This window comes from Aeromonas sp. FDAARGOS 1402 (assembly GCF_019046925.1).
GTDB classification, from domain to species: domain Bacteria; phylum Pseudomonadota; class Gammaproteobacteria; order Enterobacterales; family Aeromonadaceae; genus Aeromonas; species Aeromonas caviae.
Genome location: NZ_CP077201.1, coordinates 1,935,779 through 2,046,672, shown reverse-complemented (window position 1 = coordinate 2,046,672; position 110,894 = coordinate 1,935,779). Strand labels below are relative to the sequence as shown.

Annotated in this window: 113 protein-coding genes, 5 tRNA genes and 1 riboswitch (1 of these 119 cut by a window edge); of the genes, 67 read left to right on the top strand and 51 right to left on the bottom strand. The window is 62.7% G+C overall.

The genetic code is table 11. From position 1 onward, the window contains the following. The 7 genes from glgA to I6L32_RS09805 all read left to right on the top strand — a co-directional run. On the top strand, positions 1-18 hold the final stretch of the coding sequence (glgA, locus tag I6L32_RS09835) for a glycogen synthase GlgA (protein ID WP_119197279.1). Its footprint begins 1,443 nt before the window's first position; the window shows 18 of its 1,461 coding nt (coding positions 1,444-1,461); the start codon falls outside the window, past its left edge; it ends in the stop codon at positions 16-18. A gap of 116 nt (positions 19-134) precedes the next feature. Further along, positions 135-220 (top strand) — tRNA-Leu (locus I6L32_RS09830). A 55-nt stretch (positions 221-275) separates the two neighbouring features. After that, positions 276-361 (top strand) — tRNA-Leu (locus I6L32_RS09825). A gap of 45 nt (positions 362-406) precedes the next feature. Further along, positions 407-492 (top strand) — tRNA-Leu (locus I6L32_RS09820). A gap of 45 nt (positions 493-537) precedes the next feature. Next, a tRNA-Leu gene (locus tag I6L32_RS09815) sits at positions 538-623 on the top strand. A gap of 71 nt (positions 624-694) precedes the next feature. Further along, positions 695-780: transfer RNA gene (locus I6L32_RS09810), tRNA-Leu, on the top strand. Between the two features lie 100 nt (positions 781-880). Further along, complete coding sequence (locus I6L32_RS09805; RefSeq protein ID WP_029314828.1) at positions 881-1,153, top strand: late competence development ComFB family protein; 273 nt, start codon at positions 881-883, stop codon at positions 1,151-1,153. Here the strand turns inward: I6L32_RS09805 and I6L32_RS09800 are convergent. Further along, positions 1,150-1,359, bottom strand: a complete 210-nt coding sequence (locus I6L32_RS09800) for a hypothetical protein (protein ID WP_043152850.1) — start codon at positions 1,357-1,359, stop codon at positions 1,150-1,152. The genes I6L32_RS09805 and I6L32_RS09800 overlap by 4 nt on opposite strands. Before the next feature lie 300 nt (positions 1,360-1,659). Here I6L32_RS09800 and nhaC point away from each other — a divergent pair, with 300 nt between their 5' ends. From nhaC to I6L32_RS09765, 7 genes are all read left to right on the top strand, one after another. Beyond that, complete coding sequence (gene nhaC, locus I6L32_RS09795) at positions 1,660-3,069, top strand: Na+/H+ antiporter NhaC (RefSeq protein ID WP_216945017.1); 1,410 nt, start codon at positions 1,660-1,662, stop codon at positions 3,067-3,069. Between the two features lie 105 nt (positions 3,070-3,174). Continuing rightward, positions 3,175-4,098 carry a LysR family transcriptional regulator gene (locus tag I6L32_RS09790; RefSeq protein ID WP_043152857.1) on the top strand — a complete coding sequence of 308 codons (924 nt, stop codon included), beginning with the start codon at positions 3,175-3,177 and terminating at the stop codon, positions 4,096-4,098. Between the two features lie 195 nt (positions 4,099-4,293). Beyond that, on the top strand, positions 4,294-5,439 hold the full coding sequence (locus tag I6L32_RS09785; protein WP_043152863.1) for an ABC transporter substrate-binding protein: 1,146 nt from the start codon (positions 4,294-4,296) through the stop codon (positions 5,437-5,439). Positions 5,440-5,600: 161 nt separating this feature from the next. Next, positions 5,601-6,614, top strand: coding sequence for an ABC transporter ATP-binding protein (locus I6L32_RS09780; protein ID WP_119197278.1), 1,014 nt, complete (start codon positions 5,601-5,603; stop codon positions 6,612-6,614). Next, on the top strand, positions 6,611-7,579 hold the full coding sequence (locus tag I6L32_RS09775; RefSeq protein ID WP_216945016.1) for an ABC transporter permease: 969 nt from the start codon (positions 6,611-6,613) through the stop codon (positions 7,577-7,579). The genes I6L32_RS09780 and I6L32_RS09775 overlap by 4 nt, the downstream gene beginning before the upstream one ends. A 7-nt stretch (positions 7,580-7,586) precedes the next feature. After that, positions 7,587-8,402 carry an ABC transporter permease gene (locus tag I6L32_RS09770; protein WP_019840685.1) on the top strand — a complete coding sequence of 272 codons (816 nt, stop codon included), beginning with the start codon at positions 7,587-7,589 and terminating at the stop codon, positions 8,400-8,402. A gap of 29 nt (positions 8,403-8,431) precedes the next feature. Continuing rightward, positions 8,432-9,862, top strand: coding sequence for a gamma-aminobutyraldehyde dehydrogenase (locus tag I6L32_RS09765; protein ID WP_216945015.1), 1,431 nt, complete (start codon positions 8,432-8,434; stop codon positions 9,860-9,862). Between the two features lie 126 nt (positions 9,863-9,988). Here the strand turns inward: I6L32_RS09765 and cyoE are convergent, their stop codons facing one another. Genes cyoE through I6L32_RS09745 form a run of 4 tightly spaced genes read right to left on the bottom strand, consistent with a single transcriptional unit; the run spans position 9,989 to position 13,165 of the window. Beyond that, positions 9,989-10,894: a heme o synthase gene (gene cyoE, locus I6L32_RS09760; RefSeq protein ID WP_216945014.1), complete on the bottom strand. Its 906-nt coding sequence runs from the start codon at positions 10,892-10,894 to the stop codon at positions 9,989-9,991. After that, positions 10,891-11,901, bottom strand: coding sequence for a heme A synthase (locus I6L32_RS09755; protein ID WP_043152869.1), 1,011 nt, complete (start codon positions 11,899-11,901; stop codon positions 10,891-10,893). The genes cyoE and I6L32_RS09755 overlap by 4 nt, the downstream gene beginning before the upstream one ends. A gap of 59 nt (positions 11,902-11,960) precedes the next feature. After that, positions 11,961-12,443 (bottom strand): hypothetical protein, encoded by a 483-nt coding sequence (locus tag I6L32_RS09750; RefSeq protein WP_216945013.1) that lies wholly within the window; start codon positions 12,441-12,443, stop codon positions 11,961-11,963. Continuing rightward, positions 12,440-13,165, bottom strand: a complete 726-nt coding sequence (locus I6L32_RS09745; protein WP_254203895.1) for an SURF1 family protein — start codon at positions 13,163-13,165, stop codon at positions 12,440-12,442. Before I6L32_RS09745 ends, I6L32_RS09750 begins: the two co-directional genes overlap by 4 nt. A gap of 18 nt (positions 13,166-13,183) precedes the next feature. Between I6L32_RS09745 and I6L32_RS09740 the strand changes: the two genes are divergently transcribed. Beyond that, positions 13,184-13,390, top strand: a complete 207-nt coding sequence (locus tag I6L32_RS09740) for a DUF2909 family protein (RefSeq protein WP_043152873.1) — start codon at positions 13,184-13,186, stop codon at positions 13,388-13,390. An 8-nt stretch (positions 13,391-13,398) separates the two neighbouring features. Here the strand turns inward: I6L32_RS09740 and I6L32_RS09735 are convergent, their stop codons facing one another. From I6L32_RS09735 to I6L32_RS09710, 6 genes are all read right to left on the bottom strand, one after another. Then, positions 13,399-14,280 carry a cytochrome c oxidase subunit 3 gene (locus I6L32_RS09735; RefSeq protein ID WP_216945012.1) on the bottom strand — a complete coding sequence of 294 codons (882 nt, stop codon included), beginning with the start codon at positions 14,278-14,280 and terminating at the stop codon, positions 13,399-13,401. Between the two features lie 2 nt (positions 14,281-14,282). Continuing rightward, on the bottom strand, positions 14,283-14,837 hold the full coding sequence (locus I6L32_RS09730) for a cytochrome c oxidase assembly protein (RefSeq protein WP_043152875.1): 555 nt from the start codon (positions 14,835-14,837) through the stop codon (positions 14,283-14,285). A gap of 9 nt (positions 14,838-14,846) precedes the next feature. Then, positions 14,847-16,445 (bottom strand): cytochrome c oxidase subunit I, encoded by a 1,599-nt coding sequence (gene ctaD / locus I6L32_RS09725; RefSeq protein WP_069784288.1) that lies wholly within the window; start codon positions 16,443-16,445, stop codon positions 14,847-14,849. Between the two features lie 9 nt (positions 16,446-16,454). After that, complete coding sequence (gene coxB, locus I6L32_RS09720; RefSeq protein WP_223917946.1) at positions 16,455-17,585, bottom strand: cytochrome c oxidase subunit II; 1,131 nt, start codon at positions 17,583-17,585, stop codon at positions 16,455-16,457. A 368-nt stretch (positions 17,586-17,953) separates the two neighbouring features. Then, complete coding sequence (locus I6L32_RS09715) at positions 17,954-20,026, bottom strand: tRNA(Met) cytidine acetyltransferase TmcA (RefSeq protein WP_043152877.1); 2,073 nt, start codon at positions 20,024-20,026, stop codon at positions 17,954-17,956. Beyond that, positions 20,023-20,337, bottom strand: a complete 315-nt coding sequence (locus I6L32_RS09710; protein WP_041211748.1) for an HlyU family transcriptional regulator — start codon at positions 20,335-20,337, stop codon at positions 20,023-20,025. Before I6L32_RS09710 ends, I6L32_RS09715 begins: the two co-directional genes overlap by 4 nt. 138 nt (positions 20,338-20,475) lie before the next feature. Between I6L32_RS09710 and I6L32_RS09705 the strand changes: the two genes are divergently transcribed. From I6L32_RS09705 to I6L32_RS09695, 3 genes are all read left to right on the top strand, one after another. Beyond that, positions 20,476-20,682, top strand: a complete 207-nt coding sequence (locus I6L32_RS09705; protein ID WP_010675777.1) for a bacterioferritin-associated ferredoxin — start codon at positions 20,476-20,478, stop codon at positions 20,680-20,682. 131 nt (positions 20,683-20,813) lie between these two features. Continuing rightward, positions 20,814-21,293: a bacterioferritin gene (gene bfr / locus I6L32_RS09700; protein WP_042015144.1), complete on the top strand. Its 480-nt coding sequence runs from the start codon at positions 20,814-20,816 to the stop codon at positions 21,291-21,293. Positions 21,294-21,543: 250 nt separating this feature from the next. Beyond that, a complete protein-coding gene (locus tag I6L32_RS09695; RefSeq protein ID WP_041211864.1) occupies positions 21,544-22,002 on the top strand; it encodes a methylglyoxal synthase in 459 nt (152 codons plus the stop codon). A gap of 64 nt (positions 22,003-22,066) precedes the next feature. On the opposite strand, the gene I6L32_RS09690 is transcribed toward I6L32_RS09695, so the two are convergent. After that, entirely contained in the window at positions 22,067-22,654 is a 588-nt protein-coding gene (locus I6L32_RS09690; protein ID WP_041213974.1) for a superinfection exclusion B family protein, read from the bottom strand. A 190-nt stretch (positions 22,655-22,844) separates the two neighbouring features. Beyond that, positions 22,845-22,951: riboswitch (yybP-ykoY riboswitch) on the top strand. An 89-nt stretch (positions 22,952-23,040) separates the two neighbouring features. Between I6L32_RS09690 and I6L32_RS09685 the strand changes: the two genes are divergently transcribed. Continuing rightward, the gene (locus I6L32_RS09685) at positions 23,041-24,027 is read left to right on the top strand and encodes a sodium:calcium antiporter (protein WP_254203894.1); all 987 of its coding nucleotides are present in this window, start codon (positions 23,041-23,043) and stop codon (positions 24,025-24,027) included. Between the two features lie 94 nt (positions 24,028-24,121). Here I6L32_RS09685 and ansB read toward each other — a convergent pair whose 3' ends face one another. The 3 genes from ansB to I6L32_RS09670 all read right to left on the bottom strand — a co-directional run bounded on the left by ansB (position 24,122) and on the right by I6L32_RS09670 (position 26,566). Next, complete coding sequence (ansB, locus tag I6L32_RS09680) at positions 24,122-25,180, bottom strand: L-asparaginase 2 (RefSeq protein WP_048208529.1); 1,059 nt, start codon at positions 25,178-25,180, stop codon at positions 24,122-24,124. 129 nt (positions 25,181-25,309) lie between these two features. Next, positions 25,310-25,504: a heavy-metal-associated domain-containing protein gene (locus I6L32_RS09675; protein WP_113069029.1), complete on the bottom strand. Its 195-nt coding sequence runs from the start codon at positions 25,502-25,504 to the stop codon at positions 25,310-25,312. 111 nt (positions 25,505-25,615) lie between these two features. After that, entirely contained in the window at positions 25,616-26,566 is a 951-nt protein-coding gene (locus I6L32_RS09670; protein ID WP_216945010.1) for an AEC family transporter, read from the bottom strand. Between the two features lie 134 nt (positions 26,567-26,700). Between I6L32_RS09670 and treR the strand changes: the two genes are divergently transcribed. The 4 genes from treR (at position 26,701) to I6L32_RS09650 (ending at position 31,638) form a co-directional block, all read left to right on the top strand. After that, positions 26,701-27,648 (top strand): trehalose operon repressor TreR, encoded by a 948-nt coding sequence (treR, locus tag I6L32_RS09665; RefSeq protein ID WP_041211765.1) that lies wholly within the window; start codon positions 26,701-26,703, stop codon positions 27,646-27,648. Between the two features lie 186 nt (positions 27,649-27,834). After that, complete coding sequence (gene treB, locus I6L32_RS09660; protein ID WP_216945009.1) at positions 27,835-29,265, top strand: PTS trehalose transporter subunit IIBC; 1,431 nt, start codon at positions 27,835-27,837, stop codon at positions 29,263-29,265. A gap of 88 nt (positions 29,266-29,353) precedes the next feature. Further along, positions 29,354-31,018 (top strand): alpha,alpha-phosphotrehalase, encoded by a 1,665-nt coding sequence (treC, locus tag I6L32_RS09655; protein ID WP_216945008.1) that lies wholly within the window; start codon positions 29,354-29,356, stop codon positions 31,016-31,018. Then, positions 31,018-31,638: a sugar O-acetyltransferase gene (locus tag I6L32_RS09650; protein ID WP_029314833.1), complete on the top strand. Its 621-nt coding sequence runs from the start codon at positions 31,018-31,020 to the stop codon at positions 31,636-31,638. The genes treC and I6L32_RS09650 overlap by 1 nt, the downstream gene beginning before the upstream one ends. Before the next feature lie 87 nt (positions 31,639-31,725). Here I6L32_RS09650 and I6L32_RS09645 read toward each other — a convergent pair whose 3' ends face one another. Next, a complete protein-coding gene (locus I6L32_RS09645) occupies positions 31,726-32,184 on the bottom strand; it encodes an Lrp/AsnC family transcriptional regulator (RefSeq protein ID WP_039039724.1) in 459 nt (152 codons plus the stop codon). A gap of 105 nt (positions 32,185-32,289) precedes the next feature. Between I6L32_RS09645 and I6L32_RS09640 the strand changes: the two genes are divergently transcribed. Further along, positions 32,290-33,156 carry a DMT family transporter gene (locus I6L32_RS09640; protein ID WP_216945007.1) on the top strand — a complete coding sequence of 289 codons (867 nt, stop codon included), beginning with the start codon at positions 32,290-32,292 and terminating at the stop codon, positions 33,154-33,156. 53 nt (positions 33,157-33,209) lie between these two features. Here I6L32_RS09640 and I6L32_RS09635 read toward each other — a convergent pair whose 3' ends face one another. Then, the gene (locus I6L32_RS09635; RefSeq protein WP_109111748.1) at positions 33,210-34,703 is read right to left on the bottom strand and encodes a histidine-type phosphatase; all 1,494 of its coding nucleotides are present in this window, start codon (positions 34,701-34,703) and stop codon (positions 33,210-33,212) included. Between the two features lie 382 nt (positions 34,704-35,085). On the opposite strand from I6L32_RS09635, the gene I6L32_RS09630 reads away from it, so the two are divergent. Further along, on the top strand, positions 35,086-35,418 hold the full coding sequence (locus tag I6L32_RS09630) for a hypothetical protein (protein WP_039039727.1): 333 nt from the start codon (positions 35,086-35,088) through the stop codon (positions 35,416-35,418). Between the two features lie 114 nt (positions 35,419-35,532). On the opposite strand, the gene I6L32_RS09625 is transcribed toward I6L32_RS09630, so the two are convergent. The 3 genes from I6L32_RS09625 to I6L32_RS09615 all read right to left on the bottom strand — a co-directional run bounded on the left by I6L32_RS09625 (position 35,533) and on the right by I6L32_RS09615 (position 38,519). Further along, complete coding sequence (locus I6L32_RS09625; protein WP_029314835.1) at positions 35,533-36,132, bottom strand: Yip1 family protein; 600 nt, start codon at positions 36,130-36,132, stop codon at positions 35,533-35,535. A gap of 237 nt (positions 36,133-36,369) precedes the next feature. Next, positions 36,370-37,713, bottom strand: a complete 1,344-nt coding sequence (locus I6L32_RS09620; RefSeq protein WP_010675794.1) for a potassium channel family protein — start codon at positions 37,711-37,713, stop codon at positions 36,370-36,372. Positions 37,714-37,937: 224 nt separating this feature from the next. Beyond that, positions 37,938-38,519 carry a YjaG family protein gene (locus I6L32_RS09615; protein WP_010672811.1) on the bottom strand — a complete coding sequence of 194 codons (582 nt, stop codon included), beginning with the start codon at positions 38,517-38,519 and terminating at the stop codon, positions 37,938-37,940. Positions 38,520-38,680: 161 nt separating this feature from the next. On the opposite strand from I6L32_RS09615, the gene I6L32_RS09610 reads away from it, so the two are divergent. Continuing rightward, positions 38,681-39,625 carry a D-2-hydroxyacid dehydrogenase gene (locus I6L32_RS09610; protein WP_043152907.1) on the top strand — a complete coding sequence of 315 codons (945 nt, stop codon included), beginning with the start codon at positions 38,681-38,683 and terminating at the stop codon, positions 39,623-39,625. A 63-nt stretch (positions 39,626-39,688) separates the two neighbouring features. On the opposite strand, the gene mepM is transcribed toward I6L32_RS09610, so the two are convergent. Next, a complete protein-coding gene (mepM, locus tag I6L32_RS09605; RefSeq protein WP_041212320.1) occupies positions 39,689-41,026 on the bottom strand; it encodes a murein DD-endopeptidase MepM in 1,338 nt (445 codons plus the stop codon). 270 nt (positions 41,027-41,296) lie between these two features. On the opposite strand from mepM, the gene I6L32_RS09600 reads away from it, so the two are divergent. Both I6L32_RS09600 and I6L32_RS09595 read left to right on the top strand, forming a co-directional pair. After that, complete coding sequence (locus tag I6L32_RS09600) at positions 41,297-42,595, top strand: LapD/MoxY N-terminal periplasmic domain-containing protein (protein ID WP_216945006.1); 1,299 nt, start codon at positions 41,297-41,299, stop codon at positions 42,593-42,595. Beyond that, on the top strand, positions 42,592-43,533 hold the full coding sequence (locus tag I6L32_RS09595; protein WP_042014953.1) for a TAXI family TRAP transporter solute-binding subunit: 942 nt from the start codon (positions 42,592-42,594) through the stop codon (positions 43,531-43,533). Before I6L32_RS09600 ends, I6L32_RS09595 begins: the two co-directional genes overlap by 4 nt. On the opposite strand, the gene I6L32_RS09590 is transcribed toward I6L32_RS09595, so the two are convergent. After that, a complete protein-coding gene (locus tag I6L32_RS09590) occupies positions 43,528-44,202 on the bottom strand; it encodes a transglutaminase-like cysteine peptidase (RefSeq protein ID WP_041212317.1) in 675 nt (224 codons plus the stop codon). The two genes, I6L32_RS09595 and I6L32_RS09590, sit on opposite strands and share 6 nt — an antisense overlap. Positions 44,203-44,278: 76 nt before the next feature. Further along, positions 44,279-45,217 carry a zinc ABC transporter substrate-binding protein ZnuA gene (gene znuA / locus I6L32_RS09585; RefSeq protein ID WP_043152916.1) on the bottom strand — a complete coding sequence of 313 codons (939 nt, stop codon included), beginning with the start codon at positions 45,215-45,217 and terminating at the stop codon, positions 44,279-44,281. A gap of 94 nt (positions 45,218-45,311) precedes the next feature. On the opposite strand from znuA, the gene znuC reads away from it, so the two are divergent. Both znuC and znuB read left to right on the top strand, forming a co-directional pair. Beyond that, positions 45,312-46,076 carry a zinc ABC transporter ATP-binding protein ZnuC gene (znuC, locus tag I6L32_RS09580; protein WP_043152919.1) on the top strand — a complete coding sequence of 255 codons (765 nt, stop codon included), beginning with the start codon at positions 45,312-45,314 and terminating at the stop codon, positions 46,074-46,076. Between the two features lie 9 nt (positions 46,077-46,085). Further along, positions 46,086-46,865, top strand: coding sequence for a zinc ABC transporter permease subunit ZnuB (gene znuB / locus I6L32_RS09575; RefSeq protein WP_010672803.1), 780 nt, complete (start codon positions 46,086-46,088; stop codon positions 46,863-46,865). A 104-nt stretch (positions 46,866-46,969) separates the two neighbouring features. Here the strand turns inward: znuB and I6L32_RS09570 are convergent, their stop codons facing one another. Then, positions 46,970-47,887, bottom strand: a complete 918-nt coding sequence (locus I6L32_RS09570) for a LysR substrate-binding domain-containing protein (RefSeq protein ID WP_042014956.1) — start codon at positions 47,885-47,887, stop codon at positions 46,970-46,972. A gap of 91 nt (positions 47,888-47,978) precedes the next feature. Between I6L32_RS09570 and I6L32_RS09565 the strand changes: the two genes are divergently transcribed. Further along, on the top strand, positions 47,979-48,836 hold the full coding sequence (locus I6L32_RS09565; RefSeq protein ID WP_216945005.1) for a DMT family transporter: 858 nt from the start codon (positions 47,979-47,981) through the stop codon (positions 48,834-48,836). On the opposite strand, the gene I6L32_RS09560 is transcribed toward I6L32_RS09565, so the two are convergent. Then, a complete protein-coding gene (locus I6L32_RS09560; protein WP_041214394.1) occupies positions 48,833-49,423 on the bottom strand; it encodes a uracil-DNA glycosylase family protein in 591 nt (196 codons plus the stop codon). The two genes, I6L32_RS09565 and I6L32_RS09560, sit on opposite strands and share 4 nt — an antisense overlap. Before the next feature lie 102 nt (positions 49,424-49,525). On the opposite strand from I6L32_RS09560, the gene rarD reads away from it, so the two are divergent. Together rarD and I6L32_RS09550 are read left to right on the top strand one after the other, a co-directional pair. Continuing rightward, on the top strand, positions 49,526-50,419 hold the full coding sequence (gene rarD, locus I6L32_RS09555; RefSeq protein ID WP_216945004.1) for an EamA family transporter RarD: 894 nt from the start codon (positions 49,526-49,528) through the stop codon (positions 50,417-50,419). After that, positions 50,416-50,751 carry a GIY-YIG nuclease family protein gene (locus tag I6L32_RS09550; RefSeq protein ID WP_010672798.1) on the top strand — a complete coding sequence of 112 codons (336 nt, stop codon included), beginning with the start codon at positions 50,416-50,418 and terminating at the stop codon, positions 50,749-50,751. Before rarD ends, I6L32_RS09550 begins: the two co-directional genes overlap by 4 nt. Positions 50,752-50,801: 50 nt before the next feature. Here the strand turns inward: I6L32_RS09550 and pspG are convergent, their stop codons facing one another. The 4 genes from pspG to I6L32_RS09530 form a co-directional block, all read right to left on the bottom strand. Further along, entirely contained in the window at positions 50,802-51,020 is a 219-nt protein-coding gene (gene pspG / locus I6L32_RS09545) for an envelope stress response protein PspG (RefSeq protein WP_010672797.1), read from the bottom strand. A 47-nt stretch (positions 51,021-51,067) separates the two neighbouring features. Then, the gene (locus I6L32_RS09540; RefSeq protein WP_010672796.1) at positions 51,068-51,274 is read right to left on the bottom strand and encodes a PspC domain-containing protein; all 207 of its coding nucleotides are present in this window, start codon (positions 51,272-51,274) and stop codon (positions 51,068-51,070) included. Positions 51,275-51,276: 2 nt separating this feature from the next. Beyond that, positions 51,277-51,939, bottom strand: coding sequence for a phage shock protein PspA (gene pspA, locus I6L32_RS09535; protein ID WP_216945003.1), 663 nt, complete (start codon positions 51,937-51,939; stop codon positions 51,277-51,279). A gap of 206 nt (positions 51,940-52,145) precedes the next feature. Further along, complete coding sequence (locus I6L32_RS09530) at positions 52,146-52,874, bottom strand: 1-acylglycerol-3-phosphate O-acyltransferase (RefSeq protein WP_039039739.1); 729 nt, start codon at positions 52,872-52,874, stop codon at positions 52,146-52,148. A 163-nt stretch (positions 52,875-53,037) separates the two neighbouring features. On the opposite strand from I6L32_RS09530, the gene I6L32_RS09525 reads away from it, so the two are divergent. Genes I6L32_RS09525 through I6L32_RS09510 form a run of 4 tightly spaced genes read left to right on the top strand, consistent with a single transcriptional unit; the run spans position 53,038 to position 56,794 of the window. Next, positions 53,038-53,418: a hypothetical protein gene (locus tag I6L32_RS09525; RefSeq protein ID WP_216945002.1), complete on the top strand. Its 381-nt coding sequence runs from the start codon at positions 53,038-53,040 to the stop codon at positions 53,416-53,418. Between the two features lie 54 nt (positions 53,419-53,472). Then, positions 53,473-55,515, top strand: coding sequence for a protein-disulfide reductase DsbD (locus I6L32_RS09520; protein WP_216945001.1), 2,043 nt, complete (start codon positions 53,473-53,475; stop codon positions 55,513-55,515). Positions 55,516-55,525: 10 nt separating this feature from the next. Continuing rightward, positions 55,526-56,266 carry a DsbA family protein gene (locus I6L32_RS09515; RefSeq protein ID WP_042877715.1) on the top strand — a complete coding sequence of 247 codons (741 nt, stop codon included), beginning with the start codon at positions 55,526-55,528 and terminating at the stop codon, positions 56,264-56,266. Positions 56,267-56,269: 3 nt separating this feature from the next. Next, positions 56,270-56,794, top strand: coding sequence for a protein disulfide oxidoreductase (locus I6L32_RS09510; RefSeq protein ID WP_216945000.1), 525 nt, complete (start codon positions 56,270-56,272; stop codon positions 56,792-56,794). 76 nt (positions 56,795-56,870) lie between these two features. Here the strand turns inward: I6L32_RS09510 and I6L32_RS09505 are convergent, their stop codons facing one another. Beyond that, positions 56,871-57,281, bottom strand: a complete 411-nt coding sequence (locus I6L32_RS09505; RefSeq protein WP_216944999.1) for an EF-hand domain-containing protein — start codon at positions 57,279-57,281, stop codon at positions 56,871-56,873. A 267-nt stretch (positions 57,282-57,548) separates the two neighbouring features. Between I6L32_RS09505 and I6L32_RS09500 the strand changes: the two genes are divergently transcribed. Genes I6L32_RS09500 through I6L32_RS09485 form a run of 4 tightly spaced genes read left to right on the top strand, consistent with a single transcriptional unit; the run spans position 57,549 to position 60,093 of the window. After that, complete coding sequence (locus tag I6L32_RS09500) at positions 57,549-57,833, top strand: DnaJ domain-containing protein (protein WP_024943298.1); 285 nt, start codon at positions 57,549-57,551, stop codon at positions 57,831-57,833. Between the two features lie 23 nt (positions 57,834-57,856). Beyond that, positions 57,857-58,399 carry a hypothetical protein gene (locus I6L32_RS09495; RefSeq protein WP_216944998.1) on the top strand — a complete coding sequence of 181 codons (543 nt, stop codon included), beginning with the start codon at positions 57,857-57,859 and terminating at the stop codon, positions 58,397-58,399. A 12-nt stretch (positions 58,400-58,411) separates the two neighbouring features. Beyond that, positions 58,412-59,179: a hypothetical protein gene (locus I6L32_RS09490; RefSeq protein ID WP_103244693.1), complete on the top strand. Its 768-nt coding sequence runs from the start codon at positions 58,412-58,414 to the stop codon at positions 59,177-59,179. Positions 59,180-59,190: 11 nt separating this feature from the next. Next, the gene (locus tag I6L32_RS09485; protein ID WP_216944997.1) at positions 59,191-60,093 is read left to right on the top strand and encodes a hypothetical protein; all 903 of its coding nucleotides are present in this window, start codon (positions 59,191-59,193) and stop codon (positions 60,091-60,093) included. An 85-nt stretch (positions 60,094-60,178) separates the two neighbouring features. On the opposite strand, the gene I6L32_RS09480 is transcribed toward I6L32_RS09485, so the two are convergent. Further along, entirely contained in the window at positions 60,179-60,502 is a 324-nt protein-coding gene (locus tag I6L32_RS09480; protein WP_045523112.1) for a hypothetical protein, read from the bottom strand. 247 nt (positions 60,503-60,749) lie between these two features. Between I6L32_RS09480 and I6L32_RS09475 the strand changes: the two genes are divergently transcribed. From I6L32_RS09475 to I6L32_RS23660, 4 genes are all read left to right on the top strand, one after another. After that, positions 60,750-61,001 carry a hypothetical protein gene (locus I6L32_RS09475; protein WP_039039818.1) on the top strand — a complete coding sequence of 84 codons (252 nt, stop codon included), beginning with the start codon at positions 60,750-60,752 and terminating at the stop codon, positions 60,999-61,001. Between the two features lie 148 nt (positions 61,002-61,149). After that, the gene (locus I6L32_RS09470) at positions 61,150-61,524 is read left to right on the top strand and encodes a hypothetical protein (RefSeq protein ID WP_042864497.1); all 375 of its coding nucleotides are present in this window, start codon (positions 61,150-61,152) and stop codon (positions 61,522-61,524) included. Positions 61,525-61,658: 134 nt separating this feature from the next. Beyond that, positions 61,659-62,429 (top strand): CPBP family intramembrane glutamic endopeptidase, encoded by a 771-nt coding sequence (locus tag I6L32_RS09465; protein ID WP_216944996.1) that lies wholly within the window; start codon positions 61,659-61,661, stop codon positions 62,427-62,429. 338 nt (positions 62,430-62,767) lie between these two features. After that, positions 62,768-63,304, top strand: a complete 537-nt coding sequence (locus I6L32_RS23660) for an SH3 domain-containing protein (protein ID WP_367950693.1) — start codon at positions 62,768-62,770, stop codon at positions 63,302-63,304. 52 nt (positions 63,305-63,356) lie between these two features. On the opposite strand, the gene parC is transcribed toward I6L32_RS23660, so the two are convergent. From parC to nudF, 11 genes are all read right to left on the bottom strand, one after another. After that, positions 63,357-65,651 carry a DNA topoisomerase IV subunit A gene (parC, locus tag I6L32_RS09455; RefSeq protein WP_216944994.1) on the bottom strand — a complete coding sequence of 765 codons (2,295 nt, stop codon included), beginning with the start codon at positions 65,649-65,651 and terminating at the stop codon, positions 63,357-63,359. A 173-nt stretch (positions 65,652-65,824) separates the two neighbouring features. Then, entirely contained in the window at positions 65,825-67,735 is a 1,911-nt protein-coding gene (parE, locus tag I6L32_RS09450; RefSeq protein WP_216944993.1) for a DNA topoisomerase IV subunit B, read from the bottom strand. 113 nt (positions 67,736-67,848) lie between these two features. After that, the gene (locus I6L32_RS09445; protein WP_216944992.1) at positions 67,849-69,852 is read right to left on the bottom strand and encodes an FUSC family protein; all 2,004 of its coding nucleotides are present in this window, start codon (positions 69,850-69,852) and stop codon (positions 67,849-67,851) included. Between the two features lies 1 nt (position 69,853). Continuing rightward, positions 69,854-70,720: an HlyD family secretion protein gene (locus I6L32_RS09440; protein ID WP_039039753.1), complete on the bottom strand. Its 867-nt coding sequence runs from the start codon at positions 70,718-70,720 to the stop codon at positions 69,854-69,856. Beyond that, positions 70,713-70,955 (bottom strand): DUF1656 domain-containing protein, encoded by a 243-nt coding sequence (locus I6L32_RS09435; protein ID WP_039039819.1) that lies wholly within the window; start codon positions 70,953-70,955, stop codon positions 70,713-70,715. The genes I6L32_RS09440 and I6L32_RS09435 overlap by 8 nt, the downstream gene beginning before the upstream one ends. Positions 70,956-71,126: 171 nt before the next feature. Then, on the bottom strand, positions 71,127-71,531 hold the full coding sequence (locus I6L32_RS09430; RefSeq protein ID WP_039039754.1) for a GFA family protein: 405 nt from the start codon (positions 71,529-71,531) through the stop codon (positions 71,127-71,129). A 36-nt stretch (positions 71,532-71,567) separates the two neighbouring features. After that, positions 71,568-72,191, bottom strand: a complete 624-nt coding sequence (locus I6L32_RS09425) for an NUDIX hydrolase (protein WP_216944991.1) — start codon at positions 72,189-72,191, stop codon at positions 71,568-71,570. 2 nt (positions 72,192-72,193) lie between these two features. Continuing rightward, a complete protein-coding gene (locus tag I6L32_RS09420; RefSeq protein ID WP_128273971.1) occupies positions 72,194-72,781 on the bottom strand; it encodes a YqiA/YcfP family alpha/beta fold hydrolase in 588 nt (195 codons plus the stop codon). 9 nt (positions 72,782-72,790) lie between these two features. Next, on the bottom strand, positions 72,791-73,609 hold the full coding sequence (gene cpdA, locus I6L32_RS09415) for a 3',5'-cyclic-AMP phosphodiesterase (RefSeq protein WP_041214382.1): 819 nt from the start codon (positions 73,607-73,609) through the stop codon (positions 72,791-72,793). A gap of 27 nt (positions 73,610-73,636) precedes the next feature. Beyond that, a complete protein-coding gene (locus I6L32_RS09410) occupies positions 73,637-74,083 on the bottom strand; it encodes a DUF1249 domain-containing protein (RefSeq protein WP_039039758.1) in 447 nt (148 codons plus the stop codon). A gap of 99 nt (positions 74,084-74,182) precedes the next feature. After that, on the bottom strand, positions 74,183-74,824 hold the full coding sequence (gene nudF, locus I6L32_RS09405) for an ADP-ribose diphosphatase (protein WP_010672772.1): 642 nt from the start codon (positions 74,822-74,824) through the stop codon (positions 74,183-74,185). Between the two features lie 306 nt (positions 74,825-75,130). Here nudF and tolC point away from each other — a divergent pair, with 306 nt between their 5' ends. Next, a complete protein-coding gene (gene tolC / locus I6L32_RS09400; RefSeq protein WP_029313618.1) occupies positions 75,131-76,456 on the top strand; it encodes an outer membrane channel protein TolC in 1,326 nt (441 codons plus the stop codon). Between the two features lie 154 nt (positions 76,457-76,610). Here tolC and hldE read toward each other — a convergent pair whose 3' ends face one another. Continuing rightward, positions 76,611-78,038 (bottom strand): bifunctional D-glycero-beta-D-manno-heptose-7-phosphate kinase/D-glycero-beta-D-manno-heptose 1-phosphate adenylyltransferase HldE, encoded by a 1,428-nt coding sequence (gene hldE / locus I6L32_RS09395; protein WP_039039759.1) that lies wholly within the window; start codon positions 78,036-78,038, stop codon positions 76,611-76,613. A 248-nt stretch (positions 78,039-78,286) separates the two neighbouring features. On the opposite strand from hldE, the gene lpxL reads away from it, so the two are divergent. Next, positions 78,287-79,210: an LpxL/LpxP family Kdo(2)-lipid IV(A) lauroyl/palmitoleoyl acyltransferase gene (lpxL, locus tag I6L32_RS09390; RefSeq protein ID WP_201972129.1), complete on the top strand. Its 924-nt coding sequence runs from the start codon at positions 78,287-78,289 to the stop codon at positions 79,208-79,210. A gap of 116 nt (positions 79,211-79,326) precedes the next feature. Here the strand turns inward: lpxL and I6L32_RS09385 are convergent, their stop codons facing one another. The 3 genes from I6L32_RS09385 to I6L32_RS09375 form a co-directional block, all read right to left on the bottom strand. Beyond that, a complete protein-coding gene (locus I6L32_RS09385; RefSeq protein WP_041214379.1) occupies positions 79,327-81,306 on the bottom strand; it encodes a bifunctional 2',3'-cyclic-nucleotide 2'-phosphodiesterase/3'-nucleotidase in 1,980 nt (659 codons plus the stop codon). Positions 81,307-81,433: 127 nt separating this feature from the next. Beyond that, positions 81,434-82,054, bottom strand: coding sequence for an L-lysine exporter (gene lysE, locus I6L32_RS09380; protein WP_180911265.1), 621 nt, complete (start codon positions 82,052-82,054; stop codon positions 81,434-81,436). Positions 82,055-82,316: 262 nt separating this feature from the next. Continuing rightward, positions 82,317-83,099 carry a LuxR family transcriptional regulator gene (locus tag I6L32_RS09375; RefSeq protein ID WP_010672766.1) on the bottom strand — a complete coding sequence of 261 codons (783 nt, stop codon included), beginning with the start codon at positions 83,097-83,099 and terminating at the stop codon, positions 82,317-82,319. Positions 83,100-83,163: 64 nt separating this feature from the next. Here I6L32_RS09375 and I6L32_RS09370 point away from each other — a divergent pair, with 64 nt between their 5' ends. From I6L32_RS09370 to I6L32_RS09335, 8 genes are all read left to right on the top strand, one after another. After that, the gene (locus I6L32_RS09370; protein WP_029313613.1) at positions 83,164-83,793 is read left to right on the top strand and encodes an acyl-homoserine-lactone synthase; all 630 of its coding nucleotides are present in this window, start codon (positions 83,164-83,166) and stop codon (positions 83,791-83,793) included. Positions 83,794-84,026: 233 nt separating this feature from the next. Further along, entirely contained in the window at positions 84,027-84,926 is a 900-nt protein-coding gene (locus I6L32_RS09365) for a LysR family transcriptional regulator ArgP (protein ID WP_010672764.1), read from the top strand. Positions 84,927-85,012: 86 nt separating this feature from the next. Further along, entirely contained in the window at positions 85,013-87,034 is a 2,022-nt protein-coding gene (locus tag I6L32_RS09360; RefSeq protein ID WP_216944990.1) for an exoribonuclease II, read from the top strand. A gap of 644 nt (positions 87,035-87,678) precedes the next feature. Beyond that, positions 87,679-89,607, top strand: a complete 1,929-nt coding sequence (locus I6L32_RS09355; RefSeq protein WP_041212287.1) for a PTS mannitol transporter subunit IICBA — start codon at positions 87,679-87,681, stop codon at positions 89,605-89,607. Positions 89,608-89,644: 37 nt separating this feature from the next. Further along, positions 89,645-90,790, top strand: coding sequence for a mannitol-1-phosphate 5-dehydrogenase (locus I6L32_RS09350; protein ID WP_042015428.1), 1,146 nt, complete (start codon positions 89,645-89,647; stop codon positions 90,788-90,790). Positions 90,791-90,887: 97 nt separating this feature from the next. Then, complete coding sequence (locus tag I6L32_RS09345; protein ID WP_010672759.1) at positions 90,888-91,409, top strand: MltR family transcriptional regulator; 522 nt, start codon at positions 90,888-90,890, stop codon at positions 91,407-91,409. 94 nt (positions 91,410-91,503) lie between these two features. Further along, a complete protein-coding gene (locus tag I6L32_RS09340; RefSeq protein ID WP_216944989.1) occupies positions 91,504-93,294 on the top strand; it encodes a sodium:proton antiporter in 1,791 nt (596 codons plus the stop codon). Positions 93,295-93,363: 69 nt separating this feature from the next. Then, positions 93,364-93,612: a hypothetical protein gene (locus I6L32_RS09335; RefSeq protein ID WP_010672757.1), complete on the top strand. Its 249-nt coding sequence runs from the start codon at positions 93,364-93,366 to the stop codon at positions 93,610-93,612. 36 nt (positions 93,613-93,648) lie between these two features. Here I6L32_RS09335 and I6L32_RS09330 read toward each other — a convergent pair whose 3' ends face one another. Together I6L32_RS09330 and zntB are read right to left on the bottom strand one after the other, a co-directional pair. Further along, positions 93,649-94,167: a mechanosensitive ion channel domain-containing protein gene (locus tag I6L32_RS09330; protein ID WP_052815684.1), complete on the bottom strand. Its 519-nt coding sequence runs from the start codon at positions 94,165-94,167 to the stop codon at positions 93,649-93,651. A gap of 9 nt (positions 94,168-94,176) precedes the next feature. Beyond that, positions 94,177-95,142, bottom strand: coding sequence for a zinc transporter ZntB (zntB, locus tag I6L32_RS09325; protein WP_171865294.1), 966 nt, complete (start codon positions 95,140-95,142; stop codon positions 94,177-94,179). 131 nt (positions 95,143-95,273) lie between these two features. Between zntB and I6L32_RS09320 the strand changes: the two genes are divergently transcribed. The 3 genes from I6L32_RS09320 (at position 95,274) to I6L32_RS09310 (ending at position 96,722) form a co-directional block, all read left to right on the top strand. Further along, positions 95,274-95,726 carry a YaiI/YqxD family protein gene (locus tag I6L32_RS09320; protein ID WP_039039769.1) on the top strand — a complete coding sequence of 151 codons (453 nt, stop codon included), beginning with the start codon at positions 95,274-95,276 and terminating at the stop codon, positions 95,724-95,726. A gap of 121 nt (positions 95,727-95,847) precedes the next feature. Then, positions 95,848-96,117 (top strand): PepSY domain-containing protein, encoded by a 270-nt coding sequence (locus I6L32_RS09315; RefSeq protein WP_010672753.1) that lies wholly within the window; start codon positions 95,848-95,850, stop codon positions 96,115-96,117. A 47-nt stretch (positions 96,118-96,164) separates the two neighbouring features. Next, positions 96,165-96,722, top strand: coding sequence for a cytochrome b/b6 domain-containing protein (locus I6L32_RS09310; protein ID WP_103259422.1), 558 nt, complete (start codon positions 96,165-96,167; stop codon positions 96,720-96,722). A 106-nt stretch (positions 96,723-96,828) separates the two neighbouring features. Here I6L32_RS09310 and I6L32_RS09305 read toward each other — a convergent pair whose 3' ends face one another. Then, the gene (locus I6L32_RS09305; protein ID WP_041214374.1) at positions 96,829-98,034 is read right to left on the bottom strand and encodes a NupC/NupG family nucleoside CNT transporter; all 1,206 of its coding nucleotides are present in this window, start codon (positions 98,032-98,034) and stop codon (positions 96,829-96,831) included. Positions 98,035-98,561: 527 nt separating this feature from the next. Here I6L32_RS09305 and dbpA point away from each other — a divergent pair. Next, positions 98,562-99,941, top strand: coding sequence for an ATP-dependent RNA helicase DbpA (gene dbpA, locus I6L32_RS09300; protein ID WP_103259421.1), 1,380 nt, complete (start codon positions 98,562-98,564; stop codon positions 99,939-99,941). An 85-nt stretch (positions 99,942-100,026) separates the two neighbouring features. Further along, positions 100,027-100,317 (top strand): YkgJ family cysteine cluster protein, encoded by a 291-nt coding sequence (locus I6L32_RS09295; RefSeq protein ID WP_039039772.1) that lies wholly within the window; start codon positions 100,027-100,029, stop codon positions 100,315-100,317. A 9-nt stretch (positions 100,318-100,326) separates the two neighbouring features. On the opposite strand, the gene I6L32_RS09290 is transcribed toward I6L32_RS09295, so the two are convergent. Beyond that, positions 100,327-100,749, bottom strand: coding sequence for a hypothetical protein (locus I6L32_RS09290; protein WP_128272935.1), 423 nt, complete (start codon positions 100,747-100,749; stop codon positions 100,327-100,329). A gap of 255 nt (positions 100,750-101,004) precedes the next feature. Here I6L32_RS09290 and I6L32_RS09285 point away from each other — a divergent pair, with 255 nt between their 5' ends. Continuing rightward, the gene (locus I6L32_RS09285; protein WP_216944988.1) at positions 101,005-102,399 is read left to right on the top strand and encodes a PepSY domain-containing protein; all 1,395 of its coding nucleotides are present in this window, start codon (positions 101,005-101,007) and stop codon (positions 102,397-102,399) included. Between the two features lie 203 nt (positions 102,400-102,602). Here the strand turns inward: I6L32_RS09285 and I6L32_RS09280 are convergent, their stop codons facing one another. Then, complete coding sequence (locus tag I6L32_RS09280) at positions 102,603-103,508, bottom strand: 1,4-dihydroxy-2-naphthoate polyprenyltransferase (protein ID WP_029313608.1); 906 nt, start codon at positions 103,506-103,508, stop codon at positions 102,603-102,605. A 210-nt stretch (positions 103,509-103,718) separates the two neighbouring features. On the opposite strand from I6L32_RS09280, the gene I6L32_RS09275 reads away from it, so the two are divergent. Genes I6L32_RS09275 through menE form a run of 6 tightly spaced genes read left to right on the top strand, consistent with a single transcriptional unit; the run spans position 103,719 to position 110,769 of the window. After that, positions 103,719-105,050, top strand: coding sequence for an isochorismate synthase MenF (locus I6L32_RS09275; RefSeq protein ID WP_202044554.1), 1,332 nt, complete (start codon positions 103,719-103,721; stop codon positions 105,048-105,050). Positions 105,051-105,083: 33 nt separating this feature from the next. Next, entirely contained in the window at positions 105,084-106,829 is a 1,746-nt protein-coding gene (gene menD / locus I6L32_RS09270; RefSeq protein WP_216944987.1) for a 2-succinyl-5-enolpyruvyl-6-hydroxy-3-cyclohexene-1-carboxylic-acid synthase, read from the top strand. Then, the gene (gene menH / locus I6L32_RS09265) at positions 106,819-107,583 is read left to right on the top strand and encodes a 2-succinyl-6-hydroxy-2,4-cyclohexadiene-1-carboxylate synthase (protein ID WP_201890469.1); all 765 of its coding nucleotides are present in this window, start codon (positions 106,819-106,821) and stop codon (positions 107,581-107,583) included. Before menD ends, menH begins: the two co-directional genes overlap by 11 nt. A 4-nt stretch (positions 107,584-107,587) precedes the next feature. Next, a complete protein-coding gene (gene menB, locus I6L32_RS09260; RefSeq protein WP_010672740.1) occupies positions 107,588-108,436 on the top strand; it encodes a 1,4-dihydroxy-2-naphthoyl-CoA synthase in 849 nt (282 codons plus the stop codon). Continuing rightward, the gene (gene menC / locus I6L32_RS09255) at positions 108,436-109,365 is read left to right on the top strand and encodes an o-succinylbenzoate synthase (protein ID WP_041212276.1); all 930 of its coding nucleotides are present in this window, start codon (positions 108,436-108,438) and stop codon (positions 109,363-109,365) included. Before menB ends, menC begins: the two co-directional genes overlap by 1 nt. Before the next feature lie 3 nt (positions 109,366-109,368). Then, positions 109,369-110,769 carry an o-succinylbenzoate--CoA ligase gene (menE, locus tag I6L32_RS09250; RefSeq protein WP_216944986.1) on the top strand — a complete coding sequence of 467 codons (1,401 nt, stop codon included), beginning with the start codon at positions 109,369-109,371 and terminating at the stop codon, positions 110,767-110,769. Positions 110,770-110,894 lie beyond the last annotated feature (125 nt).

Genomic DNA, 110,894 nt, shown 5'->3' with positions numbered 1-110,894 from the left:
GCGCTGGCCACCGTCTGACGCCGATTGCTGAAGTTTTGTGCCCTTGGCACGCCTTTATCCGTCAACAGCGAAAAAAGTCCCCTTTGGCTGTTGACGCCCCCCCAAAACTCTATAGAATCCCCCACCGCAGTGATGCGAAGGTGGCGGAATTGGTAGACGCGCTAGCTTCAGGTGTTAGTGTCCCACGGATGTGAGGGTTCGAGTCCCTCTCTTCGCACCATACTGCAACATGCTCTTATCAGACGGCATGTAAATTCAGACTGATAACCCGATGTGCGAAGGTGGCGGAATTGGTAGACGCGCTAGCTTCAGGTGTTAGTGCCCCCCGGGTGTGAGGGTTCGAGTCCCTCTCTTCGCACCATGCTTTTATCAGACAGCATGTAAATCCAGACTGATAACCCGATGTGCGAAGGTGGCGGAATTGGTAGACGCGCTAGCTTCAGGTGTTAGTGCCCCCCGGGTGTGAGGGTTCGAGTCCCTCTCTTCGCACCATGCTTTTATCAGACAGCATGTAAATCCAGACTGATAACCCGATGTGCGAAGGTGGCGGAATTGGTAGACGCGCTAGCTTCAGGTGTTAGTGCCCCCCGGGTGTGAGGGTTCGAGTCCCTCTCTTCGCACCATGCTTCTGGCATGTAAAACACAGAAAATGCGCTCCAACCGCATTTAAAAACCAGCTGGAGAAAATCAGTGTGCGAAGGTGGCGGAATTGGTAGACGCGCTAGCTTCAGGTGTTAGTGTCCCACGGATGTGAGGGTTCGAGTCCCTCTCTTCGCACCATCATTCTGCAAAGGCCCGTTACGAGAGTAACGGGCCTTTTGTGTTTTCATGCCCCATGGCTATGCTGTTGAAGATGCTACGCCACCACGGGGGTTTTCCCATGATCCTGGATACCGATATTCACAACTTCTATGAGCATCTGGTGCTCAAGGAGATAGAAAAACAGGGGTTGGCTCGAACATTGACCCCCTATCAGCTGGCAGACCTCTGCTGCCTGACACTCAACCAGCTTCCTTCCCACTATATCCGCCACGATGTCGACATGATCTACTTCACGACAGACGCCGAACGCAGCGAGATGGAGAAGAAGGTCATCGCCTCCCTGCGCCAGGCCTACGACAAGATCCAGGCCGTCCCCACTCGCCAGGCTTAATGCCAACCCTGCTGCCAGAGCAGAGTGACGACCCCTGTCATTCCCGCAACCGGCAGCAGGATCAACACCGGTCTCAGCCTGGGTTCCAGCATGACCCAGGCAGCCAGCAAGAACCCCAGGCTCCAGAACCCGTATTCCTTCTCCTGACCCCAGACCAGCACCGCCAGAAGGGCGGCCAAGATCAGAGCGCGTGCTATCCAGTTCATTGGCATTGGTCCGAAAAAACATTAATGATAACTATTATCATCTTTGGTGTTGCCATCTGCAATCGAACTTGCCTATGGATCTCCGGCTATCAAACGGTGTCGATTGAACAGTGAAAAATGCCGATTAGATCAACTATTTTGTGGGATTTTAAAATTTTAAAGCTGTTTTGCCGAATGAGCAGGGATTTTACACCTCCGCTTTATGGTAGATTGCGCCCTCTTTTGGTAAGCCTCTCGGGATCGACGCATCCGCAGGACGAGAGGGGCTGACCTTGGCGAGCAAGAGTTTAGGGAGCGTCTATGCAAAACCAACAACACCACATCCGATTGCCGGGCATGTCGCAAGTATTTGCCTGCCTAGCCATTTTCCTGGCCCTGGCCTTCTCCTTCACCAGCGTGCTGGATCTGCCAATCCAGCTGGCACTGTTCATCGCCTGGTTCGTCATCATGGGACTCGGCATCAAGCTCGGCCATGATTACAAATCCCTGGAACAGGCGGCAGTCGACGGCGTCGCCAAGGGGATGGGGGCCATCCTGATACTGATCTCCGTCGGTGCCCTGGTGGGCACCTGGATTGCCGGCGGCATCGTCCCCAGCATCATCTACTTCGGCCTCAAGGTGATACACCCCTCCATCTTCCTGCTGGCGACCCTGATCATCTGCTCTCTCACCTCGCTGGCCACCGGCACCTCCTGGGGCTCGGCGGCCACCGCCGGCATCGCCATGATGGGTATAGGCCACAGCCTGGGGGTACCCGCGCCGCTGGTAGCCGGTGCCGTGCTCTCCGGCGTCTACTTCGGTGACAAGCTCTCCCCGCTCTCCGACTCCGTGGTGCTGGCCTCGACCATGTCCAACGTCGACGTGATGGAACACATCAAGGGGATGCTGCCCATCAGCCTGTTCTCCTACGTCATCACCGCCGCCCTGTTCACCGTGGTCGGCATGCAGTACTCCGGCAACGTCAGCCTGGAGCAGGTCAATCTGGTGATGGACGCCCTCGACAAGCAGTTCAACATCACCCCCATGGCCATAGTGCCCGTGGTGCTGGTGCTGGGCCTGTTGGCCAACCGCAAGTCCGCCTTCCCGGTGATCAGCTTCGGCGCCTTGCTGGGTCTTGTCTGGGCCATCGTCTTCCAGGACATGGATCCGGTGAAGGCGATGCACTCCGCCTACAGCCCGTTTGCCATCACCTCAGGCGTCGATTTCATCGACAACATCCTGGGCCGTGGCGGCATGGAGTCCATGCTGGGTTCCGTGGCCGTCATCATCTTCGGCTTGGGCTTCGGCGGTCTGCTGGAAAAGGTCGGCATCCTCTCCGTCATCGCCAGTGCCTTCGAGAAGCGCATCAACAGCGCCGGCAGCCTGACCAGCCACACCATCGGCACCGCCTTCCTGGCCAACGTGTTCGGTTCCGCTATGTATGTATCGCTGATCCTGACCCCCAAGATCATGGCCAAGAACTACGACAGACTGGGGCTTGCGCGCAAGAACCTCTCCCGCAACGCCGAGTTTGGCGGCACCCTCACCTGCGGCATGGTGCCCTGGAGCGACAACGGCATCTTCATGGCCGGGGTACTGGGGGTAGCGACCCTCGACTACCTGCCCTACATGTGGCTCAGCTTCACCTGCATCATAGTGACCATCACCCTCGCCTATCTGGGCAAGGGAGTGAACCGTGTACCGGTCACAGAGGCGGTGACAACCCGCTAATTTCCGTAAAAACAACGACAAAGGCGCCATCACGGCGCCTTTTGTCTGGGTGCGATTCGAGGTTAAGCTGGCACTCACCTTGATCGCACGTGGCAGGACGCCCAGATGAACTTCACCTTTCGCCAGATCCGCTATTTCGTGGCGGTGGCCGACAGCTTCTCGGTGAGCCGGGCAGCCGCCGAGCTGCACATCTCCCAGTCGGCGGTCACCAGCGCCATCCGCGAGCTGGAGACCGAGCTCGGCGCCGCCCTGTTCGAGCGCAATCCGCGCGGGGTCAGCCTCACTACCCAGGGCCACCAGTTTCTGCTGCACGCCCGTCGCATCCTCGGCGCCATGACCGAAGCCAGCCACTCTCTCAAGGCGGTAGCCCAGCAGGATCAGGGGCGGCTTACCATAGGCGTAACCACGCTGGTGGCAGGCTACTATCTGTCGGAGGCCCTCGGCCGCTTTCGCCGCGCCTTCCCGGCGGTGCAGATCGAGGTGAAGGAGGATGAGCAGCCCTATCTCGAGCACCAGATCGTCAACGGTGAGGTGGACGTGGGGATCCTGATGACCAACCGCACCATCCGCCAGGAGGCGTTCGATACCGAGCTGCTGACCCGCTCGCCGCTGCGGGTCTGGCTCGCCGCCAACCACCCCCTCTGCGCCGAGTCGACCCTCTCCCTCAAGGCGCTCGGCGAGGAGCCCATGATCTCGCTGACCGCCGACCAGCTGGACCAGATCATCGGCGGCGGCCTGCGCCGCTACGGTATCGCGCCGCGCATCGTGCTGCGTACCGCCTCGGTGGAAGCGGTGCGCAGCCTGGTGGCGAGCCAGCTCGGGCTCGCCCTGCTGCCGGACTTTGCCTACCGCCCCTGGTCCCTGGAGCAGGAGCGGGTCGAGGCCCGCGCCATCAAGGAGCCCATCCCCGCCATCGACATCGGTCTGGTGTGGCGGCGCGGCTCGCGCCTTGACTGGGCCGCACGCGAGTTCATCGACATCGCCAGAGATCAGAGCCGGCTGCGGGCCCGCCAGCACCTCCCCCGCTAGGACTGAGCCTGAACAGCCGTGACTCCGGCAAAAAAACAGATTCATCTGCACTCGATATCGATTTTGCAGATACCAAAGCCGTTAAAAATTGAAATTCTCATTGCTCCCGGCTTCTCCTACGCTCATGGCTGGTTAACAGGATGTTAATGCCTACTGTGGCGCCGCCACGGTTGCCAATCATGCAAGGAGAGCAAGATGAAATTGACCCCTCTGACCCTGGCCCTGATCCCGGTGCTGCTGGCAGGCCAGGTCCAGGCTGCCCCCACCACCCTCGGCAAGGGTGAAGGCCAGCTCAACATCGTGGCCTGGGCCGGCTACGTGGAGCGCGGCGAGACCGACAAGAACTACGACTGGGTCACCGGCTTCGAGAAAGAGACCGGCTGCAAGGTCAACGTCAAGACGGCCGCCACCTCGGACGAGATGGTGGCGCTGATGAACGAGGGAGGCTTCGATCTGGTGACCGCCTCCGGCGACGCCAGCCTGCGCCTCATCGCCGGCGGCAAGGTGCAGGTGCTCAACCTGGCGCTCATCCCGAGCTACGGCAAGATAGACCCCCGCCTGCAGAATGCCCCCTGGCACACGGTAGACGGCAAGCACTACGGCGTGCCCTACCAGTGGGGCGGCAACATCTTGATGTACAACACCAAGGTGTTCCCCAAGGCGCCCGACTCCTGGAGCGTGGTGTTCGAGGAGCAGACCCTGCCGGACGGCAAGTCCAACAAGGGGCGGGTGCAGGCATTTGACGGCCCCATTCACATCGCCGATGCGGCCCTCTATCTGATGAGCCACCAGCCGGCGCTCGGCATCAAGGATCCCTACGAGCTGAACGAGGATCAGTACAAGGCCGCCCTCGACCTCCTGCGCCAGCAGCGCAAGCTGGTCGGGCGCTACTGGCACGATGCCTTCGTCCAGATCGACGACTTCAAGAACGAGGGGGTGGTGGCCTCCGGCTCCTGGCCGTTCCAGGCCAATACCCTGATCGCCGACAAGCAGCCCATCGCCACGACGGTGCCCAAGGAGGGCGTCACCGGCTGGGCCGATACCAGCATGGTGCACAGCGAGGCGAAGAACCTCACCTGTGCCTATCAGTGGCTGGAGCACTCCCTCAACAACAAGCTGCAGGGGGATCTCGCCTCCTGGTTCGGCTCCGTGCCCGTGGTACCGGCCGCCTGCGAGGGCAATGCCCTGCTCGGGAAAGAGGGGTGCAAGACCAACGGCATCGACAACTTCGATCGGGTTCACTTCTGGCGTACCCCTGTCTCCCAGTGCAAGAGCCAGGGAACCTGCGTGCCCTACTACCGCTGGGTCTCGGACTATATCGCTATTCTGGGTGGCCGCTGATGCTGGTAGAACAAGGCCATATCCCAGCGGCAGGGAACCTGCGTGCCCTACTATCGCTGGGTTTCGGACTATATCGCCATCCTGGGTGGCCGCTAAGACCGGATAACCAGATGGGGCCGGACAGGAGTCCGGCCCGCTTCCCACACAGACAAGGACGTCCCATGAATGCCGTACAATTTGACCGGGTCAGCCGCCACTATGGCGAGGTGAAGGCGGTCGACGACATCTCCTTCCAGATCCCGGCCGGCGAGTTTTTCACCCTGCTGGGGCCGAGCGGTTCCGGCAAGACTACCTGCCTGCGGATGATCGCGGGCTTCGAATACCCGAGCGAGGGGGAGATCCAGCTGTTTGGCGAGCCCTGCTCCACCGTGCCCCCCTACGATCGCAACCTCAATACCGTGTTTCAGGACTATGCCCTGTTTCCCAACATGGATGTGCGCGACAACATCGGCTACGGCCTGATGCTCAAGGGCGTCGCCAAGGCGGAGCGTTACCGCAAGGTGGACGAGATGCTGGAACTGGTGCGCCTGCCCGGCGTCGGCAACCGCAAGCCGGGCCAGCTCTCCGGCGGCCAGCGCCAGCGCATCGCCATCGCCCGGGCACTGATCAACCAGCCGCGCATCCTGCTGCTGGACGAGCCGCTCGGGGCCCTCGACCTCAAGCTGCGCGAGCAGATGCAGCTCGAACTGAAAGCCTTGCAGCGCCAACTCGGCATCACCTTCATCTTCGTCACCCACGATCAGCAGGAGGCGCTCTCCATGAGCGACCGCATCTGCATCTTCAATCAGGGCAAGATCGAGCAGATTGCCGCGCCGGATACCATCTACGACGCCCCCGCCACCCCCTTCGTCGCCCGCTTCGTCGGCACCGTCAACCTGTTCGAGGGGGAGCAGGCCCGCCGTCTGTGCGGCGATGCTCAGCAGATGATGGTGCGCCCGGAGCGGATCCGCCTCGCCGAGGCCGGCACACCGGGCTGGTCAGGGGAGGTGCGCGAAGTGGAGTACCTCGGCCCCTTCGTGCGCTACCGGGTCGATCTTGGCGAGCAGCTCGAGCTTATCGTCAACCACCCCAACGAGGGCCAGGCCCGTCTGCCCCGTGGCGCCCGGGTCAGCCTCAGCTGGCCGGAGCAGGCGATCCATCGCCTGCACACCGCCCCTCTGGGAGCTCAACCATGAGCGCCCCCCACTGTGCGAGCCTTGCCATGAGCCAACCCACTGCCCCCCTCTCCTATCGGCCGCTGCGGCGCCTCTCCACCCTGCTCTACGGGCGGCCAGGTCTGTTGCTGGCCATCCTGCTCGGGCCCCCCCTGATCTGGCTCGGCATCATCTATGTCGGCTCCCTGCTGATGCTGCTCTCCAACGCCTTCTTCGGGCTGGACGAATTCAGCGGCCAGATCCGCCACGAGCTGGGGCTGCAGAACTTCGTCGCCCTGCTGCGGGCGGAGAACCTGGACGTGATCCTGCGCACCGTCGGCATGTCGCTGCTGGTGACCCTGGCCTGTGCCCTGCTCGGTTTTCCGATCGCCTACTACATGGCGCGCTACACCAGCGGCAAGACCCGGGCCCTGTTCTACGTCGGCATCATGCTGCCGCTCTGGTCCAGCTATCTGGTGCGGGTCTACGCCTGGAAGCTGATCCTGGCCAAGGAGGGGGTCATCAGCTGGCTGGCAGACACCCTGGGGCTGGACTGGCTGCTGGACGCCATCCTCTCGCTGCCGGTGATCGGGGGGCCGTCGTTGTCGTTCTCGCGCATCGGCACCTTCATCGTGTTCGTCTACGTCTGGCTGCCCTTCATGATCCTGCCCATCCAGGCTGCGGTGGAGCGGATCCCGCGCTCCTTGCTGGAGGCGAGCGGCGATCTCGGCGCCACCCCGGCCCAGACCTTTCGCACCCTGATCCTGCCGCTGGCCCTGCCCGGCGTGGTGGCGGGCTCCATCTTCACTTTCTCCCTGACGCTGGGGGACTACATCATCCCCGGCATCATAGGCAACTCCACCATGTACATAGGTCAGGTGGTCTACATGCAGCAGGGCACGGCGGGCAACCTGCCCTTCGCCGCCGCCTTCTCGCTGGTGCCGATCCTCATCATCGCCATCTACCTGACCATCGCGAAACGCTTGGGGGCCTTCGATGCGCTCTAATACTTCCATGAAGCGGGACCATGGCAGCCAGCCCTCCGGCCTGCTCAAGTACGCGGCCATCGGCGGTCTCCTGTTCCTGCACTTTCCGATCCTGTTCATCTTCCTCTACGCCTTCACCAGCGAGAGCAAGAGCTACCAGTTCCCACCGCCCGGGCTCACCCTCAAGTGGTTCGAGGTGACCCTCAACCGCCCCGACGTGTGGCGTGCCATCCAGCTGTCGCTGGAGGTAGCGGGGCTGGCGACGCTGGCCGCCATGGTGCTCGGCACCCTGGCGGCGGGGGCCATCGCCCGCAGCCGCTTCTTCGGCCAGGAGGTGGTGTCGCTGTTGCTGGTGCTGCCCATCGCCCTGCCCGGCATCGTCACCGGCATCGCGCTGCGCTCAGCCTACGGGGTGATGGAGATCCCTTTCAGCTTCTGGACCATCGTCATCGGTCACGCCACCTTCTGCGTAGTGGTGGTCTACAACAATGCCCTGGCCCGCTTTCGCCGCACCAACCAGAGCCTCATCGAGGCGTCGATGGATCTCGGTGCCGACGGCTTCCAGACCCTGCGCTACGTGATCCTGCCCAACCTCGCCACCGCCCTGCTGGCGGGGGGCATGCTGGCGTTTGCCCTGAGCTTTGACGAGGTGATCGTCACCACCTTCACCGCTGGCCAGCAGACCACGCTGCCGATATGGATGTATCAGGAGCTGATCCGGCCACGGGACAGACCGGTCACCAACGTGGTGGCGCTCATCATAGTGGCCTTCACCACCATTCCCATTCTGCTTGCCTACTATCTCACCCGCGACGGCCAGGACGTTGCCGGCAGTGGCAAATAACGACTCAACGCGTGCGCAAGGATGCAACCATGAAACTCTCTACCCAACTTTTGATCGACGGTCAGTTCGTCACCGGTGACGGCCAGGCCGAGCCCATCCTCAACCCGGCCACCGGCGAGCTGCTCGCCTCGGTGCCCGAAGCCTCGTTCGAGCAGGTGAACCGGGCGGTGAACGGCGCCCAACGCGCCTTCGCCCAGTGGAGCCGCACCACCCCGGCCCAACGCAGCACGCTGCTGCTGCGCCTGGCTGATGCCATCGAGCGCCACGCCGAGGAGTTTGCGGCGCTCGAATCCCTCAACTGCGGCAAGCCCTATCTGGCGGTGCTCAATGACGAGCTGCCGGCGGTAGTGGACTGCTTCCGCTTCTTCGCCGGCGCGGCTCGCTGCCTGCAGGGGCCGCTGGCGGGGGAGTACATCGAGGGGCACACCAGCATGATCCGCCGCGATCCCATCGGGGTGGTGGGCAGTATCGCCCCCTGGAACTATCCGTTGATGATGGCGGCCTGGAAGATGGCCCCCGTGCTCGCCGCCGGCAATACGGTGGTGCTCAAGCCCTCCGAGCAGACCCCGCTCACCGCCCTGCGCCTGGCGGAGCTGGCCAGCGAGCTGTTCCCCCGCGGCGTCATCAACATCGTCTGCGGCCGGGGCGAGAGCGTGGGGGCGCCGCTGGTGGAGCACCCGCTGGTGCGCATGGTGTCCCTCACCGGTGACATCGCCACTGGCCAGAAGATCCTGCAGAGCGCCGCCCGCACCATGAAGCGCACCCATCTGGAGCTTGGCGGCAAGGCGCCGGTCATCATCTTTGACGATGCAGACTTGGAGGCCGTGGTGGCCGGCATTCGCACCTTCGGCTTCTACAACGCCGGCCAGGATTGCACAGCCGCTTGCCGCATCTATGCCCAGGGCAAGATCTACGACAAGTTCGTCGCCGCCATGACCGAGGCGGTTGCCTCCATCAAGGTGGGCGGTCCGCGCGAGGAGGGGGTGGAGATGGGGCCGCTCATCTCGGACCGGCAGCGCAACCGGGTGGCCAGCTTCGTGGAGCGGGCCCAGAGCAGCGGTCACGTGGAGGTGACGGCGGGGGGCAAGATCCGCCCCGGCAACGGTTTCTTCTTCGAACCGACCCTGATCGTCCACGCCCGTCAGGAAGATGAAATCGTGCGCCGGGAGGTGTTCGGCCCGGTGGTGTCGGTGACCCGCTTTGGCGACGCCGAGCAGGTGGTGCAGTGGGCCAACGACTCGGACTACGGCCTCGCCAGCTCGGTCTGGACCCGGGATCTCGGCCTTGCCAGCAAGGTAGCCAGCCACCTGCAGTACGGCTGCACTTGGATCAACACCCACTTCATGCTCACCTCCGAGATGCCCCACGGCGGCATGAAGATGTCCGGCTACGGCAAGGATCTCTCCCTCTACGCGCTGGAGGACTACACGGTGCCGCGCCATATCATGGTCAAGCTCTAGGCTCCACTCCGTCCCCCTGAAAACAAGATGGTCCCTTGGGGCCATCTTGTTTTGCATCAGGTCTGTGCATCCCTGCAGTGCACCGACGCAGCGTCACCATTCACCCGACCGCGACCCGCGTCAACGTCATGACAACCGCCACAACCAGTGGTGATCCAGAATCAGCAGACCAAACAGCAGCATCAGGTGATAGATGGAGAAACGGAAGGTGCGCATCGCCTGGCCGGGGCGATCCCCATACTTCAACAGCCAACCATGCCAGCAGAATCCGAGGTTCAACCCAAGGCTGCCGACCAGGTAGACAAGCCCCGACATACCGATCAGATAGGGCAGCAGACAGACGAGCGTCAGGATCAGCAGATAGAGCAGGATGGCGGTCTTGGTGAAATCGGTGCCGTGGGTGACGGGCAGCATGGGAATGTCGGCACCGGCATAGTCATCGCGCCGGTGGATGGCCAAAGACCAGAAATGGGGCGGCGTCCAGGTAAAGATGATCATCACCAGCAGCCAGGGCTCGGCCGAAAGCTGCCCCGTGATGCTGGTCCAGCCCAAGAGCGGTGGCATGGCTCCCGCCAATCCGCCGATGACGATATTCTGCGGCGTGGCCCGCTTCAGCAGCAGGGTATAGACGACCGCATAGCCGAACAGGCTGGACAGGGTTAGCCAGGCAGTCAGGGGATTTACGCCCCAATGGAGCAGAACAAACCCCGACAGTGCCAGACAGATCGCGAAACTCATCGCCTGCCCCGGCGTGATCCGTCCCGTGGCGACCGGGCGCCAGCGCGTTCTGCGCATCCGGGCATCGATGCCGCTATCCAGAGAATGGTTCATGGCCGCCGCCCCGGCAGCGAGCAGTCCAATCCCCGACAGGCCCAGTATCATCTCGTCCAGAGAGGCGCGTGTCGGCTCGGCCAGCAGCATGCCCACCCAGGCGGTCAGGAGCAGCAGGGCGACCACCTTTGGTTTGGTCAACTGACAATAATCGTGCACCCGGCGGAGGGCGAAGCGCTGTACCCGCCCTCTCCCATTCATGTCCGGCTCCTGACCATCCCAGGGGATGCCAAGGGGTCGTGATGATGCAAAGAGAGGCTCCCGCGCGCCAGCACACAACAGGCCAGCAGGTGGGCGGCCACCAGATTGTGTGCAAGGGCGTTGGCCAGCGGCAGGGCCAGATGGACGTTCGCCAATCCCAAGGCAATCTGCACGGTCAGCAGACCCAGCAACAACCAGCCAAACCCTCTCAAGGGGGGCCGCTGGCAGAGCAGCGCGAGGGCGAAAGCTCCCACCAGCAAGGCCGTGGTCAGCGCTCCCAGGCGATGGGCGATGTGAATGGTCTGGCGCGCCTCCTTGCCCAGCACGCCGAACTCATAGCTGGCGTGCCCCAGAGGGAGATGAAAGGCTTGCGCCCAATTCAGCTCTGCCTGCCAGTTGCCCTGGCACAAGGGAAACTCCACACACGCCATGGCCGCATAGTTCGCCGACGTCCAGCCCCCCAGCGCGATCTGCAGCAGCAACACGCCACAGGCCATGCTGCCAAGCCAGGACACCCCCTGGTGTACGGGCGGGGGTGAAGGGAAACCAGCCAATTCGGCCCGATAGAGCCAAAGCAAGGTCAGGATGGCGAAGCCGCCCAGCAGATGAGTGGTCACCACCAGGGGATGCAGGGCCAGGGTCACCGTCCACATACCCAGTGCCGCCTGACCCGCAACCAGCACCAGCAAGATGAGCGAGAGGTGGCGCAGTCGGCCGCCTGCACGCCAGCCCAAGCCGGACAGGAGCACAATCACGCCTCCCAGCACCCCGGCGAAGTAGCGATGCACCATCTCGCTGCGCGCCTTGTGAGGAACAAGCGGGCTGGCCGGATAGCGCTGTGCCGCCAGTTCCGCATGCTCGGCGCGGGGAATGGCCAGGGAACCATAGCAACCAGGCCAATCGGGGCAAGCCAACCCGGCATCCGTCAACCGGGTATAAGCACCGAGCGCGATGACAAGAACTGCCAGCGCAATGGCCACGGATGCCAGCCTCTTGTGCATCTTCATATGCCGCCTCGTTGACCGTGCAGTCACCAGAAGATGCGAGTTCCATGCCGGCGGCATCGTCACTGCACCCCACGCTGATATTTGAGCAGTTGCTGCAGATCCGACAGTACCGCCTTGCCAAGCAATGGCCAGGTCGTCGTGCTGCCGGGTACCTCGTAACGCAAGATGGCCAGCCCGCGGGCGTCCACCAGCAGTATATCCCCCTCCCTCATTTCACTGTTTGCCTCGTAAGATGGCGTCAACTGGACCAGCTCCAGCTTGTCCAGATTACGGCCAAGTGCGGCCTGGATACGTGCCATCAGCGCGGGGACCTGCCGGCATTGCCCCTCGCAGCGAGAGGCCACCAGATAGACCAGTCGCCATTGGTGCTGATGGGCAGGAAGCGGTTGCAACAGGTAGATCTCCTGGTGCAGCCAGTGCCCCTTGCTACGCGTGCCGGGCTCATACCAGCCCTGGTGAAGAGTCAGAGCCGCCAGCACCACAGGCAGCAGGATCACCGCAGCAAAGAGCACTGGTACCCGCCAGCGTCGCCATCCGCTCATGGGGAGCACCTCCTTGTCAGCATGACCCCCCCTGACAGAACCACCAGCGCCAAGCCGAGCCATTGCACCGCATAGGCCCGGTGTTTTTCGGGCGGCATGACATTGTGCTGGTAGTGATAGAGGAATGGGGTTCGTCTTTGATACAACACGGCGTCTGCAAGCGGGGCTCCGATTGCCTGTCGCAGGGTCTCGACCCTGATGGATTGCAGCCGGTTCGGGTAGGGGCCTGGTTCTATGTTCTGTCCCAACAGGAAGCCGCCGGGAGCCATGCGCAGCACACCTTCAAGGGTCATTGCGGCGGGGATGGCGGGATTGGGCAATTGCGACCTGTCGGATGGCGCGGGCACCCATCCCAGGTTGACCAGCAACAGTGAGGATCCCCCCTCTGCGCGTACCGGGATGAGCACGTCATAGCCAACCTCCCCGTTGACGATCTGGTTGTCCAGCAACCAGACATAAGGGCTGACCCACTCGACTTTCCCTTGCAGAGGCTGGCCATCCAGTGACTCCGGGTGTTGCCAGTCGATCTGGGCCAATGTCCTTGGCCCGGCCTGCTGCATCTTTGCCATCTGCGCCAGCCAGGCCGTTTTTTCCATTCCGCGCTGCCACTGCCAGAACGCCAGCTTGCACAAACCGGCCGTCACCACCAGAGTGAACAACAAGACGAACCAGCGTCTGTGATGCCATGGTCGTCGCTTGTCTCGTGCAGCCGAATCGCGCATATCGAGGAGGATCCCAAGATGTTGATCAAGGTCGTTCTGATACTCATGCTGCTGCTCATCATCGGCCAGCTGTTTCACGCCCTCTGGCTGATGCTCAGTGCAGGCAATACGCAAAAGATGTCGGTACCTCTGGGCCGGCGCGTCTTCTTCTCCCTGCTGGTGGTCATCATACTGCTGCTCTCTCTCGCGATGGGCTGGCTGGAGCCCAACCCGCGTCCCTACTGAGCACGGCATCAAAGCAGGTAGACAAAGACGAACAGACAGAGCCAGACCACATCGACGAAGTGCCAGTACCAGGCCGCAGCCTGGAAAGCGAAATGACGCTGTGGGGTGAAATGATCCCTCAACATGATGCGCAGCCAGATGATGGTCAGGAAAAGGGTGCCCAGCAGCACGTGCAGTCCATGGAACCCGGTCAGAATGAAGAAGGTATTGCCATAGATGCCGGAATCCAGCCGCAGCCCGAGATCCCGATAGGCATGCAGATACTCATAGCCTTGAAACCACAGGAATATCAGCCCGAGCACCACAGTGGCCAGCAACATCCCCTTGAGCCGCATGCGTCTGCCGTTTTCCAGACTCATGTGTGCAAACAGCAGGGTCACGGAGGAGCCGAGCAGGATCAGGGTATTGATGAGGGGGATCCCCTGCCAGGGCATGGCCTGGGTCGTGGCCCCGCCGGGCGTCTTGAGCAGGGGCCAGTGAGCGGTGAAATCCGGCCACAGCAGCTGGCCCGTCATCACCCTGTGGCCCGCACCATCCAGCCAGGGCACCGCAAGCTGGCGGGCATAGAACAGCACTCCGAAAAAAGCCAGAAAGAACGTCACTTCGGAGAAGATGAACCAGACCATGCCCTGCCTGAAGGATCTGTCCATCTGGGCGCTGTAGAGCCCGGTCATGGACTCCCGGATGATGTGACGGAACCAGCCAAACAACATGAATGCCAGCAGGGCGACACCGGCCATCATCAGATACCGGCCGAAACCGGTCTGCCCACTCGCCACTTCATTGACCAGATGTCCCGCCCCCAACGCCAGGAAAAACAGTGCAATGGCACCAATGATGGGCCAGCGACTCTGGTCCGGGACATAATAGGTCTGGTTCACCTTGGCCATGGTCATTTCCTCTGTGCGAGTGCCGGTACCGGTACGGACGCCGTGATGTCATAGAGCGAGTAGGAGAGCGTGATGGTATTGATGCTGTCCGGTAGTGCCGGATCGATATAGAACTTGAGCGGCATCAGCTTGCTCTGCCCTGCCCTCAGCTCCTGGCGATTGAAACAGAAACACTCCACTTTCTTCAGATAGGCCGCGGCGGGACCGGGAGAGACCGACGGGACCGCCTGACCCACCATGGTCCGCTCCGTGGGATTGAACACCCGAAAGTTGACCATCTTCACCTCCCCCGGCCGCACCGACAGCCGAGCCGTCTCACCGCTGAACTCCCACGGCATCCGGGTATCCGCATGAGCAAGAAACTCGATCTGGATGCTCCGCTTGCTGTCGATCACCGCCCGCTCCGTACTGGCCGCTTGATCAGACGTCTTGCCATTGAGGCCGGTGATCCGGCAGAAGACGTCATAAAGCGGCACCAGCGCAAAGGCAAAACCAAACATGACGAGCACGACCAGAGCCAGTTTTCTGAGCAAGGGGGCATGACTGACCTTGGTCATATGACCTCCCTAACGCTCTTCCGACCGGATATCCGGTGGAGTCTGGAAACTGTGATAGGGAGGGGGAGAAGAGAGCGTCCATTCCAGCCCCTCGGCCCCCTCCCATACCCGATCGCTCGCCTTGGCTCCGCCTCTGATGCATTTGATCACACCCCAGACAAACAGCAGCTGGGACAGGCCGAAGGCAAAGCCCCCCAGGCTGATCAGCATGTTGAAGTCGGCAAATTGCAGGGCGTAATCGGGAATGCGGCGAGGCATGCCCGCCAGCCCGACAAAATGCATGGGGAAAAACAGCACATTGACCGAGACGAGCGAACACCAGAAGTGCCATTGGCCGAGCCGCTCGTCATACATGTGCCCCGTCCATTTCGGCAACCAGTAGTAGGCCGCAGCCAGGATCGAGAAGACGGCACCGGTCACCAGCACATAGTGGAAATGGGCCACTACGAAATAGGTGTCGTGATACTGAAAATCAGCTGGCGTCATGGCCAGCATCAGCCCGGAGAAACCGCCAATGGTGAACAGGGTGATGAAGGCGATGGCAAACAGCATGGGGGTCTCGAATGTCAGAGAACCACGCCACATGGTAGCAAGCCAGTTGAATACCTTTACCCCTGTCGGCACCGCGATCAACATGGTGGTGTACATGAAGAACAGCTCCGCCACCACGGGCAATCCGGTGGTGAACATGTGGTGAGCCCAGACCATGAAGGAGAGCAAGGCGATGCTGCTGGTGGCATAGACCATGGAGCGATAACCGAACAGCTTCTTGCGGGAGAAGGTCGGAATGATGCTGGAGACGATGCCGAAAGCCGGCAATATCATGATGTAGACTTCCGGGTGCCCGAAGAACCAGAAAATGTGCTGAAACAGGACAGGATCCCCCCCACCGGCCGCATCGAAGAAACTGGTCCCGAAATACTTGTCCGTCAGCACCATGGTCACCGCAGCCGCCAGCACCGGCATGACAGCGATGAGCAGAAACGCCGTGATGAGCCAGGTCCAGACAAACAGCGGCATCTGCATCCAGCCCATGCCCGGCGCCCGCAGGTTGAAGATGGTCACGATGACGTTGATGGCCCCCATGATGGAGGAGATCCCCATGATGTGAATGGCAAAGACGAACAGGGCCGTGCTGTTGCCGCTGTACTGGGTGGACAGGGGGGCATAGAAGGTCCAGCCAGAACTGGGGCCGCCTCCCTCCATAAACAGGCTCGACAGGAGGATGAGGAAAGCAAACGGCAGGATCCAGAAGCTCCAGTTGTTCATGCGGGGCAGCGCCATGTCAGGAGCCCCAATCATGATGGGGATCAGCCAGTTGGCGAGGCCGGTGAAGGCGGGCATGACGGCACCAAAGACCATGATGAGGCCGTGTACCGTGGTCATCTGGTTGAAAAACAGGGGTTCCACCAGTTGCAGTCCGGGCTGGAACAGTTCTGCCCGGATCACCATGGCCATGGCGCCACCGGTAAAGAACATGGTGAGGGCAAAGCAAAGATAGAGGGTACCGATGTCCTTGTGATTGGTGGTGTAGAGCCAGCGCCTCAGACCGGCCGCTGGCTGGTGGACATGTTCGCTGTGCGGGGTATCCGTGATTCCATCACTCATGCCGACGCCTCACTTGTCCTTGTCCGGATTGGCCGGGTTGAGAAGGGACTGCACCTCGGCTGGCTGCACAAGGTCGCCGGTCTTGTTATCCCAGGCATTGCGTTCATAGGTGATGACGGCGGCCAGTTCCTGCGCCGTCAACTGTTTGCCAAAAGGCTGCATCGCCGTGCCGCTCTTGCCATGCAGGACGATGTCCAGATGCTGGGCCCGATGTTCCGCCTGTGTGGTCACCTTGCTGCCATTGAGCGCCGGGAAGATGCCGGGCAATCCGGTACCCGCGGGCTGATGACAGGCAGCGCAGTGCCCCAGATAGACTTTCTCCCCCTGTGCCATGGCTTGTGGCAACGTCATGGTCTCCGCTGCCTGCGCCTGTTGCTGTGCCTTGGCAGTTGCCTGCTCGTCTCCCTTTCTGGCAATCCACTTCTCGAACTCCTCTGCGGATTTGGCCACCACAACCACAGGCATGAAACCGTGATCCTTGCCGCACAGCTCGGCGCACTGCCCACGATAGGTGCCCGGCTTGTCGATCCGGGTCCAGGACTCGTTGATGTAGCCAGGATTGGCGTCTTTTTTCACGGCGAAGGCGGGAACCCACCAGGAGTGAATGACATCGTCCGAGGTCATCAGGAAACGGATCTTCTTGCCGACCGGCAATACCAGAGGGTTATCCACCTCCAGCAGATAATTGCCGCCCTTGGGGGCATCACCGGAGATCTGCTGTTTGCTGGTCGCCAGCAGGGAATAAAACGCCACTGGATACTCGAGGTATTTGTAATGCCATTTCCATTGCGAGCCCGTGACGAGGACGGTGAGATCGGCCTTGGAGGTATCCTCCATCTTCAACAGGGTCGAGGTTGCCGGTGCCGCCATCGCGATCAGTATCAACACGGGGATGGCCGTCCACAGCAACTCGATGCGGGTGCTTTCGTGAAACTGGGCGGCTTTGGCACCGCGCGATTTTCGATGGTGCACGATGGACCAGAACATGATGCCGAAGACGAGCAGACCGATGACGCAACAGATATAGAAAATCGTCATGTGCAGGTCATAGACCTGCTGGCTGATGGCGGTCGCCCCGCGCGTCATGTTGAACCGGATCTCATTGGCAAAAGCGCTGCTGCTGATGAACCACATCATCATTCCGGCACCTGCCTGAGCTGCATCGTTTCTCACATTGCACTCCCTGTGCACGTTGGAGAAGATGGCCTGCATTCAATACACCCGACGCTAACCATCTGAAAATAATGCATTTATTAAAATTCATTTCACATTCAAGTATTAGTCCATATTCAGAAAAAACCAAAATGCAGACAGCCCTGACCAGGCTCATCAGAGCAGTGGCAATGGGCAAAACGCGAGCAGGGAAGAGGGAGAAACGGGTCCCGGGGTGGCCACGTCTTGAACGGGGAGAGCTTTAGCCATGGTGAGTCGAATCGATGTGCAGAACCCGGGAGGGGCCATGGGGTCCTCCCGGGCTCCGTGGTTTTCTGCCGTGCCAGAGGCGGGGGTCAGCCCGCTGGTGCTTGCTGAGCCAGCAGTCTGGCCAGCAGGGAGCGCAGTGCTTTTATCAGGGCGGGTTTGCCCGCGACACCCTGTCGGGCAGCCAGCTCGGACCAGGACGCATATTGCCAGATGGTGGCGATCAGCAACCGTCGTTCATCCTGACTTAACGCATCCAGCATCATCACTCGCCGGAGTAGCCAGCGTTGCAGTGTCGCCTGGCACAATTCGAATGGCTTGTGATGGTGGGCAAAGCAATCGAGTTCCCGATGCTCGAATTCATCCAGATCCGGCACATGAGTGACAGGTCCGCCTCTGAGGGATAGCCAGACCAGTTCGGTATCCAGCCTCTTGAGTTCACCCGCCAGCAGGGCCGGCAACTGGCTCATGAAACGCTGTCGCCATTGCGCCAGCTCGGCGTGATATTCCGATTGCAACGGCATCAGCAGCAAAGCTGCATGACTGCCGCTGGCCGCATCGCGCTGCAGACCAAGACGCAGCACCTTCAATCCCGCCTTGAGCCAGAATGGCAGCAGATCTGGACTGGCGGAGAAGGCAGATCCCAGATAATCGACCCGTAATGCCCGATAATGTGATACCAGCTTGTCCAGCAACCGGGACCCCAGCCCGAGACGATGAAGGGCAGGATGGATGGCGATGCGCATCACCCTGGCATAAGAGCGCTCCCCCGCCGTCACGAAACCGGCGTGGGCCAGCAGCGACTGGGGCAGCAGATGTCCACGAGGGCGCCTTCGTCCGGCCCAGATCGCGTGCGCCAGATCAGGGGGTATATTGCCCTCCCGCGCGACCAGCGCCACCCCGAGCAACTCCTGTCCCTGCTCCATCAGATGAATGTCGAGATCCGGCCCCTCCAGCAAATACCGCAGATCACTGGGGCTGGTCTGGTAGTGAGCCAGCACGAGCAGGCCGAACACCCGATTGAGCAGCGCGTCATCACGGGCCAGCTCATCTTGTCCGACCAGGCGCCAGGTCGGTGATGTCGGGGGATGAGGTGCCGATATGTCAGCATTCAGACCAAGGAGCCGGAAGATCAGAGGCTCCAGCGGATCGCTCAGGCTCCAGCGAATGGGCTCCACCAGGCGCAGCTCCTGCCAATCCGGGGTTTGCTCATCGAGTATCCGCTTGAAGCGCAGATGAAAGCCGCGCCCCGTCCCCTCATAGCCGTGCTCCGTTGTAGCGAAGACAATACGACTGTGGCGGGCCAGCATGGCCTCCAGCAGTGGGGTCGGGATGGCGGCGGCTTCATCTACCAGCAGCAGATCCGCCAGCACGTCTCCTTGAGCCACCCGATCAGGGGACACATAGCTCAGACCGGCCAGCCGCTCAGGCATCTCTGCCAGCGCGCGCTCTGCATGGGCAAAAAGTGTCGCCACTGTAGCGTGGGAAGGGGCCGTCACCGCTATCGTCAAGGCCGGATCCCGACTCAGCAAGTCGGCGCTCGCCAGCCCCAGCACGGCGCTCTTGCCACGACCGCGATCGGCGCTCAGCACCAGGGGGCGGCGGCGATGGCCGTGCAACACGTTGTGGATGGCGGGCAGCGCACGGGCCTGATCCGCGCTCAGCGGTCGGCTCCCGTCGAGAGGCTGCCAGGTAATATCACAAGAGGCTGGCGTCAGATCTCGCGCCGGATCTTCTGCCAGCAACCGTACCAGCCGGGAGATGAAACCCTGCCCGGCACGATCGGCCTCCTCTGGCTGGGCGACCAGCCTCTGACGATCAGGGTCTGGGTAGGTCGGCCATACCTCCCGCGGCGGGGTCAGCAGAAGCAAGAGCCCCCCAGCCCTCAATGTCCCCGCCAAGGCACCGAATGCATCGGGGTGAAAACCGCTGAAGGCATTGAATACCAGGGTGTCGCACTCCTGACCGAGCCGTTGAAGCGCCTTGGCGGCAGGCTGCGGAGCATGACGCTCAGGACCCTGCCCCAGCCAGAACACCGCCCCCCACAGCAAGGATTCGGCACGAACGATGCAGTCATCCTGCTCCCCTTCCAGCCAGATCAGACGCCGCTCGCCGGCATGAGCGATAGCGTGGCGCAAGGCGAGCAGCTCGGCTGACATCATGGAGCTGGGCTGGCGTCTGGCTTCACACGGGGTTCAAACATGCGCTCCCCCATCTGGTCGATGAAGGTATGGGCCTTTTGCACCATGAAGCGCTCGGCATCCGCCGGGTTGGCAAAGAGATCGGAGCGGATGAAGCGATGGGTCTGTAATTGCCCGTCTATCTCCCTGGTGATGCGACCTGCCAGCCTGTATTGCCCCCCTTCCGCCATGGGCTCGGGATAGATGAGATAGCCCATGTATTCGATGGGCTCAACCTCGGGGCTCTGGGCGATCTCTCCCTTGAACAGGGCATTGAATAGTTTTTTGAACATGTTCGCATCCTCTCTGATAAAGGCATTCTCCCCAAGGGTGGAATCACTGGCAAGCACGGGATCTTATTACCATTCGTTCTTTGCACTACGAACCATTCTCATTTAGATTTCATCTCATTCCAGCATGAGGTCCAGATTATGTACGTGTGTTTGTGCCGCGGCATCACAGATAACCAGATCCGCAAGGCGGTACAGGCAGGCAAGACTGAATTCCGACAGTTGAAACAGTCGCTGGAAGTCGGTGCCCAATGTGGTAAATGTGTGCGCATGGCGATGGAGATCATCGCTACCGAAATCGACAAGATGGAGTCAGAGCAGGCACCGCTCTATTACGAAGTGGCGTAAAACCGCCGACTTCTCATCTTCATCTCTCCTTCTGCCCTCCAGAGGACGACTTTCCCCATCACGTTATGGTCATGTTTCTGGACTAAGCTCTAGTGATCGTTGCCTAGGCTCGAAAACGAGGAGTAATGTCGATGAAAGGAGATCCCAAAATCATTGCCCACCTCAACAAGGTGCTGGCCAATGAGCTGGTTGCCATCAACCAATACTTCCTGCATGCCCGCATCTATGATGACTGGGGCCTCAAGGGGCTGGGGCACAAGGAGTATCACGAATCCATCGATGAGATGAAACATGCCGACGAGCTGGTCAAGCGGGTGCTGTTTCTGGAAGGGCTGCCCAACTTGCAGGATCTGGGCAAGCTGCGCATCGGTGAGACGGTGGAAGAGATGCTGCGCTGTGACTTGTCTCTGGAGATGGACGCCATCCCCGACCTGAAAGTCGCCATCACCTATGCCGAGTCTGTGCAGGACTACGTCAGCCGCGACCTGTTCCAGGAGATCCTGGAAGATGAAGAGGACCATGTGGACTGGCTGGAAACCCAACTCGATCTCATCGCCCGTATCGGTCTGGAAAACTACCAGCAATCCCAGCTCCATGCCGAGTCATCCTGAATCGCGATGACATCAAGAGACAATCCCAACCCGCCCAGGCGGGTTTTTTCATGGCACCAGCGGCAGAGATCTTGCCCAACGATACGGTAGCCAACCTGGTTGCTGACAAGGCAGGCCAGAGGCTGTCAGGATGGCAGGCGCCGGATTGAACCGCCTCCGGGATCACAGTTACGATGCATGGGGCAGCGGCAGGCGCCGCTTTCGATTAGGATACGACCCCATTCCCATCATTTTGCTACGGATGACCTCCATGGAACTGATTGCACGCGAGATGGCGCCCCACAAACGGGTTGCCCTGGTGGCTCACGACAACATGAAAGCCCCTCTGCTGAACTGGGTGCTGCGGCGCAAGGAGGAGCTCAAGCTCCACCATCTCTATGCGACCGGCACCACGGGCACCCTGCTCGGCAAGAAGGCGCAGCTGCCCATTACCTGCCTCTTCTCCGGCCCCATGGGAGGGGATCAGCAGCTCGGCGCCCTCATCGCCGAAGGGAAGATAGACGTGATGATCTTCTTCTGGGATCCCCTCAATCCCGCCGCCCACGATCCTGACGTCAAGGCCCTGCTGCGCCTCGCGGCCGTCTGGAACATCCCGGTCGCCACCAACGAGGCGACGGCGGACTTCATCATGGACAGCCCGCACATGCAGCAGGCATTCAGCGTCCAGGTGCCCGACTACGCCGGCTACCTCAAAGCCAGAACCGAATAAGCAACGCCAGACAGCAAAGAGCCGGAACAGATGTCCGGCTCTTTTCTTTCATGGGGGGAGAAGGTCAGCGCTGGAGGCTTTTCTGCGCGAATTTGGGCCTGGCATTCATGATCTGCTCCACCTGCTCGTCGCTCATCTTGCCCCGCGACAGTCCCAGAACCTTGTAGGTCAGCAGAGGGCGCGCCGGCAGGGCGATCATCAGGGCGCGGATCTGGTTCTCGTCTTCCTTCTCTCGCGCCGGCTTGCCGTAGGCGTAGGTGAGCACGCCGGCATCCATCAGGTTTTTGACGGCGGGTTCGGTGATCGGCAGGTTTATGACGCTTTTCCGTTGCAGTACGAACTCCCGCAGCACCGCCTTCTCGTTGAAGTCGAGGAAGCCAATCATCTGGGCCAGTTGATCCTGCTGGCGGCGGGACTGCCACTCGTCACAGGCCCACTCCCAGGCGATCAGGAAGCCCTGACTGCAGAAATAGGAGATGGCGATCAACATGCCGACCCCAAGCCAGGCCGCATGAGCCGTGGCCCACTGGCTCACGGCGCCTTTCATCAATCCGGCCGGAAACAGCAGGATGATGCTGCAGCAAAGCAGCAGCCAGACCATCAGCCAGTTGAGGCGATTAAGCTGGTAAAAATGTTGGATCCACCGTTTCATCGTTCACCCTTCCCAAGTCAATGTGGACAGTAGCCAACTCGTAGCAATCGCTGTGCCAGCACAAGGATCCCCGTAAAAAGATCAGGATCCCGGACGGGAGAGTCGAGGGGTTGTCACATCCTTTTACAACTTGTCGCGCGGATCATCCCCTGTTGGCCTTGCGCCTCACCGAACCACTTGGTAAAAAGCCCGCACTGTCACTGGGGAGTAGCAACCCGCCCGAAATCCGGGCAGGGCCCATGTCAACACTCTTGGATCCACAGATCCATGGCATGGGCGGCGATAGCACCTATCGTCCTGCAAGACCTTTGGCCTCGATATGCACGCCAGCCGGGCGAGCCGTATCGGGTCCATCGGTTGTTCTGCTCGCCTGGCGGTTACTCATCATGCTGATCACCCTGCTGTTATTTCTGATCTCTGCCGTCACCATCTATCTGGCCTGCGAATACTTCGTCAACGGCATCGAATGGACCGGCCATCATTTCAAACTGTCCCAAAGCGCCACCGGTTCTCTGCTGGCTGCCCTCGGCACGGCCCTGCCCGAATGCATCGTCACCCTGACCGCCCTGCTGATGGGGGATGCCCCCGCCCAGCAGCAGATAGGCATAGGTGCGGCCCTCGGCGGCCCGCTGGTGCTGGCTACCATAGGCTATGCTGCCGTCGGCGTGACCCTGCTGCTGTGCATGAGCCGGGAGCACAGATCCATCAATGGCGAGGTGCAGCGGGAGATAGGCCGCGATCAGGCCTGGTTTGCCGGCATCTTCCTGCTGGCCGTGCTGCTTGGCATGGTGGCCTTCACCGGTAAAACCTGGCTGGCCCCCCTGTTCGTGCTGATGTACCTCCTCTATGTGCGACGTGAGCTGAAACAGACCGACAGCCACGATGCGGAATTGCCCTCCCCCCTCAAGCTGGATCCGCACGCCAGGATCCCGGCGCTCGGCAAGGTGCTGCTGCAAACCCTGGTGGCGCTCGGTGTGGTGGCGCTGGCGGCCCAGCTGTTCGTTCACCAGCTGGAGAACATGGGCGAGCTGTTCGGCCTCTCGCCGGTAGTGGCCGCCCTGTTGCTGAGCCCGGTGGCCACCGAAATGCCCGAGCTGATGAACGTGCTCATCTGGGTGCGGCAGGGCAAACACCGGCTGGCACTGGCCAATATCTCGGGGGCCATGATGATCCAGGGCACCATTCCCAAGGCGTTCTGCCTGCTGTTCACCCCCTGGCTGCTGGATAGCACCATGATGGCCTCCTCCCTGGTGACGCTGCTGGCAGTCGCGCTGCTGTGGAGGGGGTTCAGTCGGGAGCGGATGACGGCGGGCAGGCTCGCCCTGGTGGGGCTGGTTTACCTGAGTTTCTGCGGCTGGCTGATGATGAGCTGAGGGCCGGCCTCTGCCTCTGGCGCAACAAGAAAGGGCAGGATCCCATCCTGCCCTTCATCTCACGGGGTAGTGTCAATCAGACCGAGCCGAGGTCTCAGAACTGCTGGAACCAGCGCTGGATCTGGGCCGGATCCTTGCTCTGGGTCAGGGCGAGCATCAGCAGCACCCGCGCTTTCTGCGGGTTGAGGGTCTCGGCGGCGACGAAGCCGTACTTGGCATCATCGATCTCCGCATCCAGGGTGGTAGAGCCGGTCGGCACGCGGGCGGAACGCACCACGCGAATGCCGTCCTTGCTCGCCTTGGCCAGGGTGTCGAACAGGGTGTGGTAGAGGTTGCCGTTGCCCACCCCGGCACTGACGATGCCGTCAAACTTGGCATCCACCAGGGCCTTGGCCGGCAGGTCCGAGGCGTTGGCGTAGCTGTAGACGATGCCGACCTGGGGCAACTTGTCGAGCTTGCTCACGTCGAACGGGGTCTTGCTGGTGTGCTGGCGGGCCGGGCTGCGCTGGTAGTCGATCTTGCCGTTGTGGATGTAGCCGAGCGGGCCGAAGTTGGGGGAGGCGAAGGTCTGCACTCCTGTGGTGTTGGTCTTGGTGACGTCGCGGGCATCCAGCACGGTGTCGTTCATCGCCACCATGACGCCACGCCCCTTGGAGGCCGGGTCAGAGGCAGTCACCACGGCGTTGTAGAGGTTCATGGGGCCGTCGGCGCTCATGGCGGTGGAGGGGCGCATGGCGCCCACCAGCACCACCGGCTTGTCGCTCTTGACGGTCAGATTGAGGAAGTAGGCGGTCTCCTCCATGGTGTCGGTGCCATGGGTGATGACGATGCCGTCCACGTCATCCCTGGCCAGCAGCGCGTTGACCCGCTTGGCGAGCGTGAGCCACACCTCGTCGTTCATGTCCTGGGAGCCGATCTTGACCACCTGCTCACCCTGCACGTCGGCCACGTTTTTCATCTCGGGCACGGCGGCGATCAGCGTCTCGATGGCCACCTTGCCGGCCTCGTAGTTGGACTGGGTGGCGGACTGGCCCGCCCCGGCGATGGTGCCGCCGGTGGCCAGAATGTGCACGCTGGGCAGCGCCATGGCCATGGGGGAGAGGGTCAGGCCGAGCACGGCGGCGATCAGGGTCTTGCGAATGGGAAGGGTCATGCTGCAATCCTTTTGGATGAGGGAATTGCAGCATTTTTATTCTTTTTAAACGGGATTTAAGTGATCACTCTCACCAATAAAAAGAAGTAAGCAGAATATTAGTCTGATTTATACCAATTAAGTGATAATTCACTCTACCTGAAAGCCTCTCGCCTCGATCAGGGCGATCAACTCGGCTTTGCTCAGCTCGCTCTCGATGGCTGCCTTGCGGCTGGCAAAGTCGACCGTGGCGGTGCGGACTGCTGGCTGGGCCAGCAGGGCCTTTTGCAGGCTGGCAGCGCAACCGCCGCAGGACATGCCGGTAACGGTGAGTTCGATGGTCATGGGCTCTCTCCTCTGTGGATGTGACATCAGCCTAAAGCTGCCGCCTCCGGCAAGGTCAAGGGTGAATGCCGATCCCGTCAACCCCGGGTCGTGCATCATGGCGGCGCCCCATCACCCCATCAGTCTCAGGTAGTTCATCAGGGCGGCCCCCAGGCTGGTGGTGACGAGCGAGCCCAGGGTGGTGGTGGCGATGATGTTGGCCGCGAGGGCACTGTCACCGCCCATGGCGCGGGTCATCACATAGCTGGCGGCGGCGGTGGGGGTTGAGCTGATGAGAAACAGGATGCCGAGGGCCTGCGGGCTGAAGCCGAGCGCCCAGGCCCCCAGCACCAGCAGCACGGGGATGCAGCACAACCGGTTGACCGTGGCCCAGCCGGTCAGCATGGCGCCGCCGCGCAGGGCCTTGAGGTTGAGGCTGGCGCCGGTGCACAGCAGGGCCAGCGGCAGGGTCATGTTGGCGAAATAGTTGCCCGTGGTGATGACCAGCTGGGGCAGTTCGATGCCGAGCAGACCGAAGGGCAGGGCCGCCAGAATGGCGATGATGAGGGGGTTTTTGACGATCCCCTTGAGTATGGGGGCGAGCCCCTTTCCGCCCCCCAGGCTGCGGGTCAGGGTGATCACAGCGAGCACGTTGTAGAGCACTGTGATGGAGCCCACCAGCAGGGCGGCGGCCCCTATCCCCTCCGGGCCGTAGGCGTTTTGCACATAGGCCAGCCCCATGATCCCCATGTTGCCGCGAAAGCTGCCCTGCACGAAGATGCCCCGCAATTTCTGCTCGCTGATGAAACGGGCCGCCAGCACCTCCAGCACCAGGAAACCGGCGAGGGTACCGAGCAGGCCATAGAGGATGAGCCAGGGGCTCGGCATGGTGGAAAAATCGGTACGCACCATGCTCAGGAACAAGAGAGCTGGCAGGGTGACCTGGAACACCAGACGGGAGGCGGACTCGACGAAGCTGTCGGGCAAGAGACCCAGCCGCTTGAGCCAGATGCCGAGTACCAGCACCAGACAGATGGGGCCCGTGATGGAGAGAGAGAAGTGCAGACTTGCCAACAGATACATGATGCGCGTCCTGTGCAACGGCGAAGAAAGTCGCCTGGGAAAGGGCATTCTAACGCCATGGGCTTGTATTCACAGGAGTTAATCACAACAATGTCTGCATCCCGATTGTCGCCCTCCCCTGTCACGGATCCCCCATGGAAAAGAAACTGACCATCCTCGATATCGCTCGCCTCAGCGGGGTCGGCAAGTCGACCGTCTCCCGGGTGCTCAATCAGGATCCCAAGGTCAATGCCCAGACCAGGGCCAGGGTCGAATCGGTGATCGCCCAGCACGGTTTCGTCCCGAGCAAATCGGCGCGGGCCATGCGCAGCCAGAGCCAGCAGGTGGTCGGCATCGTGGTGTCGCGCCTCGACTCCAGCTCCGAGAACCAGGCGGTGCGCGGCATGCTGGAGACCCTCTACCAGCGTGGCTACGACGCTGTGCTGATGGAGAGCAAGTTCTCCCCCGCCAAGGTGAGCGAGCACCTGGCGGTGCTGGAGCGGCGCGGGGTGGACGGCATCATCCTGTTTGCCTTCAACGATCTGGACTATGCCGCCATGGCGCCGCTCAGGGAGAAACTGGTGCTGATGGCCCGCGAGCGCCCCGGCTTCTCGTCGGTCTGCTTCGACGATGACGGGGCGGTGCGCGCCGTGCTCGCCCACCTCGGGGAGCGTGGCCTGACCGAGGTCGCCTATCTCGGGGTGGAGCGCAGCGATCTCACCACTGGGCTGCGTCGGCATCAGGCTTACCTCGACTACTGTCGGGAACAGGGGCGCACGCCCCGCAGCGCCCTCGGGGATCTCGGTCTGCAAAGCGGCTATCGGCTCGCGGCCGAGCTGCTCACCCCCACCACCCAGGCCATGGTCTGCGCCAGCGACACCCTGGCCATCGGCGCCGCCAAATACCTGCAGGAGCAGGGTCGCACCGACATCCTGGTGAGCGGCCTTGGCAGCAATCCCATGCTGACTTTCCTCTTTGCCAACACCCTCAGCCTGGATTTCGGCTACAAGGACGCCGGCATCCTGGCCGCCAGACAGCTGCTCGACCAGATTGAAGAGGGGCAGCCCCCCAGAGCAACCATCGCCCCCTGTCAGCCCCTGTAGTCTATCTTTTCCTCCATTCCCGGCGTTTTGCGCTTTTTGTGACCAGCGCCACGAATTGGGAACGTTCCCATTGCCGATGCCAACCACTGGCTTCATGCTGATTGGGAACGATACCAATAAACGGGCGGTCCTTGGCCAGCCGGTAAAGACACGACCATTATTCATGGAGTCACAGAGGGAAGGCTCATGTCAAAAGTCAACACACAGCATCTGGCGCAGCTGATCGAGCGGATCGGCGGCAAAGAGAACATCACCACTGTCAGCCACTGCCTGACCCGGCTCAGGTTCGTGCTGGCCGATCCGGCCAAGGCCGACCCCAAGGCCATCGAGACCATCCCTTCGGTGAAGGGAAGCTTCACCCAGGGCGGCCAGTTCCAGGTGGTGATCGGCAACGAGGTGGATCAGTGGTACAAGGCGCTCACCCAGGAGATCGGCGTGAGCGGTGGCAGCAAGGAGGCCGCCAAGCAGGCCGCCCGCCACAACATGAACCCGTTGGAGCGCGGCATCTCCCACCTGGCCGAGATCTTCGTCCCCCTGCTGCCCGCCATCATCACCGGTGGTTTGATCCTGGGCTTTCGCAACGTCATCGGCGACATCAAGATGTTCGACGACGGCACCCACACCCTCATCGAGATCAGCCAGTTCTGGGCCCAGGTGCACGCCTTCCTCTGGCTGCTGGGTGAAGCCATCTTCCACTTCCTGCCGGTGGGTGTCTGCTGGTCTGCGGTGAAGAAGATGGGCGGCTCCGAGATCCTCGGCATCGTGCTGGGTATCACGCTGGTGTCGCCGCAACTGATGAACGCCTATGGCATCGGCCAGCAGACCCCGGAAGTGTGGGACTTCGGCCTCTTCGTCATCCAGAAGGTGGGGTATCAGGCCCAGGTCATTCCGGCCCTGCTGGCGGGTGTCTTCCTCGCCTGGGTGGAGACCAGCCTCAAGCGCATCATCCCGGCCTATCTCTACCTGGTGATTGTGCCCTTCATCTCCCTGCTGCTGGCAGTGATCGTGGCACACGCCCTGATCGGTCCGTTCGGCCGCTGGATTGGTGACGGCGTCGGCTTTGCCGCCAAGGCGGCCATGACGGGTTCGTTTGCCCCCATCGGCGCCGCCCTGTTCGGCTTCCTCTATGCGCCCCTGGTCATCACCGGCATCCACCACACCACCAACGCGGTGGACCTGCAACTGATGCAGAGCATGGGCGGCACCCCCATCTGGCCGCTGATCGCCCTCTCCAACATCGCCCAGGCGTCTGCGGTCGTCGGCATCATCCTGATCAGCCGCAAGGAGAACGAGCGGGAGATCTCGGTCCCGGCCGCCATCTCCGCCTATCTCGGGGTGACCGAGCCGGCCATGTACGGCATCAACCTCAAGTACAAGTTCCCCATGCTGTGCGCCATGGTGGGCTCAAGCTGTGCGGCTCTCATCTGCGGCTTCGCCGGGGTGATGGCCAACGGCATCGGGGTGGGCGGCCTGCCGGGCATCCTCTCCATCCAGCCGCAATACTGGGGCATCTACGCCATCGCCATGCTGGTGGCCATCGTGGTCCCCGCCCTGCTGACCCTGCTGGTCTACAAGCGCCAGCAGGCTGCCGGCAAGCTGGATCTGGCCACGGCCTGATCCACACAACCTCGGCGGAGCCCTGGCTCCGCCCTTTATCGTTGCCCTGTTCCAACTAATCCGGTTTCAACCAATGAGCGAACCAACCATGACACAGACACCCTGGTGGCAAAGCGCCGTGATTTACCAGATCTACCCCAAGAGCTTTCAGGATTCCGGCGCCCGTGGCACCGGTGATCTCAAGGGGATCATGGCCCGCCTCGACTACCTCAAGACCCTCGGCGTCGATGCCCTCTGGCTGACCCCGGTCTACGTCTCCCCCCAGGTGGACAACGGCTACGACATCGCCGATTACCTCAACATAGATCCCGCCTACGGCACCATGACCGACTTCGAGGCCCTGCTGGGCGCCGCCCATGCGCGCGGCATCCGCATCGTGATGGACATAGTGGTGAATCACACCTCCACCGAGCACGCCTGGTTCAAGTCGGCGCTGGGGGATAAAAACAGCCCCTATCGCGACTACTACATCTGGCGCGATCCGGTGGATGGCGGCGTGCCCAACAACTGGCAATCCAAGTTTGGTGGCAGCGCCTGGGAGCTGGATGAGCTCACCGGCCAGTACTACCTGCATCTGTTTGCCCGCGAGCAGGCGGATCTCAACTGGGAAAATCCGGCGGTGCGTGCCGAGGTGAAAAACATCATCCACTTCTGGGCCAAGAAGGGGGTGGACGGTTTCCGCCTCGACGTTATCAACCTCATCTCCAAGAATCAGGCGTTCCCTGACGACGAGGTGGGGGATGGCCGCCGCTTCTACACCGACGGGCCGCGCATCCACGAATTTTTGCAGGATGTGAGCCGCGACGTCTTCGCCCCCGTGGGGGCCATGACGGTGGGCGAGATGTCTTCCACCAGCCTGGAACACTGCCAGCGCTATGGCGCGCTGGATGGTTCCGAGCTCTCCATGGTGTTCAACTTCCATCACCTCAAGGTGGATTACCCGGGCGGCGACAAGTGGACCAAGGCCCCGTTCGATTTCCTCGAACTCAAGCGCATCTTCAACCACTGGCAGAGCGGTATGCATGGCAAGGGGTGGTCGGCGCTCTTCTGGTGCAACCACGATCAGCCGCGCATCGTCTCCCGTTTCGGCGATGAGGGCGAGCATAGGGTGGTCGCCGCCAAAATGCTGGCCAGCACGCTGCACGGCCTGCAAGGCACCCCCTACATCTATCAGGGGGAGGAGATCGGCATGACCAACCCCGGCTATCAGCACATCGACGACTATCAGGATGTGGAGAGCCGCAACATCTTCGCCATCAAGCAGGCTGAAGGGATGAGCGAGGCCGAGATCCTCGCCATTCTCGGCGCCAAGTCCCGGGACAACTCGCGCACCCCGATGCAGTGGAGTGCCGCCCCCAACGCCGGTTTCACCAGCGGGACGCCCTGGCTCAAGCCAGCCGCCAACTACCCCGAGATCAACGCCGAGGCGGCGCTCGCCGACCAGCACTCGGTGTTCTGGTACTATCGGGATCTCATCGCCCTTCGCAAGGCGCACCCCATCTTCACTCAGGGGGATTATCAGGAGCTGCTGACCGGGCACCCGCAGATCTGGGCCTATGCCCGCCGCGCCCACGGTCAGACCCTGCTGGTGGTGAGCAACTTCTACGGCGAGCCGGTGGAGTTTGCCTTGCCTGCCGAGCTGCAAAGCGGGGAGGGGCGACTGCTGCTTGGCAACTACCCGGATAGCCCGGCCCGCCCGCAATCCTGCAAGCTGCGCCCTTACGAATCCCTGATCTGGCTGATGGAGCAGTGATGACTGACGCAACAACAGTGCAGCGGCCCGCCGTGCGTGGCCCCGAGTGGCAAAAGATGGTGGCGGGAGCGCCCTATGATGCAGGGGACCCCGAACTGCGGGCTGCGCGGGAGCAGTGCCGCGCCCTGCTGGGAGAACTGAACCGGGAGCGAACCGATGCCCCTGGCTGGGATGAGCGCCTCACCCGCCTGCTGGGTGGCCGCGCAGAACGCTGTTTCATCACGCCCCCCTTCTTCTGCGACTATGGCGCCAACATCTTTGTCGGCGAGAATTTCTACGCCAATTTCAACTGCACCATCCTGGATGTGTGCGAGGTACACATAGGCGACAACGTGCTGCTGGCCCCCGGAGTGCAGATCTACACCGCTACCCACCCGGTGGCGGTAGCGCCGCGCATCAAGGGGGTGGAGTTCGGCAAGCCGGTGCGTATCGGCAACAACGTCTGGATTGGGGGCAGCGTCGTCATCTGCCCGGGCGTCACCATAGGGGACAACAGCGTCATCGGGGCGGGGTCCGTTGTCACCAGAGACATTCCGGCAGGCGTGGTGGCGGTCGGCAATCCCTGCCGGGTCTTGCGCCCCATGACGGCAGAGGAGCTGGCGCCCGGAGAACCTGGCTGACACAGAAGGGGCAGGCCGTACCTGCCCCTGTTCGTTTCCCTGACGGCGCTCCCGCAATGCCGGCAAGGCTTCGGCGCAACCCCCTCTTTACCCGGGCAGCAGGGCGCCGCAACGCTTGTGCTGTCCCATGACCACCAGAGTCTTGAAACTGCGTACCTGATCCCTGGCATGGAGCACCCGACGGGTGAACTGCTCGTAACTTTGCATGTCCCTGGCGGCCACTTGCAGCACGAAGTCCTGCTCCCCCGTCACATACCAGAGATCCATCACCTCGGGTTCCCGCTGCAGGCTGGCGATCATCTCATCGACGATGCGGCCATGATCCCGCTCCAGGGTCACCAGCACCAGCATGGTGATGGGCCAGCCCATGGTGGACGGTGCCACCAGCGCCACTTCCCGCTCGATGAGACCGGACTCCCGCAAGGCGCGGACGCGGCGGTAGCAGGCTGGGGCGGAAAGACCGACCCTGTGGGCCAGCTCCGGCGTGGGCAGACGGGCATCCTGTTGCAGCTCGGCGAGGATGAGCAGATCAAATTTGTCGGTCATGGGGTTCATTAGATAAAAATTATCGCACAAGGCCAGTATTAGACCGGTTTTACCCAAGTCTCCAGATATATTTTACTGCCCATCGTCCTGCTCGGTATCAATACCATGCAACCCAATCCCAATGCCCTCTCCTCTCTTCTGGCCGTCCTGCTCGCCATGCTGTCGATCACCCTCGGCGCCTCCCTGGCCAAATCCCTGTTTCCCCTGCTCGGAGCCGCAGGCACGACCCTGCTCCGGCTGGGGTGCGCCGCCCTCCTTCTCTCCCTGGTGTTTCGCATCTGGCGTGTCCCCCTCGACCGACGCACCCTGCTGGGCGCCATCCCCTACGGCCTGTCGCTTGGGGCCATGAACCTGCTCTTCTATCTGGCCATCGCACGCATTCCCCTCGGCGTAGCCCTGGCCATCGAGTTCATCGGCCCCCTGACGGTGGCCCTGCTCTCCTCACGCCACCGGGCAGACTTCATCTGGCTGATACTGGCCATCGCCGGGCTGCTGCTGCTCTTGCCCCTGCGGGCAACACAGCAGGCCATCGATCCCCTGGGTGCAGCACTGGCTCTCGGGGCTGGCCTCTTCTGGGGGCTCTATATGCTCACCGGAAAGCGGGCAGGAGCCTTGCTGGGCGCACAGGCTCCGGCGCTGGGCATGTGGGTGGGCACCCTGCTGGTATTGCCCTTCGGGCTGGAGGGTGCGATCGAGGCGTCATTCACCGTCCCCGTGATCCTCACCATCATCGGGGTGGGGCTGCTCTCGAGCGCCATCCCCTACTCTCTCGAGATGTTTGCCCTACGCCGCCTTCCCCTCAAGAGCTACGGCATTCTCACCAGCGGTGAACCGGCCATGGGAGCCTTGATGGGACTGGTATGGCTGGGCGAACAATTGCCCCCGTCCCAATGGCTCGGGATAACCGCCATCATCGCCGCCTCCATGGGCACCACCTGGCAGGCGGGTCGTCGACAAGCCGGCTCCGCCTGAACCAAAAAAAATCGGGGCCGGCGATGACCGGCCCCGGGGATGGCACGAGAGCGTCAGGACGAGTAGTCGTAACAGCGTTTGAGCTCGCCGAAGTCATAGAAGAAGCTGCCCACCGCAATGGGGGCGCAACCTGCCTTGAAGGCGAGCTCCTTCTCGTTGTAAAGCATCTTCACCAGCACCCGGCCGGCCTCGTTGCGGTAGACATCCCACTGGATGTTGGCCGCATAGGGAGAGACCCAGCCGCCACGCCATTCGTTGTTTTCCTGGCTCATCAGCACGCCGGGCTGGGCGCTCTGGCGGCTCCCTTCCAGCTTCATCAGGGCCGCCAGCGGGATCAGGGTCTCCGCATGTGCAAAGCGCAGCTTGGCGACATGCTCACCCGCCTCTTCCACCACCTGGGTCTGAACCTCGTTGAAGAGGCCGTCAAGCAGGGGCTGGGCCACGGCGTAGGTGGCGCTCTGGCTGGCAACACTCGGCCCCTTCTCGTAGAAGTCCTCGGCATCGGAAAGGTAGGAGAACCAGGCAGACTCCTCTGGAGTGATGAACTGCTCGAGATCCCAGGACCCGCCTTGTGCCTGCGCCTCCCGGATCATCCCCGGGCCGATGATGAAGAGGTTGTAGAGCATGAGGGCGGCGTCCACCTCGTCGCGCACATGGGTCTTGCCGCCGTCTTCCGGATTCACCGCCACGTAATCCACCCCGGCGGCCAGCTCGTCGACGAAGGCCTTGCTGTAGAGACGCTCGAGCATCTCGCGGGCCATCACCCGGGTCCTGGGCAGGGCCTTGAGCGCATCGAGGGCCTCGGTCAGCTCGGGAGCGGGAGCCACCCCGTTGTCTTCGTCCCCGACAAAGGCCTGATAGGCCTGGAAGGTGGGCAGATACCGGGTGTACTCCCCCTGCGGCTCGGTCTTGTGGAAGTAGAGCTCGAACTTGTTGCGCAGCCCCTTGTCGATCTCGGAAGGGTTCTCCTGGCTTACGTAACAGTCGGGGCTGTCGGTCACCAGAGAGACCCGTTTGGCCAGGCTCTGCATGAAGAAGTAGGCGCTTTCGTTGGCGCGATCCTTGCCCGATGTCTCGACCTTGAGGCAGAGGGGAGTCGATTCAGTGGCCAGCAGGGTGGGCAGCCGTTCGGCGAGCCGGGTCGCCAGGTTGGCGTGCTCCTCCTTGCCGAGCGCACTCAGCAGGCCATAGCCGAGGGTCTGGTTGGCGGCCGTGACGGCGTCCACCTTGGCGCCGAGCAGTTGGCCCAGCTCGGTCAAGGCACCCTGTCTCGCGGCCTCCTCCCACACCAGCTTGGTCAGCACATCGTATTTGGGGCTGGACAGCGAGCGGGAGCCATGGCGTGCCACCAGTTCGGTGAAGACGGGACTAAAGCCTTCAGGGGCAACCTCATAGCTGTTCATTGCCTGACGGGCGGCATAGACCGCCTTGGTGCTGTATTGATAGTCGCCGACGGCAGGCGAGGAGGAGTCGTTGCCCGAATTGCAGCCGCTCAGCAGGGTGGCCGCCACGCAGGCGGCAAGGGAAGAGACGCGAAACATAGTCATCCTTGAACCAGTGTGAAAATGAAGCCGCACAGTACGCACCGGATGTGACAATCTGGTGTCAGGTCTGGGACATGCACCTCTCTCCGGAAGGGTGACTCCCCTCCAACCCGTCTATGTCCCCCCACAAAACATCATTCATATTTTTTGAACGTGTAGGCCAGTTTATCTCGCTAACAATGACCGGGTGAGGCGCTTAATATTCACGCATCGCTTAGGCAGGAGCGCCAAGCCGCAAAACAATTGGTCGTTCATGGCAGTCCCCCATACACATAGGTGACAAACATCCGTGACAAAACAACACACCATTTGAATGACCTCTTGCAAGGATGCATTGATGCAGGCCTGTCAGGCCTTGCCAATGACATAAAAACCAAGAGAGTGAATGAACATGAAAAACGTGATCAAGATGCTGGCCGTTGCAGGCCTGATGAGCGCCGGTGTTGCCCAGGCTTCCGTCCCCGCCGACTTCAACGCCACCCCGGGTGTGCTGTTCGTGAACTGGCATGCCAGCGCCGCCATGGCCGGCAAGGCCAACCCCATGCTGGAGGTGCGCGATGAATCCGGTGATCTGGTGGCCTCCGTCCACGCCAACCTGATGGGTACCCAGCAGGTACAGATCCCGAGCCGCGCCCAGGGCAACCTGACCGTCAGCCTCGGCGATCAGAGCAGCGATTACCGCATCCCGTTCGGCATCGGCAGCGGCAATCCCCGCTGATCAACGCAGACGACTTCCCTCCCGGGTCTGGCAAAGACACGCCGACCAGGCGAGAGATCAACGACAAGGGCGCCATCAAGGCGCCCTTGTCGTCGTTGCCGTCGGCATACACGGCTACTGGGTGAAGACGGGACCGAAGCCGGATCCCCACAGGATGGCCGTGGCAGCCAGCACGCAGACCAGCAGCACCAAGCCGACCGTCACCACTGAGCTGGCGTAGATGAATCCCTGCTCCTTGGTGATGTGCATCAGGATGGGCACGCCGATATAGAGCAGGTAGACGGAATAGGTCAGCCCGACCAAACCGATGAGCATCACGAACCAGAGATGCGGGAAGAAAGCGGAGAAGCCCACCATGAAGAGTGGCGTGGAGGTGTAGGCCGCCAGCTCCAGCGAGGTCGTGTAGCTGGGATCCGAGCCGAAGGTATGCCCCATCCAGTGCACCAGATAGGAGAGTGCCAGCACGCCGATGATAAGGGTCACGTACATGGCGACCGACAGCTTGAATGCGCTGTTGGCGGTCAGGGTGATGGGATCGCCGACCCCGATGCTCCAGCCGATGTGAACGGCGGAATAGTAGGCGCAGATGGGAGGGATAAGGGCCACGAGCAGGATGTGAGTCAGACTGTTTCTGAAGCTGTCGTGCCGCTCGTCTATGGTATGCCATTCGGTGTGGGGATGGGCATACAATCCCCATAAGTGATTCAATATCATAGCGTTATTCCTTCTCTACATCGGTGGTTGGCGGATCGATACCGGGCTTTCTCCTCTGATTGCGTCATGTCCGGGCGCTGGTGGCGCCATCGCTTGCCATGGCATGCGATGACTTTAAATAAAGTCGCTCCACCGCCGCTGCGTCAAGCGAGGTCGCCGGGCCAGCCGGGAGGGATGGGAAGACAGCAGGAGGGCACCGGAGGCGGGCACTGATGGCACCCGCCGTCGGCGCTCCCGTCAATACTGCTTGGTTTTCGAGGCAAAACCCGCGAGGAAGAGACCGGTCAGGAACATGCCGCAGAAGGCTTCGATGGCCGACAGCAGTTGCAGCGGCGAGGAGGTCTGGGAGATGTCCCCATAACCCAGGGTCACGAAGGTGACGATGCTGAAATAAAGGGAGCGTCCCAGATGGCCGTGGGTTGCAGACTCCGGTGCGAGGAAATAGGTCAGGGTCGCCAGCAGGATCACCCCCATCGACATCAGCAGGCTTCTGATGGGACGCTCCCCAAACCCCCAGGTGATGAAGCTGATGAACTTGCCCGCGCACTTGAGATAGCACAGCAGGGAGAGCCAGCACTTCGTCATCGGACCGCTGCGCAACCAGCGCTCCCGGAACAGCTCCCGCGGGCTCGCCAGGGACTTCATCTCGTGCAGCTTCTCCTTGTAGTAGCACTCGCCGGCATCGACGGTGTCACCCACGCTGGAGAAGAGGCGCTTGGCATTGCGATAGAGTTTGCTCGCCTCGTTGTGGTCGATCCGCCCATTGTCGTTGTAGACCACCTCCACCTTGTCCAGGTTGGTGTGCTCCATGGTGGCATCGAAGTTCTTGGCGCTGACGCTGAAGTTTTTCAGCACCGCCCGGGAGGAGTGGAAGCGGATCTCCTCGCACTCTATGGTGAAGTCCTGAAAGACCCCGTCCTCCAGCGCCAGCTCCCGCTTCTTGGCCCAGGCCCTATGGTCCCACAGCAGGGAGTCGAACAGATCGAGCCCGATCACCCCGCCATTGACCCTGACCCCCTTGGCCGAGCAGTGCCACAGATAAACCTTGGAGTTGTTGACGGCCCCATCGAGAGAGAGCTCGTCGAGACAGGTGAAATCGAGCAACCGGCCGGAGATGATGGGGCTTTTGAGGGCAACACCGCCGATGTTGAGCAGACGATGCTTGCCCAGCACCTGGGCCTCCCCCTTGTTGTTCTCCGAGACCGAGAGCAGGCTTTGCACCCGTTTCACCTCGTCATTGCCATGTTTTCCCGCCAGCCACATGCTGTAAGGCTCGAAACGGGTCTCCGAGCGGATGAGGCCGCTCTTGCGCAGGGATTCCAGTGCACTCGAGGCGCTCTCATACAGGCGGACCTTGTCGTCGCTCATGTAGACACAAAGGCTCAGCACGCAGCGGGAGCTGATGAAGCGGGCGATGCCGATCTGGAAGATCACACTTTTTTCTATCTTCTGCTCCGCCATCCAGTCGTCGAAATGGGGCAGCGACGCCACCAGCAGCGCCCAGATACGGGGATAATCGTTCTCACGCCGCCACTCGTTGAATTGCTCGGGGGAAAGCTGCCAAAGCTCTGTTGCATTCATAGATGACCTCAGTAATGGAGATGTTCTCGTCGGTGATTCTCTGTCAAGTGCAACCAATAGAAGCGAGCTTACAACAGCAACGAATGGCCCCTAAGAATCAGGAGAAAAAAGTTAACCATTTGAAAAAAATGCATAAATGCTTTCTCACACACCAAAAAATGAACGCTCAGAGATAAAAAAAACTCCCGACCGGGAGCTTTTTCTATGGGCAGTACGCGATGGCGTTACGCCTCCAGGCTGATGCCGATGTTGGAGACGCCGTCCTGGGCCGCGAAGGCGCGGATGGCAAGGATGCGGTCGCTGTCCCGTTCATGGGCCACCCGTTTGAGCAGTTCGACCTGGAACTCCAGCTCCGCCTCCATGTACTCGTGCTCATAGAGCTCATCATCGCTGAGATCCCGCTCTTCCAGCATCTCGATGAAGCCGGCGACCGTGCCGACAGACGCATGGCTGGCGTCGTTGGCCTCTTCCCCCACCCGGCAGATCACCGAGTTATAGGCACAACCCAGCGCCACGCAGGCGTCCAGTGCCGGATAGGCGCCGTAGGATTCAAACTTGCGGGGATCGGGAATGTAGACTTCAAACGCTTCCAGAATGGCACCAAGATTGACGCGGGATCCCTTGACCGTCAGGTAGTTCCACATCTGATCCAGCGCGTGACGGAATGCCCTCGCATCCCCGAAACCGGAAGCCTGGGTAAAGAGCACATAGTTGGGGTACATGCGCTCTGCCAGCGCCAGGGTATAGACGGTTTGCTGCCAGGGCTGCAGCTCGGCCAGTCGCTTATAAAACTTGTCACCAAACACTGGAGTCGGATCCTTTGCAAAATGTGGGGCAGATTGTAGCCCACGAGGGCCCCGTCTAAAAATGAAAAAGCGCCCTGCTCGACTATCTTGCCCGATCAACTGGGGTAAGATGGAGACAGCATCCCTCTCGCCTTGCCATAAACACGATAAGGAACAAGAGTATGAGCCAACGTACCCTGCTGCTGTTGAGTCAGGACAACAGCCACTATGAACGCCTGCTCAAGGCGGCCCATCTTCCCCATCTGCACATTCTTCGGGCCGACAATCAGGCCGAGGCCGAACAGCTTATCGGTGACGCTCATATCCTGATGGCCGAGCCTGCCCGGGCCAAGCCGCTGCTGGCCAAGGCCGGCAAGCTCAGCTGGCTCCAGTCCACTTATGCCGGGGTCGACGTGCTGCTGGACGCCAGTTGCCGCCGCGACTACCTGCTCACCAATGTCCGCGGCATCTTCGGCCCCTTGATGAGCGAGTATGTGTTCGGCCATCTGCTCAGCCTGACCCGCCAGTTGCCACTCTATCGCGAGCAGCAGCAGCAGGGCGTCTGGCAGAGCCATCCCTATCAGGGCTTGAAGGGAAAGACGCTGCTGCTGCTCGGTACCGGCAGCATAGGGCAGCATATCGCCCACACCGGAAAGCATTTTGGCATGAGGGTGCTCGGCATCAGCCACAGTGGCCGTGAGCGTGCCGGGTTCGATCAGGTGTACCAGTTGCCGGCTCTCAACAAGATGCTGGCCCAGGCCGATGTCATCGTCAGCGTGCTGCCCGCCACCCGCGAGACTCGCCACCTCTTCACCGCCGAACGCTTCGGCCACTGCAAACCGGGCGCCATCTTCTTCAACGTCGGTAGAGGCAATGCCGTCCATGAGGGGGATCTGCTGGCGGCACTGCAAGCCGGCAAGCCCGCCATGGCGGTGCTCGATGTGTTCGAGCAGGAACCCCTGCCCGCTGACAGCCCGCTCTGGCACCAACCCAATCTCATCGTGACGCCCCACAACAGCGCCTACAGCTTCCCGGAAGATGTGGCCCAGATCTTCATCCGCAACTACATCCGCTTCATCGATGGTCAGCAGCTGGACGGCAGGATCGACTTTGACAAGGGTTATTGAAGCCGTTCTGCAATGAAAAGGCCCCGCCAGTTGGCGGGGCCTTTTTCGTCAGGAGGGAGCCGTTCAGCCCGCCTCCATCTCTTTGCGGTAGCTCTTCACCTTGGCGAGGAACTGACGCTTGTCCTTGCCGGAGAGCGGCTCCGCCATCGGCAGCTTGATCTTCATGGGATCCACCGGGCGGTTGTTGATGCGTACTTCGTAGTGCAGGTGAGCACCGGTGGAGCGGCCCGTGTTGCCGGAGAGGGCAATCTTGTCACCCATCTTCACCTTCTGGCCCGGCTTGACCAGCAGCTTGCTCAGGTGCAGATAACGGGTCATCAGGGTACGGCCGTGCTTGATCACGACATAGGTGCCTGCCAGCGGGTGGCTGGTTGCCTTGAGGACCACACCGTCACCGGTCGCCATGATGGGCGTGCCTACCGGCAAGGCAAAGTCGGTTCCCTCATGGGGCCGGACCTGCCCGGTAATGGGATGACGGCGATTCGGGTTGAAACTGGAGCTGACCCGGTAACGGCTGTGAGTCGGATAACGGCGGAAGCCGCGCTCCAGGCTGTTTGCCTGACCGTCATAATAGTTGCCATCTTCCGACAACCAGGCTGACACGGCCTTGCCCTGGCTGAACACCTCGACCCCCAGCAACTGGGTATTGCCCGTACTCTTGCCGTCGACCGTCTCCTGACGGACCAGCACCTTGAACTTGTCACCCTTTTTCAAATCCTTGGCGAAGTTGAGGCGCCACTGGAACAGGTTGGCAATCTTCTGGATATGGTTGGCCGGGATACCGGCATTGCGGGCGCTGACGTAGAAGCTGCCGTTGATGACACCGTCATAGCTCTTCTGCTGCCACTCTACCTCTTCATTGAGCATGTTGGCGCTATAGGTGTCGTCGGTACGCTCCAGCACCAGGGTCTGCTTGATGTTCAGGCGGATCTTCAACTGCTGCAGAATGTTGTCCTGATCGATCAGCAACTCGATGGTCTGACCGGGTTTGAGACGCGCCAGGTTGTTCTTGGCATCCGCATCCAGCACCTTGTAGAGGGTGGTGGTGGACAGCCCCAGGTTGTTGAAGATGGTGGTCAGGTTCTCGCCGTTGCGAACCCGGTAATCTTGCCATTGAGGCGTGGCATCGGCCGGGATGTCGTCTTCGGGAGCGGCTGACTCGACCAGCTCGTGATCCGGAATGTCGTTGAAGTCGGTGTTGTCTTCGTTGGTTGCGGTGCCCGTGGTGGCGATCGGCAACTCCAGACGCAGTGGCCGCTCCAGGATGTCACCGGGAGCTGGCAATACGGCTACCGCTGACAGCGTCATGGCCGTGAGCAATAGCATGGCATAGAAATGCTTGCGGGGAACCGGGGGTTCCCAATTGGCAGCCTGGGCTACCAAGGGACGGAGACGTTTCATCCGCTATCCTGTTATTAGATCTAAGGGTGGTGGTTGTGGGTCTGTTTTTATGAGTTTTTATTATGAAAACCGAATATCTGGCTTTTAGACCTAAATACTTACAAAAAGTTCATAGCTCCATGCACGAAACTCACATTTTATGCATAACCTTCCAGCATGGGCAGAAATGATCGTCATTTTCAGCCATTTTTTTCTATTTTTAAGAACCAAGTCCGGTTGTGGTGCTCTCCGGCCCAGAAAATGTTGCAAAAACATCTCCATGGAGTGGGTATGTCATTGGCAAAATTGTTAAATGTAATCATCCTAATCCTCTTCACCATCGGCGCCGCGCTGCTGCTCGTGCTGGAGATCACCACGGTACGACAGTCTATTCTCGACCAGATGTCGGCCAACCTTGAAACCGCCATCACCGCACTGGGGCTGGTGCTGCAGGGCACTCTGCTCAACGATGACAAGGTCCTTGCCGAGACCATAGTGAACGCCATGTTCGACGGAGGCTTCGTCAACTCCGTCGTTCTGCTGGATCCGGATGGCCAGGTGCTGTTCCAGAAGGTGTTCCACACCGCACAGCAAAATGTTCCAGGCTGGCTCCCCTCAGTTATCGACATGCCACCGGTCAAGATTGAGCAGGAGTTGACCGACGGCTGGCGCATTCTCGGTACCCTCACGCTCGAGGGACACAAGGGTTACGCCTACCAGCATCTGTGGAACGCCATCAGTCGTACCGGACTTGCGCTGCTCGCCGGCCTGCTGGTGTTCAGCCTGGTAATCACCTGGGTGTGCCGCCTGCTGCGCCCCCTCGAACAGATCAGTCTGCAACTGGCCCGAATCCGCAAACGCCAGTTCAGCGGCAACCTGCCAACCCCGTGGCTTCGCGAATTGCAGGAAGTCGTTGTCTCCATCAACCAGCTGGTCTCTGAACGCAAGCGGGACCTGCTGCAACAGCGGCTCAAGATCACCCAGCTTGGCAAGCACGACGCTCTCCCGACCCACCAGAAGCTCGTTGGGCTGGTCGACACCGATGGCAACACCTATCAGCAGCATTTCTTCTCCACTCAGGGGAGTATCAGGCTCTACAGCCGCCTGCTACCCAAGCACCCCCCCACCACGGACAGTTCGCCGGATGAAATTCGGGGGCTGCTCAACGACTGGCTGACTCAGAAGGCGGAAGGGCTCCAGCTGCCTCTCAGCCTGCTCGGCCACCCAGACTGGGCGCAGTTTGCCCCCGTGCTGACCAGCGCTCGTGGTAAGACGCTGGACTGGCGCTGGGATCTGGCGATCTTCCCCCCCCTGGCCGAGGAACGACTGACCGCACTCCAGTCCCAGGGGATTGAGCTGGCATTCAGCAACATCCCGATGAACAACGACAATCTGGCCAGGCTCGACCCCATCAGACCTGTCTTCATCAGTTGCCAGCTCACCCAGTCCCCCCTTTATTGGAACCTGCTCTCCCAATGCCTCCATGCTTCCGGCTACACCTTGCTGGCGGAAGCCGGCGACGTAAGCGATGTGGACATGCTGCGCAGTTGGGGCATCGATGGTTATGCCACTCAGGAGAATGCATCATGAGGATCCCGCTGCTGCTGCTCGCCCTGCTGTGGCAACCGACCCTGCACGCGACCACCATGACCATAGGCACAGGGGGGGAGCAAGGCATCTATTATCAGGTCATCAAGGAGTTCTGCAGACTGGCCAAAAAAAGTGACCCCACGATGCCCTGCAAACTACAGGCCAGCTCCGGGTCCATCGAAAATCTCCGCCAGCTGAAAACGGGAGAGGTACCCTATGCGCTCGTCCAGTCCGACTGGCTCTATCAGGCCAGCCAGGGCACCGGGCCTTTCGCTGCCCAGCCACAACCCGAGCTGAGGGCGCTCTTTGCCACCCACGCCGAACCTTTCACCATAGTGGTGCGAGCCGATGGGGATATCACCACCCTGGAGCAGCTCAAGCTGGCCCCCATCGACATGGGCCTGAAGAGTTCAGGGACTCGTCAAACGGCATTGGCCCTGTTCAATGTTCTGGGCGCAAAGGAGCAAGATCTCGATTTGAAGAGCGTCGCCAATCTCTCCGAAGCGTTGTGCAATAAACAGATCGATGCCTATGGCCTTGTCATGGGTCATCCCAACCGCATCGTGCTGGACACCGCCAAGCGCTGCGCCGTGCGCTTCCTGGCGATCGAGGGGCCCGTAAGGGACCAGCTGCTCAAGGGGGTCAGGTATTATCAGCGCAGCCAGGTGCCGGCACGCATCTACCCGGGCAACCTCAAGGCAACCCCCACCTTCGCCATCGCCGCCACCCTGGTGACCAATGCCGCCACTCCCGATGACGAGGTCTATCGGCTGACCCGGGCCATGCTGAGTCAGCAAACCAGTTTCAACGAACAGACCTATGGCTATGCGAACCTGTTTCACAAGGCGCGCAACAAAATAGGCCCGGTGCTGAGTGTCGAACAGCATCCGGGCGCGGGAAAATATTTCGAGGAGTTGAAGGCGGCGGGCAAGTTATAGCTGGCGACGGGGGGAGCGCAAATGCTCGCTGGAGAAGCGGCTCTGCATCGAGGTCCACTGGGCCAGGCGATCGGCACTCCCCGCCAGGGTTCCCTCGCGACGGGATTTCATGATCCAGATGCTTTTGGCATCGAAACTGTAAACCGGCTGCAGATCATTGCGCTTGCTCCCCGGCAGGATGCGGCCATTGATGTTGTCCAGCACCAGGGGATCTGACTTGATGGTCGGGAAGTACAACGTCACCATGTGGAATTGGTTGTAACGAATTGCCTTCACATAGGCCAGCCGCAGCTTCTTCTCGTCGACCCCCAGCTCCATCAGGGTATAGTACTTGGCGATGCTGTAGTCCTCGCAATCCCCTCCTCTCGCCCCGATGAACTCCAGCGGATTGGCCCAATAATCATCATCCCCCCACAGTCTGGGATCCTCGCTGTAGGTCAGGTTGTTGAAGTAGTTGTTCACCAGCTCCAGCTTCTGCTGGTCCGTCGTTCCGGCTCTTGGCGTCAGCAGACGAGAGAAGGCCTCGGACCGCTGGATCGCTCTGGCGCCATAGACCGCCTGCATTTTTGCCCTGAGTTCCGGGCTGGCGATGTGTTCGGAAAGACCGGATGCCTGTATGCCGGATCCCAGCAGGGTCAGCGTGCAGGCAGAGACGAGCAACCATTTCATGACTGACACTCCATATCAGATGCTGGAGGTCAGTATAGTTGGCCGCGCCGCCTCTATCGTCAATGTCGGGCAAGGCCTAGCGGCACTGGGCGAAGGCATCCGCCAACTGCTGCATGAATTGCGGATAACCGTCCGGACCGAGCGGCACCTGCTCGCCGACTTCGTCCAGCAGCAGCACCTTGGCCCCGGTATTACGGGCAACCGACTCGATCACCGCCGGGGAGAACTGCGGCTCGGCGTAGATGCAGCTCGCCTTTTTCTCTTCCAGCGCCTTGCGGATGTCAATCAGCGTCTTGGCTCCCGGGCGACGCTCCGGGCTCACGGTGAAGTGTCCCTTGGAGCTCATGCCGTAGTGACGCTCCCAGTATCCATAGGCTTCGTGGAACACGAAGTAGCCCTTCTGATCCACCGCGTTCATCTGCACGGCGATCACCTTGTCCAGGGCGTCAACCTTGCCCTCGAAGGCCGCGAGATTGGCGGCATAGCGCGCCTGGTTGGCAGGATCCAGCTTGCCCAGTTCGGTCGCGATCGCCTCGGCAATCACCTTGGCCTGGGTTGGACCCAGCCAGATGTGGGGATCCACCCCTTCGTGGTGGTGCCCTTCATGGCCCTCGTCGTGCGAGCCGTGGTCGTGGGCGGCATGGTCATGATCCTTGTCATCATGGTGATGATCGTCATGTTCCCCCTGGGTCGCATAGTTGTACAGCGGCATGCCGGGAACCTGGGTCAGGGTCAATACATGAGGATGCTGGGCCAGGGGTTTGGCCATGAAGCCTTCCAGCTCGGGACCGACCCACACCACCAGATCGGCCTCCTTGATATTGCGCATGTCGGAAGGGCGCAGGGAAAAATCGTGGGGCGACGCACCGGTGGGCAGCAGCACCCCGGGCTCGCTCACACCATCGGTGATCGCCGCCGCGATGAAGCCCAGGGGTTTGATGGTGGTCAGCACCTCGAGGGCACGGACAGGCAGACTCACCGCCATCAGGGCAGTGATCAGAGCAAGAATTCGCATAGAGGTCTCGTCAGGGTGTGTGTGTGTGATAATATAACAAACCAACGTCGCTGTTATATTATAACTCTCACAGGCTGTAAACCCCGGAGCTGTCATGACCCAACTGGTGGAGCTGAAAGAGGTCTGTCTCTCATTTGACGGACGACTCGTGCTCGACAAGGTCTCCTTTACCCTGAACAAAGGCAAAATCACCACCCTGGTCGGCCCCAACGGGGCGGGCAAGAGCACCCTGAGCAAGCTGGTGCTGGGCTTGCTCAGCCCAGATTCGGGGGACATCGTTCGCCGCCGCGATCTGCGGGTCGGCTATGTACCCCAGCGCCTCTATCTGGACCCCACCCTCCCCCTGACGGTGCGCCGCTTCCTGCAACTTGGCAAGAACAGCCGCCTCTCCATCGAGGAGGCGCTCAATCGGGTCGGTGCGCAGGAGCTCTTGGACAACCGGATGCAGAAGCTCTCCGGTGGCGAGATGCAGCGGGTACTGCTGGCCCGCGCCCTGCTGGTCAAACCCGAGCTGCTGGTGCTGGACGAACCGGTGCAAGGGGTAGATATCACGGGCCAGATCGAGCTCTATGCCCTCATCAGCCAGCTGGCCGCCGAGTTCCACTGCGCCGTGCTGATGGTCTCCCACGATCTGCACCTGGTGATGGCCAGCACTCACGAGGTGATCTGCCTCAATCGCCACGTCTGCTGCCACGGCGAGCCGGAGAGCGTGGCCCGCCACCCGGAATTTGCCCGCCTGTTCGGGCGACCGGAGCGGGAGGTGCTGGCGGTCTATACCCACCATCACCACTGCGATGGCGAACACCATCATCATGAACCGCAGGCTCCCGTCATCCGCCTGCCCTCTCGCAACAACTAGGATCTTCACGTGGACAGCTTTCTGTTATACGCCCTCGCGGCCGGACTCGGCATCGCCCTGCTGGCCGGGCCGCTTGGCAGCTTCGTGGTGTGGCGCAAGATGGCCTATTTTGGCGACACCCTCTCCCATGCCTGCCTCTTCGGCATCGCCCTCGGTATCCTGCTGCAGGTGGACCTCACCCTGGCGGTCGTGGTCTGCTGCCTCGCCATGGCAATGCTGCTGGTCATCATGAGCCGCAACCAGCAGGTCGCCACCGACACCCTGCTCGGCATTCTGGCCCACAGCGCCCTGTCGCTGGGTCTGGTCACCCTGAGCTTCATGGACAACGTGCGGGTGGATCTGATGGCCTACCTGTTTGGCGACCTGCTCTCGGTGCAGCCCATGGACCTGCTCTGGATCTACGGCGGCGGCGCCCTGGTGCTGCTCACCCTGTGGCGGCTCTGGGATCCCCTGCTCTCCATGACCATCTCAGAAGAGCTGGCCCGGGTGGAAGGGGTGCGGGTGGATGTGCTGCGCTGCGTGCTGATGTTGCTGATAGGCCTGGTCATCGCCGTGGCCATGAAGTTCGTCGGGGCGCTCATCATCACCTCCTTGCTGATCATTCCCGCCGCCACCGCCCGCCGCTTCAGCCAGACTCCGGAGCAGATGGCCGGCTTTGCCGCCCTGACAGGCTGTCTCGCCGTGCTGGGGGGCCTTGCCCTCTCCTGGTATCAGGACACCCCGGCCGGTCCCTCGGTCGTAGTCTGCGCCACCACCCTCTTTGTACTGAGCCAGTTCAAGCGCACCTGACCTGCTCCTGATGGCCCTGGTCTCGCCAGTGCCATCAGGCCCTCCGAATCAGACTCCTGCGTCGTGGGCTGCGTCGTCCATTCTGCATAGGGCGCCCAGCCCGTTCAGACGCGCCTGAGAGGCTCGTTTTCCCCGGGTCTCAGGCTCGCCTGCGACTCCTGCCACAGCCACTGACGCAACCGGCTGATGGCGGGTTCATGGGCGCGCGAGCGCTTGAAGACGAAATAGAAGTTGTCGCCGGTCTCGAGGGCGTGCAGGGGCAGCCGCACCAGACGCGGATCCTCCGGCTGCAACATGTAGTCATTGATGAGTGCCATTCCCTGGTCCCAGTTCGCTGCCTCCAGCGCGAGCAGGATATGGCTGAAATGGTGCACCCTCGCCTCGGGGGGAATGGTTAGCCCCCCCATTTCGGCCCAGCGCCGCCAATCTTCCCCCTTCTCGCGGTAGATAGCCTGGATGGAGAGCAGCGGCAACTGCCACAGGGTGGCGGGCCACTCCCCTTCCACCTGCTGCCACATCCGGCGACTGCACACCGGCATCAGCCGCTCCCGATAGAGCAGATCGTGCATGTAGCCCGGCCCTTCGGGGGAGACGGTGATGAAACCGTCCGCCACCCTGTCGGAGAGCTCGGGATCTTCCGCCACCATCTCCAGGCTGAGATCCAGCTCGGGATAGAGCTGGCGCAGCCCGGCCAGGCGCGGTATCAGCCACTTCACCGCAAAGGAGCTGTAGACCGCGAGCCGCACCCGCATCTCGCCTCCCCCGCGCAACTGCTCGCTGCTCTGGGCAATCTGGACCAGCCCGGCGGCGATCCCCTCGAAATAGATCTCCCCCTGGGGCGTCAGGGAGAGCAGCCGCCCCTGGCGCAGCAGCAGCCGCTCCCCCAGAAAATCCTCCAGCAGACGGATCTGGTGACTGACCGCACTCTGGCTGACATTGAGTTCCAGAGCGGCGCGGGAAAAACTCAGCAGGCGGGCAACCACCTCGAAATATTGAACGGCGCGCAGGGGGGGCAGCTTCATTATCCAAATTTCTCATGCGTGATGATTTTTTATCATTTTACTGGATAACAGACCGCGGGCTACCCTCCCCTCATCTGAATCTGGAGGTGGTATGAATGCAGTCGGGATAGGCATCCTCTATCTGGTGCTCGGCAACATGGTGGCGGTCTTCTCCGATGCCCTGGTCAAGGTGCTGGAGCCGGACCAGCCCATTTTCCAGTTTGTCTTTTTCCGCCAGCTCTCCGCGGCCCTGCTGCTCGCCCCCTGGCTGCTCTGGTCCTGGCGGCGCAACCCGCCGGTAGCCCTCAAGTGGCACCTGCTGCGGGCCCACATCTGGGCCGTCGGCGTCTGCCTGATGGTGGTCGCCCTCACCCGGCTGCCGCTCGCCACCGCCAACGCCCTCTTCTATGCCGCCCCGCTGCTGATGGTGCCGCTCGCGGTCTGGCTGGCGGGGGAGGCACTCTCGCGCCAGAAGGTGCTGACGGCGCTGCTCGGCTTCGTCGGGGTGCTCATCGTGCTGCGCCCGACCGAGGTAAACTGGGCCGCCCTGGCGGCGCTCGGGGTGGCGCTCTCCCTGGCGGTCAACAACCTGCTGATCAAGCGCATCCCGCTCCAGCAGCCCATCGCCCAGACCCTGTTTTTCACCAATGTGCTGAGCATGCCCTTCATCCTGGCGCTGGCCTGGTGGGAAGGGGGCGAGTGGCAATGGCAGATGTGGTGGCCCGCCTTCGGCTCCTCGGCCCTCATCATGGTCTACGCGGGGCTGTGCGTGATGGCCTACCGCAAGGCGGAGGCGAGCAAAATCGCCTCGGCGGAGTACACCGGGCTGCTGATGGCGGTCGCCATCGGGGTCTGGCTGTTTGACGAACAGCCGGGGCTGCCGCTGCTGCTGGGGTGCCTGTGCATCATACTGCCGCTGGTCGCCATGGCCCGCAGCAAGCCCAAGCACCAGGCCGAGCCGGCGCTCTAGCCTGCCGGGTCAAGCAGGGGGGCGACCCGCTGCTGCAGATGGGGGATCACCCCCTGCTCGAACCAGGGGTTCTTCCTGAGCCAGAGGGTGTTGCGCGGGGACGGGTGCGGCAGCGGCAACCAGGCCGGGCCATAGTCCGCCCAGTGTCGCACCGTCTCGGTGAGCGATCCTTTCGCCGCCGCCCTCAGGTAGTAAGCCTGCGCATACTGGCCGATGAGCAGGGTCAGCTCGATGTTGGGCAGCAGCATCAGTACCTTGTCGTGCCAGGTGGGGGCACATTCCGGGCGCGGCGGCAGATCCCCCGACTTGCCCCTGCCGGGGTAACAGAGCCCCATGGGCATGATGGCGATGCGGGATTCATCGTAAAAGGTGGCCTTGTCCACCCCGAGCCACAAGCGCAGCCGATCGCCGGAGGGATCGTCCCAGGGGATGCCGCTGGCGTGTACCCGGGTGCCGGGGGCCTGGCCGATGATGAGCAGACGGGCGCGCTCGTTGCCGCGGATCACCGGCCTTGGGCCGAGCGGCAGGTGGGCCTCGCACAGGCGGCAGGCCCGGATCTGTTCAAACAGGGGATCGAGTCGGTTCATGGGCCCGATAGTACCAGAGTTTTCTCCCCGCTCCCGCTTGTGAAAGGGGCGGCGGATACTTATCATGCAGCCGCCATTGTTTAGTTTAATAAACGGAGAGAGATGAAGAACTGGATGGGCACCGGCAGCGCGGCCCTCTCATTCGTGCTGTGGGGCATGCTGCCCCTCTATTACCAGTTCATGCCCGAGATCAACATGTGGGAACTGCTCTCCCACCGGGTGCTCTGGTCCGTGCTGCTGCTGGGAGGCCTGCTTCTGCTCCTCGGCCATCGGGTACCCTGGGGGGCCCTGCGCGGCGATCCCCGGCAGCTCGGCCTTGTGCTGCTGGCGGGCCCCGTGATGTCCATCAGCTGGTGCATGTTCACCTGGTGCCTGACCACGGGCCAGGTGCTGGCCACCAGCCTCGCCTTCTTCATGACCCCGCTGTTCAACATCGCCTTTGCGGTGCTCTTCCTCAAAGAGAAGCTCACCCCGCAAAAACACCTGGCGGTGGCGCTCGCCCTGGCGGGGCTCGCCTACATGCTCTTCTCCTACGGCGAGCTGCCCTGGTTCTCCCTCGTGATGGGGGCCAACTTCGCCCTCTACGGCCTCATCAAGAAGAAGGTGAGACTGGACGCCGGTACCAGCCTCTATCTGGAGTCTCTGGTGCAGTTGCCCGTCGCCCTTCTCATCATCGGCTGGCTGACCTTGCAGGGCACCAGCCAGTTTATGGCCGGTGACTGGACCGAGCGACTGCTGCTGATGGGCAGCGCCCCCGCCACCCTGCTGCCGGTGGGGCTGTTCTGCTATGCGGTGGCGCGCACGCCCATGAGCACGGTGGGGCTGCTGCAATACATAGAGCCGAGCCTCGCCTTCCTGCTCGCCCTCTTCTGGTTTGGCGAGATCCCGGATCCGGTGAAATCCGTGGGCTTTGCCTTCGTCTGGGCCGGCCTGCTGGTGAGCCTGCTGCCCCTGCACCGGCTTGGGCGCCAGCGGGCCAGGTGGCGCACCTCGTGACCCTCGCCACCCCCACTCCCTCCCGCTGGTTTGTCTATCTGGTGCGCACCGGCGCGGGCGCGCTCTATGCGGGGATCAGCACGGATCCCGAGCGGCGACTGCGTCAGCACCAGAGCGGCAAGGGGGCCAGAGCCCTGCGCGGCAAGGGGCCCCTCTCCCTGGTATGGCAGCAGGAGGTCCCCGGCAAACGCGAGGCGCTGCGCCTCGAGTACCGCCTCAAGCAGCAGAGCAAGGCGTTCAAGGAGCGCCTGGTACACGAACCGGCGCTGTGGCATGGCTGGAGCCTTTCCTGGCTTGCCAACCCGCACACCGACCCTGTGTCGCCCCCATAAAAAGGGCCACTGCAAGCAGTGGCCAAGGAAGGATGCGAAATCAGGGAGGCTTAACGGTAGGTGTTCGACTGCTTGCGCCTGTTGCTGAGTAGCCAGCACACCACCAGCACCACCAGCAACCAGGGCGCCAGCTTGATGATGAGGGCAAACATGCCGGCCAGGGCGCCAAACAGCACGAAGACCCCGCTCACCAGCAGCATGGCCAGCACGGTGAATCCGGTCAGCGCCATGCCGATCAGCACCAGGATCAAGACGATAAATTCCAGCATGTTGTGCTCCTCACGGGCTTGCACTTGCCGACGGGGCGATCCGGAGATCACCCCAGCCAGCGTTGAAGTTCACGGCGGGGAGGCATGACGAGCACCCCCACCAGATAGAGCGCCAGGGCGAGCGGCGGCATCAGGATCAGGGCGAGCAGGGCCACCACCCGCACCGTCACTCTGGACACCCCCAGCCCTCTGGCAAGACCGGCGCAGACCCCGGTCAGCTTGCGATGGGCGAGATCCTTGGGCCAGGGTGTCATGGTTATGCCTCCACCTTCTGACCCTTGAGGCGGGCCAGTTCCCGCTCAATCTCGTCGTTCAGCTCCAGCTCGCGGAACTGGGCCTCGAGGGACAGATTCTGCCCCAGGGTCGCCGCCTCCAGCTGGGCCTCCAGCTGATCGACCCGGTTCTGGAAGCCGTCGAAGCGGGCCACCAGCTCGTGCATGCGCTGGTTGTCCACCTGGGCACGGGCACGGATGCGGCTGTGGGCGGTCTGCTCGCGCAAGGTCAGCATCTTCTGCTTCTCCCGCGCCTCGGTCAGCTTGGCCGCCAGTCGCTCGCTGTCGGCGGTGAGCTGGGCCAGCACTTCGGCCACCCGCGCCTTGTCCTCTTCCAGCCGCTCGCACTGCTTCATCTCCGCCAGCTTCTCGGTGAGGGCGGCACGGGCCAGATCTTCGCGGCCCTTCTGGATGGCGAGTTCGGCCTTGGCTGCCCACTCCTGGATCTGGTTGCGCAGCGCCTGCTGATGGCGCTCCAGCTGTTTCTGTTCGGCGATGACGCGGGCGGCCTGGGTTCTCATCTCGACCTGGACCTGCTCCATCTCCTCGATCATCAGGCGCAGCATCTTCTCCGGCTCTTCGCTCTTGTCGAGCAGGCTGTGCAGGTTGGCATTGATCACGTCGGTCAGGCGGCTGAATACGCTCATGGTCTGGCTCCTTGTTGATGGGGTGTCACTCTCTTCCCATGACATTACAAGAGCCGTGCCAGAATGTTTTTTCCTTTATTTACAATTAGATGAAAGTTAACGATGGATGTTCACCGGATACAACGTGGTGAAAAAAACTAACAAGATGGTGATTTTCACCAATAAAAAAGGGAGCCAGCGGCTCCCTCTCTTCTCTGCAACCGGGCTCAGGCCGCCGGTCGATGGCCGAGCTTGCCATCCAGCTCCGCCAGCTTGGCTTCCATCTTCTCCCGGCAGGTGTCGGAGAGCTCGCGAATGCCAGCGGCGCCGTGCTCCTTGCTGCACACCGGGGCCATCACCTCCAGCAGCACCTCGCCGTTGTCCCAGCGGTTGAGATCGACCTGACCGAAGTAGCTGGAGCAGACGATGGGCACCACGGGCACCTCGGCCTGGACGGCAGTGTGGAAGGCCCCCGCCTTGAACGGCAGCAGACCGCGCCCCTGGGAGCGGGTCCCCTCCGGGAACATCCAGATGGAGGTGCCGCGATGCTTGATGCGATCCACCACCTGGCCGATGGTGCCGATGGCGCGGGAGCGGTTGGAGCGGTCGATCAGCACGTTGCCGGAGAGCCAGAAGATGAGGCCGAAGAAGGGGAGCCACAACAGGCTCTTCTTGCCCACCGCCACCACGCCGGGCTGCACGGCGCCAGTCACGGTGAAGATGTCGTAGTTGCTCTGGTGATTGCAGACGTAGACCGCAGGCCCCACCGATTTGACCTCGTCGGCCACCGTCACCCGGACCTTGAGGCCGATCAGCGGGCAGACCGCATGATACATGCGGGCGAAGACATAGACGTTGTTCGGGTGGCGCGGGCGCACCAGACAAAGCAACAGGCCGAACAGGAACCAGAAGACGAGCAGCAGTGCCAGCAGCAGCACACGGGCAAGTTTGAGCATCGAACACCTCGGAATTTGACTCGGCGCAGTATACTGGTCCCCCTTTTAGCGAACAAGCGTTCGCCAGACAGAACCGACCAGCCCCGGACGTCACCGACCACCCCGGCTTGCCCCACCCGCCATTGCCCGCTAGGATGTGGCCATCTTGATGAACGGGGCGAGCATGATTTTGCAACAACGCGCGGCGACACGACTCCTGCTGCTGGTCTGCCTGCTGGTGCTCAATTGCGCGGCCCAGCCGCTGGCCCGCCTCGCCCTGCTCGATCACGCCGTGAGTTGCCAGACCCTGCCCCAGTTCGCCTCAGCCGACGACCAGGCTGACAAGGGCACGCCCACCAGTGTGCAGCCCAACAGCTGCCAGCTCAACGGCAAGTGGCTGAGCGCCGCCAGTCTGCTGTGCGTGGAGCAACTCTTCTTCGCCATCGCCTTCGTGATTGCCCTGCTGGTGCCCCTGTCACGGCGCGCGCCGGCACTGCCTCCCCCCATCAATGTCTCGCCGCCGGAGCGGCGACTGCACCTCACCCTCTGCGTCTGGCGGGAATGAGTCCAGCCGCGCTTTTTCAGCCTGCTGTCACTCATTTTTTGCGAGACCCAACACATGTCGAATCTCTTCAAGGCGGCCCTGCTACTGGGCAGCCTGCTGTGGCAATCCAGCGGATTGGCCAGCGATACGGGGTGGCTCACCCGCCCCCAGAACAGTCACGCCAAGGTCAGGCTGCAAGCCGACCGCAGCGTCCCGGATCAAACCCGCATCCTGCTCGATGTCCAGCTGGCGTCAGGCTGGAAGACCTACTGGCACAGCCCGGGTGAAGGGGGCATAGCGCCCCAGATCCTGTGGGATAAGCCGGTCGGCGACTTCCAGTGGCACTGGCCCACGCCGCGCCCCTTCGAGGTGGCCGGGCTCAACACCCAGGGCTATCAGGAGCAGGTACGCTTCCCCCTGAGCCTGGGCTACCCGGCCGGGCAGCCGCTCAAGGGCACCTTGCGCCTCCCCACCTGCAGCAATGTCTGCATCCTGACCGACTACCCCTTCACCCTGGCGGTAGAGGGGCAGGCGCCGGCCGGTTTCGACTTCGCCTGGGCCCGGGCCATGAGCACCCTGCCACAGACGCTGCCCGCCGACACCCGGGTCGAGCTCGGCTACCAGCACAACCAGCTGCAACTGCGGGCCGAGCGGGTCGAGGGGTGGCAGGAGCCAGCTCTCTTCATCGATGCGCTGGAGGGGGCCGAGTTCGGCAAGCCCGCGCTCGAGGTAAGCGGCACTACCCTGATCGCCCGGGTGCCGGTCAGCGACGGCTGGCAGGGGGATGCCCCTGACTTGCGCGGCCAATCCCTCGGCCTGCTGCTCGGTAGCGGCGAGCAGGCCTGGCAGACCCGCGCCACCATCGCCGATCCCCTCGCCCTGCCGGCCCCCGAGCAGCCACTTCTCTGGCTGCTCGGGGCGGCGCTGCTCGGCGGTCTCATCCTCAACCTGATGCCCTGCGTGCTGCCGGTGCTGGCCCTGAAACTCGGCACCGTGTTGCAGCAGCAAGAGAGCGAACAAGGAGGCGTGCGCAAACAGTTCCTCGCCGCCAGTACCGGGATAATCACCTCCTTCTGGGTGCTGGCGGCCATGAGCAGCCTGCTGCGCGCCACACAAGGGGCGGTCGGCTGGGGGATCCAGTTCCAGAGCGCCGGTTTCATCGGCTTCATGGTGGCGGTGACCCTGCTGTTTTGCGCCAACCTGCTGGGGCTGTTCGAGATAAGGTTGCCCAGCGATCTCAACACTCGCCTCGCCACCCGCGGCGGCAAGGGGCTCGGTGGCCACTTCCTGCAAGGGAGTTTCGCCACCCTGCTCGCGACCCCCTGCTCCGCCCCTTTCCTCGGCACCGCGGTGGCCTTTGCCCTGGCGGCGCCGCTCGGCCAGCTCTGGCTCATCTTCACGGCCCTCGGCCTTGGCATGAGCCTGCCCTGGCTGCTGGTGGCGGCCCTGCCGCGCCTCGCCCTCTGGCTGCCCAAACCGGGGCGCTGGATGGAGCGACTGCGCATCCTGCTCGGGCTGATGATGCTGGGCTCCAGCCTCTGGCTGGCGAGCCTGCTTGGCAACCATCTGGGCACCACGGCCACCGGCTGGCTGATGGCCGCCATGGTGCTGGCGCTGCTGATGGGCATCCTCTGGCGCTATGGCCTGCGCGGTTTCACCCTGGCCCTCTCCCTCTCGGCACTCATCGGCGGCGCCCTGCTGCTGGGGGGCGCCCTCACGGTGAAAGGGAGTGGCAGCGTCGATCGCATCGCCTGGCAGCCGCTCTCCGAACAGGCCATCGCCGACGCCCTGGCCCAGAATAAGCGGATCTTCGTGGATGTGACCGCCGACTGGTGCGTCACCTGCAAGGCCAACAAATACAACGTGCTGCTGCGTGACGAGGTGCAGCGCGCCCTGTCGGCCCCGGACGTGGTGGCCCTTCGCGGCGACTGGAGCCGGCCGAGCGATGCCATTTCCGCCTTCCTGCGCCAGCGTGGCGCAGCCGCCGTTCCCTTCAACCAGATCTACGGGCCCGGCCTGCCGGAAGGGGAGGTCCTCTCTCCCCTGCTGGACAAGGCCGACTTGCTCGACAGCTTGCACAAGGCCGGCCTCGTTCGGGCCGATGCCACCCATTTCTAAGGAGAATGCCATGAGACTGCGAACCCTGACCCTCTGCACCGCCCTGGTCGCCGCCACCCTAGGCACCCCCACGCTGCACGCCGCCCCCTTCACCCCGGAGCAGGAGGCCCGCATCAAGGAGCTCATTCGCGAGACCCTGATCGCCAACCCCGGGATCCTCGACGAGGCAGCCGAATCCTGGGAGAAACAGAACGCCGCGACCCAGCAAGCCCAGATGGGTGACTTCATCAAGGGCAACCAGGACGTGCTGTTCAACAGCCCCACCAGCCCGCGCCTCGGCGCCAAGCATCCCAAGCTGACCCTGGTGCTGTTCACCGACTACAACTGCCCCTACTGCAAGCAGTTCGACCCGGCGGTCGCCAAGCTGCTCGCGGCCTATCCGGACGATCTGGGGCTGGTGATCAAGCTGCTGCCGTTCAAGGGGCAGACCTCCGCCAAGGCAGCCCAGTACAGCCTGACCCTGTGGCAACAGGATCCTGCCCGCTTCCTCTCCCTGCACGACAAGCTCATGAGCAAGCAGGGGATGCTGACCGAGACGGACATCAACAAGGCGCTGGCCGCCACCGACAACCTGACCCTCAAGCCCGCAGGCAAGGCCACCGAAGAGCTGCGCAACAGCCTGCGCATCGGCACCCTGCTCGGCGTGCAAGGCACCCCGGCGACCCTTATCGGCAACCAGCTGGTGCCGGGTGCCATTCCCTATGACGAGCTGGAGCAGCTGGTCAAAGCCGAGCTGGCCAAGCGGAGCTAAGCCATGGCCGAGGATGCAGGCATAAAGGCCCCCCACTGGCGCCGCTGGGGCAAGGAGGCGCTCTGGCTGCTGCTGATGGCGCTCGTCATCACCACCCTGGTGGATATGTGGCGCAGCCCCACCCTGCCGGCGGGGGCCATGGAGGCCCCCTTCACCCTGCAGGACGGCACCACCACCACTCTGGCCGAGCAGAGCCGCGGCAAGCCCCTGCTGGTCTACTACTGGGCCAGCTGGTGCGGGGTGTGCCGCTTCACCACTCCCACGGTGGAGCAGCTCTGGCAGGAGGGTGAAAATGTGCTGACGGTGGCCCTGCGCTCCGGCAGCGATGAGCCGTTGCGCGCCGGGATGGCGAAGAAGGGGCTGACCTTCCCCACCCACAACGACGAGTCCGGGGATCTGGCCGCCCGCTGGCAGGTGGGGGTGACGCCAACCTTCCTCGTCATCAAGGATGGGGCTCTGGTGAGCAGCACCACCGGCTGGAGCAGCGCCTGGGGGCTCAGGTTGCGGCTGCTCTGGGCAAGCTGGTAGCCCCCTTCATGCCAGAGATGCAAAGAGCCCGGTATCGCTACCGGGCTCTTTTTCATCAGAGGGCTGACAACCCGTCCTATTGGGCGGCCTCCATCGCCCGCTTCTCCAGATTGGCCTTGATGTCGAGACGCTCAGACTCTCCGATCACCCCGTCACCGTTCTTGTCCAGGCGAGAGAAGAGCGCCTCCTGCCGCGCCATGAACTGGGCCCTGGTGGTCTCCCGCGACGGCTTGAGCTGGCTCATCCGCTCCGGGACCGCCTTGCCAGCCTGTTGCATCACGCCAGCCAGCTTTGCCAGGTTGGCCTCTTTCTCGGCAACCGACAGCACGCCGTCACCGTTCTTGTCTTGCAGGGCGAAGCGCTGGGCGGCGCGCTCCATGAACTGGGCCCTGGTGACATCCCCCATCATCGGCGAGGCGGGCAATATGTCGCTGGCAGAGGCGGCACTGCCTGCCAACGCAAGCACGAAAAACGCGGACTTGACCATGGCGATGACTCCTTGTGACGGCAGAATCCGGATGGTTCGGACAAGAGGGGGTCGGGCAACGCCAGGGCCTGCCGCCCCCCTCTGCCAGTGTAGCCCCGCCGCCATCTCGCACCGCCCGCTCTTTTCGTACAGAAAGACCGCACTTTCATGGCAGAGGCGCCGGCTTTCCGTTAAAATCTCCGGTTTTTGCCGAGCCTGGTTTGCCGACGTTGCGCCACCAGGTCGACACAGGATGAATTCCACCATGCCAGTGAGGCAGGATCCGTCATGAACAACTACTTCCGGGTGTTGGGCGTCAAGTCCAATGCCAGTGAAAACGACATCAAGAAAGCCTATCGACGGCTGTCGAACCAGTACCACCCCGACAAGCTGCACGGGGCGAGCGAAGAAGAGAAAGAGCAGGCAGCCGCCCGGCTGCACCAGGTAAAGCAGGCTTATGAAGTGCTGTCCGATCCGAAACAGCGGGCCGCCTTTATCAAGGATTTCAACAACGTCATCGTGACCGATCCCGCTGCTGCCATGCAGGAGATGTGGGACCAGTTCTACCCCTGAGCCACCAGGCAAGAAGAGCGACTATGCAAAAAAAATGGGACCAGGCACGGCTCAAGGCCCTGCAAAGCGATGCCAGCGAGAACATCGAATCCTACCGGGATCAGGATGACCCCAAGGGGCTCGAGCAGTTCACCGACAAGATGAAGGCCCTGCTGCTGGCCGACATGAGCATGCTGGAGTTCATGCCCGAATACCTGCCGCTTGCCCTCTATGGCCGGGTGCAGTTCCCGCCCAAGGCCAAGTCGCAGTGGAACAAGTGGCTCGCCAGCGGTGAGCAGCCCTCCTGGGACGAGTTCAAGGTGAGCGTCGGCTTCAACAACGCCATCCTGCCGCTGGTCAAGGCGGTGCGGGCACAGAGCGAAGATCAGCTGATGGAAGCCTGCGCCGTGCTGTTCCTCCTGGACAACCCGCTGCCGCGCGGTAGCCACCGCAGTGATGACGACGTTGATCTGCGCGATGAAGAAGAGGAAGACGGGGAAGATGCCGACGCCGACTACCACGGCGGCAGTGACCGCTATGGTGATGACGACGGCGATCAGGATATGTACGACGAAGTCCGTTTCTAATTGGGGCAAGGCATGAGCAACAGTCTGATAGAAATTACCGCCATCGAGATCAAAGAGCTGGCCGTTATCGAGCCGAAGCAGGCCAGCGAGAAGTTCGAGCTGATCGCCAAGACCATGTCTGACGACCAGTTGGCAGAAGTGATTGAAAACATTGATATCGTTACCCTGACCCAGATCAACGGCCAGCACGACATCTCCTTCCCCTCCATCATCTCCGAGCTGATGACCCCGGAGCGGATCCGCGACATCGTCTGCCAGCAGCCCCTCTACTGGGAAGAGGCGATCAAGAACAACGCCGACGAGCTGCAACAGCACACCTTCGACTTCCTCAACTACTTGATCCGCACCCAGGATAGCGAAGCCAAGCAGCGGGAGATCCTCGAGTGCGTGGCCGAGGATCCGGCCGGTCTCTTCTACCTCGCCATCCCCTTTATCGAGTTCTATCGCGGCGATCGCTATGAAGAGGACGAAGGCTATCGCGACGTGCTGCACGCCGAAGAGGAAGATCTCGAAGAGTCCCTGCGCTACAGCGAGCGCCAGCAGAGCGAGGATGTCCACGACTACGCCCTGGACGACCCCCGCAGCCTCTTGATGCTCATTCGCGAGCTGGCCCCCGAGGTGGAAAAATCCATCAAGTCGCTGCTGCGCAACGAGCACTCCACCTGGGACGGCATCATCAACAAGTTTGCCGCCGAGCTGGTGATGCAGGCCAAAGAGAAGAACAAGGTCGAGGAAGACGAGTACGGCGACGTCGACGACATGTTCAGCTTTCTGGATTAAGGAGCCCATTCATGCAGTTAGTCATTCGCGATGCCAACCAGGGCCCCTTTCTGACCCAGGTGCTGCGCTTTGGCCGCGACAACGAACTCTTGAGTCAGCAGCAGCTCGCCGCCATCAAGGGCAAGGCGGTGCTGATGAGCCTCAAATTCGCCGACAAGTACTACAACAAGTACAAGATGCACCTGCTGGAGCAGGCCGCCCACGACGTCATCGGCGTGGTGAGCCTCGGTCTGCAGGAGCTATCCCAACGGGATCCGGCCAAGGCACTGGCCCTGTTGCAGGCGCCGGAAGGCCCCATCAAGCCGTTCCAGAAGGGCTGGTCCATGCTCATCACCGTCAGCCCCAAGCAGGCTGGCAACAGCCTCTACGGTGACGTGGATGCGCGGCTCTTGGACAAGATCTCGAGCCCCCCCGATGTGGAGGAGTGGCAAGGATGGCAGGAGTACGAGAAGGCGCTGACCGAGCACAACAAGAGCCGCCTGATGGAACTCATCGACCAGCACTTCTTCGCCTGCGAGAGCGACCACCCCACCATGGAGGACAAGCTGGCCGAGGCCCTGCTCTACCGCATCCTCTGCGGCAAGGGCAGTGGCGCCGCCCCCCTCAAGGTGAAGCAGGATCTCAAGCGCAAGCTGGCGCGGGAGATTGAGCTCGACGAGGGCTGGTACGACACCGACTACCTCGCCGCCCAGCTTGCCCTGATGCTGGGCGCGCTGCCCGCCGACATGGCCGCCGTCCTGCGTCAGGAGCTGAGCCCGGGCTTTGTGCCCAACCTCCTCCACACCCTCGGCTTTGTGCGCCAGTACCAGCAGTTGCAAAAAGAGGACGCCTCGCCGGAGAAGCTCGACAACATGGAGATGCGCGCCGGGATCCGCCACCCCCTGCTCGGCTGGCCGCTCTACCACGACTTCTGATGACGGGCTTTCCCCTTCACCCTGTTCCAACGCCCGGCTTGCCGGGCGTTGTCATTTTTGCAGCTCGCAGATGGCGGCGCCGACCCTATCGGGCAATGGTCCACATGGCGCTTTGCATCCCGGTCTCCCGAAAATCGATCACCACGGGATAGTCGTTGCCACAGCCCGTCACCGTCCAGCGCTCCTGCCAGTGGCGACTGCCCGGCTCCCCCTCGGGAAGTTGCAACACCACGGGCACGAAGCGCTCCGGCGCGTCACACCCCTTGGTGGCCACCCAGGATGCGACCCCCACCATGGCATCCCGGATCAGCTGCTGATTGGCCAGGGTACCTTCCTGCACGGGTTCACTCGGACTGGCCTCGGCCTGGCACACCAGGGGAAAAAGCAACAGCAGGGCACAGGGTCTCATCACACCTCCAGAGGGGTCAGTCAAAAAGTGGTTCGTTCGGGGCTTTCATCATGACCCGAAACGGCGCCAGACAGAAGAGGCCACCAGGGGGGAAGCAGGCGCAGGATCCGGGGTGCGGTGGCGTGCACGCAAGTCGGACTACCTCCTAAGCGTCATTGGCCCACATTTTGTCAGGGATATAATGACTCCCCCATACAAGCCGCCGGGGAGCCAGACCGTGAGCAGAAAGCCGGACCGCATGACCGCCATGCAGCAGATCATCGACGCCGTGAAGGCGGAATTTCCGCTCTATCAACCGGATACCTTCAAATGCGGGCCGGACAACACCTGCATCGGCTGCCCCAAGAAGCTGATGGAGCTGGTGGATACGGATCTCTGCTACTGGCAATATCAGATCGATCGCGGCATCCCGCCCAGCTTCGACGAGCTCAACCGCTTCGGCAAGATGTGCAAAAATATCCGCCGGGCCCTGGTGCGCAATGGCCGCATTCCCGCCTGACGAGAAGCAATATGCTGCCTTCATCGGTTTTTTATGATGGTTTTATCCACCAGAATGAATCACCACCTTATTTAATGGCTAGGCACACCTTGTTCACCGCCTATCGTGCTGATGGCCGACGCAGGTTCATTGCCCCAAGGAGCACAATATGACTCAGGAAAGCATCCAGACCCGCTACACGCTGGATCCCGCCCTTGCCAGCGCCACCGAACTGGAGCAGGCCATCGCCCGGGCCATCGAGGCCAACAAGCAGGACTTCTTCCCCCTGCTGGAGCGGCTGGTGGATGTGGGTGACAGCCGGGTCAAGCTCAGCCAGAAGGATCCCCTGCGGGTGCTGGGGGTGGAACTCGACGAGGCTCGCACCGGCGGCACTGCCCGCCTCGGCTACGAATCCAACTTTTCCGAGAGCTGCCGCCTTATCGACGAATACGACCAGCACCAGACCAGCGTGGCCTTCACCCTCGACGGGGATCAGCTCGTCTTCGATCTTGAGCTGCCCATCGAGTGGAACTTCGACAACTGAATTGGCGGCGGTGCCATTCCCCTGGCTTGTTGTACCCAGCGGCGCCCCTCTCCCCCCTTTCTGGTGTAGGGTTGTCTGCACAGCAACGGATAGACATCTCGAGGATCACCATGGGTGAGCATCAACCTACAGCAATGCCGGTATTGAATGACAGTGAGCGCCTTGGGCTCGAGCGCAAGAGCGCCGGGGATTTCCCCCTCTATCACCAGGATCCTCACACCCCGTCTGCCCGTGGCTGGGCACTCATCCTGCTGGGGGTCATCCTGGGGTTTGCGGCACTCTCCGCCCCCATCGACTTTTTCAAGACCACCTCAGGGGGCTTTGTGCCCGCCCTCCTGTTCCCTCTCATTCCTCTGGCCGTGCTCGCCATGGTGGCGGGAAAAGGGTGGCGCTCGCTGTTTCGAACGCCGACGCGGCGGGATTGTCTCTTGATGCTGGCGATTACCGGCATCAACATACTGGTCTCAATCGCCGTTGCCATGGCCATGCAGCACCTGTTCCAGCTGAATGCAAACCCGGTCAACGCCATGCTGGCAGAGGCGTCCAATACGGCGCGCATCCTCTTTTATCTCAAGACGGCGCCCCAGCTCTTCGGCGAGGAGGTGATCTCCATCCTGCCTTTTCTGGCCATCCTCTGGTGTTGTCACCAGAAGCTCGGCCTGACCCGCAAGTCCGCCATCCTCATCGCCTGGCTATCGACTGCCCTTATCTTCGGAGCCCTGCACCTGCCCACTTATGACTGGAATTTTCTGCAATGTTTTCTGGTGATCGGCACGGCCCGCATCGTGCTGCTCAGTGGCTACATCATCACCAAAAACATCTGGGTATCGACCGGCTCACACATCATCAACGACTGGCTGCTGTTTAGCCTGATGCTGCTGCTTGGCAGCCACACAGGCACCTGATGCACGCAATAAACAGGCTGGCCATGGATAGAGAGAGCCGTAGGCGTGCCCGCAGCATGGCGGCAGCCTGTTTTCGCGAACGTCTGATTACGCTTCGCTAATCAGACCTACGGCCTCCCCTCACCCTGACCCTCTCCCAAGGGGAGAGGGGATCAGCGCCTGCCAACCTGTAGCCATAGCTGTCACTCCATTTAAAAATTGCTGCGATCTGGGCTCCCTTCTCCCCTTGCGGGAGAAGGGTCGGGAATGAGGGGGATGTAACTTAGACTTCTCTTATATTTATCAACTCTGTATTCAAGAACCATTCAACGCTAGACATAAAATAGACTTAGATCACGATGAACCTCACCTTGGTTATGATATCGTGCTTATATATTAATTCTTTATTTTTATACTTCGTCATTAAAATTGTCATGCGATGCAGGATGAGAGCGCTTATTGAGGAGCGAATGAAAGTGGCAACTGAAAGGATTTTTTTATTACTGTCATTGTTAATTTTATTGATCAGCCCTGCTCATGCCAAAAACTGCAAAAAGGGACAGCCATGCGGTAACTCATGTATTTCATGGAGTAAAACATGCCGTATAAACACGTATAGCCACCAATTGGTAGCCCCATCTACCTCATCCACATCAAAGGTCTATGAAAGAAAAGAGACAAGCTTGAAGTCGGGTAATGTGCTTGTCAGATATGTTATCCCCTCGAAATTAAATGTTCGTGAAAAGCCAAACACATCATCATATATAGCGACACGACTTATAAAGGGTGATTTTGTTTTGCTATATAAAGTGGAAGGGAAGTGGGCCTATATCAGTAAGAGAGGAATTCATGGATGGGTAAAAGATGAATACCTGTCTTTATCTCCTGTTACCTGATTTAGAAAAGAAAGGAGCGATCTGATCGCTCCTTTTTGTTGGTAGTTAGCCTTTACCCTTCCTGATTTTCCCCGGCTGCCGGTTCTGCGCCGGCGACGGTTTCAATCTCGATGCGATCGACGCGCTGCAAACCCCGGGGCAGCTTGGCGCCGCGGCGGCCGCGCTCGCCACGGTAGTAGTCAAGGTCAGACGGTTTGAGGGTGAGCTTGCGCTTGCCGGCAAACAGGGTGACCGACTGGCCTTGCGGGATGACGGCGGCCATCACCACAAACTCCTCCCGCGCCTTCACGCGAGCAGAGGGGATGCTGATGAGCTTGTTGCCCTTGCCCTTGCCGAGCACCGGCAGGGTATTGAGCGGGAACAGCAACATGCGCCCCTCGTTGGAGATGGCCATGCAGAGATCCGTGTCCGGCGCGCCTATCCTCTGGGGCGCCATGACGATGCCCCCTTCCGGCACGGTCAGCAGCGCCTTGCCGTTCTTGTTCTTGGCCGTCAGGTCGTCGTATTGGCAGACGAAGCCGTAACCGGCGTCGGAGCAAATGAGATACGGCTCGCCCTCGTTACCCATCACCAGATGACGCACCTCTTCACCGGCCCCCAGCGCGAAGCGGCCGGTGAGCGGCTCGCCCTGACTGCGGGCAGAGGGCAGAGTATGGGCCTCCAGCGAGTAGGTACGTCCCAGGGTAGAGAGGAACACCGCCTGCTGGTTGCTGCGGCCATGGGCGTGGGCGAGATAGTTGTCCCCCGCCTTGTAGGAGAGGCCCTCCACATCCACGTCGTGACCCTTGGCGGCGCGTACCCAGCCCTTGTCGGAGAGGATCACGGTCACCGGCTCGCTCGGGGTGAGCTCCTTCTCGGTCAGGGCCACGGCGGTGGCGCGCTCCACCAGCGGGGTGCGGCGATCGTCGCCGTACTTCTCGGCATCCGCCAGGATCTCTTTCTTGAGCAATGTGCTGAGACGACGCTCGGAACCCAGGATCAGTTCCAGCTTGTCGCGCTCTTCGGCCAGTTCGTTCTGCTCGGCGCGCAGCTTGAACTCTTCGAGCTTGGCCAGGTGGCGCAATTTGAGCTCGAGGATCGCCTCGGCCTGGGTCTCGCTGATGTTGAAACGCTCCATCATCACCCGGCCCGGCTCCTCTTCGGTACGGATGATCTCGATCACCTCGTCGATGTTGAGGTAGGCGATCAGCAAGCCTTCGAGGATGTGCAGGCGGGCCAGCACCTTGTCGAGACGATATTGCAGGCGACGGCGCACCGTCTCACGGCGAAAACTCAGCCACTCGGTGAGGATGGTCTTGAGGTCTTTCACCTGGGGCCGATTGTCCAGACCCAGGATGTTGAGGTTGACCCGGTAGTTCTTCTCCAAGTCCGTGGTGGCGAACAGGTGGGCCATCAGCCCCTCCACGTCCACCCGGTTGGAGCGCGGCACGATCACCAGACGGGTCGGGTTTTCGTGGTCCGACTCATCGCGCAGATCGGTGACCATGGGCAGCTTTTTGGCCACCATCTGGGCGGCAATCTGCTCCATGATCTTGGCGCCTGAGGCCTGATGAGGCAGCGCGGTGATAACGATGTCGCCATCCTCCTCGTTCCACACCGCCCGCTGCTTGATGGAGCCCTTGCCGGTCTCGTAGATTTTGCGGATGTCGTCGCGGGGCGTGATGATCTCGGCGTTGGTCGGGTAGTCCGGCCCCTGCACATGGGCCATCAGCGCATCCAGGCCGGCATTGGGGTTGTCCAAGAGCTCCACGCAGGCGTGGGCCACTTCCCGCGCGTTGTGGGGCGGGATATCGGTCGCCATCCCCACCGCGATGCCGGTCACCCCGTTGAGCAGGATGTGCGGCAGGCGGGCGGGCAGCACCACCGGCTCTTTCATGGTGCCGTCGAAGTTCGGCGTCCACTCCACCGTGCCCTGTCCCAGCTCGGAGAGCAACAGCTCGGAGAAGCGCGACAGCCGCGCCTCGGTATAACGCATGGCGGCGAAGGATTTGGGATCATCCGGCGCCCCCCAGTTGCCCTGACCGTCCACCAGCGGGTAGCGGTAGGAGAAGGGCTGGGCCATCAACACCATGGCCTCGTAACAGGCGATGTCGCCGTGGGGGTGATATTTACCCAGCACGTCACCCACGGTACGGGCGGATTTCTTGTGCTTGGAGAGGGCCGACAGACCCAGCTCGCTCATGGCGTAGATGATGCGCCGCTGCACGGGCTTGAGGCCGTCGCCGATATGCGGCAGGGCCCGATCCATGATGACGTACATGGAGTAGTTCAAGTAAGCCTGCTCGGTAAAGGTGCGCATTGGCTGGCGCTCGACCCCGTCCAGACTGAGCTCGATAGCATCACTCATAAGGTTGTTCTCTTGCTATGGCACGCCCTCAGAGGGCACGCCGGAAATGCGGGTCGGCAGGGGGCCGACGGTGAATCACAAGACCCCCTCCCAACCTCCCCCTCCATGAGGGGGAGGAGAGGCTTGGCCCCCTCCCCTTGCGAAGGGGAGGGCCGGGGTACTTGCGACTCGCTTTAGATGATGGCGAGGTTGCCCTTCTCTTCTAGCCATTCGCGGCGATCACCGGCGCGCTTCTTGGCCAGCAGCATGTCCATCAGTTGCAGGGTCTCGCCCCCATCTTCCCCTTCTGCCCCTCCTTCCGCGCCCATGGTGAGCTGCACCAGGCGGCGGGTGTTGGGATCCATGGTGGTTTCCCGCAACTGCTTGGGGTTCATCTCACCCAGCCCCTTGAATCGGGTCACCATCACCTTGCCCTTCTTCTTCTCGGCCTCGACCCGTTGCAGCACGCCGTTCTTCTCGTCCTCGTCGAGGGCGTAGAAGACCTCCTTGCCGATGTCGATACGATAGAGGGGCGGCATGGCCACATAGACATGGCCCTTCTCCACCAGCGTGCGGAAGTGCTTCACAAAGAGGGCGCAGAGCAGGGTGGCGATGTGCAGACCGTCCGAGTCGGCATCCGCGAGGATGCACACCTTGCCGTAGCGCAGGCCACTGAGGTCGTCGGAGTCGGGGTCGAGCCCGATCGCCACCGAGATGTCGTGTACTTCTTGCGAGGCGAGCACCTGACCGGCCTCCACCTCCCAGGTGTTCAGGATCTTGCCGCGCAGCGGCATGATGGCCTGGAATTCGCGGTCGCGCGCCTGCTTGGCACTGCCGCCCGCGGAGTCACCCTCCACCAGGAAGAGCTCCCCCTGCATGGGATCGGCGCAGCCGCAGTCGGTGAGCTTGCCGGGCAGGGCCGGGCCCTGGGTTATCTTCTTGCGCACCACCGTCTTGGCGGCGCGCATCCGGCGCTGGGCGCTGGAGATGCAGAGCTCCGCCAGCTGTTCGGCCAGCTCGGTGTTGCTGTTCAAGTAAAGGCTGAAGGCATCCTTCACCACGCCCGACACGAAGGCCGAGCTCTGGCGGGACGACAGACGCTCCTTGGTCTGGCCGGCAAACTGCGGGTCCTGCATCTTGATGGAGAGGATGTAGGCGCAGCGATCCCAGATGTCTTCCGGGGTGAGCTTGACCCCGCGGGGCAAGAGGTTGCGGAACTCGCAGAACTCGCGCATGGCGTCGAGCAACCCCTGGCGCAGGCCGTTGACATGGGTGCCACCGAGCGCGGTGGGAATGAGGTTCACATAGGATTCGGCGAGGCATTCGCCCCCTTCCGGCAACCAGCACAGGGCCCAGTCCACCGCCGACTGCTCGGAGCTGAAAGAGCCGACGAAGGGCTGCTCCGGCAGGCAGGTGAACTGCTTTACCGCGTCGATGAGGTAATCCTTGAGGCCGTCTTCGTAGCACCACTCAAGCTTGATGCCGGTGTTCTTGTCGAGGAACTTGATGGTGAGGCCCGGGCAGAGCACGGCCTTGGCTTTGAGCAGGTGCTCGAGCTTGGAGACCGAGAAGCGCGGCGAATCGAAGTAGCGCGCCTCTGGCCAGAAGCGCACCCGGGTGCCGGTGTTGCGACGGCCGCAGGTGCCGGTGATGGTCAGATCAGACACCTTGTCGCCCCGCTCGAAGGCGATGTCATAGACCTGGCCGTCCCGGCGCACCGTCACCTCGACCCGATCGGAGAGGGCGTTTACCACGGAGATCCCCACCCCGTGCAAGCCGCCGGAGAACTGATAGTTCTTGTTGGAGAACTTGCCCCCCGCATGCAGCTTGCAGAGGATCAGCTCCACACCGGAGACCCCTTCCTCCGGGTGGATGTCCACCGGCATGCCGCGACCGTCGTCGATCACCTCGAGGGACTGATCCTCGTGCAGGATCACCTCCAGATTGCGGGCGTGACCCGCCAGCGCCTCGTCGACGCTGTTGTCGATGACCTCCTGGCCGAGGTGATTGGGCCGGGTGGTGTCGGTGTACATGCCGGGGCGGCGACGCACCGGTTCAAGGCCATTGAGGACCTCAATGGCATCCGCATTGTATTGAGTGGACATGGAGGGCCTTGCGAATTGACGTTTGGGGGGAATCTTACTCGCTGGGAGGGCCCGGGACAAATGGGGCGCTCGCAAAGGGTGATCCAGAGGGGCTCCGGCCTCCCCGCCCCGGATCAGGCGGGTTCCCCGGGCAGGGCCTGCACAAGCTGGGAGAGGGAGCAGTGGAGTCGCCACACCAGCCCCGCCAGAGCCCGGGCCGCCGGATCTGCATGTTCCCCCAGCCCCAGGCTGATGCGGTCCAGCTCCGCCAGGGTGCGCCCCAGGGTCTCGTGCTGCACGCCCCCTTCGGTCAGAATCCCTTTCAGGCAGCGCAGACAGCCGTCCCGCACCAGATAGAGGGCCGGATCCCGGCTGCGCCAGAGCCTGAGCTGCCAGACGATGTGGCTGCAATTGAGCAGCACCACGCCCCAGCGCAGCACCCAGAGCCGGGCCCCCTGATCCTGACTCTGGCTGAGCTGGCTCACCGCGTGATAGACCCGGGATTCAAACTCCCCCTCGCTCTGATGCGGGGCCGGGGCCAGCTGGTCCACGAAATCCCGCCGCAGACGATGCATCAGGCGGCGGCTCTTGCGCCGATCCGAGCTGGGCCTCAGGAGCTGGAACGCCAGTCCGGCACTCATCACCCCCAATGCCTGCGCGAGGCTGCTGTTGACGAAGGCGAGGTAGTCGTAGCTCGGCGGATTGGTGATGGCGAGGAAGGAGCCGAGCAGCACGATGAGCTGGCCCCAGAGCGCCGCCCCCTGGGGGCGCTGCAATTTCAGCAGTTGCAGGGTGATGAGGGCGGGGAACAGCAGGGCGCAGAAGATCCAGAAGTCGTCGATGCGGATCATCAGCCCGAACTTGACCCCGAAGCAGATAAAGCTGAGCAGCACGATGGCCTTGAGCATGGTCTGGGCCCCCTTCGCCGGGGCCGGGGTGGCGGAATAGAGCACGCAGCAGATGGCGAGCAGGGTCAGGGCCGCGGCGCCCGCATCCCACTGGGTGTGGATCCAGAAGGTGCAGCCCAGCATCACGCAGAGGAAGGTACGCCCCCCGTTGTAGGCCGCCTCCAGGCCGTCGGTGTGGCTGGTCAGAGAGCTGTGGCGCGGCGGCGCCGGCCACTCCTGGCCATCGTGGCGGGCCAGCCTTTCCAGCCAGCGCTGACACTCCAGGTAGCTCCAGCAGAAGTGGCGCAGCCGCAGCCAGAAGGCCTGACAGCGATAATCATCCCCCGAACGGGCCACGAAGGGCGCCATCAGGCGGGCGATGCGCAGCTTGTCGCAGCCCCCCTGTCCCAGCTCCCGCAGCACGGCGGCCAGCATGGGGGCCGGGTCGACGGCGTCCTCTGGCCAGTGTTGCAGCATGCGGCGCAGCCCCGAGATGAGGCTGACCATCCTCAGCTGGCGATGGAGCAGATAGTTCAGCAACTGGTTGTGGCGGCGCAGGCGGTGGTGGCTCCAGACTGCCTGGATGCGCAGCACGTTCAGGGTGAGGATCTGACCGATCACCCCCTCGTGGGCGGTGCGCACATCGGCGCCCGTCTCCCCGAGCCAGAGCAGCTGGGCATGTTCCAGCAGCCGGGTCTGGCTCTTGCCAAGGGAGTCCAGCAGGGTCTCGCCATCGGAGAAACTCGGCAGGATCATCATCATCAGGCCGCCGCAGAGGATACCGACGATCACCTCGCTCACCCGGGCCTGGGCGATGTCGAAGATATGTTGCGGGTCGGTCAGGTTGACGCAGGAGAAGGCGATGATGGCGGCGGTATAGCCCGCCAGGGCGAAACCGTAGGAGACGTTGTTCTGATGGTGGTTGGAGATGTAGGTGCAACCCCCCAGCCAGAGGGCGATAAGCAGGCTGAAGAGCCAGGGATCACCGATGCCAAGGCCGGTGATCATCACCGCCGCCATGGCGCCGATGAGGCTGCCCACCACCCGCCCCAGGCTCTTGCTGATGACGCCCCCCACGGTGGGAAAGCTCACCACGGCGGCGGAGGTCATGGCCCAGTAGGGAGAGTCGAGTTGCAGCACGAACGCCAGCCAGAGCGACAGGCACATGGCCAGGGCATTGCGCAGGGCGTAGCGCCACTGTCCGCCGTTGGCCTTGCCCCAGGGGGTCTGGCGCCAGAGCGAGGGGATCACTCTAGTCCCCTATGGTGATGGTACAGGTCGTGCCCGCGATCAAGACCAGATCCGGGGGAATCGCCAGCAGCCTGATCCGCACCGGCACCCGCTGGGCCAGGCGCACCCAGGGCACGTTCGGCTTGACGTCGAGCAGCAGCCCCTCGCTGCCTTCCAGGCTCTGATCGTGAATGGCGCGCCCTATGCTTTCCACCTCCCCCCTGAGTACCCGATCCCCGCTGTAGAGCACCACCTCGGCCGGTTTGCCGGGGGCGATGTGCCTGAGCTTGGTCTCTTCGAAATAGCCCTGCACATAGAAGGAGTGGGTGTCTATCAGGGCCACCAGGGGCACCCCGGCGGTGGCGTAGTTGCCGACCCTGGCCTGCAGGTTGGTGATGTAGCCGTCGCTCGCAGCATGGACCTCGGTCCGGGCAAGGGACCATCTGGCCTGCTCCAGATTGGCTTGGGCCACCTCATAGGCCGCCTTCATCGCCTGGGCATTGAGCCTGGATTCATCCACCGCCTCGGCGGAGATGACGGTGCGGGAGAGGCTCTGGCGACGGTTCGCCTCGTGCTCCGCCTTGTCGAGATCCGACCTGGCCTTGGCCAGGGCCGCGCTGGCGTTGTCCAGCGCGATGCGATAGGGCTCGGGATCCAGAGTAAAGAGCAGGTCCCCCGCCTTCACCAGCTGGTTGTCCTTGACCCCTATCCTGACGATCTTGCCCGACACCTGGGGCGTGATGCTGACCAGCTCGGCCCTCACCTTGCCATCCCGGGTCCAGGGGCCCTGCATGTAGTCGTTCCACAGCCACCAGAGCGACACCAGCGCCAGGGCAAAGACCAGCAGGGTGGAGAAGTATTTGAGGGTCGCAAGGGGTGATTTAGCCATGTAGCAATATCCATAGGGCGCCGCTGACGGCGAGGATGAAGAGGGAGAGATCCATCAGCAGGGGGTGCCAGACCTCGCCGCCGTAGAGCCAGTCCCGCAGCAGATGGTGCAGCGGCAGCCAGCCCAGCAGGCCGAGCAGCACGGCCTTGAACAGGGGCGGAAAGTAGAGCGAGGCCCCGAGGATCAGATCCGGCAGCGCTGAAGCAGTCGTCACGGGTGTGCCCCCTGTTGGCAGAGATGAAATGAAGAGAGAGGCCGGGGTCCGCCGGGAGACGGACAGGGCAAGGTTAACACAGCCATTGCGGGGGCTACACCAGCAGATGACCCCCTGAGGCGTCGTCACGGGAGTGGCACGACAACACCTCGCCCGCCCTCCCCGCCACCCGTCGGGGCAGTCACCTCTCGTTCAATCGGCTACGGTATCTGCCGGGTGATGCACCCCGTCGCGGGTCGGCACCTCTCCCAGATCGAACGGGTTGACCCCCTCCAGACAGGCGAGGTTGTAGCCATATTCCGCCGGATTGGATCGACGCTGGTGATGGGTGTAGATGCCGCAGACGCTGCAGAAGTAGTGTTTCGCGGTACGGGTGTTGAACTGGTAGCAGCGAAGCGCCGCCTCCCCTTGCAGGATGCGGATGCCGGAGAGCGGCACCGAGGCGACGATGGCCCCTCGCCGCCGACAGAAGGAGCAGTCGCAGCGGCGCGGATCCACCACGCCATCCGGCAGGGTCAGCTCCAGCACCACGGCGCCGCAGTGGCAGCTCGCCTTGTGTTTCTTCTGGATGGGGGTATTGCCGATGCGTGTGATCATGCTGCCTCCTTGCCGCAGTGTCAGGCTGCGAACCGGTTAATCGAACAGGGTATCCCGCCGCCCCTGCAAAAGATGGTCATGCAGGGTGCGTAGCTGGGACGCCACCACCCGGTGGCGGGAGAGTTCGGGCAAGGCGTCGATGGGGAAGTACCCCGCCCCTTTGGTTTCATCGGTTTCGCCCAGCAGCTGGCCACCGGTCACCTCGCACAGGAAGAACGCCTTGTGGGCGTGGGGCAGCTGCGGGGGATGGGGGTGCTTGAGCTTGTCGAACAGCGCCAGCAGTTGCACCGCCCGACAGGCGAGGCCGGTCTCCTCGCTCACTTCGCGCACCACGGCCCCCGCCGGCGAATCGCCGACATCACACCAGCCCCCCGGCAGGGTCCAGCAACCGTCACTGCGCTCCTGCACCAGCAGGACATGACCCGCATCGTTCCGAATGAAGGCCCGCACATCGAGCTTGGGGGTGGGATAGCCGCTGTCGAGGGCAATCCAGTCGCCGATGGCGTCGGGGGCCAGCTCGCTCTGGCTGGCGATGAGCGTCACCGTGGCCGCTCGCAGCGCCTCGAAGCGGGCGATGTCGAAGGGATCGCGGGAGTAGGTGAGCCCCGCCTGGGCCGTGGCCAGCACCTGTTCGAGGAAGGCGGCCAACGGCGGTTGCATGGCTAGAGCCCGAGGAAACGGACGATCTGGGCGGGGTAGCGCTCGAAGCCTGTGAAGGCGTGATCGCCGCCACACTCCAGGGAGAGACGGGCAAAGCGGTATTCGTCCAGCGCCTTGCGATAGTCGAGCACCTCGTCCTCCTGCTGTTGCAGCACCCAGAGCCGCTCGGGGGCAGTCACCGGCACCGCCAGCGCTCTCAGCTCGTCCATGTGCACAGGCAGCAGTTCATAGCGTTCGCCGCTGTAGGGGTTGGTCTGGGGGCCGAGGTAGTCGCAGAGCAGCTCGTGGGGGCGCACCGCCGGGTTGATGAGGGCAGCGCGGCAACTGTACATCTCGCTCACTCGCGTGGCCATGAAGCCACCGAGGGAGCTGCCCACGGCGCCCAGTCGCAGGGCACTGCCGTGGCGGGCCTTCAGGTCGGTGATGGCCTGCTCAATGGCAGCCCAGGCGGCCGCCGGGGTGTTGGGCTGGGCCGGGATCACCACCTCGATATCGGGCCTGTTCTCTGCCACCCAGGCCGCCATCTGCTGCGCCTTGGCCGAGCCGGGGGATGAATTGAAACCGTGCAGGTAGAGGAGTACGGGCTTCATGGCAACCCCTCAGTAACCGGTGGCATTGGGGTCGGGCACGAACTGCCCCAGCGGCAGGCGCCACACCTGACTCGCCACCCGGCCATCCGGGTGCAGGGTGAGATAGCGCCAGCCCGGGCCGGATTCGTCCAGTGCGAAACCGTCGGAGAGCGGCTTGAACTGGATGCAGGTAGAGGGGCTGGCGATGAGCCGCACTCCGTGGTGCACCTCGTCAAACTCCTGATGGACGTGGCCGAACAGGATGGTCTTCTGCTGCGGGTGGCGGGCCAGCACGGCGAACAGGTCGTCGGCATTCTTGAGGTTGTGCTGATCCAGCCAGGCGCAGCCCACCGGCACCGCCTGATGGTGCAGGGCGATGAGGGCATGGCGCTCGGGATGCTGGCGCAGGGCCTGATCCAGGGCCGCCAGCTGGTGATCCCCCAGCACCCCGTGGGGTTTGCCGCGCACCTGGGTATCCAGCAGGATCACCTGCCAGTGCTCGCCTACCAGCTGCTTGGCCTCGCTGATGCCGGCCGCATGGAGGTATTCGGTCATCAGGGGGCCGTCGTCGTGGTTGCCGGGCAACCAGTAGATGGGGCGAGCCAGGGGCGCCATCATGGAAGCGAAGCGCTGGTAGGACTCCGGGCTGTGATCCTGGGAGAGATCCCCGGTGGCGAGGATGAGATCGAACGGGTGCTCGTTGGCCTGCACCCGCTCCAGCACGGCGGCCAGACTCTGCGCCGTGGGCACGGCCAGCAGCCGCCCCTCGGCACTGGCGAAGAGATGGGTATCGGTAATCTGTAACAGGCGCACACTGCCGTCCGGCGCCTGAGGTAGCTCTGTTTCCAAAATCACGCTTCTTTTTTATGGGTTCGACTAGAGGATGTTAATCAGGCTGGTGCCGTGTTTGAGACAAAATCTCAACCAATCGGCCAAGAATAGATTTACCTGCTCCTTTTCATCCCTGTGATGCATTTTTTGATTGGGATAATCATAACGTGGTTGCAACATTGAAATCTGTTGCGCCGCACACACTTCCGCCATTCGCACATCATGATACAAACGAATCTCTATCCGGGCTTGCAAGTAGCTCGGCAATTCGGGGTTGTGCTGGGCCAGGATCACCTGGCTGGTGAAGCGGCTCTCCTCGGTCACCGTGAGCTGGAACTGCAGGCCGTTGCCGACCTGATAGCGGCGCTCGGCACCCACGCTGCCACCGGGCGGCAACAGTTTCATCAGCGCCATGTAATTGACCTCGCAGGTACGCTGCAAGGACATCAAATCAGGCACATAGCGCTTCATCGGGCTCTGGACTAATGACATGTCGCGGCTCCCTCAATCAGGGTCCATGAAGGCTGGACCCACTGCACAGTGTTCCAGTCGGACACAGGGCACCTGACCCGGGTCTGAACGAGCGCCACCTCAGCGCCCCGCCAGCCAGCGTGCCCGCAGCTCGCCGTGATTCAGGGCCAGCCACTGCAGGGCGATGACGGAGGCGGCATTGTCGATGCGCCCCTCTTTGAGCCAGGCATAGGCCTGCTCGCGGCTCACCACGTGGACCCGGATGTCTTCCCCCTCTTCCGCCAGACCGTGGATCCCCTTGGCCTGACTGGCATCCACCTCGCCCACGAACACCTCGATGCGCTCGGTGCTGCCACCCGGGCTCACCAGATAGCTGATGGCGTGTTCGCAGCGTCCCACCTCGATCCCTGCCTCTTCTACCGCTTCGCGCCGCACCACTGCCTCGGCGGTCTCCCCTTCATCGATGATGCCGGCCACCAGCTCCAGCAGCCAGGGGGTGGCGCTGGTCTCCATGGCGCCGATGCGAAACTGCTCCACCAGCACGATCTCGTCCCGCACCGGATCATAAGGCAGCAGGGCGGCGGCATGGCCACGTTCGAACAGTTCCCGGACGATGGGGGCGTTCCAGCCACCGGCAAACAGCCTGTGTTGCAGGCGGTAGACATTCACCTTGAAGAAGCCATTATATCCAGCTGATTTTTCAATGATTTTCACATCATCGCTGGAGTAGTGGCAGGTTTGAGGCAAGGCTTGCTGTGACATTCGAGACTCCTGCCAGCTTGACTTGGCTTGGTTTGACCATAATATTCGGGGGCATGAATGAACATTCATTCACTCGCTCTCGCCGACGATGAGGGAAGGATTTTAGCAGCCACAGGGCATTTGGCTAGGCGCGTTGCCGAGAAAACTCGCCCCGGACCTTGACGTTTCCGCAGCTGGAAAAGAGACAGTTCGCAATGAAATCTGCTTATAGTAGAGTGGTTAAGCTGAAATCAAGCTTGGTCGGTGACAATCCCCCCTTCATCCAGCGGACAGCTTTGGGTTGATACAAAAGGTTAAAACTATCATATGAAAAGAACACTCTTGTCAGTCATGGTGATGCTGGGTGTGAGCGGCGCCGCTCATGCCGAAAACCTGCTCGATATTTACCAACAGGCCCAGATCAAGGACACCCAGCTGCTGGAATCCAAGGCCAAGCGGGACCAGGCCTTCGAGAAGATCAACGAATCCCGTGCAGCCCTGCTGCCCCAGATCAACCTGGGCGCCGGCCTGAACTACCTGCAAAACAAGAACGACACCATGACCAACACGGGCGCTACCGGCTCCGTGACCCTGGATCAATCCATTTACCGTCGCAGCAACTGGGTCAACCTGGATCTGACCGAGAAGAGCGCCACCCAGTCCGACGTGGCCTACAACCTCGAGTACCAGAACCTGATGCTGCGTACCGCCCAGGCCTACTTCGACGTGCTCAAGGCCATGGATACCCTGGAATTCGTGCGTGCCAACAAGACCGCGGTCGAGCGTCAGCTTGAACAGACCCAGCAGCGCTTCGAAGTGGGCCTGACCGCCATCACCGACGTGCACGAGGCCGAGGCCGAGCGTGATCAGGCGCTGGCGGACGAGATCAATGCCGAGAACACCCTGGACAACAGCTACGAGAGCCTGCGCGAGCTGACCGGTATCGACCACCGTCAACTGGACGTGCTCAACACCGATCGCTTCAGCCCGCAGAAGACCGCGTTCAACTCCGACAAGTGGCTGGAACTGGCCCTGGACAAGAACCTGGAGCTGCACAGCGCCCGCATCGGCAAGGACATCGCCAAGGAGCAGATCGATCTGGCCAAGACCGGTCATGAACCGACCCTGGATCTGGGCGCCGGCCTGAACGCCGGTTACAACGATTACAAGGACGAGATCCGCAACCCCGAGAGCAACAGCAATCAGGGCAACATCGGCCTGAACTTCAAGCTGCCCATCTACACCGGCGGGGCCACCACCTCCCAGGTCAAGCAGGCACAGTTCAACTACGTGGCCGCCAGCGAACAGCTCGAGCGCAGCTTCCGCTCGGTGCAGAGCACGGTCCGCTCCTCCTACAACAACGTAAACGCCAGCATCGGCTCGGTCCGCGCCTACAGCCAGTCCGTCATCTCCGCCGACAGCGCCCTGAAGGCGACCGAGGCCGGTTACGAGGTGGGCACCCGCACCATCGTCGACGTGCTGGACTCCACCCGCAAGCTGTATCAGGCCAAGCAGAAGCTCTCCGAGGCCCGCTACAACTACATCCTCAGCATCCTCTCCCTCAAGCAGGCCGCCGGCATCCTGGAGCAGAAGGATCTGGAAGAGGTGAACCAGGGTCTGATGCCCGCCGCCCAGGTTACCAAGAAGTCCTGAGCCAGGCGCACACCATGAGAAAAGGCGACCCCGGGGTCGCCTTTTTCATCTCTGTTCGCCGCTGGAAGTGCGTTGGTCGGGGCCTGCCAGGCAGCGGCCATGTCACCGACCCGGCAGCCCCATCAAAAAACCCGGCCTTGGCCGGGTTTTACGCTTATCCGCGCTCGCGGATGGTCTTGATGATGTCGGTGGTGGAGCAGCCGTCCTCGAAGTTCAGCACCCGCACCTCGCCGCCATTGGCGGTCACCTCGGCGTAACCGGCGATCTCTTCGGGCTTGTAGTCGCCCCCCTTGACCAGGAGGTCTGGCAGGATCTCGGCGATCAGACGCTGGGGCGTGTCTTCGCTGAAGGGGACCACCCAGTCCACGGCACCCAGGGCCGCCAGCACCGTCATACGGCGCTCGGTCGGGTTGACCGGGCGACCCGGCCCCTTGAGGCGACGCACGGACTCGTCGGTGTTCACCGCCACGATCAGGCGGTCCCCCAGCTTGCCCGCATTGGCCAGATAGGAGACATGACCCGCGTGCAGAATGTCGAAGCAGCCGTTGGTCATCACCACCTTCTCGCCGCGCAGACGGGCGGCCTGGACGGCCACCTTGAGCTGGGCCTCGGACATGACGCCAAAGCCGGTCTCCTGCTCGGTGTAGAGGGCGTTGGCCAGCTCCACCGGGCTCACGGTGGAGGTCCCCAGCTTGCCGACCACGATGCCGGCGGCGGTGTTGGCCAGGGCGCAGGCCTCATCCAGACTCTTGCCTGCGGCAAGGGAAGTCGCCAGGGTGGAGATGACGGTGTCACCGGCACCGGTGACGTCATAGACCTCGTGGGCCTGGGCCGGCAGGTGCAGCTCGGGCTGCCCTTCGCGGATCAGGGTCATGCCGTTCTCGGAACGGGTGACCAGCAGGGCATCCAGCTCGAAGCGCTTGACCAGCTCCAGCCCCCTGGCGACCAGGTCTTCTTCCCCCTTCACCTTGCCCACCACGGCCTCGAACTCGGACATGTTGGGGGTCAGCAGGGTGGCACCACGGTACTTCTCGAAATCGGTCCCCTTGGGGTCGACCAGCACGGGGATACCGGCGGCGCGGGCACGCCGGATCATGCCGGGCACGTCGTTGAGGGCGCCCTTTCCGTAGTCGGAGAGGATCATCACGTCCGCCTGGGGCAGCGCCTGCTCCACCTTGCCCATCAGCAGGCTGGCATCCACGTCGTGGAAGGCCTCTTCGAAGTCGAGACGCAGCAGTTGCTGGTTGCGGGACAGCACCCGCAGCTTGGTGATGGTCGGATAGTCGGTCAGGCGCACGAAATCACAGGCCACCTTGACCCCGGCCATCTGGCTGGCGAGGGCATCGGCGGCCTCATCCTGACCGGTCAGGCCCAGCAGCACGGCCTGGGCGCCGAGGGCGGCGGAGTTGAGCGCCACGTTGGCGGCGCCACCCGGGCGCTCCTCGATGTGCTCGACCTTGACCACGGGGACCGGTGCCTCGGGGGAGATCCGGCCGGTAGGGCCATGCCAGTAGCGATCCAACATGACATCGCCAACGACCAGGATGCGGGCTTTTTCAAACTCGGGCAGGGTGATTTTCATCTGTATCGGCTCTCAAAACCTGAAAAATTCAGCGGCCGATTTTATCACACTCTTTTCCGGGGCGTGAAAAAAGCACGGCCCTGCCCCCTGACGCCCCCTCTGACCAGATGACGGCGATTCGCGCCCGCCCCCGCTTTTCGGATAGAATCCTCGACATGCGAGTGACCGCATCCGCGCCGGGCCACCCCACACAGGCCCCCCGGTTCGGTCGGACTCCCCCCTTTGCCTTTGCGAACAAGAGACTCTTCATGGCCCAAGAACACGCTCCCCGCCTCGAACCCCGTCTGTTCCATCCCCGTTACTGGGGGAGCTGGCTGGGCCTCTCCCTGCTCTGGCTGCTGGTGTTGCTGCCCTGGCGCAGTCAGATGTGGCTGGGCCGCCAGCTCGGCACCCTGGCCCGCAAGCTGCTGAAATCCCGCGTCAAGATTGCCCGCCGCAACCTGGAGCTGGCGATGCCCGAGCTCAGCCGGGATGAGCGCGAAGCCCTCCTGGTGCAGAACTTCGAGAGCGTGGGTTGCGCCATCTTCGAGGTGGGCATGGCCTGGTTCTGGCCAGACTGGCGGATGCGCCGCCTGATGAAGGTGGAAGGGGAAGAGCACGTCATCAACGCCATGGAGAAGGGCCAGGGGATGTTGCTGCTCTCCTGCCACTTCCTGACGCTGGAGCTCAATGCCCGCTGCTTCGGCCTGGTGCGCCCCGGGGTCGGTGTCTATCGCCCCAACACCAATCCGGTGCTGGAGTACGCCCAGTACCACGGTCGCTGCGCCTCCAACAAATACCTAGTGGACCGGATGGACGTGAAGGGGATGATCAAGGCGCTGCGCAACGGTGACGCCCTCTGGTATGCACCGGATCACGACTACGGCAGCCATGCCAGCGTCTTCGTGCCCTACTTCGCGGTGGAGCAGGCCGCCACCATCACGGGGACCGCCACCCTGGCCCGGGTGAAGAACACCGTCACCCTGCCCTGCTACAACATCCGCACCAAAGAGGGCTACACCCTGCATATAGGGGCGCCGCTGGAAGGCTACCCGAGCGGCGACGACATGGCGGATGCCAGCCGCGCCAATCGCGAGATTGAAGCCGCCGTGCGCAAGGCACCGGAGCAGTACATGTGGCTGCACCGCCGCTTCAAGACCCGCCCCAATCCGGACGATCCCGGCTACTACTGATGCCCTCCCGCCCCGTCGACCGGGCAAGTCCAGACGACAGGACAGGATGGCACCGCTGCCCCCATGAAAAAGCCCTCGCACTGCGAGGGCTTTTTTGTTGGCTGCCAGCGTCTGCCTTACTGGCGGATCAGGCGGTAGATGGCGTAGCCGGGGTGCTTGGCGTCATCCATCGGCAGGGTGGACTGGTACGACAGATCCGCCCCCGCCAGGGCCTTGGCCTCGTCGGTCGGCGAGGAGTAGAGGCGCACGTCCACGTTGGCGGGCAGGGCCTTCATGTGCCAGTTGTTGTTGGCCGCCGGGCTGAAGCCGGCCGGGTTGTCCGCAGACTGGGCCTTCAGATACTGGGCGATGATCTCCCGCGTCTCGAAGGGATCTTCATGGACGATGTTGCTGCCGTCGATGCCGGGGAAGTGGCCGCCGCCGCTGGCGCGGTAGTTGTTGGTCACCACGTAGAACTTCTGGGCCGGGTCCACGGGCTGGCCGTTGAAGGTGAGGCCGCTGATGCGCTGGCCGTCGCTCACCTTGACCCCGTCCTTGCTGTAGCGGGCCGGCTGGGTGATGTCCACCTCGTAGTTGACCCCGTCAATCACATCGAAGTTGTAGGTGGGGAAGCTCTCGTTCACCAGCCACTGCACCTCTGTCTTGCCGGTGTCGATCTGGTTGAACTGGCCAGCGCTCATCTCCAGCCACTCCTTGACGGTGGCCCCGTTCACCTCGACCACCTGCAGGGTGTTCGGATAGATGTAAAGGTCAGAGACGTTGCGCAGGGAGATGTCACCCTGGGCCACGTAGGTGAAGTCGTTGATGCCGTTGCGACCGCCACGGAAGGGGGCCGCCACCGACAGGATGGGGTAGGACTCCTTGAGCAGGCCGTCTTGTTGCAACTGCTCCGCGTGGCGGCGCTGGGCATCGCTCACCAGCTGCACCGAGGGGTCGTCCTGCACCAGGGCGAAGAAGCTGTGGATGGGGGAGGTGATCTTGCCGAGCGGCTCGTCCAGCCACTGGTTGGTGGCGTCGTGATCCGCCTGCACCAGGTCCACCACCCGCTGATCCACCGCACTGCCCTCGCTGGCGTCTATCTTGCGCAGGCTGGCCTGGCTCTGCTTCACCTGCCACTTGCCGTCCACCTGCTCCAGCTTGAGGTCGATGATGCCGAGGTGGTTGCCCCAGTAGCCGGGCATCACGGTGGGAATGCCGCTCAGGGTACCGGCCTGGTTGTCCACCTCCGGCAGATCCGGGAAGTCCCCGGGGAAGTTCTTGTGGGCGTGGCCCAGCATCAGGGCGTCCACCCCCTTCACCTTGGCCAGATGCCAGGCGGAGTTCTCCATCATGGCCTCGTAGCTGCTGGCATTGATGCCGGTGTGGGCCACCACCACCACGATGTCGGCGCCCTTGGCGCGCAGCTCGGGCACATAGTGATTGGCGGTCTCGACCATGTCGGCCACCACCACCTTGCCCTCCAGATGACGCTTGTCCCACTGCAGCACCTGGGGCGGGGTCAGACCCAGGATGCCCACCTTGACGCGCTGGCGCTGGCCCTTGTCATCGGTCACCTCGCGCTCCAGCAGCAGATAGGGGGTGAACTTGTTGCCGCTCCAGTCAATCTGTCCCTTGGCATCGCGCTTGAAGGCCCCCGCCTCGAACACGTTGGCATTCACATAGGGGAAGTCGGCTCCCGCCAGCACCTTGCCGAGGTAGTCCAGGCCGTAGTTGAACTCGTGGTTGCCCAGGTTGCCCGCGTCGTAGCCCAGCTCGTTCATCGCCTTGAACACCGGGTGCGCCTGCTTCTCGAGATAGCCGGCACCGGACTGCTCGAAGATGTAGTCCGCCAGCGGCGTGCCCTGAATGAGGTCACCGTTGTCGAGCAGCAGGTTGTTGGGGTTCTCGGCGCGGGCGGCGCGGATCAGCAGGGCGGTGCGGGAGAGGCCGAACTTGCGATCCTCCTTGTTCTGGTAGTAGTCGTACCCCAGCACGTTGGAGTGGATGTCGGAGGTCTGGATCAGGCGCAGGGAGACGGTCCCCGGCTGCGCCTTGCTGTCATTCTCGTTGCTGCAGGCAGACAGCAGCACGATGGCGGCTATAGCCCCCAGTTTCATGGTGTTATTCACTGTTTTTTCCCTTTTATTATGAGTAACGCTTTACCAGCGCCGGGAATTTAACAGACGAATATGTCAGCAGATGGCACCGGGACTCATTTTTATGAAGCCCGGCACAAAAATAGCCTCATGAGGCCGATATGGCACCCAATGCCAGCTTGGCCGCCAGCACCAGCATGATGAGACCTACAACAAGATCAATGGCTTGCTGCACCCGGCCCCGGGCAAGCCAGGGGGAGAGTGCCGCCGCCCCGAACGCCAGTCCGTAGAACCAGACCAGAGAAGCCAGCATGGCCCCCGCCGCGAAGGCGGGTCTGAGCTCCTCGGCAAACTGGCTGCCGAAAGAGCCAAGCAGCATCAGGGTATCCAGGTAGACGTGGGGATTGAGCAGGGTCACTCCGAGGGTCATGGCCAGCACGCTCTTGACCCCCATCAACCGGGGCGAGTCCGCCAGGGCCGCCTCCTGGCCGCGCCAGGCACTGCGCAGGGAACGGATACCGAACCAGCCGAGGAAGAGCACGCCGCCCCAGGTCAACAGGGCCAGGCCGATCGGGCTGGCCGCCAGCAGGTTGGCCCCGCCGAACACCCCGATGCCGATCAGCACGAGATCGCACAGGCAGCAGAGGGTCGCCGTCAGCAGGTGGTGGTTGCGGTGAATGCCCCGGCTCAGCACGAAGGCATTCTGGGCCCCGATGGGGATGATCATGGCAAGGCCGAGGGTAAAGCCTTGCAGGGTGGTGGCGAACATGGGGATGCGTTCCTGTGAAAGAGAGAAACGCACTATAAGGGGGCACGGGTAATCAGAGAAATTCATTCATTTTCTGATGCATTCATAAAACTGATGAAAACCGGGCCGAAACCACACAAAGAAGGTTGTCAATTGCAGGATCTGACAATTGTGGGGTCACAGCCCCACCCCGAGAATCGGCGGCAGGATGGGACGGCGCAGGACAGCGGTGATGGCGACAGAGGGGATGCCAGGCGACGAGCCGGTGCCGCCGGGCCTGTATTCACTGCAGCAGGGAGGGGAAGTTGGTGACCACCACCTGCTCCAGGTTCGGCAGCAGGATGCCGCTGCTCACCCCCTTGGCGATGGCCTGGTAGCGGTTCATCGACCCCGTCTTGCGGGTGACCTGATTGAGGTGGTAGTTCACGGTGCGCTCCGTGATGCCGAGGATGCAGGCGATCTCCCCCGATGTCTTCCCTTCGCTGGCCCAGAACAGGCACTCGGTCTCCCGCTCCGTCAGGGGCTCCTGGGGATCGTCCTCCCTCATGCTCTGGCGCACGATCCGGATCGCCGCCTCGAAGATGTAGTTGGACATCCAGGAGAGGATGGGCGAGGACTCCAGCATCAGATCGCTCGATGCCCGCTCCCGGGTGATGAAAGAGAGTATGCCGTTCTCCCCCGCCGCCCCGTGCAGCGGGAACGAGATGCCGTTGCGCAACCCGAATTCCGCCGCCAGCCCCATCACATCCATGCTCCCCTCTTGCAGGAAGCGCGCCTTCTCGTCCAGCCGGTTCCAGTAGATGGGCAGGGTCTGCCTGCGGGCGAGCTGGATGATGGGATCGCAGGCCAGCATGTTGTTCAGGGTGTAGGCCTGTACCCAGGAGTCGGGGCACTGGTTGAACAGCACCACCTTGGGCCTTTGCATCGACATGGGCAGGATGAGGGCAAAACGGTAGTAGTCGTAACCCATTCCCAGGGTGAAGCGGCCGATGAGCTCGGACAACCGGTTGCCATCGGTCACCAGCGTGAAATGTTCCAGGTACTCAAGCAGTTGGTCGCGTGTCATAGGCAAGCCTCCCCTGGCCAAGGCCTTGGATTATAGCGCCTAACCATGAAATGGAGAGACATGAATGCTTGTTTTCAAAGGAAAATTGAAAGAACACCCCAGATGGGAGGTCGAAAACGAGCTCTACCGATTTCGCAACCGCGTCTTCTCCGATCGACTCGGTTGGGACGTGGAATCCCGCCGTGGCCTGGAGCGGGACAACTTCGACAAGCCCGACACCCACTGGGTGCTGATTGAAGACAAGCAGGGGCTGTGCGGCTGCATCCGCCTGCTCAGTTGCGCCCAGGATTACATGCTGCCCAGTATCTTCCCCACCGCCCTCGCTGGCGAAGCCCCGCCGCGCGGCAACGACGTGTGGGAGCTGACCCGCCTCGCCATCGACGCCGACCGGGCCCCTCGCCTGGAGAACGGCATCAGCGAACTCACCTGCGTCATCTTCCGCGAGGTGCTGGCCTTCGCCAGGGAGCAGGGGATCCGCGAGCTGGTGGCCGTGGTCAGCCTGCCGGTGGAGCGCATCTTCCGTCGCCTCGGCCTGCCCATCGAGCGCCTCGGCCATCGCCAGGCGGTGGATCTGGGGGCCGTGCGCGGGGTCGGTATCCGCTTCCACCTGGACGAGCGTTTCGACCGCGCCGTCCATCGCCCCCTGCAGGGCCATTACCGGCCGGCGGGGGATGCTCTGCTCGCCGTCATCTGAGCAAAAAAAGTCCCGGGACCGGCCCGGGATTCAAGACGCTCGCTATGGTCCGTTTCCACCCCATGCAAAAACGGACCGGGTGAGTATCTTATGAATCTCATGTCAGGGCTACTGTCACATCTCACAGGGGCGGCCCCGGAGACGGGCCCCCTCCATGGGGGCGGTCAGGTTGTCCTCTGGCGCGCCCTTGAGTAGCATTCTTGCTGAACTCCCTTTTTTCATAAGGAATGCTGATGAAAACGCTGGACTACAAGCTGCTGCTGGCCCTGGACGCGGTGATCCGGGAGCAAAACTTCGAGCGTGCCGCCCAGCGCTTGCACATCACCCAGTCCGCCATCTCCCAGCGCATCAAGCAGCTGGAGCAGCAGTTTGCGGAGCCGCTCATCATCCGCAGCCAGCCGCTGCAGGCCACGGGGCTCGGCCAGAAGCTGCTGGCCCACTATCGCCAGGTGCGCCAGCTGGAGCTGGAGCTGGCCGGCGAGCTCTCCCCCGACGAGCCCAGGGCCCCCATCCGGGTCAGCATCGCCGTCAATGCCGACAGCCTGGCCACCTGGTTCCTGCCCGCCCTGGCGCCACTGCTGGAGCAATACCCCATCGAGCTGAACCTGCTGGTGGATGACGAGAGCCGCACCCTGGACCGGGTGCGCGAGGGGCAGGCGTTCGGCGCCGTCAGCCTGCAACCCCAGCCGCTGGCGGGCTGCTGCGTCGACGAACTCGGCGAGATGCGCTATCTGCTCACCGCCAGCCCCGCCTTCGTCGCCCGCCACTTCCCGAACGGCCTCACGGCCGCGGCCCTGGCCAAGGCGCCGGCGGTGGCCTTCGATCAGCGCGACGACATGCACATCAGCTACATGGCCCGTCATTTCGCCCTCCCCCCCGGTGGCTACCCCTGCCACACGGTGCGATCCTCCGAGGCCTTCGTCGCCATGGCGGAGCAGGGGCTGGCCTGCTGCCTCATCCCGGAATTGCAGATCCGCCAGCAACTGGAAGAGGGGCGCCTGCTCGATCTCAACCCGGATCACCACCTGGTCGAGCAGCTCTACTGGCACCGCTGGGTGCTGGAGCGGGGGCTGCACAAGCAGATATCCCAGCGCCTGATCCAGCAGGGGCGACGGGCACTGCAACCCCGTTGAGGGGGCCATTCACCTTGGCTTTGGGGGGGTAAAAACGTATAGTGCTGGGCGATTAACCATCAGGTCTCCACTCAGGTTCCCCATTTATGTTCCAAGACAATCCGCTGCTGGCCCAGCTCAAGCAACAAATCCGCGAAAACATCCCCAAGAAAGAGGGTGTGATCCGCGCCTCCGATCGGGGCTTCGGCTTCCTGGAGGTCGATGAGAAGACCAGCTATTTCGTGCCGCCTCCCTACATGAAGAAGGTGATGCACGGTGACCGGGTGAGCGCCCTGATCCGCACTGAAAAAGAGAAAGAGGTGGCCGAGCCGGATGCCCTGCTGGAGCAGGCCGTCACCCGCTTCGTCGGCCGCGTCAAGATGTTCCGCGACCGCCTCAACGTGGTGCCCGACCACCCCCTCATCAAGGACGCCATCAAGGCCCGCGCCAAGAAGGGTCTGGACGAGAAATCCTTCAAGGAAGGGGACTGGGTGGTCGCCACCCTCAAGCGCCATGCCCTGGTGGACGGCAACTTCTCCGCCGAGATCACCCAGCTCATCGCCACCCAGGAAGATCACAACGTGCCCTGGTGGGTGGTGCTGGCGCGCCACAACCTGGCCCAGATTGAACCGGCGGACCTGCCGGAGTGGAAGGTGATCGAAGAGGAAGAGCTGCCCCGCCGGGATCTGACCCAGGTTCCCTTCTTCACCATCGACGGTGCCAAGACCAAGGACATGGACGATGCCCTGGCCATCACCAAGCTGGAGAACGGCTGGGAGCTGCTGGTGGCCATCGCCGACCCGACCGCCTATGTGGCCGAGGGGAGCGAGCTGGACAAGGAGGCCGCCCAGCGCGCCTTCACCGTCTACATGCCGGGACGCAACGTACCCATGATCCCGCGCACCCTCTCCGACGAGCTCTGCTCCCTGAAAGAGGGCGAGGAGCGCAACACCCTGTGCGCCCGTCTGCTCATCGCCGAGGACGGCCTGCTGCTGGAGGAGACCGAGTTCTTCGCCGCCCGCATCGTCTCACATGCCCGTCTCAGCTATGACGACGTCTCCGACTGGGCCGAGCACGGCAAAGCGCTGGCCATCGACGCCGGCGTCCTGGCCCAGCTGCCCCTGATGAAGGCGATGACGGAGGCCCGCATCAAGTGGCGCACCGAGCATGCCCTGGTGTTCCCGGACAGACCCGACTACGACTTCGAGCTGGGTGAAGACGGCGAAGTGCTGGCCATCCACGTGGAGCCACGCCGCATCGCCAACCGCATGGTGGAAGAGTCGATGATCGCCGCCAACATCTGCGCCGGCCGCGTGCTGGGCAAAGAGGTCGGCTACGGCATCTTCAACGTCCACACCGGCTTTGACGAGGAGTCCCTGGACGGCGCCATCGAGCTGCTCAAGACCGCCGAGGCCCCGTTCGAGAAGGAAGAGATCGCGAGTCTCTCCGGCTTCTGCGCCCTGCGCCGCTGGATAGACAACCTGGACACCCGCTGGCTGGACGGCAAGATCCGCCGCTTCCAGAGCTATGCCCTGATGTCCGCCGAACCGGGTGCCCACTACGGCCTGGGTCTGGATGCCTACGCCACCTGGACCTCCCCCATCCGCAAATACGGCGACATGGTCAACCATCGCCTGCTCAAGGCGGTCATCGCCGGCAAGACCCCGGGTGAGCGCCCCAGCCTGGAGCTGACCGAGCACCTGACCGCCTGCCGCCGCCTGCACCGCATGGTGGAGCGCGACATCGGCGACTGGCTCTATGTGCGCTACCTCAAGGCCGATGCGGGCACCGACAAGGTGTTCAACGCCGAGATCATCGACGTGATGCGCGCCGGCCTCAAGCTGCGCCTGCAGGAGAACGGCGCCGTGGTCTTCATGCCCGCCCGCCATATCCTGGACAACAAGGATCGGCTGGAGTGCAACTGGGACAACGGCCGCGTCTATCTGGACAAGACCGAGGTGGTCTACGAGCTCGGCCAGATCATCGAGGTGAAGCTGAGCGAGGCGGTGGAAGAGACCCGCTCCCTCATCGCCAAGCCGGCGGTGGATCTGGTGCCGGGTCCGGCGCCGGTCGCTCCTGCCAGCGAGGCCGATGCAGCGCCTGCCGACGAGGCCCCCAAGGCGCAGTGATCCCCCTGCTTGTCTGCTCTGCAAAAGCCCGCATCCTGCGGGCTTTTTTTATGGCTGCGCTCCGCGGGCAGACGGAATGGGAGACCCGCTCACAGGCCCCAGCCTGCGTCGCTACCGGCAGGGAGGATCGAGACGGGAGCGGATCAGGATCCGCCACCCGGGCGTCACAAGAGGCCTTGTCGAAACCGATCCTCTCGGGGGAAAAACTGAAAGTGGGTTACAAAATAAATGATTCATTGGTGATTAACGATGAACTACGGCATATCCATCGTCATTACTTGCGAATACGAGGCGACAAATCATGACTCATTTGAGTGCAAAATTTGATTTTGTGACGACAGTCACGTTGACACCGTATTTGCTCAAACCGCAAAACGAGACATCAATCACAAAAAATTGACACCCAGAGGCGAGAAGATCGAAATGTAGCCGAAATACAGCGACTGAATGTGATCGTCATCACTATGTCGGGAGGGGGGATGTCGGGGTATTTGAGATCCAGGTCACAAGACACCCCGTTTTCAGCCTAATTTGATCACAAGCTGGTAGATTGAAGTTGCTTAGACGACTGGGATGGGAGTTCGGCAAAACTCGTCATCCCGACTACCACTTTTAATCACACAGGCTTAAAACGGGGTCCCGACATGTTATCACCGGATACCAAAGTCAAGATACAGAATTTTGGACGCTTCCTGTCCAATATGGTCATGCCCAACATAGGCGCCTTCATCGCCTGGGGCTTCATCACCGCCCTCTTCATCCCCACTGGCTGGCTGCCCAATGAAACCTTGGCCAAGCTGGTCGGTCCCATGATCACCTACCTGCTGCCGCTGCTCATCGGCTATACCGGCGGCAAGCTGATCGGGGGGGACCGGGGTGCCGTGGTCGGTGCCATCACCACCATGGGCGTCATCGTGGGGACCGACATCCCCATGTTCATGGGCGCCATGATGGTCGGCCCGCTGGGTGGCTGGGCCATCAAGCGCTTCGACAAGGCGATGGAAGGTCGCGTCAAGAGCGGCTTCGAGATGCTGGTGAACAACTTCTCCGCTGGCATCATCGGCATGTTGCTCGCCATTCTCGCCTTCTTCGTCATCGGTCCCTTCGTCAAGGTGCTCTCCGGCGTGCTGGCGAGCGGTGTCGGCTTCCTGGTGGACAACCACATGCTGCCCCTCACCTCCATCTTCGTCGAGCCGGCCAAGATCCTGTTCCTGAACAACGCCATCAACCACGGCATCTTCTCGCCGCTCGGGATCCAGCAAGCCACCGAACAGGGCCGCTCCATCTTCTTCCTGATCGAAGCGAACCCTGGTCCGGGCATGGGCGTGCTGCTGGCCTACATGGTGTTCGGCCGTGGCGCCGCCAAGCAGTCCGCTGCCGGTGCGTCCATCATCCACTTCTTCGGCGGCATCCACGAAATCTACTTCCCGTACGTGCTGATGAACCCGCGCCTCATCCTGGCGGTGATCGCAGGCGGCATGACCGGGGTCTTCACCCTGACCCTGTTCAACGCCGGTCTGGTCTCCCCCGCCTCCCCGGGCTCCATCTTCGCCGTGCTGCTGATGACGCCGAAAGCCTCCCTCATCGGGGTGCTGCTCTCCATCGTCGCCTCCGCCACCGTCTCCTTCCTGGTCGCCGCCGTGTTCGTCCGTGCCCAGCAGCCGGAAGCCGACGAGGCCGATGCCCTGGGTGAAGCCACCCGCAAGATGAAGGCCATGAAGGGTGCCAAGCCCGAGACCACCGCCGCCAAGAAGCCGGAAACCGAGCTGACCGCAGTGCGCAACATCGTCGTCGCCTGCGATGCGGGCATGGGCTCCAGCGCCATGGGCGCCGGCATGCTGCGCAAGCGGGTGCAGGCCGCCGGTCTCGACATCAGCGTCACCAACCGTGCCATCAACAACCTGGACGATCAGGTGGATCTGGTCATCACCCACAAGGATCTCACCGACCGTGCCCGTCGCCATGCGCCGCATGCACAGCACATTTCGCTGACCAACTTCCTCGACAACGCCCTCTATCAGGAGCTGGTGCAGAACCTCAGCCTGGCCAACGCGGCCAACGATGACGTCGCCAACCCGCAACTGCTGGTGGCGGCCAACGACGACAGCTACGAGCCGCAGGAGCCGGAAGTCTTCACCCTGAGCCTGCAGGACGTGCACCTGGGCCTCAAGGCCGAGAGCAAGGAAGCGGCCATCGTGACAGCCGGCAAGCTGCTGGCCGAGCGAGGCTATGTGGCACCGGACTACGTCGACGCCATGCTGGAGCGCGAACAGCTGGTCTCCACCTACCTCGGCGAATCCATCGCCGTGCCCCACGGCACCATCGCCGCCAAGGAGCACGTGAAGCGTACCGGCATCGTCATCTGCCAATACCCTGCCGGGGTCGCCTTCGGCGAGGGCGCCGATGAAGTGGCGCGCCTGGTCATCGGCATTGCCGCCCGCAACGATGAACACATACAGGTTATAACCCGCCTGACCAATGCACTGGATGAGCCCGGTCTCGTCGACCGTCTGGCCAGCACCCAGGATCCCCAGGAGTTCCTGGATCTGCTGGGGGCCGAGCAGGCCGCGTAATCATCCGTCATCGTCTTTGGTTGTAGAGGTTAATATCATGAAAACATTGCATTTTGGTGCCGGCAACATCGGTCGGGGCTTCATCGGCAAACTGCTGGCTGACGCCAGCCATCAGGTCACCTTCGCCGACGTCAACGAGACCCTGATCGACCAGCTCAACCACCGCCAGGAGTACAAGGTGCACGTGGTGGGCACGGATCAGAAGCTGGACGTGGTGCGCAACGTTGCCGCCGTCAGCTCGGCCGGACACGAGGTGATCGCCCGTATCATCACCGCCGATCTGGTCACCACGGCGGTCGGCCCCAACATCCTGGACAAGATTGCCAGCACCCTGGCCAAGGGGCTGCAGGCCCGCTTCGATGCCGGCAACCTGACTCCCCTCAACGTCATCGCCTGCGAGAACATGGTGCGCGGCACCAGCCACCTCAAGGAGGAGGTACTCAAGTACCTACCGGTCGCGTATCATGCCACCCTCGAGCAGTGCGTCGGCTTCGTCGACTCGGCGGTGGATCGCATCGTTCCGCCCGCCGCGGCGAACGACGATCCCCTGGAGGTGACGGTGGAGAGCTTCAGCGAGTGGATCGTCGATCGGACCCAGTTCAAGGGGGAGTTGCCCCAGGTGGCAGGCATGGAGCCCACCGACAACCTGATGGCCTTCGTCGAGCGCAAGCTGTTCACCCTCAACACCGGCCACATCGTCACCGCCTACCTCGGCAAGCTCAGGGGCTATCACACCGTGCGCGAGGCGATCGAGGATCCGCTGATCCGCAGCAAGGTACGCCGCGCCATGGAGGAGAGCGGGGCTGTGCTGGTGAAACGTTACGGCTTCGACCCGCGCCTGCACGCCGCCTACATCGAGAAGATCCTCTCCCGCTTCGCCAACCCCTATCTGGTGGACGAGATTGACCGGGTCGGTCGCCAGCCGCTGCGCAAGCTGGCGGCGGGGGACAGGCTGGTGAAGCCGCTGCTCGGCACCCTGGAGTACGGCCTGCCGAGCGATCACCTGCAGGAGGGCATCGCCGCCGCACTGCATTACCGCAATGAGGACGATCCCCAGGCGGTGGAGCTGCAGGCCATGCTGGCGGAACTTGGTCCGGCACGGACACTGGCCCGCGTCACCGGCCTGGATGAGCACAGCGATGTGGTACGCACCATCGTCGCCCGTTACAACAACTTGAAGTGACCTGATGGGGTGGCGTCACACCGCCCGTGACGGACCCCATACGATACAAACCGGGGGAGGGCCTGCTCTCCCCCTGTCAGCCGGACCCGAAGCACTTATGACCACACACCAGGAAGATGAAGTACTGGAGCGACTGAACGAGCAGGATGGCCCCCGCGGCTTCTTTCTCGAGGTCGTGACCATCCTGGAAGAGGCGGTCGACTCCCTGATGCGGCGAGCCTTTCGTCAGGAGGAGTATGCCGTCAAATACGCCATCGAACCCCTGCTCAACCAGAGCGGACCCCTCGGCCAGCTGGAGGTGCGCCTCAAGCTCATCTTCGCCCTCGGCCTCATCTCCCTCGAGCGCTATCAGGATCTCGAGGCATACCTGAAGATCCGCGACTTTCTGGTACGCGACCCCAAGGATTACCGCTTCAGCGACAAGCCGGTCCGCGATCTGCTCGAGCGCCTGAATGCCATCCAGCAGGGCAGCATGATGCCGCAGGATCCCCCGGCCAACGAGGAGGACTGGCCCCTCTACCAGATGCAGCTCAACCGGCTCGATCAGATGGTGCGCTCCGCCCTGGTGCTGGCGGTGACCGATTGCGTCACCGAACTCCACAAAGAGAGCCCCATCTGATCTGAGTGGCTCTCCCCTGCACGCCTGGCGGGTGTCATCTTGCCCCCCTTCCCCGCTACACTAGGTCCAACCCCATCACCTGTACGAGGTTGGCATGATTGCTCTCTCCCTCGCCGGAATAGCCCTCATCTCCCTGCTCGCCCAATGGCTTGCCTGGTCCGTGCGCGTTCCCGCCATTTTGTTCCTGCTGCTGAGCGGCCTATTGCTCGGCCCGGTGACCGGTCTGCTCGATCCCAATCAGTTGCTGGGGGATCTGCTGTTTCCCCTGGTTTCCCTCTCGGTCGCCATCATCCTGTTTGAAGGAGCGCTGACCCTGCACCTGACCGAACTCAAGGGGATCGGCAAGGTGGTACGCAACCTCTGCTCCACCGGCATGGTGACCAGCTTTGCCGTCATCGGCGCCGCCAGCTACTTCCTGCTTGGGCTGGACTGGCGTGTCGCCATGGTGCTCGGCGCCGTGCTGGTAGTGACCGGCCCCACGGTGATCGCCCCCATGCTCAACGTGATCCGCCCGGTCCGGGAGGTGGACAAGATCCTGCGCTGGGAGGGGATCGTCATCGACCCCATCGGCGCCCTGTTCGCGGTACTGGTGTTCGAGGCGGTGCGCCTCGGCAGCCAGGGAGATCTGGTCGGTCATACCCTGCTGGCCCTGGCCAAGACGGTGGGAGTGGGGTCGCTCATCGGGGTCGGTGCCGGCTGGCTCACCACCCTGCTCATCCGCAAGGACTGGCTGCCGGTCAGCCTGCACAAGTTCGGGGTACTGGCGCTGGTGCTGGTGACCTTCACCCTGTCTGACTGGCTCAGTCACGAATCCGGCCTGCTGGCGGTGACGGTGTTCGGCATCTGGCTCGCCAACCAGGAGGGGCTGGATCTGGAGGAGGTGCTGGCCTTCAAGGAGGATCTCGCCGTCATTCTCATCTCCTCCCTCTTCATCCTGCTGGCGGCCCGCCTCGATCTGGCCCAGCTCTGGCAGCTCGGCCCCATGGTGCTGGCCCTGCTGTGCGTGGTGCAGTTCGTGGCCCGTCCGCTCTGCATCCTGGTCTCGACCCGGGGGTCGGACCTGCCCTGGCGCGCCCGCGCCCTGCTCGCCTGGATAGCCCCCCGGGGCATAGTGGCGGCGGCGGTCAGCGCCTCCTTCGCCATCAGCATGCACGAGGCCGGCATTGAGGATGCCGACAAGCTGGTGCCCCTGGTGTTTGCGGTCATCATCTTCACCGTGGTGCTGCAGAGCCTGACGGCCACGCCATTGGCCAGATTGCTCGACATGCGCCAGAGCGCCCCCAATGTCTGGCTGCTCATCGGCGCCAACTCGGTGGCCCGGGCCATCGGCAAGGCGCTGGCGGATCAGGGGATCCCGGTGCAGCTCTCCGATCCTGCCTGGGAGCACTGCAAGCTGGCCCGCATGAGCGGCCTGCCCTGCTACTTCGGCAACCCCCAGTCGGAGCACGCCGAGCGGCACCTGCCCCTCACCAGCATCAGCACAGTGCTGGCGCTCTCTCCCAGCCGCCACAACAACGCCCTCGGGGTACTGCACTTCGCCCACCTCTACGGGGAGGAGAAGGTCCACTCCCTGCGTTCCAGCGAACAACACGGCAAGGCCAACCGGGAGAGCGCCACCTTCCGTGCCCGCCAGAACCTGTTCGGCGCCGACATCAACTTCGCCAGGCTGAGCGGCCTGCTGAGTCGGGGCGGGCAGATCAAGGCGACCCGCCTGAGCGACACCTTCGACTGGGACCAGTATCAGGAGGCCAATCCCGGCGCCATTCCTCTGTTCGTGCTGGATGCCAAGGCCAGACCCAGGGTGGTCACCGGCCCTGTCACGCCGCTGCCCGGAGAGCTGCTGATCGCCCTGCAACCACCCCGGGAGGGGGTGACGGCGCCCTGATCCGATGACGGCGCCACCGGGAAGGAGAACTAGACTTGAGGGTGGCGCCATGAGTCATAGGAGGAAGTCATGACAGTCAGTGAATTGCGCGCGCTTCACCAGCAGCACAGGTTCAAGGAGGCGGAGATCATGCACGACATCGTCTCCCCCGGCTGGATCGTGGAGTTCAGGGGGCAGGACGGCCACCTCTACGTGATGACGGACACCCTGGGGTGCCCCATGAGCTTCTCGTCCACCGAGGAGGCACGGGACCACATCCACCTGGTGGCCGACTGCCCCGTCCAGGTCGAGCACCTCTACCGCTTCTTCGAACGCTGAACAGCCATCGAAAAAGGCTCCCGAGGGAGCCTTTTCTCATTCCGGCTGCGTAGGCTCAGCCTCCTTTCCCTCCAGCCGCCTCACCGGCTTTTGCAGAATAAGGTTCGCCGGATAGGTGACCAGATCGCCGTTGTCATCCCGCACCCGCACGTAGAAGAGGCCGATCTCGGTGATGATGCCGGTGACGGAGTCATCCTTGTCGAGGATGCGGATGCGATCGCCAATCTTGTAGGGGAAGGCGAAGAAGATGGTAATGCTGGCGGTGATGTTGGAGAGGATCGACCACTGGGCCACCATGGCGACCCCCAGTACCGCGAAGAAGGAGGAGGCGAGCACCACCAGCCGGGAGAAGTCGAGCCCCCAGACCCCGGCCAGGATCAGCAGGGTGGCGCAGCCCAGCAGGAAGTGGAATACGTGCTCCACGTAGAGTACCCGATTCTCGCTCACCTGCCGGCTCTGGCCAAGGGCCATCAGGCTCTTGTGAATGAGGCCGCGCACCAGGGTGTGCCCCAGCAACAGCAGCAGGGTCACGCCAAAAGATTCCCATGTCGTCATGTTCACTCCTTACCACCAGCGCCTGTGCTTGAGCCAGACCGCCAGTCCGGTCGCCAGCACCAGCAGGAAGCCACAGAACACCCAGAAGGCGGTCGGACTCTCGGCCCCGGGGATCCCCCCCAGGTTGATGCCGAACAGGCCGGTCAGGAAGCTGGCGGGCAGGAACAGCAGCGCCATCACCGACATCTGGTAGGCACGGCGGTTGGTCGCCTCCGCCATCAGGTTGTTGATCTCGTCCGCCAGCACGGCGGTGCGCGCCACCCCGGCATCCAGATCGTCGAGCCAGCGCCGCAAGCGGTCGGCGATGTCGAGCAGGCGTCGCCTGTCATCTTCGTCCAGCCAGCTGATCTTCTCGTTGGCCAGGCGCGCCACCAGATCCCGCTGGGGGGAGAGGTAGCGACGGATCATGATGAGCTGCTTGCGGATGCGCGCAAGCCGACCGTTGGCGGGCAGGTCGCGCATCAGCACCATCTCTTCCAGATCCAGGATCTGGTCGTGCAGCTCCTCGACGAACTCCCCGGCCCGGTCGGTCAGGGCGTCGCATATCTCCACCAGCCAGTCGGCGGGAGTGTCGGCACCGCCCCCCAGCGACAGCTGCTCGAACACATCTTTCTCGGAGAGCAGCGGACGACGTCGGCTGCTGATGATGAGATCCGGCGTGATGAAGATCCGCAGGGCCACCATCTCTTCAGGCCTGTGATCCTTGTTGTGGTTGATGCCGCGCAGGATCAGCAGCACCGTCTCCCCCATCCGCACCAGCTTGGGACGATTGCTCTGGCCGAGCAGGGCCTCCCGGGCCGCCTCCCCCAGCAGCGGCGTCTGCAGCAGCCAGCGCGCCGACTCCGGGTTGCCGTAGTCCAGATGCAGCCAGCCGGGCTGGGCACCGGGGATCTCGCTACCTTCGGCCAGCGGGGTCATGCCCCCCTTGCCGTCCAGGGTCAGGCCATAAATCACGTCACCGGGCACCCGATCCATCTCGTCTCCTTCTCGTTTCATGTGCAGGCCCCAGCTTACACCAAAGGCGGGGACGACTCAGCCCCGGGGCAGCCGCCCCGCACCAGCCATGCTAAGATGCGCCACCCGTTCCAGACACAGGAAGCCATGCCATGCCCATCTGGGTTGATGCCGATGCCTGCCCCATCCCGGTCAAGGAGATCCTCTACCGCGCCGCCCACCGCGCCCAGGTGGTGACCACGCTAGTGGCCAACCAGGGACTCAGAGTCCCCCCCTCCCCCTTCATCAAGACCCAGCAGGTGGAGAAGGGCTTCGATGTGGCAGATCATGTCATCGCCCAGCAGGTCAAGCCAGGCGACCTGGTGATCACCGGCGACATTCCCCTCGCCTCCTGGGTCATCGACGCCGGGGGCGAGGCGCTCAATCCCCGGGGCGAGATCTACACCCGGGAGACCATCCAGGCACGGCTCGGGATGCGCAACTTCATGGAGGAGCTGCGCTCTGCCGGCGTCCAGACCGGTGGCCCTGCGCCCTTCAACGCCGCCGACAAGCAGCGCTTCGCCAATGCGCTGGACAAGTGGCTGGTCAGGGGCAAGCTGAGCTGATCACCCTCTCCCCGGCCCACCGCCGGGGAGAGCCATTCATTTCCCTTTTCCCTTAATTCTTCCTTAATGCTCCTTGATTAGCCTTGCGACTGTTGACCCAACCACCCGCAAGGAGCAAGCAATGAAACTAACCCCCCTGTTGTTACTGATCCCCCTGTTGAGCGGCGCAGCCCTGGCCGACCCCCAATGCACCCAGGCCGACAAGAGCAAGTGGATGAGCGAAGCCGACGCCCAGCAGCAGATCAAGGCGATGGGCTACGACATCAAGAAGTTCAAGGCCACCAAGACCGGCTGCTACGAGATCTACGGCTGGGACAAGGAGAAGCGCAAGGTCGAGATCTACTTCGACCCGACCGACCTGAAAAAGGTGAAAGAAGAGATCGACGAGTAACGCCGCCCCGGCCGGTCTTCCCCCGGCCCCCACCATGGAGCCTTGCCATGACACCTGCCTCTGAAGTGAAAGTCTGGGATCCCCTCATCCGGGTGTTTCACTGGGCGACCGTCACCCTCTGCCTGCTCAACTTCTTCGTGCTGGAAGAGGGCAGCAAACCCCACAGATATGCTGGCTACGCGGTGGGCATCCTGCTCATCATCCGCCTGCTGTGGGGGCTGATCGGCCCCTATTACGCCCGCTTCGGCCAGTGGTGGCCAACCCCTGCCCGGGTCCGCTACTACCTGCGCCAGCTCGCCCAGGGGCGCCACCCCTACTACCTCGGCCACAATCCGGTCGGCTCCCTGATGATCTGGCTGCTGCTGCTGTCCCTGGTCGGGACCGTCGTCACCGGCTGGCTCACCACCTGGGATGCCTTCTGGGGCGAGGAGTGGCTGGAGGAGCTGCACGGCATCATCGCCAACACCCTGATGGCCGCCGTTGGCGTCCATGCGGCAGTGGTACTCCTGACCGATCGCCTCACCCGCAGCGATTTGGTCCGCGCCATGGTGCTGGGCAAAAAGCGGGTCCCCGCCAACATCAAGGTGGAAGACCCCCGCGCTTGATGGCCGGGCTGCCGACCAGTCCCCTCCTCTGTTCACCCGCTCATCTGCCCAAAAAAAGACCCCCTGCCAAGGCAGGGGGTCGTCATGAGCAGCGCGGGGGGAGGACCTAGATCATCACACCGGCGATAACGGCGGAGAGCAGGCTCACCAGGGTGGAGCCATAGACCAGCTTCAAACCGAAGCGGGAAACCATGTTGCCCTTCTCTTCGTTGAGCGCCTTCACCGCACCGGCAATGATGCCGATGGAGCTGAAGTTGGCGAACGACACCATGAAGATGGAGAGGATGCCGACGGTGCGCGGGGAGAGCTCGGCGGCAATCTTGCCCAGATCCATCATGGCCACAAACTCGTTGGTCACCAGCTTGGTCGCCATGATGGAGCCGGCCTGCAGCGCTTCACTGCCCGGGATGCCCAGGATCCAGGCAACGGGATAGAAGATGTAGCCCATGACGTGCTGGAAGTTGACGCCAAACGCCGCCTCGAACAGGTAGTTGATGAGGGCGATCAGGGCGATGAAGCCCACCAGCATGGCACCGACGATCACCGCCACGGTGAAACCGGCCATGATGTACTCCCCCAGCATCTCGAAGAAGTTTTCCTTCTTCGGGGTATGGTGCTCGTCACCCTCGGCCAGCGCCTTGGCATCGGTCACGGTGTTGTCGGGCTCGTAGGGGTTGATGAGGGAAAGCACCACGAAGGTGCTGAACATGTTGAGTACCAGCGCGGCCACCACGTAGCGCGGCTCGATCAGCTGCATGTAGGCACCGACGATGGACATGGAGACGGTGGACATGGCCGTCGCCGCCAGGGTGTACATCTGCTTCTCGTTCAGGTGCGGCAGTATGTTCTTGAGGGCGATGAAGTTCTCGGACTGACCGACGATCATGGAGCTGATGGCGTTGAAGGACTCCAGCTTGCCCATGCCGTTGATCCTGGCCAGCACGGTGCCGATGCCACGAATGACGATGGGCAGCAGACGGATGTACTGCAAAATGCCGATCAACACGGAGATGAAGACGATAGGCATCAGCACCATCAGGAAGAAGGAGAAGGCCCCTTCGTTGACCAGACCGCCGAACACGAAGTCGGTCCCCTGCTTGGCAAACTCCATCAGCTTGGTGAAGCCGGCGGCAAAGCCACCCACCACCGCCAGACCCACTTCGGAGTTGAGCATGAACCAGGCGAGCGCCAGCTCGACCACCAGCAGCTGGCCGATGTAACGCAGCTTGATCTGTTTCCAGTTGCGGCGGTTTGCCAGCAACGCCAATGCCAGGACCATCACGAGTCCGAGCACGAAATGAACGTATTCCATACCAGTAGCACCCATTGAATTGTTATTTTTGACCGGCGCCATCATAAAGAACTGCATATTTAAAAATCAGAGAGTCATCACAATCCGCGGTAAAAATATGCATGCGAAATAATACAAACGTTTTTAAATTAATTGCCAAGGCACATGATTATTAATCTTCATTGGGGAAGTTTAAAAATAAATCAAAAACAATAAGTTATGCTCTTTCGTTAATTTTATTCCTCATTCGTATATATATTTCATAACGGCCATATCCCATATGGCATCCTCCGATGACTCATCATCACCACGACATGTTTAATTAAAAACGTTTTCTCGTCATTCATCATGATCTGGCCATGACCACCCTGTTCCATTGTGCTCTTTTTACATACCGCAAGCCCGCCAACGCAGACAGAAGCCTCCATCGGCAACCCATGACGCCAACCGTTCAAATATTCACCGCATCCGGCGGCACATTCTGGTATGATGCGCCCCCTTGCGCACCGCGCACCCCCATTTCTGGTTTTCCGATATAGAGTCCTTTTGTGAACAACAGCGAATTTAGCAGCCTGAACCTCTCCTCCGCCCTGCAGGACAACCTCGCCAGCCTGGGCTATCTGCAGATGACCCCGATCCAGGCCCAGAGCCTGCCCCTGGTGCTCGACGGCAAAGATTTGATCGCCAAGGCGAAAACCGGCAGCGGTAAGACCGCGGCCTTCGGCCTGGGTCTGCTGGCCAAGCTGGACGTCAACCGACTGGCCGTGCAGGCGCTGGTGCTCTGTCCGACCCGCGAGCTGGCGGATCAGGTGGCCACCGAGATCCGCCGTCTTGCCCGTACCCTGCCCAACGTCAAGCTGGTGACCCTGTGCGGCGGCACCCCGACCGCACCGCAATCCGCCACCCTGGGCTTTGGCGCCCACATCGCCGTCGGCACCCCGGGCCGGATCCTCAAGCACCTGGAGCAGGGCACCCTTGCGCTCGACGACCTCAAGACGCTGGTGCTGGACGAAGCGGATCGCATGCTGGACATGGGCTTTGGCGAAGACATCAACCGCGTCATCAGCCACGCCCCGCGGGACCGGCAAACCCTGCTCTTCTCCGCCACCTATCCGGAAGGGATCGCCCAGATGAGCCGCGGCGTGCAGCGCAACCCGGTGGAGGTGAGCGTAGAGTCCCTGCACGAAGAGAGCGCCATCGAACAGAAGCTGTATGAAGTGCCGGCCGGCCAGCGCCTCGATGCCCTCACCTGGCTGCTCAGCCACTACCAGCCGAGCTCCTGCGTGGTGTTCTGCAACACCAAGCGCGCCTGCAACGACGTGGCCGATCACCTGGCCGCCAAGGGCTTCTCGGCGCTGGCGCTGAACGGCGATCTGGAGCAGCGTGAGCGGGATCAGGTGCTGGTGCGCTTCGCCAACGGCAGCGCCACCATACTGGTCGCCACCGACGTGGCGGCCCGTGGCCTCGACATCAAGGAGCTGGGGGCCGTCATCAACTACGAGCTGACCTACGACCCCGAGGTGCACGTGCACCGCATCGGCCGTACCGGCCGCGCCGGCCAGCAGGGCCTGGCCCTGAGCCTCTACCAGCCGAACGAGGCCCAGCGCGTCAACTTCATCGAGGAGTACCAGCAGGCCCCCATTCCTCAGGGCGACCTGGCCGGGATCGGCCGCGACATCAAGCCGATCGCGCCGCAGATGGTGACCCTCTCCATCGATGCGGGCCGCAAGAGCAAGGTGCGTGCCGGTGACATCCTCGGCGCCCTGACTGGCGAAGGCGGCATTGCCGGGGCCGATGTAGGCAAGATCCAGATTTCCGAGCAGTACTCCTACGTGGCGGTGAAGCGCCAGGTGGCGAGCGCCGCCCTCAAGCGGTTGCAGGAAGGCAAGATCAAGGGGCGCAGCTACCGTGCCCGCAAACTGGGCTAAGGTATTTCACACTCCCGGCCAGACCACAGGCGCCTGACAGGCGCCTGTTTCATATCATTCGCCGCCATGCGGCAAGACAGGTGACATGACCCAAGCAATCCAGAGCGATGTGAGCTGCCAGAACTGCGAAGCCTGCTGCTGCCGCCTCGAGGTGATGCTCTTCACCGACACCGGCGTGCCGGACCGCTATATCGAGGAGCGGGAAGGAGAAGTGCCCGTGATGCACAGACTGGAAGATGGCTGGTGCGCCGCCCTCGACCGCAACACCATGATGTGTCGCATCTACGAGGTGCGGCCGCTTATCTGCCGTGAATTCGAGATGGGGGAGCCAGACTGCCTCGACGAGCGGGACAAGTGGTTCATCAGGCTGGAATGAACGGGAAGTTCAACCCGTGCTGACGTGGGTCTCCTTGCCTTGCAGCCCCTCGAGGCGCTGTGTCAGCCAGTGGATGGCCTGCGCTTCCTCCTCGAAATAGCGCACCTCCTGAAAGGGAAGCTCGCTGAAGACGTGATCCGCCAGATAACGTTTGAAATCCCCGATCATGACCACTGCCAGAAAGGCGCAGCCATGGGTGGCGCACCAGTTGAACTGGCGACGAAAACGGGCCAACACCTCGGGGCCGGCGGCCTCGAACTCGGTCGCGACCTCGACGATGCCCCAGGGGGCTCCCTGCAAACGGCTTATCTGTTGGCTGAACTTGCCCTCATAGGCCATGGCGCCTGCCAGGTTGAAAGGGCCGCTCGGCCGACAGATCAGCAGTTGCCCTTGTCGCTGCATCTCAAAATGGCCGTGTGCTTGCACGTTCACCTCCTGCCTTGAGTCCTTCGCTGCGGCTGATATGCCCTGTGTTGCCACAAAGTAAGAATTTATCCCCGAAAAGTCCATGAAGCTCCCCGCATTGTGAACGGAAAGCTCCATTCAACCCCCGTTTTTACCCCGGTGGCGGAATGTACATTTCTTCGACATGTTCTGTTGCAGTTAACAAAACGTTGCTGCTATTATCCGCGCCACTCAAAACATTCCACCTACTGAAACCTTTTGGCGTTCACCCAGGGAACAACGATGAAGCAACAAGACGCAAGTTATTACCAACGGATCTGGCGCTGGCATTTCTATGCTGGTCTCTTCGTCGCCCCCTTCCTGATCCTGCTCTCCCTCACCGGCATCGTCTACCTGTTCAAGCCGCAGCTGGACAACCTGCTCTACCCCCAGCTGATGAAGGTGACGCCCGCCACCCAGACCCTGAGTGCCGACCAGCTGCTGGCCAAGGCAACCATCGCCATGCCGGACGCCAGTCTGCGCAAATACCTGCCCCCGGTGGCAGCGGACGCGAGCGCCCAGATAGTCGTGATGCGTGAAGGGCAGGAGCTGACCCTCTTCATGGATCCCGCGAACGGCGCCCTGCTCGGTACCATGGACAACAAGTGGAACCTGCAGGCGGTGGCGCGCGCTCTCCATGCGGAGCTGATGCTTGGCACCACGGGTGATCGCCTGATCGAGCTGGCCGCAGGCTGGGGAATCGTGCTCCTCGTCAGCGGACTCTATCTCTGGTGGCCCCGCAAGGGACCGGGTGTGGGAGGCATCCTCTGGCCGAGAATGCACCAGCGCGGCCGTCTCTGGTGGCGTGATCTGCACGCCGTGGTCGGCTTCTGGGGCGCAGGTTTCCTGCTGCTGCTGCTGCTGACGGGCATGACCTGGACCGGTTTCTGGGGCGGCCAGTTCGCCGACGTCTGGAACCGCTTCCCTGCGGCCATGTGGAACGAGGTGCCCAAGTCGGCCCCCCTCACCCGCAGCCTCAACCAGGCTCACGAACAGACCGTCTCCTGGGGGGCCGAGACCCTGCCCATGCCGAGCTCCCAACCCACGGCAGAGAGCCATGATCACAGCGCCATGACCCATGGCGGCGGACACGAGGGCATGGTCATGGCCAGCCATCGCATTCCGCTGCAACAGGTGGTCGACATCGCCAGCGAGCGTGGGGTCAGCCCGGGTTACAGCATCACCCCCCCGGTCGGTGAAACCGGCGTCTATACCATCGCCATCTTTGCCGATGATCCCCGCAACGATGCCACCCTGCACATCGACCAATACAGCGGCAAGGTGCTGGTCGACGTGCGTTGGCAGGATTACGGCCCGGTCGCCAAGACGGTGGAAACCGGCGTCATGCTGCACATGGGCAAGCTCTACGGCTGGCCGCACCAGCTCGTCATGCTGCTCATCTGCCTGATGATTCTGGCAAGCTCGGTGAGCGGGCTCTGGATCTGGTGGAGCCGCCGTCCCAGTGGTCGCCTCGCCGCCCCGCCCCTGCCCGCCAAGCTGCCTCCCATGGGCGGTGCCATCGCGGTGCTGGTCGTGCTCGGGATCTGCTTCCCGCTGGTGGGGGCCTCCATGGTCGCCATCTGGCTGCTGGACAGTCTCTTCTTCTCTCGCCGCCCGGCCGTGGCCCAGGCAAGCTGACCTCGGGGCAAGCACGCCTCATGCACACGAGGGCTCCCTGTCGGGGGCCCTCGTCGTCTGCATCACCTGGCATCATCCTTCGCCTGGCGGCATGCTCCTCCCCTTTCGATCATCACATCGGTCTGATGAAACAACAACGCGTCGACACATCAGCAAAAAGGGCTCCCATTCGGGAGCCCTTTTCATTGCCAAACGCGTCGGCCTCAGGTGAGCGCCAGCCCGGCGGAGAGCAGCAAGCTGAACAGAAATGCGCTGATGGCGGTCTTCTTGAGGGCGCCGGTCAGCACCTCGCCATCGAAACTCTCTCGCAGGGTGCGGGCGGCATCGGTGAGGGGCTTCATGGCGGGCAGGAAGATCCAGGGCCAGAGGCTCGCAGGCTGAGTCAGCAGGAAGGCGATGGTCGCCAGCAGCGCCGCCCCCAGCAAGACCCAGTGATAGGCGATGGCCCGGTTGCGGCCAAGGCGCACCGCCAGGGTGATCTTGCCGCTGGCGGCATCGGTCTCGATGTCCCGCACGTTGTTGATGTTGAGCACGGCAGTCGCCAGCAGGCCGCAGGCGGTGGCGGGCAGCAACAGGTCCCACTCCAGGCTATGGGTGAAGAGGTAGTAGGAGCCGAGCACCCCCAGCAGGCCGAAGAACAGGAACACCGAGATGTCCCCGAAGCCGCGATAGCCGTAGGGGCTCTTGCCCACCGTGTAGGTGATGGCCGCGACGATGGCCGCTCCCCCCAGCAGGATGAACGTCAGGATCTGCTGCCACGCCTCCCCGAAGGCGCAGACCAGCAGGGAGAGGCCGCTCACCACGGCCGCCAGGGCGGTCAGCCCCATGGCCACACACATCTGGTGCCGGGTGATGAGGCCGGAAACCACGGCGCGCTGGGGACCGATCCGCTCCCCGTTGTCGGCACCGGAGACCGCATCGCCATAGTCGTTGGCCAGATTGGAGAGAATTTGCAGCAGGATGGCGGTCAGCAGGGAGAGCCCCATGATGGTGCCGTCGAACGCTCCCCGGCTGGCTGCCAGCCCCGAGCCCAGCAAGATGGAGGAGCACGCCAGGGGCAGTGTTCGCAAACGCGCCGCCAGCAACCAAACAGAGAAGGTATTTGTCATATTGTGATGGCCAAACAATCAGATATTGATCGTGTTAAGGGTTATCGAACCGGATTTAGGTATACTTGGCTGCGCGGGGGCGTCGGCTCCCCCGGGCAATTTACATGGACGAATGGGCAGATAATATATAGGAAATCGTCGCCCTTTGGCATCAACCTGCGCCATCCTCCCCCGGAGCGATCGCGATTATCCGGCTCAGACTAGACATCCATGTTGGCTCAGACCCACCTCAAGCAACAACTGGACGCCCTGCGTCACAGCACTGTCAGCGGTTTCGTGCGACTGCGCGTGGCCGCTCACGTCGACGTCTTTCCCGGCTGGTTGGCGGCCCAGACGCTCTACCCCCGCATCTATTGGCACGCCAGAGGGCAACAGAGCCCCGAGTACGTGGCGCTTGGCGCCATCCACGAGCTGACCCGGCCGGAGGATATCCAGCGGGTCTGCGACCTTGCCGGCACGGCCAGTGAAGACAGCCCTCGCTACTACGGCGGTCTGGCGTTCGACCCGGATCTGCCCGGCTGGCAGGGTTTTGGCCCCTGCCGCTTCGTGCTGCCCCGTATCGAGCTGGTACGCCGGGGGGAGTGCACCAGCCTCTGCCTCAATCTCTGGCTGCCCGCTCGGGAAGAGGGTCACGCATTCGAAGCCGAACTCTGCGCCGCCGAGGCGGCGCTCGATGCCCTGCAACCCGAGGCCCCTCTGCCCGCCCTGCAAAAGCGGCCATGGCAGCGCCAGGACCTGCCGGGCCCTGCCCAGTGGCAGACCCTGGTGGAGCAGGTCACGGCCCCCGACTTCCAGGCCCGCACCCCCAAGGTGGTGCTGTCGCGGGAGAGCCTGCTCCAGAGCGAGGCGCACGATGCGCCCCTCTGCCCCTGGTCCCTGCTGACACAGTGGGCCCGCCACGCCCAGGAGTGCTTCCACTTCGGCTTTCAGTTCTCCCCCGAGCAGAGCTTCATCTCCTGCTCCCCCGAGCGCCTCTACCGCCGGGAGAAGGGCCACCTCTTTACCGAGGCGCTGGCAGGCACCATTCGCCGTTCCGGGGATGAGGCGACCGACGCGGCCCTGGCTGCCGAGCTGCTGGCCGACAGCAAGAACCGGCTGGAGAACCGGCTGGTTCATGCCGACATTCTCAGCCGCCTGGCCCCCCTCACGACCGATGCCACCCTGACCGAGCCGCGCATTCTGAAATTGCGGCTGCTGCAACACCTCAAGTGCGACATCGAGGCCGAGCTCAAACCCGGCGTCTGCGACTGGCAACTGCTGGCTGCCCTGCACCCCACTCCCGCCGTGGGGGGCGCCCCCCGCGAGGCAGCGCTCGCCTTCATCCGTGAATGCGAGCCCCATGATCGCGGCTGGTATGCCGGTGCCTGCGGTATGCTGAGCCGGGAGACCTCGGAGTTCTCCGTCGCCATTCGCAGCGCCCGGATCAGGGGCTCGCGCATCAGCCTGTTCGCCGGTGCCGGCATAGTGGCGGGATCGGAGCCCGCCGCCGAGTGGGCCGAACTCGACAACAAGATCGCCAACGTGCTCTCCCTGCTGGGATAGCGTTTCTCACCGACTCCTCACTGCGAGAGCTTCATGTCCGCCAGCCACGTGTCCGCGCATCACGCCTTTGCCAGCCATCACGCCACCTTCAACCATGTCTGGTCCTCCCTCTTGCTGGAAGAGCTCTTTCGCCTCGGCGTGCGCGACATCGCTCTGGCCTCCGGCTCCCGCTCGGCGCCGCTCACCATGGCCGCCGCAGCCCACCCGGGCTTTCGCCGCCACCTGCACTTCGACGAGCGGGGTCTGGGCTTCATGGCGCTGGGGCTGGCCAAGGGGAGCGGCCGCCCGGTGGCGGTCATCATGACCTCGGGCACTGCGGTGGCCAACCTCTGGCCCGCGGTGGCGGAAGCCCAGCTCACCGGGGTACCGCTCATCATTCTCTCTGCCGACAGGCCACCCGAGCTCATCGACAACGGGGCCAACCAGGCCATTGATCAGCCGGGGATCTTCGGTCGCTACCCCGTCTATCAGCAAAATCTGCCGAGCCCCACTCCCGCCATTCCGGCGGCCTTCGTGCTGAGCTCGGTGGATCAGGCCCTGGCCCGACAGGCGCACACCCCGGGGCCGGTGCACTTCAACTGCATGTACCCCGAGCCCCTCTATCCCGGCGATACCTACCTGGACTTTGCCGACTACCTGGCGCCTCTCGGCGACTGGCTGCACTCGGCCAAGCCCTGGAGCCCCTGGCTGGCTGGCGAGCCAGGCTGCCCCGCCCAGCCGGACTGGGAGGAGCTGAAGGGCAAGCGCGGTGTCATCGTCGCCGGGCGCATCCAGGATCCGGTGCAAGGCAAGGCGGTGGCCGAGCTGGCCGAGCGCCTCGGCTGGCCCCTGCTGGCAGACCTGCAAAGCCAGATCCGCTTCGATGATCGCAACCTCGTCCACACGGATCTCGCCCTGCAACACAGCGACTTCGTGGCCGAGCTGGCACGCGCCGAGGTACTGCTGCAATTCGGCGCCCGCCTCATCTCCAAGCGCCTCGGCCAGTTCATCAAACAACACCCCTGGCAGGATTACTGGCTGGTGGACCCGCAGCCGGCACGCCTCGACCCCGACTACCGGCTGCGCCGTCGCCTGGTGTGCGACCCCGCCGCCTTTGCGGCCGCCCATCCAATCCCCCATTCCCAGCAGCCCTGGCACCAGCTGGCCGCGCGCCAGCAGGCCATCAGCCAGCAGATCCGCACCGCCTGTGATCGCTTCTCGGAGCTCGGGGTGTGCCACCGCCTGAATCAGCTCATCCAGGGTCAGCTGTTCGTCGGCAACAGCATGCCGGCCCGGCTGATGGACATGCTGGGCGAGGTGGGCAAGGGCCCCAGCCGGGTGATGACCAACCGCGGCGCCTCCGGCATCGATGGCCTTATCGCCACCGCATACGGCTTCGCACAGTCGGTCCCGCCTGACAGTCGCGAGCCCACCACCCTGCTGCTCGGGGATCTCAGCGCCCTGCACGACCTCAACAGCCTGGCGCTGCTCGGCAAGGGGAGCCGCCCCCTGGTGGTGATCCTGCTCAACAACGACGGCGGCAGCATCTTCCGCATGCTGCCTGTGCCCACCCAGGACGCCCTGCTGGAGACCTACTACTGCCTGCCCCACGGCCTGCACTTCGAGCACGCCGCCGCCATGTTCGGCCTGCACTACCGGGCCCCCACCACCCTCGACGCATTTGAGCAGGACTATGCCGCAGCCCTGAAAAACGGGGTAACCCTGATTGAAATCAAGGTACCGAGCAGTGAAGTCGCCGAGGATCTCAAGGCACTTGGAGCCACTATCCGTGGTCTCTGATCCCGCCGTACCACTGGTACTGCTGCACGGCCTGCTGGGGGACGCCGACGACTGGCGACCTGTCATCCAGGCCCTGCCCGGCGTCCCGTGCCATGCCCTGGATCTGCCGGGCCACGGCCGCAACCGGGCACTGCGGGTGAGCGGCTTTGACGAGGCACATCGCTGGCTCTGCGACGAGCTGGCCGCACGGGATATCGCCCACTACCGGCTGGTGGGGTATTCGCTGGGGGGGCGGCTCGCGCTTCATCACGCCAGCCACTCCCCGGCGGGGTTGCAGGCCCTGCTGCTGGAGAACTGCCACCCCGGGCTGCCTGCTGGTGAACGTCCGGCCCGCATCGCTCACGATGAAGCCTGGGCCCGGCGTTTCGAGTGCGAGTCCCTGACCCGGGTGCTTGCCGACTGGTACCGCCAGGGCGTCTTCGCCGACCTGGACGACGATGCCCGCACCCGCCAGGCCGCACGCCGCCTTGGCAACGACGGCAAGGCCGTGGCCGCCATGCTGAGGGCCACGTCCCTGGGGCGGCAGCCGGATCTCGCCCCCTGGCTTCGGGATACCCGGCTGCCGGTGCAGTGGATCTCCGGCAACCGGGATCACAAATTCCATGCCCTCGCTTGCCAGTTGGTAAAGCAAGGCTGCAATATCAAACACTTGGCTCTGGATGGCGGACACAATCTGCACACAAGCCAGCCCGATACCTTTGCCCGGCTCCTGCGGGAGTGGGCTCACCAACCAGAAGAGAAGATCCATGATTGAAGCAATGACGGAAGCCGAGCTCTATGCCCCTGTCGAGTGGCACGACTGCTCCGCCGGTTACGAGGACATCCTCTATCACAAGTCCCCAGAGGGCATTGCCAAGATCACCATCAACCGTCCCCAGGTGCGCAACGCCTTCCGCCCCCGCACCGTGAAAGAGATGCTGCAAGCCCTGGCCGATGCCCGCTACGACGACAAGGTCGGCTCCATCATCCTCACCGGCTTTGGCGAGAAGGCCTTCTGCGCCGGCGGCGACCAGAAGATCCGCGGCGACTACGGTGGCTACAAGGACGATGAAGGCACCCATCACCTCAACGTGCTCGACTTCCAGCGTGACATCCGTACCTGCCCCAAACCCGTGGTGGCCATGGTGGCTGGCTACGCCGTCGGTGGCGGCCACGTGCTGCACATGATGTGCGACCTGACCATCGCCGCCGACAACGCCCAGTTCGGCCAGACCGGCCCCAAGGTGGGCTCCTTCGACGGCGGCTGGGGCGCCTCCTACATGGCCCGCATCGTCGGCCAGAAGAAGGCTCGGGAGATCTGGTTCCTCTGCCGCCTCTACGACGCCAAACAGGCCCTCGACATGGGGCTGGTCAACACCGTCGTGCCCCTGGCCGAGCTGGAGCGTGAAACCGTGCGCTGGTGCCGCGAGATGCTGCAACACAGCCCCATGGCTCTGCGCTGCCTGAAGGCGGCCCTCAACGCCGACTGCGACGGCCAGGCCGGTTTGCAGGAGCTGGCAGGCAATGCCACCATGCTGTTCTACATGACCGAAGAGGGTCAGGAAGGGCGCAACGCATTCAACGAGAAACGCCGTCCCGACTTCTCCAAATACAAGCGGAATCCCTGATGACACTCGCCCTCTACCGCTACCAACTGCCCTTTACCCAGCCCCTGGCCTTTCACGGTCAGTTGCAGGTAGCGCGCGAGGGCCTGCTGGTACGCATCGACGATGGCTGGGGGGAGATAGCCCCCCTGCCAGGATTTTCCAAAGAGACCCTGGCCGACGCCCAGGCCGAGGCCCTCGACTGTTTGGCGCAGCTGGCGCGGGGACAGACCCCGACGCCACAGCTGCCCTCGGTGCAGTTCGGGCTCGACTGCGCCCGTCGTAGCTGGCCCGAGCAGGGTGCCCCCCTGCCCGAGCCCTATCCGCTGATCCAGGGCTCCCCCCAGGAGCTGCTCAAGAACTGGAAGCAGTGGCTGCACGAGACCCCCCTCAAGGCCAAGCTGAAGGTGGCCCGCTACCCCATGCGCGACGAGCTGGCGCTGATCCGGCTACTGCTCGATCGGCGCCCCAACCTCAAGCTGGTCCTGGACGCCAACCAGGGCTGGACCCGCGAGGAGGCCTGGGCCTTTTGCGGCCACCTGGATCCGAATCGCATCGAATACCTCGAAGATCTGTGCGCCGACTTCGAGGACATCGCCTTCGTCGCCAGCCGCACCGGCATGCCGGTGGCGCTGGACGAACTGCTGGCACAGGGCAAGCCCTGGGAGCCCATCCCGCAACTGCGCGCCCTGGTGCTCAAGCCGACCCTGCTCGGCGCCCTGGCCAACAGCGAGGCCCTGGTGGCCCGCGCTCGCGAACTGAAACTCAAGGTGATCGTCTCCTCCTGTTTCGAGTCCGGTCTCGGCCTCGGTCAGCTCGCCCGCCTCGCGGGGGAGTGGGCGCCGGATCAGGCCCCTGGCCTCGATACCCGCCGCTGGCTGGCCAGGGATCTGCTGGACAAGCAGGGGCAACCCGATCCGGGCAGGATGGACCCCCTGTTTCACCGTGACTGATCCATGGTGACCCGTCAGATCCCACGGCAGGAAACCTGCCCGGTACGACGCTGGGCGACACTGGCCCCTCATCGCATTGCCATCCACAGCGGGGAGCCTCTTAGCTACCAGCGCCTCGACCTGCGCCTCAACAGCCTGTGCAATCAGCTCGCCCGGGCCGGGCTGGAACGGGGAGATCATCTCGCCGCCGTGGTGCGCGGCGCCCTGGAGGATGTGTTGCTGGCCTGGGCCTGCGTGCGCAGCGGCATCGTCTTCTGCCCCCTCAATCCCGCCTTTCCGGCAACCAGACACAGCGAACTGGCGAGCCAGCTCGAGGCCCGGGCATTCTGGTCGGCAGGCGAGATCCCGGCGGGCGACTGGCAAGCCCTCAGCCTCGACTTCACGGGCGAGCTGGCCGCAGATGGGGAGTCCCCGCTGGTACCCGACCAGCCGAACAACATGATCCTCACCTCGGGATCCAGCGGTACCCCCAAGGCGGTGGTCCACCGCCTCGCCAACCACCTCGCCTCGGCCCGGGGTTCCGCCACCCTGATCCCCCTGGACGAAGCCTGCGGCTGGCTGCTCTCCCTGCCACTGTTTCACGTCGGCGGTTACGCTATCTTGTTTCGGGTCTTCCTGGCGGGAGCCGCCCTGGTGCTGGACGATCGCACCCGGCCCCTCAAGGCGCGGCTCGAGGATCAGCCCATCACCCACCTCTCGCTGGTGCCGACCCAGCTCTGGCGCCTGCTGGCACAGGGGTTCGACCCATCCCGCACCCGGGTGCGAGAGCTGCTGCTCGGGGGCGCCGCCATCCCGGCGCCCCTGGTCAACCGGCTGACCGCTCTGGGGCTGGAGCCCAAGGTGAGCTATGGCCTCTCCGAGATGGGCAGCCAGGTCTGCACCGGGCAACCCTGCGCCGCCGGCGTGGTGGGTCGCCCGCTGCCGGGGCGGGAGGTCTGCATCCGCCAGGGGGAGATCTGCGTGCGCGGTGAGACCCTGTTTGCCGGCTATTTCAGGGAGGGCGAGCTGGTGCGCCCCCTCGATGAAGAGGGCTGGTTCCACACCCGGGACAAGGGCCGCCTCACTCCGGGGGGCGATCTGGTGGTGGAGGGTCGGCTCGACAACCTCTTCATCTCGGGGGGGGAGAACATCCAGCCCGAGACCATAGAGCAGCGGCTGGTGGATCACCCCGCCGTGGCCCAGGCCCTGGTGGTGCCGGTGCCGAGCGACGAGTGGGGGCATAGGCCCGCCGCCTTCATCGACTGGCACGGCGAACCTGCCCCCCCTGCCGAGCTGGCCGCCTGGATCAGGCTGTCGTTACCCGGCTTTATGGTGCCAGATCGCTGGCTGCCCTGGCCGGATCTCGGCGGCAATCTGAAACCCTCCCGCACCCTGCTCGCCCGCAGCTTGCGACAAGAGGAGTGACACCTCCCCCATATGGGGCGGAGTCCTTGCTATCAACACAGCCCCTTTTGGGGCTGTTTTTGTGTTGTTTGCTCCCGAATGCATCATTCCGCTGCGCCATCTGGCCAATTGATATTCCTTTGGAG

Excerpts from the sequence above, each read along its gene's own strand:
- I6L32_RS09285 (WP_216944988.1), top strand. The coding sequence starts at position 101,005 with ATGAAGCAACAAGACGCAAGTTATTACCAACGGATCTGGCGCTGGCAT.
- I6L32_RS09600 (WP_216945006.1), top strand. The coding sequence starts at position 41,297 with ATGTCATTGGCAAAATTGTTAAATGTAATCATCCTAATCCTCTTCACC.
- I6L32_RS09630 (WP_039039727.1), top strand. The coding sequence starts at position 35,086 with ATGAACATGAAAAACGTGATCAAGATGCTGGCCGTTGCAGGCCTGATG.
- pspA (WP_216945003.1), bottom strand. The coding sequence starts at position 51,939 with ATGAGCGTATTCAGCCGCCTGACCGACGTGATCAATGCCAACCTGCAC.
- I6L32_RS09750 (WP_216945013.1), bottom strand. The coding sequence starts at position 12,443 with ATGAGCGGATGGCGACGCTGGCGGGTACCAGTGCTCTTTGCTGCGGTG.
- nhaC (WP_216945017.1), top strand. The coding sequence starts at position 1,660 with ATGCAAAACCAACAACACCACATCCGATTGCCGGGCATGTCGCAAGTA.
- I6L32_RS09775 (WP_216945016.1), top strand. The coding sequence starts at position 6,611 with ATGAGCGCCCCCCACTGTGCGAGCCTTGCCATGAGCCAACCCACTGCC.
- parC (WP_216944994.1), bottom strand. The coding sequence starts at position 65,651 with ATGAGTGATGCTATCGAGCTCAGTCTGGACGGGGTCGAGCGCCAGCCA.
- I6L32_RS09410 (WP_039039758.1), bottom strand. The coding sequence starts at position 74,083 with ATGTCATTAGTCCAGAGCCCGATGAAGCGCTATGTGCCTGATTTGATG.
- I6L32_RS09275 (WP_202044554.1), top strand. The coding sequence starts at position 103,719 with ATGTTGGCTCAGACCCACCTCAAGCAACAACTGGACGCCCTGCGTCAC.
- ansB (WP_048208529.1), bottom strand. The coding sequence starts at position 25,180 with ATGACCCTTCCCATTCGCAAGACCCTGATCGCCGCCGTGCTCGGCCTG.
- I6L32_RS09755 (WP_043152869.1), bottom strand. The coding sequence starts at position 11,901 with ATGAAGATGCACAAGAGGCTGGCATCCGTGGCCATTGCGCTGGCAGTT.
- I6L32_RS09540 (WP_010672796.1), bottom strand. The coding sequence starts at position 51,274 with ATGACACCCTGGCCCAAGGATCTCGCCCATCGCAAGCTGACCGGGGTC.
- I6L32_RS09670 (WP_216945010.1), bottom strand. The coding sequence starts at position 26,566 with ATGTATCTGTTGGCAAGTCTGCACTTCTCTCTCTCCATCACGGGCCCC.
- lpxL (WP_201972129.1), top strand. The coding sequence starts at position 78,287 with ATGGCCCAAGAACACGCTCCCCGCCTCGAACCCCGTCTGTTCCATCCC.
- I6L32_RS09440 (WP_039039753.1), bottom strand. The coding sequence starts at position 70,720 with ATGGCTAAATCACCCCTTGCGACCCTCAAATACTTCTCCACCCTGCTG.
- pspG (WP_010672797.1), bottom strand. The coding sequence starts at position 51,020 with ATGCTGGAATTTATCGTCTTGATCCTGGTGCTGATCGGCATGGCGCTG.
- nudF (WP_010672772.1), bottom strand. The coding sequence starts at position 74,824 with ATGTCACAGCAAGCCTTGCCTCAAACCTGCCACTACTCCAGCGATGAT.
- I6L32_RS09610 (WP_043152907.1), top strand. The coding sequence starts at position 38,681 with ATGAGCCAACGTACCCTGCTGCTGTTGAGTCAGGACAACAGCCACTAT.
- I6L32_RS09500 (WP_024943298.1), top strand. The coding sequence starts at position 57,549 with ATGAACAACTACTTCCGGGTGTTGGGCGTCAAGTCCAATGCCAGTGAA.
- I6L32_RS09745 (WP_254203895.1), bottom strand. The coding sequence starts at position 13,165 with ATGCGCGATTCGGCTGCACGAGACAAGCGACGACCATGGCATCACAGA.
- I6L32_RS09740 (WP_043152873.1), top strand. The coding sequence starts at position 13,184 with ATGTTGATCAAGGTCGTTCTGATACTCATGCTGCTGCTCATCATCGGC.
- tolC (WP_029313618.1), top strand. The coding sequence starts at position 75,131 with ATGAAAAGAACACTCTTGTCAGTCATGGTGATGCTGGGTGTGAGCGGC.
- ctaD (WP_069784288.1), bottom strand. The coding sequence starts at position 16,445 with ATGAGTGATGGAATCACGGATACCCCGCACAGCGAACATGTCCACCAG.
- I6L32_RS09565 (WP_216945005.1), top strand. The coding sequence starts at position 47,979 with ATGAATGCAGTCGGGATAGGCATCCTCTATCTGGTGCTCGGCAACATG.
- I6L32_RS09595 (WP_042014953.1), top strand. The coding sequence starts at position 42,592 with ATGAGGATCCCGCTGCTGCTGCTCGCCCTGCTGTGGCAACCGACCCTG.
- zntB (WP_171865294.1), bottom strand. The coding sequence starts at position 95,142 with ATGGATCGGGTGCCCGGTGACGTGATTTATGGCCTGACCCTGGACGGC.
- I6L32_RS09420 (WP_128273971.1), bottom strand. The coding sequence starts at position 72,781 with ATGAAGCCCGTACTCCTCTACCTGCACGGTTTCAATTCATCCCCCGGC.
- cyoE (WP_216945014.1), bottom strand. The coding sequence starts at position 10,894 with ATGAATGGGAGAGGGCGGGTACAGCGCTTCGCCCTCCGCCGGGTGCAC.
- I6L32_RS09715 (WP_043152877.1), bottom strand. The coding sequence starts at position 20,026 with ATGATGTCAGCCGAGCTGCTCGCCTTGCGCCACGCTATCGCTCATGCC.
- I6L32_RS09465 (WP_216944996.1), top strand. The coding sequence starts at position 61,659 with ATGCCGGTATTGAATGACAGTGAGCGCCTTGGGCTCGAGCGCAAGAGC.
- I6L32_RS09735 (WP_216945012.1), bottom strand. The coding sequence starts at position 14,280 with ATGGCCAAGGTGAACCAGACCTATTATGTCCCGGACCAGAGTCGCTGG.
- menE (WP_216944986.1), top strand. The coding sequence starts at position 109,369 with ATGGTGACCCGTCAGATCCCACGGCAGGAAACCTGCCCGGTACGACGC.
- I6L32_RS09770 (WP_019840685.1), top strand. The coding sequence starts at position 7,587 with ATGAAGCGGGACCATGGCAGCCAGCCCTCCGGCCTGCTCAAGTACGCG.
- I6L32_RS09425 (WP_216944991.1), bottom strand. The coding sequence starts at position 72,191 with ATGCAACCGCCGTTGGCCGCCTTCCTCGAACAGGTGCTGGCCACGGCC.
- I6L32_RS09370 (WP_029313613.1), top strand. The coding sequence starts at position 83,164 with ATGCTTGTTTTCAAAGGAAAATTGAAAGAACACCCCAGATGGGAGGTC.
- I6L32_RS09505 (WP_216944999.1), bottom strand. The coding sequence starts at position 57,281 with ATGGTCAAGTCCGCGTTTTTCGTGCTTGCGTTGGCAGGCAGTGCCGCC.
- I6L32_RS09640 (WP_216945007.1), top strand. The coding sequence starts at position 32,290 with ATGCAACCCAATCCCAATGCCCTCTCCTCTCTTCTGGCCGTCCTGCTC.
- I6L32_RS09345 (WP_010672759.1), top strand. The coding sequence starts at position 90,888 with ATGACCACACACCAGGAAGATGAAGTACTGGAGCGACTGAACGAGCAG.
- treR (WP_041211765.1), top strand. The coding sequence starts at position 26,701 with ATGGAAAAGAAACTGACCATCCTCGATATCGCTCGCCTCAGCGGGGTC.
- I6L32_RS09710 (WP_041211748.1), bottom strand. The coding sequence starts at position 20,337 with ATGTTCAAAAAACTATTCAATGCCCTGTTCAAGGGAGAGATCGCCCAG.
- I6L32_RS09560 (WP_041214394.1), bottom strand. The coding sequence starts at position 49,423 with ATGAACCGACTCGATCCCCTGTTTGAACAGATCCGGGCCTGCCGCCTG.
- I6L32_RS09295 (WP_039039772.1), top strand. The coding sequence starts at position 100,027 with ATGACCCAAGCAATCCAGAGCGATGTGAGCTGCCAGAACTGCGAAGCC.
- I6L32_RS09635 (WP_109111748.1), bottom strand. The coding sequence starts at position 34,703 with ATGACTATGTTTCGCGTCTCTTCCCTTGCCGCCTGCGTGGCGGCCACC.
- I6L32_RS09335 (WP_010672757.1), top strand. The coding sequence starts at position 93,364 with ATGACAGTCAGTGAATTGCGCGCGCTTCACCAGCAGCACAGGTTCAAG.
- I6L32_RS09525 (WP_216945002.1), top strand. The coding sequence starts at position 53,038 with ATGATTTTGCAACAACGCGCGGCGACACGACTCCTGCTGCTGGTCTGC.
- znuA (WP_043152916.1), bottom strand. The coding sequence starts at position 45,217 with ATGCGAATTCTTGCTCTGATCACTGCCCTGATGGCGGTGAGTCTGCCT.
- lysE (WP_180911265.1), bottom strand. The coding sequence starts at position 82,054 with ATGTTCGCCACCACCCTGCAAGGCTTTACCCTCGGCCTTGCCATGATC.
- I6L32_RS09495 (WP_216944998.1), top strand. The coding sequence starts at position 57,857 with ATGCAAAAAAAATGGGACCAGGCACGGCTCAAGGCCCTGCAAAGCGAT.
- I6L32_RS09625 (WP_029314835.1), bottom strand. The coding sequence starts at position 36,132 with ATGATATTGAATCACTTATGGGGATTGTATGCCCATCCCCACACCGAA.
- menD (WP_216944987.1), top strand. The coding sequence starts at position 105,084 with ATGTCCGCCAGCCACGTGTCCGCGCATCACGCCTTTGCCAGCCATCAC.
- menB (WP_010672740.1), top strand. The coding sequence starts at position 107,588 with ATGACGGAAGCCGAGCTCTATGCCCCTGTCGAGTGGCACGACTGCTCC.
- I6L32_RS09685 (WP_254203894.1), top strand. The coding sequence starts at position 23,041 with ATGCTGATCACCCTGCTGTTATTTCTGATCTCTGCCGTCACCATCTAT.
- znuC (WP_043152919.1), top strand. The coding sequence starts at position 45,312 with ATGACCCAACTGGTGGAGCTGAAAGAGGTCTGTCTCTCATTTGACGGA.
- I6L32_RS09510 (WP_216945000.1), top strand. The coding sequence starts at position 56,270 with ATGGCCGAGGATGCAGGCATAAAGGCCCCCCACTGGCGCCGCTGGGGC.
- I6L32_RS09475 (WP_039039818.1), top strand. The coding sequence starts at position 60,750 with ATGCAGCAGATCATCGACGCCGTGAAGGCGGAATTTCCGCTCTATCAA.
- parE (WP_216944993.1), bottom strand. The coding sequence starts at position 67,735 with ATGTCCACTCAATACAATGCGGATGCCATTGAGGTCCTCAATGGCCTT.
- I6L32_RS09310 (WP_103259422.1), top strand. The coding sequence starts at position 96,165 with ATGACACCTGCCTCTGAAGTGAAAGTCTGGGATCCCCTCATCCGGGTG.
- I6L32_RS09765 (WP_216945015.1), top strand. The coding sequence starts at position 8,432 with ATGAAACTCTCTACCCAACTTTTGATCGACGGTCAGTTCGTCACCGGT.
- I6L32_RS09530 (WP_039039739.1), bottom strand. The coding sequence starts at position 52,874 with ATGCTCAAACTTGCCCGTGTGCTGCTGCTGGCACTGCTGCTCGTCTTC.
- I6L32_RS09320 (WP_039039769.1), top strand. The coding sequence starts at position 95,274 with ATGCCCATCTGGGTTGATGCCGATGCCTGCCCCATCCCGGTCAAGGAG.
- I6L32_RS09785 (WP_043152863.1), top strand. The coding sequence starts at position 4,294 with ATGAAATTGACCCCTCTGACCCTGGCCCTGATCCCGGTGCTGCTGGCA.
- I6L32_RS09355 (WP_041212287.1), top strand. The coding sequence starts at position 87,679 with ATGTTATCACCGGATACCAAAGTCAAGATACAGAATTTTGGACGCTTC.
- I6L32_RS23660 (WP_367950693.1), top strand. The coding sequence starts at position 62,768 with ATGAACCTCACCTTGGTTATGATATCGTGCTTATATATTAATTCTTTA.
- coxB (WP_223917946.1), bottom strand. The coding sequence starts at position 17,585 with ATGATGATGTGGTTCATCAGCAGCAGCGCTTTTGCCAATGAGATCCGG.
- I6L32_RS09365 (WP_010672764.1), top strand. The coding sequence starts at position 84,027 with ATGAAAACGCTGGACTACAAGCTGCTGCTGGCCCTGGACGCGGTGATC.
- I6L32_RS09805 (WP_029314828.1), top strand. The coding sequence starts at position 881 with ATGATCCTGGATACCGATATTCACAACTTCTATGAGCATCTGGTGCTC.
- I6L32_RS09280 (WP_029313608.1), bottom strand. The coding sequence starts at position 103,508 with ATGACAAATACCTTCTCTGTTTGGTTGCTGGCGGCGCGTTTGCGAACA.
- I6L32_RS09790 (WP_043152857.1), top strand. The coding sequence starts at position 3,175 with ATGAACTTCACCTTTCGCCAGATCCGCTATTTCGTGGCGGTGGCCGAC.
- I6L32_RS09645 (WP_039039724.1), bottom strand. The coding sequence starts at position 32,184 with ATGACCGACAAATTTGATCTGCTCATCCTCGCCGAGCTGCAACAGGAT.
- I6L32_RS09485 (WP_216944997.1), top strand. The coding sequence starts at position 59,191 with ATGCAGTTAGTCATTCGCGATGCCAACCAGGGCCCCTTTCTGACCCAG.
- I6L32_RS09470 (WP_042864497.1), top strand. The coding sequence starts at position 61,150 with ATGACTCAGGAAAGCATCCAGACCCGCTACACGCTGGATCCCGCCCTT.
- I6L32_RS09705 (WP_010675777.1), top strand. The coding sequence starts at position 20,476 with ATGTACGTGTGTTTGTGCCGCGGCATCACAGATAACCAGATCCGCAAG.
- rarD (WP_216945004.1), top strand. The coding sequence starts at position 49,526 with ATGAAGAACTGGATGGGCACCGGCAGCGCGGCCCTCTCATTCGTGCTG.
- treB (WP_216945009.1), top strand. The coding sequence starts at position 27,835 with ATGTCAAAAGTCAACACACAGCATCTGGCGCAGCTGATCGAGCGGATC.
- I6L32_RS09650 (WP_029314833.1), top strand. The coding sequence starts at position 31,018 with ATGACTGACGCAACAACAGTGCAGCGGCCCGCCGTGCGTGGCCCCGAG.
- I6L32_RS09430 (WP_039039754.1), bottom strand. The coding sequence starts at position 71,531 with ATGATCACACGCATCGGCAATACCCCCATCCAGAAGAAACACAAGGCG.
- I6L32_RS09490 (WP_103244693.1), top strand. The coding sequence starts at position 58,412 with ATGAGCAACAGTCTGATAGAAATTACCGCCATCGAGATCAAAGAGCTG.
- I6L32_RS09730 (WP_043152875.1), bottom strand. The coding sequence starts at position 14,837 with ATGACCAAGGTCAGTCATGCCCCCTTGCTCAGAAAACTGGCTCTGGTC.
- bfr (WP_042015144.1), top strand. The coding sequence starts at position 20,814 with ATGAAAGGAGATCCCAAAATCATTGCCCACCTCAACAAGGTGCTGGCC.
- I6L32_RS09330 (WP_052815684.1), bottom strand. The coding sequence starts at position 94,167 with ATGACGACATGGGAATCTTTTGGCGTGACCCTGCTGCTGTTGCTGGGG.
- I6L32_RS09570 (WP_042014956.1), bottom strand. The coding sequence starts at position 47,887 with ATGAAGCTGCCCCCCCTGCGCGCCGTTCAATATTTCGAGGTGGTTGCC.
- I6L32_RS09480 (WP_045523112.1), bottom strand. The coding sequence starts at position 60,502 with ATGAGACCCTGTGCCCTGCTGTTGCTTTTTCCCCTGGTGTGCCAGGCC.
- I6L32_RS09620 (WP_010675794.1), bottom strand. The coding sequence starts at position 37,713 with ATGAATGCAACAGAGCTTTGGCAGCTTTCCCCCGAGCAATTCAACGAG.
- I6L32_RS09515 (WP_042877715.1), top strand. The coding sequence starts at position 55,526 with ATGAGACTGCGAACCCTGACCCTCTGCACCGCCCTGGTCGCCGCCACC.
- I6L32_RS09375 (WP_010672766.1), bottom strand. The coding sequence starts at position 83,099 with ATGACACGCGACCAACTGCTTGAGTACCTGGAACATTTCACGCTGGTG.
- I6L32_RS09360 (WP_216944990.1), top strand. The coding sequence starts at position 85,013 with ATGTTCCAAGACAATCCGCTGCTGGCCCAGCTCAAGCAACAAATCCGC.
- I6L32_RS09800 (WP_043152850.1), bottom strand. The coding sequence starts at position 1,359 with ATGAACTGGATAGCACGCGCTCTGATCTTGGCCGCCCTTCTGGCGGTG.
- I6L32_RS09780 (WP_119197278.1), top strand. The coding sequence starts at position 5,601 with ATGAATGCCGTACAATTTGACCGGGTCAGCCGCCACTATGGCGAGGTG.
- mepM (WP_041212320.1), bottom strand. The coding sequence starts at position 41,026 with ATGAAACGTCTCCGTCCCTTGGTAGCCCAGGCTGCCAATTGGGAACCC.
- I6L32_RS09690 (WP_041213974.1), bottom strand. The coding sequence starts at position 22,654 with ATGAAACGGTGGATCCAACATTTTTACCAGCTTAATCGCCTCAACTGG.
- I6L32_RS09350 (WP_042015428.1), top strand. The coding sequence starts at position 89,645 with ATGAAAACATTGCATTTTGGTGCCGGCAACATCGGTCGGGGCTTCATC.
- I6L32_RS09675 (WP_113069029.1), bottom strand. The coding sequence starts at position 25,504 with ATGACCATCGAACTCACCGTTACCGGCATGTCCTGCGGCGGTTGCGCT.
- treC (WP_216945008.1), top strand. The coding sequence starts at position 29,354 with ATGACACAGACACCCTGGTGGCAAAGCGCCGTGATTTACCAGATCTAC.
- I6L32_RS09520 (WP_216945001.1), top strand. The coding sequence starts at position 53,473 with ATGTCGAATCTCTTCAAGGCGGCCCTGCTACTGGGCAGCCTGCTGTGG.
- I6L32_RS09590 (WP_041212317.1), bottom strand. The coding sequence starts at position 44,202 with ATGAAATGGTTGCTCGTCTCTGCCTGCACGCTGACCCTGCTGGGATCC.
- menC (WP_041212276.1), top strand. The coding sequence starts at position 108,436 with ATGACACTCGCCCTCTACCGCTACCAACTGCCCTTTACCCAGCCCCTG.
- I6L32_RS09385 (WP_041214379.1), bottom strand. The coding sequence starts at position 81,306 with ATGAAACTGGGGGCTATAGCCGCCATCGTGCTGCTGTCTGCCTGCAGC.
- I6L32_RS09695 (WP_041211864.1), top strand. The coding sequence starts at position 21,544 with ATGGAACTGATTGCACGCGAGATGGCGCCCCACAAACGGGTTGCCCTG.
- hldE (WP_039039759.1), bottom strand. The coding sequence starts at position 78,038 with ATGAAAATCACCCTGCCCGAGTTTGAAAAAGCCCGCATCCTGGTCGTT.
- I6L32_RS09305 (WP_041214374.1), bottom strand. The coding sequence starts at position 98,034 with ATGGAATACGTTCATTTCGTGCTCGGACTCGTGATGGTCCTGGCATTG.
- I6L32_RS09315 (WP_010672753.1), top strand. The coding sequence starts at position 95,848 with ATGAAACTAACCCCCCTGTTGTTACTGATCCCCCTGTTGAGCGGCGCA.
- I6L32_RS09340 (WP_216944989.1), top strand. The coding sequence starts at position 91,504 with ATGATTGCTCTCTCCCTCGCCGGAATAGCCCTCATCTCCCTGCTCGCC.